Raw genomic sequence first — 115,343 nt, 5'->3', positions numbered from 1 at the left:
TTTTTTCATGGTTCTCATAGCCCTGTTCTTGCACTTTCTCTAAAGAATCCATTATATCCCCCCTTTTCAACTTTCGTTAGGCACTTTAGTGTCTACATTAATATTATGACAGTTTCTAAGAAAAAGACTACCCCATAAGAATTATTCTATCTTCAGTAAACTCATAGGAGTTACAATCCCTATTAATTTATCGCTGGATTTCCCATCTTCTGTAATAAGAAGTGCTTCTAAACGTCTGCCCTTCACTACAGATGACTTAAAAATCTCTACAGCCTCGAAAACGGATGCCTCTGCTTGTATAAAACGATGATTATCTCTAGTACTTTCATGTGCTAGTATTTCCGATAACATCGTTCTTTTTCTCGAAAAGGATTCTGAATCCACTTTTCTAGCCATCCACATAGTAATGCCTACCGGGGTAACAAGTCCTTTAAATGTTTTCCCACTGTATACAGGAAATTGATTGTACTTTTTATCTTTTATAACCTTTAGTGCGTAACTAAGGGAATCTGTCTCTTGAAAAATCGTCACATCTGTCTGGAACATTTGAGCAACTGTAATCGGTTTTGCTAATGCGCTTTCGATTTCTTCCATTTTTGTCACAACTTCATCATGAGGTTCAGCAATAGCAAATTCTAAAGATGTACGATGATGTATTATGGCGTTTCTTAAGTCCCCATACTCCCGTAAATCTGCTTCATATCTTCTAATAATGGCGTTTTTCTTTTTAGCAAAATCAATTAAACGAAAAAATGCCATATGCTCATTTGTACCAATCAGATCCTTCATCAATTGGTCAAGTCGGTTGTAGGATACAATAAATCGATCAGAATTACGAGCCACCATCTAAATCACTACCCATCATTATATTTTTGCTTTAGCTACATTTCTCTTAGCTATATATATGGCTCCTACTATTAACAATACAACCATCATTATTGTTACAGTTAAACTCCATAAATACGGTGTTTTGTCAAAACTTCCAGTTAAAATTTGTCCTGCATACATTGGTAACTTCCAAGGTGAAATGGTCCAGTAAGCACCAAGCAGACCATCCACTAATTGCAGGACTACCAACAAAAAAATTGATATAACAGAAGCAATTCCTGTAGGAAAAGCCGAACTGGCACAAATAACAACACTAATTGCAAATAATAACCAGATGCTATACGTTCCTAAGAATCCAATAAACGCAACTGCATCTACTGCTCCATACAAAATATACGTATAATAGACATTTGCTAAAAGACCAATACATGCGCTTCCAATAATTAAGATACACATAATGGCTAGCTTACTAAACACATAACTAGTATAAGCAATCGGTCTTACATATAACATAGTTGCTGTTCCATTTCTGCGTTCTCTAGCAATGATTCCTGCAAATCCAAACGCTACAATTAACATCCCTATAAATTGATACTGACCAATTGTTGACATAATTATTTGTTCAGGTGTGTAATCTGGCAATGGAAACACCATATCACTTGGCATATTTCCAACAGCATTTAAAATTTGCGGTAAATAATGATACATTAATGGTTCGGAAATACCGAATAAGATAAATACAAGTGGTATCCAAAGAATCTTAAAGTTTCGTACATTTTCACGCCACTCTTTTTGAAATAGTATAGAGAAATTATTCATGCTTATTCACCACCTGTAAAAATATTTCTTCTAAGCTGGCTGATGCTCGCTCTACCCTTGATAATCGTAAGTTACTATTAGCAAGTACTTGTAATACCTCATTCATCAGTGGTTTGTTTTCCAAAAGATGAATGTAAACAATCTCATTCTCCTGTCTAGCAGGCCATGGAGCGATTTCGATAAACTTTGCTGCTTCCTCCGAATCCGAAAAGAGAATTTTAAATAATGGATTTGCATACTTGTCTCTTACTTCCTTTAACGATCCTTGCTCCACTAGTTGCCCTTTTCTTAAAAATAACAACTGGTCGGTCATTTCCTCTGCATCATTTAAAATATGGGTAGAATATAAAATGGTTGTATGTTCTTGTAGTTCTTTTAATAAATTCAAAACTTCTCGTCTTCCCACTGGATCCAAGGCAGAAACAGGCTCATCAAGTAAAAGTAACCCTGGTTTATGCACAATTGCTTGGGCTAAACCTAGTCGTTGTTTCATCCCACCAGAGAATGTTCCTGTTTTTTTATTTTTAGCATCGCCTAAGCCAACAAAGTCTAATGTTCTTATTGCTTGTGATTTAGTGAATTTTCCATCTAGTCCACTCAACTTTGCTACCATTTCAATAAATTCAAGTGCTGTTAACCACGAAAAAAATTGAGGATATTGTGGTAAGAATCCTATCTCTTTTCGACTATCTCCTTTTAAGTCCCCATCAATCACTACTGTTCCACTTGTTTGTCTTAATAGTCCGGCTAGTATAGACAGAGTAGTTGTCTTTCCAGCACCGTTTGGTCCAATTAAAGCGGTTGCAGTGTTTTTATTTAGTGAAAAAGTAATTTGATCTACTGCTTTTTCATTCCCGTAATCCTTTGTTAGCCCCTGAACATGAAGTAATGTTTTCATTCATTTCGTCTCCCAACTATAAAATAAATAACAGGTCCAATGATACTGATTAAAATAATAATAATCGCCCACATCCACTTTGATCCATTGGTATTCTTTACGCGTAACAGATCAATCAGTGCTACCACGACTAATAATAATTGAATTATTAGTACAGGTAAGATGAGCAACCAAGGTACTGAATCCCATTCCACTGTTATTCCCCCTCTCTCTTCTATTCTACTACATATAGAACAGAGAAGTTTCAAATATTTTCAAATCTTTCTATTATTATTTACCCTCTACTGACTTTAAGTACTTTAAGAGTCGCTATGGTATAATGAAAAGTTGGAAGGTGAATATATAATGGAAGTATTGATTAGAAAAGCTTACAAAGAAGATGCAACCGAGGCTATCCCACTTATAATGGAGGCTATCGGAGACATCTCGAGGCAGATGACTGGAGAAACAGAAAAAACTGCCATATACAATGAATTTATACAACTATTTACACGTACGGATAATCGACACTCTTATTTAAATACGTATATTGCAGAAATGAATGGACATGTCGCAGGGGTATTGGTATTTTATACTGCCGAGCAGGCAATTATCCTAGATGCAAATTTAGAAGCATACCTTTCTAATAAAAAAGGTACTGCTGTCACAATAGACCCAGAAACTGCACCTGGAGAATGGTATATCGATACAGTTGTAGTTGACCCGACATATCGTGGACATGGTATAGGTACAAAATTATTAAGCTACGCAGAGCAATTAGTGAAAGATTCTGGGGGCGGGAAACTATCCTTGAATGTGGAGCTTGAAAAAGATGCTGCTATCCGCTTGTATAATCGTTTAGGATTTGTTACCCTATGTCCTTGGACAATTATTGGTGAGCCTTTTCATCATATGGTGAAAACCGTTTTCGCAGATTAAAGGAGAAATTTTTATGAAATTATGGATTTATCCCCTAATGGTTGTGTTTGCAGCAAGCAGTTATGGGACTTTATCAACTATGGTTAAACTAGCAATCGGAGATGGCTACACGGCTTCGGAAGCGATTTCTAGTCAATATATCGTTGGATTTCTTTTGGCATTAGTAATATATTTACTAACGCAACGAAAACTGCCTCGTTTATATGGAGGCTTTAAAATTATTTTATTGGCAGGTGTGTTTACTGCTACGACGGGAATCGTTTATGGTATGTCACTTATATACCTACCTGCTTCCCTTGCAGTTGTTATGCTATTCCAATTTACATGGATTGGAACGCTAATCGATTGTATTATTAGAAAAAGACTTCCATCTAGAGCAGAGACGATTTCTCTTATTATCTTATTTTTAGGTACTATCTTAGCTGCTGGAATACTGGATGTCGACTTAAGTGGAATTGACTGGAGAGGCTGGGTTTATGGTTTTGCTGCTGCTGTTTCATTCTCCTTGAATATGAATGTTAACACTAAGCAAGTCGAAGGCATGAATACAACAACTCGTTTATTATTTGTTTCCTTTATAGCAGCACTAATGATTTCCTTCTTCCAAAGTCCGGAAATTATGTGGAATGGAAAACTATTTACGGAGCCATTACTGTTTTATGGACTAGCCCTTGGATTACTAGGTATCATCATCCCAATTTACTTCTTTGTTATTGCAGTACCTAAAGTGGGAGGCGCGGTTTCTTCTATATTAAGTGCCATGGAGTTACCAGTGGCTGTAATCGTTTCAGTACTTGTGTTAAGCGAGGCATTATCATGGCTACAGATTTTAGGAATAGTCGTGATTTTAGTTGGTATGTGTATTCCAACATTAGCCACTATTTCGAAAAACAAAAAGCGACAAACCGCTTTATAAGCGTAAACAAAAAGAGTCTAAATTCATATGCGAATTTAGACTCTTTTTGTTTTTTAATTGTTTCTCATTTTATAATCAACTGTTACTTTATTTCACATGTGCTTGTAAGTAGCTAACTATACCATCTATTAAGCCCTCCGCTAACGGAAGATCCGGATTTGAATAGGCAGCGATATTTCCTTCTCTATCAGCAGGGGCTTCTTTCAACACATGGTTCATCTTATCAACAATGAGTAAATCTGAATCTTCTTTTGCTTGATGTAATAGCTCTGCATCTTTTATGGGGACTTGAATATCTAAATTTCCATTTACTATTAGTACTGACCTAGTAAACTTTTGCAGTTGTTCCGCTGGGTCATATTGAAGCCAGGAAATCATATATGGTTGAACCGATAGGCGGAATACACTTTGCAATTCCTGACTTACTGTCTTTACTTGCTCACCTTGTTTTAATTTTTCAAGAATATTAGTGGATTCTTCCAATAGGTTCTCTGGAAGTTGAGCTTGTAGTTGTTCAAGAAGTATCTGATCAATTGGTCTACCAGCTCCAGCAATGGAAATGAACGTATCTGCATCTGCTTTATGGCTAGCCACCATTCCAATTAAAGAGCCCTCGCTATGGCCAATTACTCCAACCTTTGAAAAGCGTTCATCACCTTTGGCAAACTGGACCCATGCAGTAGCATCATCAATATATTGGTCAAATCGTAAATCTTCTTCCCCGCCCGCTAAGCTCGTATTGATTCCAACTCCCCGCTTGTCATAGCGGATAGTTGCGATCCCATTACCTGCTAACTCCTCAGCAAGCATCTTCAAACTATTATTTTTTCCAGGCAATGCTATCGAGTTTCCGTTTCGATCAGTAGGACCAGAACCAGCAATAATAACCATAAGAGGGAAAGGTCCTTCTCCTTTAGGAATTTCCAATTGACCAGACATGGTTCCATCTTCTACCTTCACTTCTATCAACCTATCTTTTTCTACTTCTTCCTCTTTACTTCCCTTCACCAATTTAAAAGGAAATGCCTGCCCTTGCTGAGTAAATGTTCCCGTTATATTTTCTTGTTCCACTTTACCATTAAAGGTTAAATTCTGACCTTGAATATTCATGCTAAAAAAAACGTCCGATTCATCTAGTTTCACATTTGTTAGTGGGTAATTGCTTACTCCTTGTACTGGAATACTAATCTTCCCTTTATCTAATCCAAACTCAATGATAATTGGTAGGGGTTGATTGGGAGTATCAATGGTCCCTTCCCATACACCTTCTATGTTTTCTAATGAACCCATCTCTGACGCCTCCTCTTTTTCTTTAACACACGCAGTAAGCAATAAAAAGACAATTGCTAACGAACAAAAAACAATTGATAATCTCCTCATACTAATTCCTCCACTTCTGTTATACAACTAATATAACAGAAGTGGAGTGGATGGTAAAGATAGTAAGTTTAAATAAAATTGCAGAACTACAGATTAAATGGCGCTTCTACTTTTCTCTACTTTAAAAGTCACTAAAACAAATATAGCAAAACTAATCAACAATATCGTGCCGCCTACAATATACGTGATCAACGCAAAGGTCTCATCTATTTGGAAAGGGTGTATAAACTGTAAATACATACCCGATGTCAATCCAATTGCTCCTATAATAGCGGTCGTACCATGGATTGCTACTAGCTTAGGAGACTTAATCTTATACAGTTTATAAAATAGCCCATAAACAAACAATGATAACCATCCCACCAATAAAATATGGGCATGTATAGGACGGAGTGCATAAGATCCCGCCCCTGCCATATGAGAACCTAGATAGGCCCCCAGTAAACCAAATAATGCTCCTGCACGTATTAATCGTAAACTCCATTTTTCTTGCATAATCATTTCCCCCTATTTTTTAATCGTGATTGATAATAACGCTGGTAATAATAACGGTCGAACGATAAACGTATCCAACAGTACACCAACTGCGACGGCAAAACCAAATAGTTTAAGCTCCATGACTGGCTGTGATATTAAAACAGCAAATGTACCCGCAAGTATTAATCCTGCAGAAGAAATAACACCTCCTGTTTTTTCAACCGTTTTCGCAATCGCTTCCTGTTCCTCATACTGTTTGCGTTCTTCTTTCAATCTACTCATTAACATAATTGAATAATCTACCCCTAGCGCTACCAAAAATACAAATGTGTAAAGGGGAATTCGATAACTAAAAGACGTATACCCAAAGAAGAAGTCAAAAGTCCATGTGGAGAATCCTAACGCTGCTCCGAAGGACAGTAAAATGGATAACATCATCAACATCGATGCTCGAATCGATCTAGTTTGTAAAGCAAGCATTAATCCGATCAATACCGTCATTAACCCCATTACGAGTGCCGTATCTCTCTTGTTAATATTACGAATATCTACCTGTTTTACTGTCTCTCCACTTACTAAAACCTGTTGATCTTCTAATTTTTCTCTAATCGTTTCCACTTCATTTAGAGCTTCTTTGCTATAAGGATTTACTTTTAATATGATAGAAAACTGTGTGTACTTATTACTTTCTGAAGACGATGGCCTTACCTGACTAACAAGTGGTCTATCTTCTAATTTCTCTTGAACATCTGCAACCACTTTCTCGTCTTTTGATTTTATTAGAATTGTCGTTGGAGCTATTTCTCCTTCTGAAAATGCTTCTCCTAGCTTTGTAAAACCTTCTCTGGAAGATAACTCTTCAGGGAAAGATGCCAGCAAATCATATGAATAAATAATTGTAGTTGAATGCCAAGTGCCAATCCCTAGCAGTAACAGGATCGGTATCGCTACTGTCCATGGTTTTTTCGTACTAACATTACCGGCATTAGCCCAAATTTTAGTTTTAGCTTCTTTCTTTTTTGGTACTTTCACTACCGCAAACAACGCTGGTAATAATGTAAGTCCCGCGATTAACATGATAACTACTGCAATCACAAACACTGGAGCAAAATTACGATACGGTTCATAAACTGCAATAGCAAGTGTTGCAACACCCGCTAGAATAGTACCTCCACTAAACAATATTGTTTCTCTTGTTCGAGCAAGTGCCACTTTCATATCCTGTTCTTCTTTATAACGGGCATAAAGTAGTAGTGAATAATCAGTAACGACGGCAAACAATAAAATCATCATAATTGAGAGTGCCTGGTTTTCAATCGTAATGGATGTGAATTTCCCAGTAAGACCTATTACTCTATCCACTACTCCATACACAATTCCAGCTCCGATAAGTGGAATGATAGCAAGAATGAGTGAGCGATAAATTACGATTAATATGATAAAAATAATCACTACTGTAGCTAGAAGTAATACTACATCAGCCTGCGAAAAAAGCTCGATTGTATCGCTAGCTATGCCAGCGGGTCCCGTATAATAAGTATTAAAATCTGACGGGATTATATTAGATATGTTTTCTTTTATTTCACTTACTTTTTCATGAATCTCTTTGCTTTCTAGCTGTCCTTCTAAAATTAGTGGCACAAAGAAAGTCTTTTTATCTTCGGATACAAAAGAATCTCGTTGCTCCATAGGAATCTTAGAAAACTTCGGAATACTAGAGTAATTTTGTTCCATTAATTCTAATACTCTTTGAATTTCTTCATCATTGGTAGCTTTATTACTTTCAAAAACAATAATTAAAGGTATTCCTTCGTTACTAGAAAAGTTTTCTTTAATAACTTTATCTGCTTGAATGGATATAGCCGTGTCTGGAAGTCCTGCATTTTTTGATGTACTTGCAACTTCTTTACTGGAAGGAGCAAAGAGTGAAAGTAATCCTACTACCATTAGCCAACTAATGATAATAACTAACCAGTTCCGTTTATTTCTCATATCTGTACCTCCTATTGTATTTCCTTATAAGAGGCACTATACAAGTTGAAAGTGAACGGAAGATGAACAGATAATTACAGCTTTTTTAATCGGATGATTACTTTAGTGCCATGAGGTTCTATACTTTCAAAAGAAAGTTCTCCTTCATGTGATTGAATTACTTCCTGTACAATCGCTAAGCCTAGTCCACTTCCCTCAATTTGCGTTGAACGAGCTTCATCCTCCCTATAAAACCTTTCCGTCCATTGGTTGTATTTTGTCTGCTTATTCCCACTGCCAGTATCTTGAATTGTGGCGATTACACATTCTTCACTTTCTTCTAAAGTAATATGTATTTCCCCCGGAGAACGATTATACTTTATAGCATTAGAAAGAAGATTCTCCCAAACATATTCAAGCATTTCACTTTCACCGTATATATTTACCGGTTTTATCTTTATATTAATAGATATTTCTTTTTCATCGAGTAACCATCTAAACTTTTGAATGACTTCTTTTAACTGTATATCTAGTGAAAAGACTTCTTTTTTTGTACGGCTATTTACTTGATCAAACGAAGTAAGAACTAATAACTGCTTCATAACATTGGAGAGTCGTTTTGACTCTTGTTGAATAATCGTAACGTACTTTAAATGATCATTTCCACTTAGCTCTCCACTTTTCAGTAGATGAGCGTAACCTTGTATATTCAATAGCGGTGTTTGAAAATCATGGGATACCCTAGAGATAAATTCTTTTTTGTAACGATCGCTAGCATCCAGCTGCATTGCCATGTTTCGAACGCTATCTGCAAGTTGTCCTATTTCATCACGCTGATAGACTGGTAACTCTGCATGGAAATCCTCATTTGCAATTCTATTTGTCGCTATTGTCAATTTAGTTAACGGATCAATCATTATCTTCGCAACTATCAACATTGCTATCACACTTAAAATAATCATTATTACTACTAATCCGCCTAACAACAGATGAATCTCATTAAATAAGAATTTAATATTCGGTCGTTGGAACAGGGCATACTTTTTTCCTTCATAGGTAAATGGCACACCAACCGTATTCGTTAATTCATTAGAAAAATAACCGGTAATAAATGTTTCTTTAGGGAACTCTCTCATACCGTGGTACGTTTCCCCGTTTATAACATTTTCAACAATTGATGTATTAATCTCCTCAACGCGAAACTCGCCTCCGTAAGCTCTTTCTTCCCCATCCTCGTTTACGATGTATAACTGATATCCAGTATTGCCAATTGAATGGAGAAAGGGGTCCAGTTCATTTATATTAGCCATATTAATACTTTCAACGATTGATTTCGCGACTAATACATTTTTTTCATCATTCTTTTCCTTTAGATTTTGATGGTAGTATGTATTTACTATCATAAATCCTAATGTTCCACTCGATAACATTATGAGCAATGTTATCCAAACGAACTTACTATATAAAGTTCTCATCATATAGACTCTTCCAATTTATAACCAATTCCACGAACTGTAGTAATCTGAATTGCTGTCTCTAATTTAGTTAATCGCTCTCTTATCCTTTTAATATGAACGCTTAATGTTTGTTCGTCTCCTTCAAAATCAACTCCCCACACTGTTTCTATTAATTGATCTCGAGTAAAGACTTGGTTTGGCTTAGAAGCTAATTTGGACAGTAGTTCAAACTCCTTTAAAGGTAAAACTAGTACCTCTTCTCCAACCTGAACCTCGAAGCTTTTCCTATTAATTAACATATTGCCAATCCGAATATTAACATCACTCGTTTTATCATATCTTCTTAAAATAGCGCGGATACGAAATAATAATTCTTTTGGTTCAAACGGTTTTACTAAATAGTCATCCGATCCAGCAATATATCCTTTTTCTTTATCCTCAAGTTTCCCTTTTGCTGTTAAGAGTAATACTGGAATATTATATTGTTCGCGTATTATTTTAGTTAATTGAAAACCATCCATTATAGGCATCATGACATCTATAATTGCTAAATCAGGGAGTTCATGTTCCAATATGTCTAACCCTTCTTTTCCATTTTTAGCTTTAATAACGCGGTATCCAGATTGAGATAAATAAATAGAGATTAATTCAAGTGTATGTATGTCATCATCTACTGCTAATATTACTACCACTTTGTCCCTCCTATATAAATGTAGTTACTTCATATTCTGTCTGTTAAGTTGTAAAACAGCAAGTAATTAAAATGATTTAATAATCGAATAAAGGAGAGTAACAATAGAACAGTTGAAGGAAATTATAAACTTTAGTAATAGATAAAAAAGCCGCTACCTATAATTCGGTAACGACTTTCAGACTGTAGACAAACTCAATTTTTGGTGCATAGAGTTGTATACTAAAATCGGCAAGGACCACCACTTCGCTTTCCGTGGGCTTGGCTTCAGCCTCCTCGTCCCTGCGAAAACATATGCTCCTGCGGTTACTCGTCGCAAAGACATTGGTCAAACAAAGTTCGACCAATGTCTTTCCTGCGGGGTCTTCTACTCAAGCTGTTCCCACAGGAGTCTTCGTGGTGGTCCTTGCCTTATAAACAACTCCTTAAAGGTTTCCACTATATATACTTTTATTTAGATAAAGCAACCTCTTTAAAGATATTTATTATTACTCATAGCAGTTTTAAAAATATTTTTGTCGTCAAGCTGAAAGTCGTTACCAATTACTCGGTAACGACTTTTCTTTGGTGCCTAGCGACATTTTACTCTCACAGGGGGAGACCCCCAACTACCATCGGCGCAAGAGCTTTACTTCCGTCTCCGGGCTGCGACAGCAGATAGGCGGCAGATTTCCTTCGTCAGCCGCACTCGTTCAATTCTCGCGTATGTTATACGCTCCGAGTCTCTCTCGCTTGCTTCCTCGAACTCTTTGCCCCTCTACTTTCTCGCATACTTTCTTATAGATATAGACTGCCTACGGCTTATTTATTTATATAAAAAAGCCGCTACCGATAATTCGGTAACGACTTTTTCTTGGTGCCCAGCGACGTCCTACTCTCACAGGGGGAGACCCCCAACTACCATCGGCGCTGAAGAGCTTAACTTCCGTGTTCGGTATGGGAACGGGTGTGACCTCTTCGCCATCATCACTAGACTCATTCGGCTTTCAATATACGGCGAATTGCGTTGTCAACTTCATTCGATCTGTCAGTCACGTACGTTAGTACGTTCCTTCCTTCTCTCACTTGTTTCCTAGCACTGCTTGTATCTTGAAACCCTCATATATTGAGTGTTTGTTCACTCAAAACTGGATAAACGACATTGTTACGTTAAACAAATTTGGTTAAGTCCTCGATCGATTAGTATTCGTCAGCTGCACGTGTCGCCACGCTTCCACCCCGAACCTATCTACCTCATCGTCTTTGAGGGATCTTACTTACTTGCGTAATGGGAAATCTCATCTTGAGGGGGGCTTCGTGCTTAGATGCTTTCAGCACTTATCCCGTCCACACATAGCTACCCAGCGATGCTCTTGGCAGAACAACTGGTACACCAGCGGTGTGTCCATCCCGGTCCTCTCGTACTAAGGACAGCTCCTCTCAAATTTCCTACGCCCACGACGGATAGGGACCGAACTGTCTCACGACGTTCTGAACCCAGCTCGCGTACCGCTTTAATGGGCGAACAGCCCAACCCTTGGGACCGACTACAGCCCCAGGATGCGATGAGCCGACATCGAGGTGCCAAACCTCCCCGTCGATGTGGACTCTTGGGGGAGATAAGCCTGTTATCCCCGGGGTAGCTTTTATCCGTTGAGCGATGGCCCTTCCATGCGGAACCACCGGATCACTAAGCCCGTCTTTCGACCCTGCTCGACTTGTAGGTCTCGCAGTCAAGCTCCCTTCTGCCTTTACACTCTTCGAATGATTTCCAACCATTCTGAGGGAACCTTTGGGCGCCTCCGTTACACTTTAGGAGGCGACCGCCCCAGTCAAACTACCCGCCTGACACTGTCTCCTACCCGGGTTACGGGTATGGGTTAGAATTTCAATACAACCAGGGCAGTATCCCACCGACGCCTCCTCCGAAGCTGGCGCTCCGGGCTCTAAGGCTCCTGCCTATCCTGTACAAGTTGCACCAAAATTCAATATCAAGCTATAGTAAAGCTCCACGGGGTCTTTCCGTCCTGTCGCGGGTAACCTGCATCTTCACAGGTACTATAATTTCACCGAGTCTCTCGTTGAGACAGTGCCCAGATCGTTACGCCTTTCGTGCGGGTCGGAACTTACCCGACAAGGAATTTCGCTACCTTAGGACCGTTATAGTTACGGCCGCCGTTTACTGGGGCTTCAATTCGCACCTTCGCTTGCGCTAAGCACTCCTCTTAACCTTCCAGCACCGGGCAGGCGTCAGCCCCTATACTTCACCTTACGGTTTTGCAGAGACCTGTGTTTTTGCTAAACAGTCGCCTGGGCCTATTCACTGCGGCTCTTCTAGGCTATGCACCCAAAAGAGCACCCCTTCTCCCGAAGTTACGGGGTCATTTTGCCGAGTTCCTTAACGAGAGTTCTCTCGCTCACCTTAGGATTCTCTCCTCGACTACCTGTGTCGGTTTGCGGTACGGGCACCTATCACCTCGCTAGAGGCTTTTCTTGGCAGTGTGAAATCAGGAACTCCGGACATACGTCCTCGCCATCACAGCTCAATGTTATAGAATGCGGATTTGCCTACATTCACACCTTACTGCTTGGACATGCATAACCAACAGCATGCTTACCCTATCCTTCTGCGTCCCCCCATTACTCAAACGGTGGTTTGGTGGTACAGGAATATCAACCTGTTATCCATCGCCTACGCCTATCGGCCTCGGCTTAGGTCCCGACTAACCCTGAGCGGACGAGCCTTCCTCAGGAAACCTTAGTCATACGGTGGACGGGATTCTCACCCGTCTTTCGCTACTCATACCGGCATTCTCACTTCTAAGCGCTCCACCAGTCCTTCCGGTCTGACTTCAACGCCCTTAGAACGCTCTCCTACCACTGATACCAAAGGTATCAATCCACAGCTTCGGTGATTTGTTTAGCCCCGATACATTTTCGGCGCAGCGTCACTCGACCAGTGAGCTATTACGCACTCTTTAAATGATGGCTGCTTCTAAGCCAACATCCTGGTTGTCTAAGCAACGCCACATCCTTTTCCACTTAACAAATACTTTGGGACCTTAGCTGGTGGTCTGGGCTGTTTCCCTCTTGACTACGGATCTTATCACTCGCAGTCTGACTCCCAAACATAAATCATTGGCATTCGGAGTTTGTCTGAATTCGGTAACCCGGGATGGGCCCCTAGTCCAAACAGTGCTCTACCTCCAAGATTCTAACGTTTGAGGCTAGCCCTAAAGCTATTTCGGAGAGAACCAGCTATCTCCAGGTTCGATTGGAATTTCTCCGCTACCCACACCTCATCCCCGCACTTTTCAACGTGCGTGGGTTCGGACCTCCAGTAAGTGTTACCTTACCTTCATCCTGGACATGGGTAGATCACCTGGTTTCGGGTCTACGACCACATACTCATTCGCCCTATTCAGACTCGCTTTCGCTGCGGCTCCGTCTTCTCAACTTAACCTTGCATGTAATCGTAACTCGCCGGTTCATTCTACAAAAGGCACGCTATCACCCATTAACGGGCTCTAACTACTTGTAGGCACACGGTTTCAGGATCTATTTCACTCCCCTTCCGGGGTGCTTTTCACCTTTCCCTCACGGTACTGGTTCACTATCGGTCACTAGGTAGTATTTAGCCTTGGGAGATGGTCCTCCCGGATTCCGACGGAATTTCACGTGTTCCGCCGTACTCAGGATACACTCAAGAGAGAATGAATTTTGGACTACGGGGCTTTTACCCTATCCTGCGGACCTTTCCAGATCGCTTCGTCTAACTCATTCCTTTGTAACTCTATGTAGAGTGTCCTACAACCCCAAGAGGCAAGCCTCTTGGTTTGGGCTATTCCCGTTTCGCTCGCCGCTACTCAGGGAATCGATTTTTCTTTCTCTTCCTCCAGGTACTTAGATGTTTCAGTTCCCTGGGTGTGTCTCAGATGCGCTATGTATTCACGCAAATGTACTGCTCCATTACGAACAGTGGGTTTCCCCATTCGGAAATCTCCGGATCAAAGCTCACTTACAGCTCCCCGAAGCATATCGGTGTTAGTGCCGTCCTTCGTCGACTCCTAGTGCCAAGGCATTCACCGTGCGCCCTTATTAACTTAACCTAAAAGTTAAAAAGTCTTACACGTTGTAATTACGTAAATAATCACAACAGAATTTCTTGTTGTTTATTGTTTCAATGTCGTTTTATCCAGTTTTCAAAGAACAAAGATTTTGTTCCTTTGCGACGAGTAATCGCAGGAGCAAATAATATAATTTGGTGGAGCCTAGCGGGATCGAACCGCTGACCTCCTGCGTGCAAGGCAGGCGCTCTCCCAGCTGAGCTAAGGCCCCGAAACAAAAAAAGGGTATGGTGGGCCTAAATGGACTCGAACCATCGACCTCACGCTTATCAGGCGTGCGCTCTAACCAGCTGAGCTATAGGCCCTCTTTGAATTTCCATATATTAATATGAACATTCAAAACTGAACTGCAAAACGTTAAGATACGAATAAAGATTCGCATTCCGATATTATCCTTAGAAAGGAGGTGATCCAGCCGCACCTTCCGATACGGCTACCTTGTTACGACTTCACCCCAATCATCTGTCCCACCTTCGGCGGCTGGCTCCCGTAAGGGTTACCCCACCGACTTCGGGTGTTACAAACTCTCGTGGTGTGACGGGCGGTGTGTACAAGGCCCGGGAACGTATTCACCGTGGCATGCTGATCCACGATTACTAGCGATTCCGGCTTCATGTAGGCGAGTTGCAGCCTACAATCCGAACTGAGAACGGTTTTATGGGATTTGCTCACCCTCGCGGGGTTGCGACCCTCTGTACCGTCCATTGTAGCACGTGTGTAGCCCAGGTCATAAGGGGCATGATGATTTGACGTCATCCCCACCTTCCTCCGGTTTATCACCGGCAGTCACCTTAGAGTGCCCAACTGAATGCTGGCAACTAAGATCAAGGGTTGCGCTCGTTGCGGGACTTAACCCAACATCTCACGACACGAGCTGACGACAACCATGCACCACCTGTCACCGCTGTCCCCGAAGGGAAAAGCCTATCTCTAGGCCGGTCAGCGGGATGTCAAGACCTGGTAAGGTTCTTCGCGTTGCTTCGAATTAAACCACATGCTCCACCGCTTGTGCGGGCCCCCGTCAATTCCTTTGAGTTTCAGTCTTGCGACCGTACTCCCCAGGCGGAGTGCTTAATGCGTTAGCTGCAGCACTAAGGGGCGGAAACCCCCTAACACTTAGCACTCATCGTTTACGGCGTGGACTACCAGGGTATCTAATCCTGTTTGCTCCCCACGCTTTCGCGCCTCAGCGTCAGTTACAGACCAGAAAGCCGCCTTCGCCACTGGTGTTCCTCCAAATCTCTACGCATTTCACCGCTACACTTGGAATTCCGCTTTCCTCTTCTGTACTCAAGTCCCCCAGTTTCCAATGACCTTCCACGGTTGAGCCGTGGGATTTCACATCAGACTTAAAGGACCGCCTGCGCGCGCTTTACGCCCAATAATTCCGGACAACGCTTGCCACCTACGTATTACCGCGGCTGCTGGCACGTAGTTAGCCGTGGCTTTCTAATGAGGTACCGTCAAGGTACGAGCAGTTACTCTCGTACTTGTTCTTCCCTCACAACAGAGTTTTACGATCCGAAAACCTTCTTCACTCACGCGGCATTGCTCCATCAGACTTTCGTCCATTGTGGAAGATTCCCTACTGCTGCCTCCCGTAGGAGTCTGGGCCGTGTCTCAGTCCCAGTGTGGCCGATCACCCTCTCAGGTCGGCTACGCATCGTCGCCTTGGTGAGCCGTTACCTCACCAACTAGCTAATGCGCCGCGGGCCCATCCTGTAGTGACAGCGAGATGCCGTCTTTTAACATCTCCCCATGTGAGGAAATGGATTATTCGGTATTAGCCCCGGTTTCCCGGAGTTATCCCAATCTACAGGGCAGGTTGCCCACGTGTTACTCACCCGTCCGCCGCTAAATCAGAAGAAGCAAGCTTCTTCGTCATTCGCTCGACTTGCATGTATTAGGCATGCCGCCAGCGTTCGTCCTGAGCCAGGATCAAACTCTCCATAATAGAGAACTTAAAAAGCTCATTTTGTTTTGCTGGCATCATCATTAAATGATGTCAAAATTGTTTTGCTATCAGACTAACAAAGTTAGTTGATAGGCTGTATGTCTTAACGTTTTGCATGTTCAGTTTTCAATGTTCATGGTGGAGCCTAGCGGGATCGAACCGCTGACCTCCTGCGTGCAAGGCAGGCGCTCTCCCAGCTGAGCTAAGGCCCCAAAAAGTAATAACTGGTCGGGAAGACAGGATTCGAACCTGCGACCCCTTGGTCCCAAACCAAGTGCTCTACCAAGCTGAGCTACTTCCCGTTATATGGTGCGCTCGGCAGGACTCGAACCTGCAACCTCTTGATTCGTAGTCAAGTGCTCTATCCAATTGAGCTACGAGCGCAATATTTCATAAAAGTGGTGCCGAGGACCGGAATCGAACCGGTACGGTAGTCACCTACCGCAGGATTTTAAGTCCTGTGCGTCTGCCAGTTCCGCCACCCCGGCACTTTAATGAATCTTTGGAGCGGAAGACGAGGTTCGAACTCGCGACCCCCACCTTGGCAAGGTGGTGTTCTACCACTGAACTACTTCCGCTCGGTTATTAAATTAAATGGTGCGGGTGAAGGGAGTCGAACCCCCACGCCTTGCGGCGCTAGATCCTAAGTCTAGTGCGTCTGCCAGTTCCGCCACACCCGCATACATAATTCACTTAAAAAGTGATGAGCCATGTAGGATTCGAACCTACGACCCTCTGATTAAAAGTCAGATGCTCTACCAACTGAGCTAATGGCTCTAAAAATGGTGCCGGAGAAAGGACTTGAACCCTCAACCTACTGATTACAAGTCAGTTGCTCTACCAGTTGAGCTACTCCGGCAGGAGTAAATATATGGTGGAGGATGACGGGCTCGAACCGCCGACCCTCTGCTTGTAAGGCAGATGCTCTCCCAGCTGAGCTAATCCTCCATGGGAAATATAATTTTATTACAAGCCCAGCGACGTCCTACTCTCACAGGGGGAGACCCCCAACTACCATCGGCGCTGAAGAGCTTAACTTCCGTGTTCGGTATGGGAACGGGTGTGACCTCTTCGCCATCATCACTAGACTTGAATACTTTTGAAAGACATGCTTTATTATAACAACTCTGTAGAATTTTTCAAGGGTTATTTAATAAAAAATTTATTCTTTCAAAACTGGATAAACGACATTGTTACGTTAAACAAAATTTGGTTAAGTCCTCGATCGATTAGTATTCGTCAGCTGCACGTGTCGCCACGCTTCCACCCCGAACCTATCTACCTCATCGTCTTTGAGGGATCTTACTTACTTGCGTAATGGGAAATCTCATCTTGAGGGGGGCTTCGTGCTTAGATGCTTTCAGCACTTATCCCGTCCACACATAGCTACCCAGCGATGCTCTTGGCAGAACAACTGGTACACCAGCGGTGTGTCCATCCCGGTCCTCTCGTACTAAGGACAGCTCCTCTCAAATTTCCTACGCCCACGACGGATAGGGACCGAACTGTCTCACGACGTTCTGAACCCAGCTCGCGTACCGCTTTAATGGGCGAACAGCCCAACCCTTGGGACCGACTACAGCCCCAGGATGCGATGAGCCGACATCGAGGTGCCAAACCTCCCCGTCGATGTGGACTCTTGGGGGAGATAAGCCTGTTATCCCCGGGGTAGCTTTTATCCGTTGAGCGATGGCCCTTCCATGCGGAACCACCGGATCACTAAGCCCGTCTTTCGACCCTGCTCGACTTGTAGGTCTCGCAGTCAAGCTCCCTTCTGCCTTTACACTCTTCGAATGATTTCCAACCATTCTGAGGGAACCTTTGGGCGCCTCCGTTACACTTTAGGAGGCGACCGCCCCAGTCAAACTACCCGCCTGACACTGTCTCCTACCCGGGTTACGGGTATGGGTTAGAATTTCAATACAACCAGGGCAGTATCCCACCGACGCCTCCTCCGAAGCTGGCGCTCCGGGCTCTAAGGCTCCTGCCTATCCTGTACAAGTTGCACCAAAATTCAATATCAAGCTATAGTAAAGCTCCACGGGGTCTTTCCGTCCTGTCGCGGGTAACCTGCATCTTCACAGGTACTATAATTTCACCGAGTCTCTCGTTGAGACAGTGCCCAGATCGTTACGCCTTTCGTGCGGGTCGGAACTTACCCGACAAGGAATTTCGCTACCTTAGGACCGTTATAGTTACGGCCGCCGTTTACTGGGGCTTCAATTCGCACCTTCGCTTGCGCTAAGCACTCCTCTTAACCTTCCAGCACCGGGCAGGCGTCAGCCCCTATACTTCACCTTACGGTTTTGCAGAGACCTGTGTTTTTGCTAAACAGTCGCCTGGGCCTATTCACTGCGGCTCTTCTAGGCTATGCACCCAAAAGAGCACCCCTTCTCCCGAAGTTACGGGGTCATTTTGCCGAGTTCCTTAACGAGAGTTCTCTCGCTCACCTTAGGATTCTCTCCTCGACTACCTGTGTCGGTTTGCGGTACGGGCACCTATCACCTCGCTAGAGGCTTTTCTTGGCAGTGTGAAATCAGGAACTCCGGACATACGTCCTCGCCATCACAGCTCAATGTTACAGAATGCGGATTTGCCTACATTCACACCTTACTGCTTGGACATGCATAACCAACAGCATGCTTACCCTATCCTTCTGCGTCCCCCCATTACTCAAACGGTGGTTTGGTGGTACAGGAATATCAACCTGTTATCCATCGCCTACGCCTATCGGCCTCGGCTTAGGTCCCGACTAACCCTGAGCGGACGAGCCTTCCTCAGGAAACCTTAGTCATACGGTGGACGGGATTCTCACCCGTCTTTCGCTACTCATACCGGCATTCTCACTTCTAAGCGCTCCACCAGTCCTTCCGGTCTGACTTCAACGCCCTTAGAACGCTCTCCTACCACTGATACCAAAGGTATCAATCCACAGCTTCGGTGATTTGTTTAGCCCCGATACATTTTCGGCGCAGCGTCACTCGACCAGTGAGCTATTACGCACTCTTTAAATGATGGCTGCTTCTAAGCCAACATCCTGGTTGTCTAAGCAACGCCACATCCTTTTCCACTTAACAAATACTTTGGGACCTTAGCTGGTGGTCTGGGCTGTTTCCCTCTTGACTACGGATCTTATCACTCGCAGTCTGACTCCCAAACATAAATCATTGGCATTCGGAGTTTGTCTGAATTCGGTAACCCGGGATGGGCCCCTAGTCCAAACAGTGCTCTACCTCCAAGATTCTAACGTTTGAGGCTAGCCCTAAAGCTATTTCGGAGAGAACCAGCTATCTCCAGGTTCGATTGGAATTTCTCCGCTACCCACACCTCATCCCCGCACTTTTCAACGTGCGTGGGTTCGGACCTCCAGTAAGTGTTACCTTACCTTCATCCTGGACATGGGTAGATCACCTGGTTTCGGGTCTACGACCACATACTCATTCGCCCTATTCAGACTCGCTTTCGCTGCGGCTCCGTCTTCTCAACTTAACCTTGCATGTAATCGTAACTCGCCGGTTCATTCTACAAAAGGCACGCTATCACCCATTAACGGGCTCTAACTACTTGTAGGCACACGGTTTCAGGATCTATTTCACTCCCCTTCCGGGGTGCTTTTCACCTTTCCCTCACGGTACTGGTTCACTATCGGTCACTAGGTAGTATTTAGCCTTGGGAGATGGTCCTCCCGGATTCCGACGGAATTTCACGTGTTCCGCCGTACTCAGGATACACTCAAGAGAGAATGAATTTTGGACTACGGGGCTTTTACCCTATCCTGCGGACCTTTCCAGATCGCTTCGTCTAACTCATTCCTTTGTAACTCTATGTAGAGTGTCCTACAACCCCAAGAGGCAAGCCTCTTGGTTTGGGCTATTCCCGTTTCGCTCGCCGCTACTCAGGGAATCGATTTTTCTTTCTCTTCCTCCAGGTACTTAGATGTTTCAGTTCCCTGGGTGTGTCTCAGATGCGCTATGTATTCACGCAAATGTACTGCTCCATTACGAACAGTGGGTTTCCCCATTCGGAAATCTCCGGATCAAAGCTCACTTACAGCTCCCCGAAGCATATCGGTGTTAGTGCCGTCCTTCGTCGACTCCTAGTGCCAAGGCATTCACCGTGCGCCCTTATTAACTTAACCTAAAAGTTAAAAAGTCTTACACGTTGTGATTACGTAAATAATCACAACAGAATTTCTTGTTGTTTATTGTTTCAATGTCGTTTTATCCAGTTTTCAAAGAACAAAGGTTTGCTCACTTTGCGACGAGTAATCGCAGGAGCAAGAGTTGAATCTTCATATAAAAATGAACATTCAAAACTGAACTGCAAAACGTTAAGATACGAATAAAGATTCGTATTCCGATATTATCCTTAGAAAGGAGGTGATCCAGCCGCACCTTCCGATACGGCTACCTTGTTACGACTTCACCCCAATCATCTGTCCCACCTTCGGCGGCTGGCTCCCGTAAGGGTTACCCCACCGACTTCGGGTGTTACAAACTCTCGTGGTGTGACGGGCGGTGTGTACAAGGCCCGGGAACGTATTCACCGTGGCATGCTGATCCACGATTACTAGCGATTCCGGCTTCATGTAGGCGAGTTGCAGCCTACAATCCGAACTGAGAACGGTTTTATGGGATTTGCTCACCCTCGCGGGGTTGCGACCCTCTGTACCGTCCATTGTAGCACGTGTGTAGCCCAGGTCATAAGGGGCATGATGATTTGACGTCATCCCCACCTTCCTCCGGTTTATCACCGGCAGTCACCTTAGAGTGCCCAACTGAATGCTGGCAACTAAGATCAAGGGTTGCGCTCGTTGCGGGACTTAACCCAACATCTCACGACACGAGCTGACGACAACCATGCACCACCTGTCACCGCTGTCCCCGAAGGGAAAAGCCTATCTCTAGGCCGGTCAGCGGGATGTCAAGACCTGGTAAGGTTCTTCGCGTTGCTTCGAATTAAACCACATGCTCCACCGCTTGTGCGGGCCCCCGTCAATTCCTTTGAGTTTCAGTCTTGCGACCGTACTCCCCAGGCGGAGTGCTTAATGCGTTAGCTGCAGCACTAAGGGGCGGAAACCCCCTAACACTTAGCACTCATCGTTTACGGCGTGGACTACCAGGGTATCTAATCCTGTTTGCTCCCCACGCTTTCGCGCCTCAGCGTCAGTTACAGACCAGAAAGCCGCCTTCGCCACTGGTGTTCCTCCAAATCTCTACGCATTTCACCGCTACACTTGGAATTCCGCTTTCCTCTTCTGTACTCAAGTCCCCCAGTTTCCAATGACCTTCCACGGTTGAGCCGTGGGATTTCACATCAGACTTAAAGGACCGCCTGCGCGCGCTTTACGCCCAATAATTCCGGACAACGCTTGCCACCTACGTATTACCGCGGCTGCTGGCACGTAGTTAGCCGTGGCTTTCTAATGAGGTACCGTCAAGGTACGAGCAGTTACTCTCGTACTTGTTCTTCCCTCACAACAGAGTTTTACGATCCGAAAACCTTCTTCACTCACGCGGCATTGCTCCATCAGACTTTCGTCCATTGTGGAAGATTCCCTACTGCTGCCTCCCGTAGGAGTCTGGGCCGTGTCTCAGTCCCAGTGTGGCCGATCACCCTCTCAGGTCGGCTACGCATCGTCGCCTTGGTGAGCCGTTACCTCACCAACTAGCTAATGCGCCGCGGGCCCATCCTGTAGTGACAGCGAGATGCCGTCTTTTAACATCTCCCCATGTGAGGAAATGGATTATTCGGTATTAGCCCCGGTTTCCCGGAGTTATCCCAATCTACAGGGCAGGTTGCCCACGTGTTACTCACCCGTCCGCCGCTAAATCAGAAGAAGCAAGCTTCTTCGTCATTCGCTCGACTTGCATGTATTAGGCATGCCGCCAGCGTTCGTCCTGAGCCAGGATCAAACTCTCCATAATAGAGAACTTAAAAAGCTCATTTTGTTTTGCTGGCATCATCATTAAATGATGTCAAAATTGTTTTGCTATCAGACTAACAAAGTTAGTTGATAGGCTGTATGTCTTAACGTTTTGCATGTTCAGTTTTCAATGTTCAGTTCGTTATGTCGTTTTGGCGACTTTAATATCATATCAAATCTCGATATCGTTGTCAACAACTTTTTTTATTTGTTTTTCGTGTAAGTCACTAATGAAAATGACAACTTGATAACTATACCACCTGTAAATAGTTATGGCAAGTGGTTTTCTCAACTTTTTATAAAAAACTTTTAAAGCTCGTAATATACACAATATGTAGCGGAATTATAAAAAGAGAGCCACTACCAATAGTAGTAACTCCCAATTCACATTCTTCTATCTTAATCTTTATGACGCATTGTTGGGAATAACAGTACATCACGGATAGATGCTGAATTAGTTAACAACATCACTAATCGGTCTATTCCGATACCAAGACCACCTGTTGGCGGCATACCATATTCCAACGCTTCTAAGAAATCTTCATCCATTTCATGAGCTTCATCGTTACCAGCTTCTTTTTCTACCATTTGTGCTTCAAAACGCTGACGCTGATCAATAGGATCGTTTAACTCTGTAAAAGCATTTGCATGTTCACGACGTACGATAAATAATTCAAAGCGATCAGTAAATCGACCGTCTTCTGGATTTTTCTTCGCAAGTGGCGATACTTCTACTGGATGACCAAAGATAAATGTTGGTTGCACTAATGTTTCTTCTACTTTTTGTTCGAAGAATTCATTTAACACATGTCCTACTTCCATAGAAGGTTTCACTTCTACTCCATGTTCCTTAGCTAATGCGTGTGCCTCTTCCTTCGTTAGCTCTGCCCAGAAATCAACACCCGTAGTTTCTTTCACCGCATCAGCCATATGCCAACGTCTCCAACCTGGAGCAAGATTAATCTGATCTTCTCCGTAAGTTACTGTAGTCGTCCCTAAAACATCTTGGGCTACATGAGCAACTAGGTTCTCCGTTAAATTCATAATATCATTGTAGTCTGCATAAGCCTCATATAATTCAATCATTGTAAACTCTGGGTTATGACGCGTAGAGACCCCTTCATTACGGAATACTCGACCAATTTCATACACTTTCTCTAACCCACCAACAATAAGGCGTTTTAAGTGCAATTCAATTGCGATACGCATATATAGTTCCATATCTAGCGCATTATGATGAGTGATGAAAGGACGAGCTGCTGCTCCACCTGCTATTGTATGTAGCATTGGTGTCTCCACCTCTAAATAACCTTCGTTATCTAAGTAACGACGCATAGCACGAATTATACGACTTCTAGTAATAAACGTATTTTTACTTTCTTCACTTGTCATTAAATCTAAGTAGCGTTGACGGTAACGTTGCTCCACATCTTTTAAGCCATGGAATTTCTCTGGCATCGGGCGTAGAGATTTTGTTAGGAAAGTAAATTCAGTCGCTTTTACAGATAGCTCTCCAACTTGTGTACGGAATACATTTCCACGGACACCAACGATATCACCTAGGTCAGCAGTATTAAATAATTCGTATGCATCATCACCAATTGCATCTTTACGTACATAAATTTGAATTTGGCCACCAAGATCTTGAATATGAGCAAATCCGGCTTTCCCTTTTCCACGCTTAGTCATAATACGACCAGCAATGACTACTTCATGTAGATTTTCTTCTAGTTGTTCTTTTGTATATTGATCGAACTCAGTAACTACTTCATTACTTAAATGTGAACGCACGAATTTACTACCAAAAGCATCTAGCCCTTTTTCTTGTATTGCAGTCATCTTTTGTCTTCTCACCAAAAGTTGATCGTTTAATTCTTCCATATTAGACATATTCGTCACTCCTCCACTACCTATTATCCGCAATTACATTTCACGTTGCATTTATTGTACACAATTTCTGCATTCTAATCATCTTTTTCTAATAGAAGAAAACTTTTTCTATTATTCTGTTATTTAATCGCAACGAAAAAAGCTGCCACCTATAGTGACAGCCCTTTGTTTTACAATTAGATCACGATAGATTTTACATCTTCATATTCTTTAGAAGATTCTTCTGCAAAGAAACGCAAATAGTCTCTTAACTCTTGTGCAGATTCTGTTTGGTTAATCTTGTTTCTTGCTGTTCCATTTCCGCGAATACCTTTTAAGTACCAAGATGCATGTTTGCGCATTTCTCTAACTGCTATATTTTCACCTTTTAAAGCCACTAAGCGATCAAAGTGAAGTAAGCATATGTCCATCTTTTCTTGTACTGTAGGTTCTGGTTTTAGCAGACCAGATTCCAAGTACTCTACCGTACGATAAATCATCCATGGATCACCAAGTGCTGCGCGACCAATCATCACTGCATCTACGCCCGTTTCATCTAGCATACGTTTTGCATCTTGAGGTGTATTTACGTCACCATTTCCGATAACAGGAATATCCACCGCCTCTTTCACTTGACGTATTAAATCCCAATTTGCATGGCCTTCATACATTTGAACGCGTGTACGACCATGTACAGCTATCGCTGATCCACCAGCACGCTCGATTGCTTGGGCGTTTTCCACCATATAAAGATGTTCTTCATCCCAACCAGTACGCATTTTAACACTAACAGGCTTTTTAACGCTATCCACTACTGCCGCTACCATTTCATAAATCTTGTTAGGATCCAGAAGCATTCTAGCTCCCGCTTCACACTTAATGATTTTGTTGACGGGGCAGCCCATGTTGATATCAATGATATCCGCTGACGTATGTTGGTCAACATATTTAGCTGCCTCTACAAGTGTTTCTTTTTCTCCACCGAAAATTTGAAGTGACAGCGGATTTTCACGCTCGTCAATATAAAGCATGCTCAATGTTTTTTCGTTTTTTTGTACGATTCCTTTGTCAGAGATCATCTCCGCATATACTAAACCCGCTCCAAATTCTTTTACAGTCAATCGGAATGCAGAGTTACAAATTCCAGCCATTGGTGCTAACACTACTCGGTTATCCATTACGTGATTACCTATTTTAAATGGTTTTGTTGATGCATTTGTCATCATTATTCACCTACCTTTGTTTCTCCCTTTAATTCTCCTACTTGTATATGAAGTAACGAGGCAATTTTTTCTAATTGCTCTTCACTCGGAACTCGTTTACCTTGCTCTATTTGACCAAGTATAGACACAGACATATCCATTTCTTTTGCAAGTTCAACTTGCTTTACCATTTTTAACCTGCGAAATGCACGAATGCGCCGACCCCATCGAATGTTTTCCATAAATGGACGCCTTCTTTCTGAACATGCGCAACATCTGATATTAACCGCTTAGATTGTGGATCTACTAAATTAGCTTGTAATTCCACAAGAGGTATAAGCACGAAACCTCTTTCCATCATCCGAGGATGTGGGATAATAAGGTCCGCCGTTTTCATATTCTCTTCATTATACAACAAAATGTCAAGGTCTACGGTTCGAGGTCCCCAATGAATCTCTCTAGTCCGCCCTAGTCCAGCCTCTATTTCATTGCACTTTTTTAATATTTCATGCGGAGTCAATAAAGTTTCGATTTCCACTACCATATTCAAAAATGCCGCTTGCTCCTCATACCCAACCGGGTCTGTCTCATAAACTGAAGATACATTGACTACATTCACCTGTTCGACCTGTTGCAACAAACCTACCGCCTGCTGAAGATACCCAAAACGATTCCCTATATTTGACCCAAGCGATATAAAAACAGTGTTCATCATAATGTCCCTCTAGTAATATCGACAGCTACAGAAGCATAGTGTCCGACAATTGGGGGGTTCGGTTTTACCAATTGGATACGACAGCCACTAACCTTGGCTGCATATGTATGCAAGATAGACGAAGCAATTTTTTCCGCAACTGCTTCTATTAATAAATATGGTCTACCTTCTACTATTTCTTTGCATAATTCAAAAACCTCTGCGTAATTTACAGTTTCCTCTAAATTATCGGTTTCACCAGCTCTTTTTAAATCACACGCTAAGGTGATGGTCACCCGAAAAATTTGACCTAGCTTCGTTTCCTCTGGTAACGCTCCGTGAAATCCGTAAAATTCTAAATCATTCAAATGTATATAATCCATTTAGATTAAGCCTCACTTTCTGTATAGTGCACTTTCCCAGTCAACACATCCATCATTTTTGTCATACGAGACATTTCTTTTACATCATGTACTCGTACCATATGACATCCAACCTGAACACCATAACAAACTGTTGCTCCAGTTCCTTCCATCCGTTCATCGACAGGAAGATTCAATACATTTCCGATTAATCGTTTGCGCGATGTTGCCAATAGCACAGGGTAGCCCATATCTACTAATTCATTTAAATGCTGCATCATCAAAATATTTTGTGTTGTTGATTTGGCAAAGCCAATTCCTGGATCAAGCCATATATGCCCATCTGGAACTCCAGCAGCTTTCGTTATTTGAATACTCTCTACTAGATCTTGTTTCGCATTAGACCAGAAATCTGTATACTCTTCATTGTCCCTATTGTGCATCAATATTATCGGAACGCCATATTCTGCAGCAACTTTTGCTATTTTAGGTTCTCTCTTCGCTCCCCAAATATCATTTATCACATGTGCACCTGCGATTATCGCAGCTTTTGCAACTGCTGATTTATATGTATCAATGGAGATTACTGCATTTACCTCTGCCCTTATTGCTTTAATGACAGGTACAACACGGGCGATTTCCTCTTCATCTGTGATAAGTGTATAGCCAGGTCTAGTAGACTCGCCGCCGACATCTATAATTTTTGCACCATCCGCTACCATTTGCTTTGCTCTTGTAACAGCTGCTTCTATATCATTAAACTTACCACCGTCCGAAAAAGAATCTGGAGTAACATTCAGTATGCCCATTACAATTGTTTCCTTGTCGAAGTTTAATGTAACTCCACCTGCTTCAAATCTGCCACTATTATTATGTAAATTCATCATTCAATCCTTTCTAACTGTATGCATCTTGTATAGGCTTCGTGTAACGCCTTATAAACAGCTCCAGTGTTACCCAAAAACCGAATTCCCTCTATTTGCTTAATCGGAATGATTTCTTGTACTGCATTTGTAATGAAAACCTCATCTGCCTTTTCTAATACTTCTTTCGTGAAGAAACCTTCTTCTATTTCAAACAAAGAACAGTTCATCATCCACTCCCGAGTTGTACCCGCTAAAATACCTGTTTCCAAAGATGGAGTATATACCTTTCCATTACTTGACCAGAAGATATTCGAAGTTATCCCCTCTGCTACAAATCCTTCCGACGTTAGGAAGAAACCTTCACAAGAAGCTAGCGACTCTACTTCAAACCTAGCGTGGACGTTATTGGCATAGTGGTGCGATTTATGACGTATACCACTTTCTGGAGTATTTCTTATTGTATCTAGCCAGACCGCAGATTTTTCTGTGCCCCTAGGTGCGATATGTAATGCCTTCCGATATAAAATAACAGTTGGCTTCTTATAATGCGTCGGTTGAAGACCAATGTCATGGATGCCAGCAGAAATATTCAAGCGAAAATAACCATCCTCCATATCGTTCGCAGCTGTGAGTGCTTCTACAGCAGATAATATATCGCGTTCTTCATACGGCATTGCTACTCGAAAATCCTCAAGTGCCCGACTCAACCTATTCCAGTGAGCATCCCATAAAAAAACTTGCCCATTGTATGTCCGGAATGTCTCAAAAAAGCCAAGTCCATATAAAAAACCATGGTCATATGCAGAGACCACTAAATCCTCCGCCCCGTAAAGCCTTCCATCTTTCCAAGCATCCATTTATCTGCTCTCCTTTGCAGTTAAACTATAAGTTTCAACAAAGTTACGGATAATCTTTTTCCCTTCCTCCGTCATAATTGACTCTGGGTGGTATTGAACGCCCTCTACTGCATATTTTTTATGGCGAAGTCCCATAATTTCTCCTTCTTCTGTCCAAGCTGTTATCTCCAAACATCCGGGTAACGATTCTCTCTCCACCAGTAAGGAATGATATCTTGTTGCCCTAAAAGGATTTGGCATATCGGCATTTACACCTTCGCTATTATGAAAAACTGGGGACACTTTCCCATGCATTAATCTATCAGCACGGATAACCTTTCCACCAAATGCTTGTCCAATAGCCTGATGACCTAAACAAACACCCAAAATGGGAATTTTTCCTGCAAAATGGCTGATTACCTCCAAACTAATACCTGCTTCATTTGGTGTACACGGACCAGGTGATACAACGATGACTTGAGGATTTATCGCTTGAATAACGTCTATGGTTAGCTCGTCATTACGGGCCACCTTCACTTCAATTCCTAACTCTCCAATATATTGAACGAGATTGTACGTAAACGAATCGTAGTTATCAATCATTAAAATCATTTGTGCACTCCTTCTGCCATCGCCTTCGCCTGCCATAATGCTTTTGCTTTATTTAAAGATTCCATGTATTCCGCACCCGGTAGAGAGTCAATAACAATACCCGCCCCCGCTTGAATATGTGCTATCCCATCTTGAATAAACGCGGTGCGGATCACAATATTAAATTCTAAGTCTCCTGAAAATCCTAACCAACCAATTGATCCCGTATATAATCCTCTACGAACCGGCTCTAGCTCTTCAATTATCTCCATTGTTCTAATTTTAGGTGCTCCTGTGATTGTGCCTCCTGGGAACATCGCCCGAATGATCTCTGCGTTAGATGTGTTCGAACGAAGTGTCCCTTTTACATTAGAGACAATATGCATTACATGGGAGTATCTTTCAATAACCATGAACTCATCCACTTCCACTGTTCCATAAGAGGAAACACGACCGAGGTCGTTTCGCTCCAGGTCGACAAGCATAACATGCTCTGCCCGTTCTTTTTCGTTTTCTATCAGTTCATTTGCTAAAGAAATATCTTCCTCATTACTTTTACCACGTGGTCTTGTCCCAGCTATTGGTCTCGTAGATAACTCGGTTCCTTTTTTCTTCACTAATAATTCGGGTGACCCAGAGACAACCGAAAATTCCGGCGCTTGTATATAGACCATGTATGGTGAAGGATTGAATGCACGTAGCGCCTCATACATCGTTATAGGACTTACTTTCAATTGCTTTGATTGTCTTACAGATAAGTTGACTTGAAAAATGTCACCTTGCGCTATATATTGTTGGATTCTCAGTACGGCAGACTCAAACTCACTTGAGCTTACCGATACACTTAATTCAGAATTATCTTCCGCTATTTCCATTGCAGCCCCAGGATAGAATAACCTTAAATCTATTCCTTTTTTAGCAGCTTCCATATATTCTTTCTCTAGTTCCACTAAATCCACATCACATGTAGATAACTTCATTAAAGTGACTATCTCTGTTTCAACATCTAACACTGCCCAGCAATCATATACATGGAAATAGATATCCGGTATATGCAAATCATCTTTAGCTAGATTCGGCAAAACTTCTATTTTTCTTGCATAATCATAGCTAACAAAACCTATTGCTCCACCTTGAAAGTCTGGTAAGTCCTGCTGAAACGGCAATTTATAATTAGATACAAGCTTTTCTAGATTCTCTAGCGCTTCTCCTCCACGAACTTCTTGCTCTCCACCTCTCCAGAGAATATGCAGATCACTATCTACCGATTTAGCAACAGCTATTGGATTCCAAGCTGCAACAGATAAGCGACCACCCCTGCCACTTTCTAAAAATACATTATACGACTCATCTTTTGTTAGTGTTTTATATGCATAGAAAAAAGCATCTTTCGACATATGAAAAGTATGTGTTTCCAGTTTGATATCCAATTCCTCAAATCCCCCTAAAAACGATTTGACTTCATCTTAACTTGAAACTACTACTTTTCGCCACTAGAAAAAAGGAATTTACTAAAGCTCCACATGACTGTTATACAAAAAAAGAGAGGAAGCATTATCTGCTCCCTCTCTTTACATTTTCTATTCGTTTGCTATTAATCTTCGAATTGGTATAGAGGTGTGCTTAAGTAACGCTCTCCATTATCTGGAATAATCGCTAATACTTTCTTACCTTTTCCGAGCTTTTTAGCTAGCTGAAGAGCCGCGTAGATTGCTGCACCTGCAGAAACTCCTCCTAGTACCCCTTCTGACTTCGCTACCTCACGAGAAGTTGCATATGCATCATCATTGGTTACTTCAATAATGGAGTCATAAAGCTTTGTATCAAGAACTTCTGGTACAAATCCCGCACCAATACCTTGAATTTTATGAGGACCTGGTTTACCACCAGATAAAATATTAGAATCTGTAGGTTCTACAGCCGCAATATGGATGTCCGGGAATTTCTCTTTTAACACAGCTCCAGCTCCAGTAATTGTTCCACCAGTACCGATACCCGAAACAAAGCCATCTAACTGGTCAAATGCTTCCACGATTTCAGGTCCTGTTGTTAAACGATGTATTTCTGGATTCGCTTCGTTATTGAATTGCTGTGGCATAAACCAGCCATTTTCGTTTGCAAGTTCCTCTGCTTTTGCAATAGCACCTTTCATACCATCGGCTCCAGGAGTCAGTATAAGATCAGCTCCGTATGCTCGAAGTAAGTTTCTACGCTCTAAGCTCATCGTGTCAGGCATAACTAAAACAGCGTTATACCCTTTCGCTGCCGCAATCATCGCAAGACCAATACCAGTATTACCACTTGTAGGTTCAATAATTGTACCAGTTTCTTTTAATTTCCCATCTTTTTCAGCAGCTTGGATCATGGCAAATGCAATACGATCTTTCACGCTACTACCTGGGTTAAAGTATTCTAATTTTACGTATACTTCTGCATCCTCAGGGTTTACTACACGGTTTAATTTTACGATTGGTGTCTTTCCGATTAAATCCAATACAGATTGCGCTAACTTCGTCATTTTCCCACTCCCAATCCCTACTTGTCTAATAGGTTTTATTTTTTATCATACCAATGAAATAGAAGAATTGTCAATAAAGTCACATAATAATATTTTAAATATTTAGCCAAATACATCCACTAACCGCTTGTTGAGTGATTTATATATAACCAGCATCAAGGATAATCCGACCAATAGTTTTTTGAATCAGAGGATTTATATATAATTTCAAAGCATTGCATAGTGATTTCACGTGCCTATGATCTCCTTAAATAAATCGAATGTCATTTTCATCATCGATGTTTTTTTAAAGGTGTAATGCACAGTTATTGTTCATATAAATAAAAGTTTAGACGATATCAACCCCTATGCTAACAAAAGCATAGAAAGTACTTTATACTTCACAACTAGAGACCATCTATATTACAAAGATGGTCTCTAGAAGTGTTTTTAATATAATTTACCTTGTCTATACAGCACCTCTGAAAGTCTGGAGACCGCGTGTATAAAGGCATTTTGACGTAAAGCAAACGGATCTGAAAAGTATTGAGGGAGTATCGTTTCCATCGTTTCGCTCATTTTTTCAAATAGCTTTTGAAAAACATCCTCTTCAGTCATGAACTGTGTTTCTCTGCCTTGTAACCATTCCAAATAGGAGACAATTACACCACCTGCATTCGCAAGAATATCAGGAATAATGACAACCCCTTTTTTCGCAAGTTCCTTGTCCGCTTCCTGGGTGATTGGTGCATTAGCCCCTTCTACTATGATTGGTGCCTTAATGTCTTTCCAGTTATCTTGATGAATTTGATCCTCTAAGGCCGCTAAGAAGAGCACATCTATATCCATTGTCAGAATTGACTCACGCGTTTCTACATTTGCTTTAACACCGATAGATTCTAGTTGTTCCTTTGATACAGGAAGATCTCCTTTATTGTTAGCTGTAAACTCTACTAAAGTTGGAATATCCAGACCGTCCTCATTAATAAGTGTCACATTGCGATCACTAACTGCTATAACTTTATTTTGTAATTTTTCACAACGATACGCCTCTAGTGCAGTAACTGAACCTACATTACCAAAGCCCTGTATAGCCATTGTTAAAGGTTTACCAGCATATTCAAGTGCTGTTTTAGCAAATATATTATCTCCACTGTTCATACTTGCTTTATTTTTATTCACAAAGTCATGTATTAGATATCGGAATGTAAAGTAGACACCTTTGCCTGTTGCTTCTCTTCGACCAAGTGAACCTCCGTTGGCAACACTCTTGCCCGTGAAACTCCCAAGATAAGGTTGACCATGATTTATTTTTTTATATTCAGCCATCATCCAATCCATTTCACGTTCGCCCGAGCCTACATCAGGTGCAGGTATGTCTTTATCAGGTCCTAATACATCATTGAAATTACGGACAAATTTAACGGAAAGTATGTGCAATTCTTTTTCAGTTAATGCCTTTGGATTGATGACAATGCCACCCTTTCCTCCACCATAAGGAACATTATGAAGAGCGTTCTTTAATGTCATTAGAAAAGAAAGATTAACAACCTCGTGTTCATTAACCGATTCATGAAACCGAATTCCACCTTTATATGGACCTAGCGCATTATTGTGCTGAACCCGAAATGCTGGTATTCGGACAATTTCACCCTTTTCCATTGGCATTCGAATATACGCTTTGTGAATCTGATTTGGTGTAGATAAAATCGCTTCCATCGACTTAAATGCTTGTTCTCTATATTCACCTTTACAGGTTGGAAGAAAATCTTCCTTCTTTAATAATACTCCAAGTGCTTCCTTGACAATTGGATGGGACACTTGACTCATCCTTTCCACCTCCATGAATTATTTATTCACACAAAAGTTATACCCTTCCATTGTTGAATTAAACGGAAGGGTATGGATAAGTCAGCTATTCTTTTAGAAAGATACTATAGTTCTATTAATCATTTACTATAAACCCAGTCTGCATCGAATTCCTTCCAAAAAGCCTCTTGGGTAACCGATTGTGGCAACTGGTCAAGTGCAAGTTCTCTTCGAATATGGTCTTTTACATCGGCATATGAAAAGGATTGACCTTTAAATACACTTTTCACCATTGATACGGCAAATCTACCGTCACTTAAAGCGATTGGTTTACTCCATTTATCTTTATCTAGATTCTGAATTGCACTAACTAAAGCTTCATCCACCGATTCATTTCCTTCTGACACGTAACCGATGTCCCCACCGAGACTTGCCGAACTTGCATCAGCAGATCGTTCTCTGGCTAGTCCCTCAAATGATGAACCATTTTCTAGCTCATCCACAACTTCGTTTGCTTCAGCTTCTGTATTGACATAAATGATACTTGTTCGATATGAGGTCGAAGTATTGTAAAGATTTTTGTTATTTTCATAGAACTCTTTGATTGTCTCATCTTCAATAACAATATCCTTGGCTAATACTTTTTCTAAAATTAAGCGAGAGCGAATATCCTTGCGCACAACCTTCTCATCATAGGATTGTAAGGAAGTACCTTCTTGTGTAGAACGGATTAAAGCGAGTTCTAAGTCTACTTCCGAATCCGTTACTTTAATCTTATATTTTTTAGCTGCAGCTTCCATAACCTCTGCATTCACCATATCTAGCAATACTTCTTTCCCATAAATGGACTCCATAGAAGCCATCCATTGTTCCTTCGTAATAACTTTACCTTCTACGGATGCCACTTCCTCTGAATCATCGGTCTTATTCGTATTATTTGGTATTAACCATGCGATAAACCACAACAGATTACCTATTAAAAGGATACTCATCACAACTAGTACCGGCTTAGTTTTTAGACGTTTTTTAGTTGGGGCATTATCATAATTACGCGTTGATTTCATCGATAAATGACTCCAATTCATCTACTGAGTAATTGTATTTCTCCATACAGAAATGACAGTGTGCTTCTGCTCCTCCATCTTCTTCAATCATATCGCGAATTTCCTTTTCACCAAGCGTGATAATGGCATTCCCAAATCTTTCTTTGGAACAATTACATTCAAATGATACAGGAGCAGAGTCTAATATTTGCACATTATCTTTACCTAAAATTTCAAATAGTATTTCTTCCGGAGTTAAGCCTCTTTCGATTAGTTTTGAAACGGGTTCCATATTAGACAAATGTTCCTCAATCACTGTAATTGTTTCATCATCTATTCCAGGCATTAGTTGAATTATAAACCCTCCAGCAGCCAAAATAGAGTTGTCCGGATTTACAAGCACTCCAAGTCCAACGGATGAAGGAACCTGTTCCGAAACAGCAAAATAATAGGTGAAGTCTTCGCCAATTTCACCCGAAACAATCGGCACTTGTCCAGTAAAAAAGTCTCTCATGCCCAAATCTTTTACAATTGTAAGGGTACCTTCTGTTCCTACAGCACGTCGAACATCTAATTTTCCATGCTCATTTAAATCGAAGTGGGTTTGAGGATTAGTCACATAGCCACGTACTTCTCCTTTTGCATTACTATCTATAATCATTGGACCAATCGGACCATTACCTTCTACTTTCACCGTTATCTTATCTTCACCTTTTAGCATAGCGCCCATCATTAGCGCAGCTGTCATCGACCTTCCAAGTGCAGCAGATGCAGTCGGCCAAGTGCCGTGACGTCTTTGTCCTTCTCCTACTGTATCAGTTGTACGAGCCGCAAATGCACGTACACTTCCTTCAAAAGCTAAAGCTCTTACTAAATAATCACTCATCTATTATTACCTCTTTCATCATTATTTCTTTGATATATCAAATATAAACCCTTCAATGTTAAGAATGGATCAATAACATCCATTATAGTAGTTTCGCCCCCAATTAAGGAAGCCATACCACCTGTAGCTATAACTTTAGGATTTTTCTTAGATACTTTTTTCATGCGATTCACTATACCCTCAACTTGCCCTACATAACCGTACACTATTCCCGCTTGCATTGCAGCAACCGTGTTTTTCCCAATAACACTCTCAGGTGTTGTCAACTCTATACGTGGAAGCTTACTAGCTCTATTAAAAAGGGCTTCTGTTGAGATACCGATACCTGGAGCAATTGCTCCGCCCATGTACTCTCCGTGTTCATTGATAAAACAATAGGTTGTAGCAGTTCCGAAATCTACAATGATTAATGGACTTCCATATTCATGAATTGCAGCTACTGCATTTACTATACGATCCGCTCCAACCTCGCGTGGATTCTCATACTTAATATTTAGTCCAGTTTTTACTCCTGGACCTACTACAAGTGGTTTTATACCAAAATATTTTTTGCACATCGCTTCTAAGGAAAACATAATAGGTGGAACTACAGAAGAAATAATAATGCCCTCTATTTGATCGAAAGAGATAGCAGCATGAGAAAACAACGCTTTAACCTGCATCCCATATTCGTCTTCTGTTTTCAAACGATCTGTCTCCATTCGCCAGTGATGGATTAGCTTATCACTTTCGTAAACCCCTAAAACAATATTAGTATTTCCCGTATCTAAGACAAGTATCATCTAGCTTTTCCTCACTTTTTTGTTGAGTTTCCCACACATCATACCATATAAAGAGACCAAGAAAAAAGCTGATTGCCTCGAGTATAAAGGAGACAATCAGCTTTTATTCTTATCTATTAATCTCTACGTTCTTCTTGAACTGGGCTTTCTACTTCTTTCAGTGAACCTTCTTCTTTTGGCAAATCACTAATAGATGGATCAGCAGGAGCACCTACTGCATCCGATACTTCTTCTTCTTTTTTAAGCTCAATAGCTGCTTTTTGATCTAACTCATCATATGAGCGTTCAGGAAGTGTACCATGCTCTTCTAGATGTTTAATCTGAGCAGCATCTAGTGTCTCTACCTCTAATAACGTTTTAGCGATTAATGTTAATAATTCACGTTTTTCCGTTAATATTTGTTTCGTACGAGCATATTGATCTTTAATCATTGTTTGCATTTCTTGATCAATTTCATAAGCAATTGCATCTGAATAGTTTTGTTCTGAGTTGAAGTCACGACCTAAGAAGACATTGCCCCCTTGTGCTTGACCGAATTGCATTGGTCCAAGCTTGTCACTCATTCCATATTCTGTAACCATTTTTCTAGCAATGCCCGTTGCGCGTTGGAAATCATTATGAGCTCCGGTAGAAACTTCACCGAAAATAATATCCTCAGCTACACGACCACCAAGTAATCCAGAAATTTTATCTAGTAACTCTGGTTTTGTCATGAAATAGCGATCTTCTTTAGGAAGCATTACTGCGTAGCCACCTGCTTGACCACGAGGAACAATCGTCACTTTATGTACGATTTCAGCATCGTCTAAAGTTAAACCAACAACCACATGTCCTGCTTCATGGTATGCAACAATATTTCGTTCTTTTTCAGAGATGACTTTTCCTGATTTAGCCGGACCTGCAATAACTCTGTCCGTAGCTTCATCAATATCTCGCATATCAACTTTTTTCTTATCTCTTCTAGCCGCTACTAGAGCTGCTTCGTTTAATAAGTTCTCTAAGTCTGCTCCAGAAAATCCTGGTGTGCGTTGTGCAATCGCTTTTAAGTCCACTGACTCGTCAAGTGGCTTATTACGAGCATGTACTCGAAGTACCGCTTCACGACCTTTAACGTCTGGGCGACCTACAGTAATTTGACGGTCAAAACGGCCTGGACGAAGAAGTGCCGGGTCTAAAACGTCTGGTCTATTTGTTGCAGCAACGATAATAATACCTTCATTTGCACCGAAACCATCCATTTCAACAAGTAATTGGTTTAGTGTTTGCTCACGTTCATCGTGACCTCCACCAAGACCTGCACCACGTTGACGACCAACTGCATCAATTTCATCAATAAAGATAATACAAGGTGCATTTTTCTTCGCATTTTCAAATAAATCACGAACACGAGAAGCTCCTACTCCGACAAACATTTCAACGAAGTCCGATCCACTTATAGAGAAGAACGGCACACCTGATTCACCCGCAACTGCACGAGCAAGTAATGTTTTACCAGTACCCGGAGGACCTACTAAAAGAATCCCTTTAGGTATACGAGCTCCAATTTCCACGAATTTACGTGGATCTTTTAAGAAATCTACTACTTCCACTAGTTCAGCTTTTTCTTCATCTGCACCAGCAACATCATTAAATCTAACTTTTTTCTTATCATTATCGTACAACTTCGCTTTACTCTTACCGAAGTTCATCACGCGGTTACCACCGCCTTGTGATTGGCTTAATAAGAAGAAGAATAAAATAATAATAATTAAGAACGGCAATAATCCTGTGAAGAATTGAACCCAACCACTTGTTTTAGGCGTTTCTTTGTATTCCACGTCTACAGAATTGGATGTTGCCAACGTATAAATTTTCGTTTGTAGTTCTTCGCTATTATAAGGGAGAATCGCTAAATATTTCTCTCCTTCTTTATAGCCTTTCATTTCACCTTCAGCGTAATACACACCCGCATCAGGTTGTAAATCAACAGTTGTTATTTCTCCTTTTTCTAAAGAAGTCATAAATTCGTTAAAACTAATATTTTTGGTTGTTGTATTACTCGTATTAAACGTAGCAAAAATCCCAACGATCACAAAAAATATTAATAAGTATAATATGGCGTAGCGCAATGCTCGATTCATTCCCAGCCTCCTCACAAGGTAAACAAAAAACTAATGATAATCTTATCACACGAATTTTTGGACGTACAATGAAAAGCCTTCCAAACTAGGGTAAAAACTAAAAACTATAAACTTCTTTCTTCAATACGCCTACATATGGTAAGTTACGATACTTTTCTGCATAATCTAAACCGTATCCAACTACAAATGCATCTGGTACTTCAAAGCCAACGAAATCAGCTTTTAAGTCTACTTTTCTACCAGTTGGTTTGTCTAATAATGTAACGATCTTAATCGATTTTGCTTTACGATATTTGAAAAGATCAACTAAGTAACTTAATGTCATCCCACTATCGATGATGTCTTCGATTATTAGAATGTCTCGACCTTCAACACTTGTGTTTAAATCTTTTACAATTTTAACTTCTCCAGAAGAAACAGTTGCATTTCCATAACTAGATACATCCATATAATCCATTTCAATATATGTATCTACACGTTTCATCAAATCGGACATGAAAGGCATTGCACCTTTTAAAATCCCAATTGCAAGTGGGTACTGATCTTTGTACTCCTCCGTTAACAAGGCTCCTAATTCACGTGTTTTTTGATTGATTTGATCCTCAGATAACAAGACTTCTAAAATATCCTTTTCTAACATGGTTAATCCTCCTATGGGTTAATAACTCTTTACGTGTAATACAAAGTTTTGCGTATTTCTATTCTTTTCAAATTGAGACCCGTAACGAAGACCTATTACAGCCATTATATCATTTTTAGCAGATACAAGTATTGGCCAAACCACTCGTTCTTCGGTCGAAACTTTTTCATCAATAAACAATCGTGAAACTTTTTTTTGAGTAGACATCCCTTTTAAATGTATTCGATCTCCTTCCATTTTCGGTCGTACAGAAAGAGGTAAAGAATCATTTTCCAGTTGGATAAACCATTTTTCATCGGAAGGAACCTGCTCGTTTAAGTTTCTAGTCAGGTATATAGAATAACCAGCACCAACTGCTCTCCAACAATCTTCATCAATTATTTGACTTTGAAATGGTAGAGATTGTAGCGGTTTTGAGGAAAACTGAACTTGACTGTAATGACGTATGAGGAAAAAATCTTTGGGCAAATGAATCACTGCATTACCATCCTGCTCATTACAAACAGTTAAAATGGATTCAATTAGGCGATTATTTAATAGCGTATTGGAGCTATCATACAGATACTTTAATAGTATTAGAATCACTCTTCTTTGTAAAGCAACTGGGACTTCGCTAAACTGTTTTGTATCCATAAAAAAGCTCGATTTGCTTTTAATTGTCACAAGCTGATCAAATTTTTCTTTAGCAAGTGTCTGTAAAAAAGTATCATCTTGTTGTTGTTTTTCTACGAACGTTCGGATACTATCTGCCACATGCAAATTTTCTTGACGTAGAAGAGGTAACACGGTATGACGTAAACGATTTCTTGTATATGTATGTTTATCGTTACTAGGATCATGTCTGAAGGATTGCTCCTTAAACTGAACAAAATCCAAAATCTCTTCTTTCGTCACACATAGGAACGGGCGAATGATACTTCCATTAGAAAAGGGTCTTGTTATCGGGATTCCTGTAAGAGAAGACGCCAAAGAACCTCTTACTAATGACATAATTATTGTTTCAATTTGATCATCTGCATGATGCCCAAGGACCAACTTATCAAAATGCTCTTGCTTCATAACAGTGTCAAAGTAAGCGTACCGTTCCTCACGACATATTACCTGAACATTTCCACCCTCTACCTCCATTCTAGAAGGCACTTCAAGTGTAGTTCCATAGAAAGGTACGTCCAACCTTGTAGCTACTTGTTCTACGAATTGCATATCTTCGGCAGACTCTTCTCCGCGAAGCTGGTGGTCCGTGTGAACAATCCCTAGCTGTACGTTATATATTTCTTTAAGTTCATGAAATATAAGGACCACAGCAATGGAATCTGCTCCACCAGAACAAGCTAAAAGAAGACGCTCCCCACTTTGAATCAACCGATACTTATCTATATACTTTTTCACTTTTTTAATAAAAGGATGCATCTTTTCACCTCAATTATTGATCATTCTTCTGGTAAATAGTCCGTCAGTACGTGGACTAGGCGGACATTTACTCATCACTCGCTTTTACTTCTCAAGAGCTTAAGAAGAGGCGCACAGGATGGGGGTCATGCAGTCGTTGCGACATGATGTCTCGTTCTTAGACTGTATTCCCCAAATAGGCGCTTCCGCTTTTCTTTTCTGGCCAGCTGCAGGTGCCAGCCTTTCGAGTCGCTTCAGACAGACGGTTAAGGCAAAGAACGCCTTTACCGTTTGTCTTCCAGCGCTTGTCAAGGCTAACGGGCACCTTTCGCTTTTCTTTTCTGGCCAGCTGCAGCGCCTTGCCCCTCGGGTCGCTTCAGAATTTCGAGAAAGGCAAAGGACGCCTTTCCAGGAAATTCTTCCAGCGCCTGTGGGCCCGCACGATGCGGGTCATGCAGTCGTCGCGACACGATGTCGCGAACTTAGACTGCCTTCCCCTAGTAGGCGCTTCCGCTTTTCTTTTAGTGTACCATTTTTTCTTGGTATTTGGCTGTTTGACGTGGTGTGAAGAGGGACCATTCTGGTACTACATGCTCTACTTGCATGAAAATTACAGTTCGATCATCCCCTGGTAGTGAGTATGTCTCTTCTAACATTTTCACAAAACGCTCTGCATTCATGGATGGGTCCTGTAATATTTTTTGGTAATATTGCTCCTGTTTTTCGACAGTCGTATTCCCTGAGAATACACCATCTGATAGCATAACCAATACATCTCCGTCTTTCAGGTCCATTTTTCTAGCTTCAATCGAGAAGGTCGGCAGGAAACCGAATGGGACGTGTTTGCTTTCTATTTTTCTCATTTCATTTCCACGTATGAGGTATGTCGACATACTTCCGGCCTTCCAAGACCATAACTCCCCTTTTTGCAAATCTATCAACGCTAGGTCTACTGTCGCATAACTATCATTGTCGTTTTGTAAACTCATCATGTAATGGAGGGTATGCATTGTTGTTTCTGGATCCATTTTTTTATTTAAACATTCCCTCATAAACTGCATGACACGTCTACTTTCCCGGTGTGCTTCCACATCATTCCCCATTCCATCCGATAAGATAACAGCCATCAATCCTGGGTGTAACGGGAACACCGCGTGGGCATCACCCGAATAGATTGTATTTTTACTAGAGGATGTATACACATCATGCGTAATTTGAAAACGAACGGACGATTTACAGGTCAATTGAATATGTTCATATGGGTGGTGGATTTCTTTCATAGCCGTAATTTCAAACGGTTCATTCCACAGTTCATATAATAGAGGCACTATTAAACGCTCTCCTACCATTTTTGCTCGTGCTTCAATAGGTAAACAACAAACAATCTCCATTTGTCCAATTTCTATGTTTAATACGTCTATTTGAAAGAAAGGTATATTTGCTTGTTGGAGTTTTTGTTTAATCACTTCCTCATGAGACGAGTACATTGTTATATTATTTTCCAAATTGTTCATTAGTTCACTCATGTGATTGCCCATATCTTTCAGTTTGAGTGCAAACATCTTTTTTCCGTGCTGTAATTCATATGTTAGCTGTTGTTTGGCTTCTTTTTCCTTCAACTCATGCATCACTTGAATTGGTTTTACACATTTATACTGAATTCTAGTCTCTGTTTGCATTCTAGATTTTTTAGGCTGTTCCTCCCACTCCTTTATCAATGCAGGCATACCGTTAGATTTCTCTCCCCAACACTTTTCGTATTGAAAACACGATTGACAAATAGGTAGTGGCTCTGTTTTTTCATCTTTTCTCAAAGCTTTTGAGTCAAATCTTTCCGATATAAATCTGGTAATGAAGTCGACAAAATGCTGGAATTCTTGGAGCTGATGATTTACTTTTTCCGTCATCCACTTTTGTCTTCTTAACAAAACACTTGTTGTATCCGGATATAACTGATTCCTTAATTGCTTAATCCATGCAGAAGGAACAATAAAAAATAATAGTGAGGCGATAACAAGCGATCCTATATAAACAGAGTCTAGAGGTAGTGTACGGTCATATAAAATAAAGAAAAACGTTGCGCCTAGCATACTAAATGCTTGCCACAGTCTCCCAAAAGGCTTATGCAGTCCTGCTAGGAAGCCTGTAACCGCGTAGACTGCAATCATTCCGCTAAAGCTAAGTTTAGAAATACTCAATATCGTACCTGAAAGTACCGCAACTACAGTGGCAAGTTGTACACCACCAATAGCTGCTGACACTGCAATTACTAGATGGGCTGCCATCAGTGGAATCGAAACATATCCAAATATATACGAAGACATTCCAGTTAAAACAAGTGCTCCTATAAGCAATGCTGCCCCCATTCTTTCTACCGTCCACCTTTTATGCAATAAATCTGGAAACGGAAGGAATAATTGAAACAAAAATATTGTCATGAATAAACTTAATATGCCTTCGTATGCAATGGCTAACCAAATAGAAACTGGAATCTCTCCACCATACGAAACAAACTGCCATACAATCTGTATACATACAACATCTAACAGTACAAATATAGGTAAAGGAATTTTATTAATAAATCGATTTTGATAAAACGGAAATAATAATGCCTGAATTGCATGGATAATTACTTGTCCAAACCCTAGAGTAAAACTACCTAGTATAGCACCTACAACTGTCCAAGGTACAAAGCGTTGAAACCTTAGATTAACTAACGCCCAAAGGGGGAGAAAAAACGGAACTGAGGCCTCGAACAATACAACCTGTGCTAGAAAAAATGAGAGTAGTAGGAAAACTATAGAAAAGAAAAGAGTAATTCTTTTAGCTTTAAAACCCTCCGTGATTCTTCTCAACGATATACTGCGTTTTTGTTCCTGTTCATAAATCGTCTTCAAAGCGAATACCTCCTATTCAACTATTGATGGAAGTATACCTATTATCTTCTCAAAAAGTATGTCTGTTTCTGACATGTATCTCAAATAACTTTTCGACGTCATCAGCTAATAAACTAAAAAGTTTAATTATTTAGAACAAACTTTCTTTTGATGTTTATAAAATTCCTTTAAAGAAGCATTGACACTTCGACAAAACGATTGTAATATATAATTTGTTCGGTAAAACGGCGGCCTAGCTCAGCTGGCTAGAGCGTACGGTTCATACCCGTGAGGTCGGGGGTTCGATCCCCTCGGCCGCCATAATTCCGGCCCCTTGGTCAAGCGGTTAAGACACCGCCCTTTCACGGCGGTAACACGGGTTCGAATCCCGTAGGGGTCATCTAATAAAAAGCAGTTCCTAAACCTATGTTTAGGAACTGCTTTTTTATTTTTGGATATATACAATTTGTCGAAGTCCTAAATAAAACCTCACAATCGGAAATCGAGGTTGAATCGCTACTTATACGGAGGAGATTTGTTCTCTGTGATGGTCGTCATGCTCTAAAAACCCTGTGAAATAACTACGAATAGAGGATTTACTTTCTCCAATGTAAAAAGCTTTGTCCCATTCTATTTCATCCGTTTGCTGAAGCTTTTCGATAATACGTTCACGTTGTTTTTTTGCAAAAGAAAGGGTTTCTTTAAATGCTTGTTCATGAGTAAGGGCTGCGGCTTTTGCGTTAAATGTTTCAAAATCTGGAAACCTTTCAAGCTTTTCACCTTCTTTCATATTAGGCAAACGTTGTTCGAGAGTAAATCGATCCCATTCTGCAAGATGCATTATTATCTCATTTGGCGACCATTTCCCTTTGGCATATGGAGCATTTGCTGTCGTTTCGTCTAAAGTAGTCAAAGTGTCTAGCCACTGGATATACTCACTATGCGCTCTAAGTAGTTCTTCTTTTTTCACAGGATAACCCCCATTTATTTATATACCTTGGCCAAAAGTACATTCATATAGTGAAATCTTACAACGCTCATTTTCGCTTCAGGTAATTCTTATTTTTCAAAGTAATTATGGAAGCAACTAAGCCTACCTAAAAATATTATGTCTAAACAAATAGTCGTACGATATATCAATAAACAAGTACTCACTATTATTAAGAGGGATTGAGAAAGTACGCATCATTTCGCCCGTAACAATGTCACTGTACATGTCCGAAAACTCACCACTTTGGTCATTACGCATTTTTATAATAGTTTTTAAAAAATATGGACGCCAACTCCAGTTTTTATTGACCGCATCTTCTTGCACACCCCATTTTTTGTCGACACGCATAATATTAGGAGAAAGTTGGAATCCGTCTTCATCACAAATATATATTCGGAATGAACAATCATTTAGTTCTTCTGCAAGTAATAATAATTGCGCTACATTTTCGCTATTCGGATTTATAAGCTCAACTGCTTTTTCTAACATATTTTGCAGGTTTTTCAATTCATTGTATTTTTCTTCAAGTAATCGCTTTTCTGTCGTAATAAATTGTTGACACTTCTCTTTGAAATGATCTTTTAGCGAATCTTTTAAAATTATGTTTCTCTGAGCATCCGCTAGGTACTTCCCTTGATAATATCGCCCTCCATTTTTCCAAGCAAATTGAAGTTGATGCACACTATCAATTCCTTCAAACAACATATTTGCTCCCATTTTACGAGCCAGCGATCCTAAGGAAGCAAATAAGTCATTTTGCGCACTCCACGATTCATAGCTCAGTTTTTCTATATTTACTTTTAATATATTTGGTGACAACATCTTTATATAATCTATATGACTTTCAGAACCTACTTGATTTATAGCTATTTTCATACCGTATGTACGGTAATATCTGAGTATATTACTAAGTTGGCTAAAATCACCTTTATAATCATGTTCTGAAAGTACAAGTACAATTCGTGAAAGTGAATCCTCTGAGACATACTCATTTAAAATATTGAAATAACTCTCTCCATAATCTAGTATGAGTAAATTTGCGTTGCATGGTAAATATATATCGTAGTCTTTTGTCTTTTCCATTAACTCTGAAAGGGCTAAACGAAGTATTTTATGTTCAATTTCAACACGATATTCTACTGGAATATCCTCATCATATGCTAAAGCGTTTAAATTAATAAGCTTTTCTTTATTAATAAGCTTTCCTAAAACTTCATAAGCAACAACAATATGTTCGTCCGCACTAAAAATCGGTTGATAATATGCTTTTATATGTTCTATATTCGTTAGTACATCAATTGCATCCAACTAATAAACCTCCTTGAAAGATCAAAGAATACCTATGTGAGTTAATCTCATAATAAAGTAGTTATGAAATTAATTCATGTTTATTTGAAATACTAGAGTACACCTTACTTTAAGGATATGCTGAATCTCATATTTTGTGTACAAAAAAAAGGTGTTAGCAAAGCCAAACACCTTTTCATCTATATGACATTTTTTCTACCTATAAAACAGACAGCATATTATCCTCTTTTAGCGCCTCTGCCACCGCGCTTAGATTCTGTCGCGCGCTTTAACGTAGACAAACGATCTTCACTATCTTTCAAGAATCTAGCCATTTTTTGCTCAAAATTCTCTTTGCTAGGACGATCGCGATCATTTGGGCGATTGTTGTTTCTAGGACGCTGAGGACGTTCGGGTCTCTCTGGTCTTTCCGCTTGAGGCTTTGCTTTTCGAATAGATAATCCGATTTTGCCATCCGCTTCAACATTCATCACCTTAACTTCAACAACATCTCCAACCTTCAGATGCTCATTAATATCTTTTACATAATTGTCCGCCACTTCACTAATGTGAACTAGACCTGTTGAGCCTCCTGGTAGTTCGACGAATGCTCCGAAATTTGTGATTCCTGTTACTTTACCTTCTACCTTGCTGCCTACTTCAATTGACATAAAAAAAATGCTCCTCCTTAAAATTTAAGCGACTCTTTTTCGAACTTATATGCTTTTTACATACAAATCCCTACCCTTATTATAGCTAACAAAAAAAGAGTGTCAATAAGACTACTCTTTTGCTTTTGGTTTTTTAAAATTATTTTTCCTCTTTACCAGGTAAAGTGAATATAATTTCACCCTCCTCTGAAAGGAAATACTGCTTTCTTAATAGTTTGCCAATGTACTCATCGTCGTTCAACTTTGAAATTTGCACTTTAAGCATTTCTTGCTCTTCTTTCACTTTCTCCAACTCTTGAGCCACTTGCTCTTTTTGCAATTGTTTTTCTTCATATGCACTTTTACTGTTCAATAAGGTAGATATTAACAATCCAACTAAGGCAACAGATAAAATTGTAAACATGAATAATCTTCTCGCTAAACGAACCTTTTTTGCTTTATTTCGATTTTCTTGGCGTTCGATAGAGCGAACATAATCAGTATTAATCGATGCAATTTGTTTCTTTACAGGTACGTTTCTTTGCTTCTCACTCATTTTGCTCTCTCCTATCAAACTATTTCATTTTTTTAGTGTACTTTCTATTATAACGGATGTTTGGCTTTTTCTGAAGGGCCAAATGCCACGTTTTTTGAAATAAAAAATGAAATGGTTTAAAAATAAATGAGATAAGCGTCCATATAAGTAAAAAAGTTTTATTAACTACTAACCAGATGAAACAAATTATCCACCAAATTGGTTGGATGATTAGGCGTAAAAAGATTCTACCAATTAGACGAAACACTGGCTGAAATAATTGATCGTATAAGAGAATACCTACAATTTGCGCAAGCGGATCATAAATTCTCCATACGCCATCTCGTACTTCAAAAAGTACAAAAAAAGAACATAGTCCAAGTGCAATCCAAACAAATATTTCAAGAACAATACGATATTTATAAACGTAGGAACGCCTAGGGAAACTTCCCGTTACAAAGCGCGTCCCTTCGATTATTGCCCCTACCAATATCCCACTAAAGACCATTAGTAACAGACTAAAGAATTGTAATGAGAGTGTCATCCGAATAATTTATGAAGTAATCCTCTAGCGCCGTCTAAACTTTGCTCTTCATCATATTGCATCGCCCGAACGATTCCTTCCAGTGTTAGTAATCCTTTATCAACATCCAGATGGACAATTTTTAAGTCTTCTCCCTTGATGTGAAGTATACCTTGAGAAGTTCTCACATAAAATTCTTGTTGATCGAATCTTTCAATAGATTTTACAGATGTCAGGTCCATACGTTTACGATTTCTAAGAGAAATCAAGTGGTCCCCCGATGGAATTGTGATAGTTTGGTTTTCTGCTTGATATTGCATATATACTCTCTCCTCTCCTTGTCCTACTTTATTGTATGCGCATAAAAAAAAAGCATGACAACTACCATGATTTTTTTCTAATTTTATAAGAAACTATTTAATTTCTATTTGGTATTACTAAGGATTCCATTGCACTTGGAAATAAAGGGATCAAATCTACCGAATATAAACTTCTGATTTTCCATTTCAGGTGGAGCTTTCCGCGGGGTGAGATGAGCTATCACCGTCGCTAACACGTCGCTGTTTCACTTATCCTGACGGAGTCGCCACCTTTCACTACAACGCTTAACACTTAGATAATAAGATTAGTCCAGTTAATGTAGGGAAAAACTATTTGCAATCATTGTTGACTTAGAAATGCGATTATTTCATGATGAATGAAGGAATCAGACTTTCTTTTTACTAGTGGAAATAAAGAGAAGTAGTAAGTATTTGCTTCGTAAAGAAGCGAAGTAGGTCACGAAATTACTTCTTCGTGAGCTTCCTCTATGAATAGGCAAGTGTGTTATCCCTAGTTATCCAAACATGCACTAACCTGTTTTTTTAGCTTTGTAGGATGACGACGGACAGACAAACGCCATAAGATTACCAAAAAAAAGTGATATTGGATGTGACGGAAGTCACAACCAATATCACTAAAAATGCACTAGGTAATCATATAGCAAAACGTTTGTCCAAAGCACTTTGAAAACGTTAGAAACAGGTTTTGATCTTAAAGGAGCTAGAGTGTTTTTGTCCAGTTTTTCTTATTAATCTTCATCATCAATAAATTCTGGATCTACTTTTTCTAATCTCTCTTCTTTTATAATCGTAAACATCAATGAAGCTTCTTCTTTTTTTGCAGAGTCTCTAACCGCATCAACCGTTGCAGTTACCACTTTTTGTCCGAACCTAATTGACAATTCATCTCCAGCTTTCACATCTGAGCTCGCTTTTGCTACTTTTCCATTAATTGTTATTCTACCTTGGTCCGCCACTTCTTTTGCTAATGTTCTACGCTTTATAAGTCTGGAAACCTTTAAATATTTGTCTAATCTCATTTTTGGTCACTACCCCTCTAATTTTTTTGCATCTTTCCAATATTGGTCTAGCTCTTCTAAGGTATAATAGGAAAAGTCACCTTTTCCGTTCTTTACACTCTGTTCTATAAATTGGAATCTGCTTTTAAACTTCTTATTAGCCTGAATCATAGCTTGCTCTGGAGATAAACTATAAAAACGAGCTAAATTTACAATTGTGAATAACACATCACCTAATTCATCTACTTGAGTGTCCTTCGTACCCTCTGCTAATTCTATCTTCCATTCGTCCAATTCTTCCTCGAACTTTTCCCAAGCACCAGAAACATCGGGCCAATCAAAACCTATCTTCGCAACTTTTTTTTGATAATTAAAAGAAGTAAGTAGGGATGAATCAGTTCGCATTTCCCCTTCTAACAATGAATCCGCAGAATTTCTATTTTCTTCGGATTTTATTTGTTGCCAATTACGCAGAACATCCTCTGTGTTATCTGCTTTTACATTACCAAATACATGAGGGTGCCTACGAATCATCTTGTCTGCAATAGAGTTCAATACATCCTCCATACTAAAGTATCCGTTATCTTCCCCTATTTGGGCATGTAAAAATACTTGTAACAGGACGTCGCCTAACTCTTCTACGATATGATCATCATCTTCCTCGTCAATCGCTTGCAGAAGCTCATACACCTCTTCTATGGCATACTTCTTTAAAGTTGTATGTGTTTGTTCCTTATCCCAAGGACACCCGTTAGGACCACGCAGTTCTGCTACAATTTGACGAAGAGTTTGCCACTCTTTTAAGCGATTTTCTTTTTCATGAATTGGAGGAACATATAAGGTAGTTAAATTATCTAACTTCATCACTCGGTCCAATTCAAATAATGGAACTTTCGTTAAACTTTCGGCAGTAGATCCTGCAGCAGTGACAATCGTTACTTCATAATCATCAGGATATTTTTCCATTAGTGTCAGCTTTACTTCAGACGCACTAAATGCGTCATATACCTGTCCAATAAGCACATGTGCATTCATTTGAACTTCATCTCGCTTGAAGCTAGTACCGTCAAGTAATTGAAAACCTTCAATTGGATCAATTCGCAAAGCACCAAAAATGGGGTCTAGAAAACTTTGGCCACCTTCTATACGGATTTTAACCTTCTCTTGTTTTTCTGCTTCTATTAAAAGCTGTACTGTTTGTTCGGCAACTAACGGATGACCAGGTACAGCGTATATAATTGAATGCTCCTTTGCTAACTCTAGAAGTTGGCGTACAATCTCTTGATAGACATCTTCGAACTGGTCATTTTTTTCATATATAGCATCGAAACTTGTAAAGGATAGGCCTTCTGATCTTAATTCCTCCAAAACTGGGTGTTGCTCCGTTCGAACATATAAATATTGGGCGGACTTTAACTTTTTATATATACCTAATGGCAACTGTTCTAAATCACTTGCTCCAAGGCCAATTATCGTAATTTCATTCATTTTACTCACAACCTTACTTTTCTTTATTTAACCAAAGCTGAAAAGTAGCCATCCTTCTGCCAAATGGCAATAAAAACCACTCTTTTTCTGCTATCACACGTTTTTTTGCTATGTTTACTAAAAAAACTGTGGCACCGAGCATAACTGCAGTTAGCGAAATTACAATCGATTGAATTCTACTAGAGAGATTATCAAATAATACAGCATCTCCTAATATTATATAAGCTACCACACACACTATCATCAAAATAGATGCTTTTAAAATTCCTTTATAGAAAACTGCTGGAGCAAATTGGATATTCCAAGTCTTTTTAAAATAATAACACATTAACACATAGATAATCGCTAAACTAATATTCCCTGAGATAGCTGCTCCTAATACTCCATATGTAGGAACTAGTATGCTATTTAATAGCCACTTACTCAAGACCCCGAGCAACAAGAAAAGTGTAGGAATCTTTACCATTCCACTTCCCTGTAGCATAGCCATTAAAGTAAGAATTAAAGACATCCATACAATTTGAAAAGAAAAAACCATTAAAGTCGTAGATTCCTCTTTTGTTTGAAATAGCATCTCATTGACGTATGGGAGTACAACAATTAACCCCATCGCTGCAGCAACTCCAAACGTAAAAGCTACGCGATACGTTAGTTGCATGAATGGGACGGCTGTTCTACCTGAACCTTTTCCCATCCGATGTGCTACTAATGGAACGATAGCTAAGGAAAGTGTAGAGGCTATGACAATCCCTAATTGGACAAGCGGTTGCCCTCTATCATAGACTCCTTTTTTCTCCATTGCCAGATGTTTATCCATTCCACTTTCTACAAGAGACTGAAAAACCGTAAACGAATCGACCAGCTGAAACAGTAAGAATAGTAATGCACTGATACTAGCACTTATACTAATAAGTGTTAAATTTTTTACAATTGTCCAAATTGGAACATCATCTCGTTTAACCGTTTCCTTCTTTGGTCGTTTCATTGATTTCCAATAAATAGAGGAAAGTAGTATGACACCCGCAAGTTCTCCTGCTACTGCACCGTACATAGCCATACTTCCAGCTTTATATAAATCAAAACTATTGGAAATGATAAGCCACGTACCAAATAAAATGACAAAAACACGAACCGCCTGCTCCACCACTTGCGCATAAGCGACCGGCTGCATTCGACCATCTGATTGAAAGTCTCCCTTTAGTACAGCAAGCATTGGCATCAGTAAAATTACGTAGGATCCAGCTTTCAATAACTGGGCAAGATTTGCATCACCCATAGCTTTCGCAAGGAACCCAGCTCCCATAAACAATAAAATAAAAAATATAATAGAAATAAATCCAATATAATAAAAAGCAATCCTCTTTACCCTTGGAATAGCATAGTCTTTCCCAAGTACTTTATAGTCCGACAAAATTTTAGACAAAGCTACTGCGAAACCAAATGAAGTCCAAGTAGTGATAATGCCGATGAACGGATACACTTGTTGATAAATATAAAATCCTTCATCCCCCACTAAATTTTGAAAAGGCACCCGGTAAACGGCACTAAGCAATTTGACGATAATAGCCGCAATCGTCAGCATAGCTGCACCCTTCATATAAGTTTTCATATTCCAGTCATTACCCATAACCAATCCTACTCCCATAATACGATAGGAATATTATACTCTAGAAAAGCGCAAGCGCCTATGTTTGCACCGAAAAGCGTTGGAAGAATGGCTAGGCGTACTTTGCCTTTATCCGACATTCTGAAACGTCTCGAGGTGCAAGGCGCTGGAGACTAGACACTATAAGAAATGCGAAAGGCGCCCGTTTAGTTGTGAAAAGCGCTGGAAGGATTTCAGGGAAAGGCGTACTTTGCTTTTATCAAAATAGATAAACCATGTAAAGAAACCCAGTCTTTTAGGTCAAAATGAATCAGTTTCTTGCGTTTTCGAAGTGCTATTGGACAGACCTTCGCTATACTATAACCGATTATTTTAGAGAAATATTGGTCATGACTGACGTCATGACCAATATTACTTTTCGCGGTAATTTTATGGCGATTGTCTATGCGTCGCCCTTCTACAACTACAGGAACTGCTTTAGTATATTTTTGTATAATGAAAGAAAAGATACATTCTAATTCATTGAGTAAACTCTCGAAGATGCAATTTCGTTCGCTATTTCGATACTTTATTAGATAGACACTAACTATTTCTCTTCCTCCTCCATTACAGAATAGTATCTATAATTCAATAGTCAAATACCTATTTTTAAGCGATAGGCTTTGCTAAATCTAATTGTTGCGTTCTACTCATCCATTGATTGTAGTGAAAGGTGGCGACTCCGGCGGGAACAGCACGAGCTGAAAGCCCCGCAGAAACGTAGTGACGAGGAGATTGAAGCCGTGCCCGCGGAAAGCGTCCAACTGAAACGGAAATCAGTAGTATTTACCAACGGTCTAACTTGCCGTCATGCCCTAGGTCTTTATTTAATTACTTTTCACTATTATTTCTCAATTAACTTAATCTCATTGAACCTAAAACAAAAAAAGTCTTCCTCTTTTGTAGAAGAGGAAGACTTTTTTAACTTTCCATTTGTTTTGCCAAAAAGTTTGCAGCTGTCTCAATTGACTTTAGCTCAGATTCTCCAATAAAGTGTACTTTTGAAATAATAAATACAGCGCCTATTGGATCTCCCGAAGCAATAATGGGTGCAATACAATAAGATTTAACTGTTTCTACTACTCCAGGAACCCATTCAACCGAGTTTTCATGTTTCTCCATTACAATAGAGCGCTTACTAATAATGTCTTCTACATCTGGACTTAGTCTGCGATTCAAGTAATCCTTCTTTGATAACCCAGCTGCTGCAATCATTTCATCACGATCACTTATTAATACAGGGGTTCCTAAAGTTTCATATAAAGTATCCGCATATTCCTTCGCAAAATCTCCGAGCTCACTAATAGGTGAATATTTTTTTAAAATTACTTCTCCTTCTCGATCCGTAAAAATTTCCAATGGATCTCCTTCTCGGATACGAAGGGTTCGACGTATTTCTTTCGGAATTACCACTCTACCTAAATCATCAATACGACGTACGATGCCTGTTGCTTTCATGTAATATGCCTCACTTTCGACAGATTGGAAATTAAAGTTCATTTCTGCCATAGTATGCATCATATTACCAAAAAATATGCAAAGAGCTATTTGACGTCTGCTATTTCTTTTTTTGCTTCCGGTAATAATCTAACCATATCTTCTAATACATCGAATGAATTGAATTTACCTGTTTTACGTTCATCAATAGTCAGTACAAGACTGCCATTATCCATATTAAAGCCAACCGCACGTCCGTATTTCATAGATTCTTCTACCAGTTTTGCTCCATCTATAGCTTTAGTTCCCTCTGCATTTAAAGAAATCGAAATAATTTTATTTATTTCTTTAATAGACTCTACACCTACTGCTATACCCCAAATTTTCATACGTGCAATACGTAGTAACGTTTCTGCCTCGAGAGGTATATCTCCAAACCGGTCTTGTAATTCATCTATGAGGTCGAAGTACTCTTCTTCTTTTTCCATTGCTTTTACCCGTTTGTACATTTGAATCTTTTGATAACCATCCGGGATGTATTCATCAGAAATATAAGCATCAGTAGAGAGTGCTATTTCTATGTCTGGTAAATCCTCTTTTTTAATACCAGTACGTTTTTCCGCAATTGCATCCTCCAACATTTGTGTATAAAGATCAAACCCTACTGAGTCTATAAATCCATGTTGTTGAGAACCCAGTAAGTTTCCAGCACCTCGAATAGACAAGTCTCGCATAGCAATCTTAAACCCAGAACCAAGCTCTGTAAATTCTTTAACAGCCTGCAATCTTTTTTCTGCCACATCTGTCAATACCTTATCTCGTTGATGCATTAAATAAGCATAAGCAACACGATTGGAGCGACCTACACGACCTCTTAATTGATACAATTGTGATAGCCCCATTTTATCTGCATCTTGAATAATAAGTGTATTTACATTTGGAATATCAATGCCTGTTTCAATAATGGTCGTAGTAACTAAGACATCGTATTCTCCCTCTATAAAGCTGATAATAATGGACTCTAGCTCCGTTTCACTCATTTGACCATGTGCAAACCCTACTCTAGCAGTCGGTACTAACATTTGTATTTCGTCCACTTTTCTCGTAATATCTTCTACCCGATTATACAGATAAAATGCCTGTCCCCCACGTGCAAGTTCCCTTTCAATCGCTTCTCGAACTAGAGCACCATTTTGTTCCATCACGTACGTTTGAACTGGAAAACGATTTTTGGGGGGAGTTTCAATGACAGATAGGTCACGTACACCAATCATCGACATATGTAATGTACGAGGTATAGGTGTAGCAGTTAAAGTCATGACATCTACATTTGTTTTCAGTTGCTTAATCCGTTCTTTATGTTTTACACCAAATCGTTGTTCCTCATCTACAACAAGAAGACCTAAATCGTGATACTCCACATCTTTAGAGAGAATTCGATGTGTACCTACTACAACATCTACTAATCCTTTTTTCAATCCACTAATCGTTTCACTTTGTTGTTTTTTGTTTCGGAAACGGCTTAGTAAACCTATTTCAATCGGAAAATCTTGAAAGCGCTCTATCATTGTTTCATAATGTTGTTGTGCCAATATAGTTGTAGGACATAGAAAAGCCACCTGTTTTCCTTCCATGACAGCTTTAAATGCCGCTCGTATTGCTACCTCCGTTTTACCGTAACCTACATCACCGCAGACAAGGCGATCCATCGGTCGAGCTTCTTCCATATCTTTTTTCACTTCTTGAATAGTACGAAGTTGGTCATCCGTTTCCTCGTATGGAAATGCCGCTTCAAAGGACTGCTGCATTTCACTATCTGGTTCAAATGCATATCCAACTTCTGCTTCTCGTTTGGCATATAGCTTTATTAGCTCATCAGCAATGTCTTGGACTGCTGCTGAAACCTTTGTTTTGGTCTTCTTCCAATCTGCACCACCCAGCTTATGAAGCTTTGGATCCTTTTCGCCAGATGCAACATATTTTTGAATAAGATCTATTTGATCTACTGGAACAAATAGTTTATCCTCCCCACGATAACGGATATGAAGATAGTCTTTATGAATACCATTAACAAGCAATGTTTCAATTCCAATATATTTCCCAATACCATGGTGTATATGTACAACATTATCTCCAGGTTTTATCTCGGAGTAACTTTTGATACGCTCAGCATTCGTTACCTTTTGAGCTCTCGCTTTTTTCTTATGCTTTTGTTTAAAAAGTTCGGAATCGGTAATAACTGCAATTCGTTGTAATGGAAGTTCAAAACCAGCTTCTAGATCACCCTCCACGATAAAAATACCAGGTGATTTCATATCACCCTCAGTAGCACCAATTTGAGAAGTAATCTCGTAATCTTCTAACACTGCGTGTATTTTTTGGATACGTTCTTTGCCATCTGCAAGTATAAATAAGCGGAACTTTCCTTGGGTAAATCGCTCCATTTCATTTTTTAATAAATGCATTTGACCATGGAAATTTTGCATTGGTTTACATGAAAAACTAATATTCTTTTTAATCGTAATTCCCGAAAAAGTACGAGAAAACAAAGAAAAGTACAACTTTTCGTTAGAAAACATCTGAATAATTTCTTTAAGACGGAAAGAAGGTTTTACCCGATGTACAGTTTTTCCTTCTTCTAATAAAGAAAGAATCCAATCATTTTCTTCTCTTTCTAGTGTCTCTGTCACTTCTTGAACTCTGCCAAGCTCGTCAAATAAAACCATTCCATTTTCGTTAAAATAGTTTCCTAAAAAACTATTACTCTCTTCCAGTAAAGACACATACTTCATATATTCTTTTGGTTGCTCACCTTGCTTTAACAACTCAATATCTTGTTGAATATTTTGATAGAAAAGATCTTTCACTTCAGGAATTTTAACTTTCTCCAAACTCTCCGCTAGTGCCTCTTCTAACTTGTGGGCTAGAAGAATTTTCTTTTCATCGGTTAGTACGTATTCGGTGGCTGGTAAGATTCGTATATCTTTCCTCTTTTCTAACGAGCGCTGATCTTCAGCAGAAAATGTACGAATGGAGTCAACCTCTGTATCAAACAATTCAATACGAATAGGATTTTCTAGGTATAATGGATAGATATCAATAATTCCGCCTCGTAAAGCGAATTCTCCAGGAGCAGTAACCATTGGCTGTCGTACATATCCCATATTCACCAGTCTTTGTAAAAAGGAATCTAAACTAATTTCTTCACCTTCCGTAATAGACATGCTACTAGCTTGCCAGTCTTTCTTAGTTGGCATATGCTTTTTAAGACCAGCGATAGGAACAACATAAACACCCTTATCGTGTGTTAACATGTGGTCTAATGCTTCTAGTCTTTGTGCACGAAGTTCAGGACTAGTAATAGATATATCAGCTGCAATTAGCTCATCCGCCGGATATAATCGCACAAGGTCCTCACCAATTAGTTTTACTAAATCCTCAGTTAGTTTTTGAGCATGAAGGAGGTTAGGCGTTACAATCAGTATAGCTTTCTCCCGTGTTCTATATAACATGTTAGTAAAAACTGCTCTAGCACTAGAAGTAAGACCTGTTATTAGCTGTTGGTCTCTACCACTCTCTAACTCTTTTACTAGCTTTTGTATTTGTGTATCTTCAATCAATAAATTACTTAAAGGTTCCATCTGTGTACCCCCAATCTAAATAGAAAAAGGCTTTGTGCACGAAATCGTGCCAAAGCATTACTACTGTATCCATTTTTTTAAAGCATAGTAATTTGGGAACTTTTGAAGGGAATCCTGACACTCTTCACAAATACATTGCACAGTGAAATCTCCCTCTGCTCCATTTTTAATATATATATGTTGTTCTTCTTGAGTAATCTCATGTTTTTTTAAAAACTGGTCATCTATGCTATCAAATGGCAACTGCCCGATTTCTGTTTCACAATGGCGACATTTATAACGTATTGGCATGGCCATAAAAACCTCCTTTTTAGGAAGTATAGACCTGTTCTTCACTTTTTATGCACCATTGTATGTATTCATTACATCTAAAAATTTTTTTCCAAACCAATCTTCGCAAGCATCTGCACTATTCTTCACGGCCTGTATAATTTCTATTTTTTCATTTTCATTAAATTTAGATAGTACATAGTCGGGAACCTTCATCCCGTTATTAGGACGGTCCACTCCAATGCGGATTCGATTAAATTCTTGGGAACCTAAGTGTTGGATGATCGATTTAATACCATTATGTCCACCTGCACTACCTTTTTGTCTTAGACGTAGCTTTCCAACCTGTAAGTCTAAATCATCATAAATAACGACTATTTCATCATCATTCACTTCGTAGTAATCCATCATAGGTACAATACATTCACCCGACAGGTTCATATACGTTAATGGTTTTAAAAGCATAACCTTTTCCGTACCGATATGACCGATTCCAAACATCCCATTAAACTTAGACTGTGTAAGTGGTATATTTAATCGATTAGAAAGTTCATCAATTACATGAAACCCAATATTATGGCGAGTACCTTCATATTGTTTTCCAGGGTTTCCAAGACCAATGATAATTTTCATTTTCGTTCCATTCCTTTATTACAAGTTTTTATTAATCTTACCATATTCAAAACAAAAGAGGTTGCCTTAGGACAACCTCTTTTGTTTAATTATTCTTCTGTTGTTTCTTCTGTCTCTGACTCAGTCTCAGTTTCCTCTGTTTCTGCTTCCACTCGAGGTGCTGAAACTGTAACTAATGTAAAATCGTCATCGTTCGATATTGGATATCCAACTTTATCTCTAACATCTGCAACCGTTAATGTATCTCCAATAGCCATGCTAGACACGTCAATATCAATACTATCCGGAATATCTGAAGGTTTCACTGTAATGGTAATTTCACGATTTGGCTGTTGAAGCATACCACCCTCTGAAACACCAACTGAATCTCCCGTCACATTAACCGCAACATTTACTTCTAACTCTTCTTTCATATTGATCGCCAAAAAGTCTGCATGAATCATTTGTCCTTTTAGAATATTCATCTGATAATCACTCAACACTACGTTTACTGATTTACCATCAACATCAAGTTTTATAACACCATTACGACCAACCTCACGAAGTGTTTTTACGAAGTCTTTTTCATTAACTGCAATGGACTGGGATTCTAGTTCAAAGCCGTATACAATCGCTGGGATAAATCCACTGTTTCGAAGCTTTGCATTCTCTTTTTTATCACGCTTTTGTGTTTTTACAACTGTACTCATAATATTCTCAATCCTCCCGAAGTGTGTTCTATAAATATAAATACCCATCTTCGGCAAAATTCAAACATTTCTGAGATCAATCAAATAACGTGCTAACTGATTTCTCTTCGAAAACTCTTACAATTGCATCGCCCAATAACTTAGCAACAGACAATTCTTTAATCTTTGGTGACATTTTATCTTCCGCTAATTGAATAGAGTTTGTAATTACTAGCTCTTTAATAACTGAGTTATCGATACGTTCAATAGCCGGTCCAGATAAAACCGGGTGTGTACAGCAAGCATAAACTTCTTTTGCTCCGCTTTCCATCAATGCAGCAGCTGCGATAGAGATTGTTCCAGCTGTGTCAATAATATCATCGATTAAAATAGCCGTTTTTCCTTCTACATTACCTACAATATTCATAACCTCTGCCACGTTTGGTCGTGGACGACGTTTATCAATAATCGCGATCGGTGCCTTTAAACGATCTGCCATTTTACGGGCACGCGTTACTCCACCATGATCAGGAGAAACAATTACTAACTCCGCTGGATCAAAGTTCTTACCTAAGAAGTAATCGGATAATATTGGAGCAGCAACTAAATGATCTATCGGAATATTAAAGAATCCTTGAATTTGAGGAGCATGTAAATCAAGAACGATCGCACGAGTTGCACCTGCAGTTGTTAGTAGATCCGCTACAAGTTTAGCTGTAATTGGTTCACGAGCACGTGCCTTTCTGTCTTGGCGTGCATATCCATAGTAAGGGATTACCACACTAATTGTGCGAGCTGAAGCTCGTTTTAGTGCATCAAGCATAATTAATAATTCCATTAAATGCTCATTAACAGGACCTGAAGTTGATTGAACAATGAATACATCACATCCGCGGATACTTTCTTCGATATTAATCTGTACTTCACCATCACTAAATCTAGTTACTGTACTTTTACCTAGAGGTACTCCTACTTCTTTTGCGATTTCTTCTGCTAATTCCTTATTGGAATTTAGTGTAAAAATTTTCAACTTCGAATTTGCATATTGTTCTGGCATGATAATCCTCCTGGATAATGGGTTATTTTAGATTTAGTTTGTTAACGTAACCATCTTTGTTTTCCTGTCGTGCTCTACCAATTGCAAGTGCTTCACCAGGTACATCCTTTGTAATAGTTGAGCCTGCAGCTATATATGCTTTTTTACCAATCGTTACTGGTGCTACTAAGTTAGAATTACAACCAATAAAGGCATCGTCTTCAATCTTTGTGATAAATTTATTTTTTCCATCATAATTCACTGTAATAGTTCCACAACCAACATTGACGTTTGCTCCAATCGAAGCATCTCCCATGTAGCTTAAATGAGAAATTTTACTTCCATTGCCTACTGTGGACTTTTTCACTTCTACAAAGTTACCAATCTTCACATCATCTCCAACATCGGATTGAGGACGAATATGGGCAAACGGACCAATAGAGGCATGGTCTCCAACTTCACTAGATAATACAACTGATGAGTGTATCGTTGTTTCATCACCAATTACACTTGATACGATATGGCTATTCGGACCAATCGTACAGTTCATGCCAATTGTTGTTTTTCCTTCAATGATAACTCCAGGTTGAATAACTGTATCTGCTCCAATAACAGCTTCACTACTGATGTATGTATTTCTCGGGTCGATGATTGTGACGCCTTCACGCATATGATGCCTTGCAATACGTAAACGCATAGTCTCTTCTGCTTGAGATAAAGCAATGCGATCATTTACGCCTAGAATTTCCTCGAAGTCCCTTGCAGCATATGCTGAAATAATTTCATTTTCTTTTTGTAAGATTTCAATTACATCTGGTAAGTAATATTCACCTTGTGCATTATTATTATTAACTAACTTTAATGATTTAAATAGTGCTTCATTGTCAAAACAATACGTCCCTGAATTAATCTCACGTACAAGCTGTTCCTCTGTAGTAGCATCTTTTTGTTCAACAATACTTTGAACACTTCCATCCACAGAACGAATAACTCTACCGTAACCATTTGGGTTTTCTGCAATTGCTGTTAAAATAGTTGCTTTTGCTCCAGTTGCGTTATGATGTTCTAACAAATCATTCATTGTTTTTGCCGTGATAAGTGGCGTATCTCCACAGATAACAATAGTTGTTCCTGTTAGATTTTTTAGCACTTCTTCAGCCTGTAAAACAGCATGTGCTGTTCCTAGCTGTTCTTCTTGAAGAGCATATTCACTTCTCGTCCCTAGTCCACGTTGCACTTCTTCCGCTCCGTGTCCTACGATTGTTACGATTTTTTCCACACCAAGCTGTTCCATATTTGCTACAACATGTTCTACCATTGGCTTCCCACATACAGGATGTAATACTTTATACAAACTAGACTTCATACGTGTACCTTTACCGGCAGCTAATACAACCGCATAAGTATTTGTCATTTTTCAAGTTCCCTCCCGTGGGCTAATTTACTCTTTTGACTATAGCCGAAATGAGGAAAGATTTCAAGGAAATATCTCTTGACAAATACATGACAAAACAAGTACTATAGTTGAATTTCTTGAAGAATCGTCTAAATTATACTTGTTTTTTTAAAGTTCTAGAAAAAGGTAGCTTTTTTGGTGTTATAATTTTTATTTTTATTAAATAATTTGACAACAAAAAAAACCATCCCTTTTAAAGAAATGGTTTTTACTTTTCCTTTTCCTTTATACAGTAGGTTCTCCGACTTTTTCTTCAACCTCACTACTTAAATGATAGGCATATAGAATAGCTTCTTGAATTTTCGTGCGTGTTCCAACATTAATCGGGTGAGCGATATCTCTAAATTCACCTTCTGTCGTTCTTTTACTCGGCATCGCTACAAACAAACCATTATTTCCATCTATTACTCGAATATCATGCACAACAAATTCGTTGTCCAACGTAATGGAAGCGATAGCCCTCATACGGCCATCAGTCACTACTTTACGTAATCTTACGTCCGTTACTTCCATTCTCTCACCACCCTTTTTCAAAGTTACAAATATCTCTATCTATTTGTTATTCCACAAAAACTTCTTAATTCCTTCTTTCAAATAAGAATATTTTTAATATTTTAAATAATTTATTCTTGCTTGTACAAACCTTGCGCTATAAGTAGACAAATAAAAAAGGCGTTCTCCGAGGAAAACACCTTTAAGCTAATCTTTACACTTCTGCGATTACTTCGATTTCTACCTTAACATCTTTCGGTAGTCTTGCAACTTCTACCGCAGAGCGTGCGGGTTTGTGACCTGCAAAATGTTTTTCATAAGCTTCGTTAAATTCAGCGAAATCATTCATATCTTTTAAAAACACCAAAGTTTTTACTACTTGATTTAAAGACGAGCCAGCTTCTGTCAGTACTGCCTCTAAATTAGCAAAAACCTGCGCAGTCTGTTCTGTAATAGAGCCTTCCACTACTTCTCCTGCTGGAGTTAATGGGATCTGACCTGAACTGTAGAATATTCCATTCACAATCATTCCTTGTACGTACGGACCAATTGCTGCAGGTGCATTAGTTGTTGATACTGCTTTCATCTAAGTTACCACCTTTCTCAAAATAATTCCCTTGTGTTAAAGCAATTGTACCATCTTTTTCATTGACCTCGTGAAGCTTAACTAGAGATAAATGATCATTTACCAATTGTTCCCCTTGATGCTCTGCTTCTACCAGCACAGCAATTCCAGCTAACTCACAATTAAATTCCTCTAATAAACTTTTCATCCCATTAATCGTTCCTCCAACTTTCATGAAGTCGTCAGTGATTAAAACACGTTGTCCCTTCTCCATACTTCTTTTAGATAGAACCATCGTTTGGATGCGGCGTGCCGAGCCTGATACGTAATTTATACTAACTGTCGGTCCCTCTGTTACTTTACTATCTCTTCGCACAATGACTACAGGAACATTTAAATGTCTCGCTATTGCATGTGCTATTGGTATACCTTTAGTAGCTACCGTCATAATCGCATCAATTTTTGCATTAGCAAATGCAGATGCGAATACTTTACCGATTTTATTCATCAGCGATGGATTTCCTAACAGGTCCGTCATATATAAATACCCACCAGGTAATAAGCGATCCACTTTTGAAAGCTGTTCCATCAATTCTTGCGCTATTTCTACGATATCTTCTTCTGTCATTGTTGGTATAAACTTGACTCCACCTGCGGCTCCGGGAACAGTAACAAGTAAACCTCTGCCTCTCTCTTCAAAAGTTTCCTTTACAATAGTTAAATCCTCACTTATCGAAGATTTAGCAGATTGATATAAAGAAGCAAAGAATGTCAAAGGGATTAATTTATGCGGATGCTCCATAAGATATTGAGTCATATCTACAAGCCGTTCACTTCTTTTCCATTTCATAGTTTCACCTCCAAATACGAATGTTTTATAGAAAACTTACCACAAACATCCGGATTTAAGCAAGTGGTTCTCTATCACCCATTAAGCGAACTGCATATACCTCGTCGCAAAATCCACGAAGACCATTATATATTCTTTGGACTCTTGTCTCATGATCGACTATCCCAAACACAGTTGGACCGCTTCCACTCATCAATACAGCGTCCGCACCAAATTTTTTCATTTGGTCTTTTAAACCTGCCACCTCTGGATATAGTTTTAGAGTTACATCTTCCAATACGTTTCCGACAGAAGAACACATTAGATCAAAGTCTTTCTGTTGAATAGATTCAATCATTAGAGCAGTGTTTGGATGTTTTATTTCATTTATTTTTAGATTTCCATAGATGTCTGCAGTTGATACCCCAAGTGTCGGCTTCGCAAGGACTATCCAACAATTAGCTGGAGAAGGGAGTTCTTGTATCTTCTCTCCTCTTCCTGTTGCTAAAGCAGTTCCTCCGTACACACAAAACGGTACGTCCGAACCTATTTTAGAACCTATTTCAGCAAGTTCATCTAAAGAAAGCCCTAACTCCCAAATTACATTTAATCCTTTTAACGTGGCTGCTGCGTCACTGCTACCTCCAGCTAGCCCAGCTGCTACGGGAATGTTCTTTTCGATTGTAATAGAAACTCCTTGTTTCACTCGATAGATGTCTTTTAGAATCTTAGCGGCCTGATACGCTAGATTCCGATGATCATTTGGAACAAAGCGATCCACAGATAAAATATGTATAGCTCCATCTTCTCTTACCTCTAATCCTATACGGTCTGCTAAATCCACAGTAGTCATAATCATTTCTACTTCATGGTAACCGTCCGGACGTTTATGTAGTACATCTAGTGTTAGATTTATTTTAGCAGGTGCTTTTACGTAATACATTCCATCTGCTCCTTTTCCCAAATATGTTGTCCCCTATTTTAACACAGTGCATCAGGTATGCGGAAGTGAGATTCAGCTTCCCTAACTGGTAAAATAATTGAACAATTACAGAGATAAAGCATAGCTTATTAATAATCTATAATAGTAGTCTATATTATTAATCTATAAGATTACCTCTCCATAGCCTTCTACAACTTTCAGAAACTGGTCAGGACCTTAAAAAAGTAAGTAGAGAAGAGATAATCTTGAAAACAGAAGTAAAAATTTGTTCCGCCTTAAAATAATTAATTATGGCGATAAGCTATGCTAGATTTTATTAAGTTACCACACATTATATGGATCCAAATTCCACGCACAAATATTTAAAAAAGAGAAGACGGATTGCTCCGTCTTTTCTTTGTGCTAGTTGTTCTTTAGTTTTGTCTCTCGTGTGCATTAGTACTTCAATGAATAATTATGGTATATGCTTCTTTACTTTGGTGATTTCATTTGCTGTTCAGCCATTTCAATTGCTCGTTTTACCATATTACCTGCATCACGTGATTTAATTCCTCCCCAGCCCTCGGTTTTGACTACCTCATAAAATCCAAGATCTTTGGCTATCTCTTCTTTTAATTCTTTAGACATTATCCCTTTTCTAGACATAGGTGAATCCTCCTTTGGAACAACTAGCTTTTTTAGTATGTCCGCAATCCAAAAGAAAACCCCTATTCTAATAAAAAATTAGAAAAGAGGTTTTTAAAATTATAAAAATAAGAAATAAAAGTTCTAAAAAATCATTTTACAACTATCAAATTATTTGCTTCATCAAAAATAGTGATTTCTACTGCTTCGGTCAAAACATCTGCATAACTATAAGATACACGTTCAAAAGAGTTTTCATCTTGATCCAAATCGATAACAAATACTGCATGATATGTCTCTCTAAGTACACCTGCACGCTCTATTGTTTTCTTCCGTCCTCCGTTTGCTTTTAATTGCAAACGTTTGCCTAAATGATGATCTAATGACTTCTTAATATCAGCTAAAGTTTTTGGCATTTCGCATACACCTCACTGATTACTATCTTACCACCGTTTTTAAATTTTGTCAAACAAAATATTTTATCAATCATTCTATACAGTTGTCAACGTTTTTATTTAATAGCTATGCTCACTTTTTTATAAATATTACTTATTTTGTAACAAGTAAAATTAATGAAATTCTTCATATAGTTCATTAGATAATTTTCCGAACTCTTCTATACTTAATGTTTCTCCACGTCTTGTTGGATCAACGCCTGCTTTTCCTAAAGCTTGTATGATAATATCTTTTTTCGCTTTCCCGTTAGGTAGTGATGATTGTAGATTATTAATAATTGTTTTTCTTCTTTGAACAAAAGAACCACGAGAAACTTTAAATAGGAATTCTTCATCGATTACTTGAATTGGCGGTACTTCACGGCGAGTAAGTTTAATAACAGCTGAATCTACGTTTGGTTGTGGCATAAACACTGCTTTAGGAACAATCATTGCTATTTCTGCCTCCATATAGTACTGAATAGCAATAGACAAAGAACCATATGCTTTAGTTCCGGGGGATGCAGTGATTCGGTCTGCCACCTCTTTTTGCATCATAACAACCATACCACGTATAGGTAGACGATCCATCAACAGTTTCAACAATATCGGTGTCGTTACGTAGTATGGTAAATTTGCAACTACCATAACATCCTTATAGTTTTGAAGCTGACTTTCAAACATTTGTTGAACATCCACTTCTAAAATATCCGCATGAATAATTTCTACGTTGTCGTAAGGTGATAAAGTATCTGCTAAAACAGGTAACAGTCTTTGATCAATTTCAAAGGCTACTACTTTTCCTGCGGTTCTCGCTAAATGCTCCGTTAATGCTCCAATACCAGGTCCAATTTCAATTGCAGCAGATTCTACCGTAAGTTCAGCATGGCTTACAATATTACGTAAGATATTCGGGTCAATTAAGAAGTTTTGCCCTAAGCTTTTTTTGAATGAGAACCCGTATTTCTTTAGTATCTCTTGTGTACGTATTGGTGTTGCTATATCTTTTTGCATATATTATTTTCCTCCAAATTGAGTTGTGCAATTGCTTCTTCCACTTGTTGTTGACTAATTTGAAAAATAGATAGTCTTTTCTGTAGCTGTTTTCCATTGGTATATCCAATTTTCAATAATTCTCCCAATCTTGTTCGTCTTTCCTTCGAATGGGGATGGCCAATTAATTGCCCATCAACTAATATCGAAAGAGGTATTTCGATAAACGTTTCTTTGTCTGATTTTGGGGTATAAACATTAGAAAGAGCGGCGCGAATATCTTCGTCCTTTGCGTGTTCGATTCCTAATCCTTTTCCATTTTTTGCTATTGTTTTTTCTTTGGACAAAAATGCGTGTTTCACACCCGGAACCTGCTCTTCAATAATAGCGCGAATTCGTCTTCCTGGGTAATCTGGATCAGTAAATACAATGACACCACGTTTATCTTGAGCATGTTGGATTTTTATAAGTGTTTCTTTAGATATAGCTGAACCATTCGTTTCAATAGTATCTGCTTCTACAGAACGTTTTATAGCTGTTGTATCATCTTTTCCTTCAACAACTATTATTTCTTTTATTTGCAACTGGTTTTCCTCTTTTCCGTTTTTCCACCACTATATCTATCATAACGCAAAAAAGCTTTCCCAATCAACGAAAGGGAAAGCTATTAAAGTTAGTTTAAAACTTTCACGCGTACTTTTTGACGACCAAAGTCATATGCCTTCGATTTAGAGGGCATAAATACGTCAATCTTATTTCCTTTGATAGCTCCACCAGTATCTCCAGCTACCGCATAACCATAGCCTTCTACCCATACTTTTGAGCCCAGTGGAATAACACCAGGATCTACTGCAATAATCTTCAAATTTGGATTAGATTTCAAGTTAACCCCTGTTGCAGTTACGCCAGAACAACCGTTACAACTAGCAGTATAAGCAGTTGCTGTGACATAAAATTCTTTCCCTGTGGATGGAGTTGCTGACGAATTTGCTCCACGTGAAACACTAGCAGTCACGACTTTCGTTCCGACTGCCACCACTTTTTTGGTTGGCTCTTTAATAATCTTCTCGTTCACCATATTACGAGAGACCTCTTTACCGTTTTCTTTCACTACTTCATAAGTCCGTGAAACAGTTCCATTTACACCATCTTGTACTACTTTTTCTTTCCCTTTTAGTAGCGAGTCTTCTTTTTTCGTTTCTACCGCAAAGTTTGTTTCTTCCTCAACTACATCGGTGACCTTTTCTACTCGCACTACTTGTATTTCAGAATTCGGGACTACTAATTCATCCATTTTCTGTTTTACTCGGTCGAATTCACTCAATTGAATGTTATATAGTTTTAAAAAGTCAGCGACCGTAGTCGAAGTGGACCATACCTTCTTCTCTTCATTACCATCTAAAAGCGTTACTTCAAATGCTTTTTCAATAGCAATTTTGTTTTTAGGTCCAACCTCTGCATCTGCAGCAGGTGTTATCGCATCATGTTCAGTAACTGAAACATTTGCCTTTGCGAGTATTTCTGAAACTAAGTCATCAGTAGTTGTAAGTGTTTGAATTTCACCATCTACTGTGATTTCTATTTGTCTTGCCTGCTCCCACTCAATCGACAAATTATTTTCGATTGATGTGTTCACTGAGGGATGTAAAAAGTCTTCCTTGGCTACTACTATTTGATGACTATCTAATAATTCACCAACTGTATTTGCATGCGTTAATATATCTTGTTGTTCACCATTAACTGTTAAAGCAACAGTTTTCTTTGTTCCTTCGAATAAAACGAAAGAAACTACTGCAAGAAACAATAGTAAAGATACTACAGTTACTAAGGTTTGCTTGCTCCTCAATGAATGAAAGAACAGGTTTTTCATGGAATTATTTGACATGAAAAACGCCTCCTTGTTCACTGAAGTGATTATATAGAGTCCCAAAGAGGTTGTCAACAGTTAAGGTTTTTTTTGAAATTTAGGACATATAAAATATCTTCTTAATATTAGTACTTTTTTATTCCGTTATACCAAAGAATAATTCCGCATTTTTAGTAGTTACTTCTGCCACCTCTTCTATTGAAATTCCTTTTAGACGTGCTATTTCTTCCGCAACTAGTGTCACAAGAGCTGGTTCATTTCTTTTTCCTCGATAAGGGTGCGGAGTTAAATAAGGTGCATCTGTTTCAATTAGTAAATTTTCTAATGGAATTTTTGTTGCTACCTCTTTTGGTTTCTTTGCATTTTTAAAAGTTACCGGTCCACCAAGGGATATCATAAAATTCATCTCTATACATTGCTTTGCCGTTTCAACACTCCCTCCATAACAATGCATGATACCTCCTGTAATATGTGCTTCTTCTTCTTGTAGAATACGAATCACATCTTCAGTTGCATCACGATTATGGATAATAATCGGTAATTTTACTTTTTGGGCTAACCGTATTTGTTTTCGAAACAATATCTGTTGAACATTTTTAGGAGATTTGTCCCAATGATAATCTAGGCCCATTTCCCCTATACCAACAACCTTTTCGTGTGCTGCAAGTTCTTCAATCCATTTTAAGTCCTCTTCTGTACAATCAATTGCATCCACAGGATGCCATCCCACTACAGCATAGATAAAAGAATACTGCTCTACTAACTCCATAGCTCTTTCAATCGTGATACGATCAAAACCAATAACGACCATTTTTTTTACATTAGCTTCTAGTGCACGATTAATCACTTCTTGTAAATCTTCCTCGTACTGATCTGCATTTAAATGTACATGTGTATCAATAAACATTTTATCTTCCCCTTACCTATTAGTGGTTATTTTCTATTCTTTGCAATACTATTAAAAGAATACCTATTTTGAATTTATTCAACTTTGATAAGGTTTAGTTTTATAAATGACCTCTAAAATAGTATTTGAAAATATTATTTTAAATCAAAAGACCTGTCTGTAATACGACAGGTCTATTTTAACGATTATTTCACTTGAGCACCATTTTCAAGTTTTTCATCCACTGTAGCAAGTGTCAAATATCCATCTTTTTCACCTGCAAGAATCATTCCTTGAGATAACTCTCCTCTTAACTTCACAGGTTTTAAATTTGCTACTACAATTACTTTTTTACCAATAACGTCTTCAGGCTTGTAATGTTGGGCAATCCCAGAAATTACTTGACGCTTTTCATATCCCATATCTAGTTGCAGCTTTAGTAATTTATCTGCTTTAGGTACGGCCTCACACGATAAAACAGTTGCAACGCGTAAGTCCACCTTGAAAAAGTCATCGATTGAAATTTCTTCTGTTTGAGATTCTTCCTCTTCCTGAGGTGTTTGAACAGAGCCCCTCATTTGTTCACGAATATAAGCAACTTCTACATCTACATCTAACCGTGGGAAAATAGGAATTCCTGTTTTTATTACTGAAGTACCATCTTTAATAACATTAAATGAACCTAAATAGTCCCATTGCAAATAATCTACTGTAAAACCAACTTGTTCTGCAATTTGTTTCGGACTATTCGTCATAAATGGTTGGGCAAGTGTTGCAATTTGTCGAAGACTTTCTGCTAAATGTGTCATAACTGAAGCCAGTTGCCCTTTAGTTGCTTCGTCTTTTGCAAGTACCCATGGTTGAGTTTCATCAATATATTTATTTGTACGTGATACTAAAGCCCATAAATCCCCAAGCACTAAACTAAACTGCATTTTTTCCATATTTGCTTCATATTTATCAATTGTTTCCTTTGTAAATCCCTGTAACGTTTCATCAAACTCTGTCGGTTCACTTTGACTTACTGGAATTTTACCATCGAAATATTTATTAATCATTGAAACAGTTCTATTCAACAAATTCCCTAAATCATTTGCAAGGTCAAAGTTTGTTCTCTCTACGAACGATTCAGGGGAAAATACTCCATCTTGACCAAAAGGAAGTTCACGCAGTAGGAAATAACGTGTTGCATCTAATCCATAACGTTCTACTAACATTTCTGGGTATACAACGTTTCCTTTCGATTTAGACATTTTACCGTCTTTCATCATGATAAATCCATGAGCAAAAACCTTCTTAGGCAATGGTAAATCTAATGCCATTAGGAATATAGGCCAATAAATTGTATGGAAACGGACGATGTCTTTCCCTACTACATGGACATCTGCAGGCCAAAACTTTTGGAAAAGAGAATCATCATCTGATAAATAACCAAGTGAGGTAATATAATTAGTCAAGGCATCCACCCATACATAGATTACATGCTTAGGATCTCCTGGAACTTTAATACCCCAATCAAAGGACGTTCTTGATACTGACAAATCTTCTAAGCCCGGTTTAATGAAGTTATTGACCATTTCATTTTTTCTAGATTCTGGCTCTATAAATTCCACGTTTTGCTCATAATATGCCAATAAACGGTCCGCATATTTTTTCATATTAAAGAAGTATGATTCTTCCTTCACTTTTTGAACAGGACGACCACAGTCTGGACAGTTTCCTTCTATTAACTGCGTTTCAGTAAAGAAAGACTCACAAGGTGTACAATACCACCCTTCATATTCTCCCTTATAAATGTCCCCATTATCCAAGAATTTCTGGAATATTTTCTCTACTATTTTTGTATGACGTTCTTCTGTAGTTTGGATAAAATCATCATAAGAAATATCCATTAAAGCCCATACCTTTTTGGCCGCTTCTGCAATTTCATTTACATAAATTTGAGGCTCTTTTCCTGCCTCCTGTGCTTTTTCTTGAATTTTTTGACCGTGCTCGTCCATTCCTGTTAGGAAACGAACTTCATATCCCCTAAGTCTTTTATATCTGGCCATTGCATCGGAAGCAACGGTTGTATACGCGGTTCCAATGTGAAATTTTCCACTCGGATAATAAATAGGCGTTGTTAAATAGAATGTTTTCTGTTGATCTTTCAATGTAAAGATGCCTCCAATGTTGATTCTCTTTATTCTTTATTCTATCTAAATGAAGAGTTTGTTTCAATCAATTCATTTATTCATGTTTGTCGAATGAAAATTACCAAACAGCAAACTTCAAAAAACTAGATAATATATCAAAATAATTCCTATTTTCCTTTAAAAGAATGGATTTTTTATTAAAAACTAATTTAAATATCAAAATAATATTATATTACTCTCTTTCGCTAAAGCATTAATTATTGACGAAAATGGCAGTACTTGGTATGATATATTACATAAAAGAGGTTTATGTCGAATCTTGGCGAAAAATATGCACTCTTGAGGGGAGAATAATTTTTTATGAAATCTACAGGTATTGTACGTAAAGTTGATGAATTAGGTCGTGTAGTTATTCCAATTGAATTACGTCGCACGCTGGGTATTGCTGAAAAAGATGCATTAGAAATTTATGTAGATGATGATAAAATCATCCTAAAAAAATATATGCCAAATATGACTTGTGCTGTAACTGGTGAGGTATCAGATGACAACCTACGTCTAGTTGGCGGAAAACTGATTCTAAGTGCAGAAGGTGCAGAATTACTAATTAAAGAGATTCAAAGTAACTTAAAATAATTAGAAAAAAAACCGTAAACTTTATAAGTTTACGGTTTTTTTACTCTACATGATAATTTTGATAAACTTCTCTTTTAGATAAACCTCTTTGGATGGCTACTTCTTTAATAGCTTCCTTTGACGTACACTGTTTTTCTTCTATTAAATGGTCCACATGTTCTTCTAGTGTTAGTTCTGACCACCATGGTGTTTCTTCATTCGATTCTACCGCATCTTCGTTTCCTTCTAATACTATACAGAATTCTCCCCGAATCTCAGCCTGCTCCACCCACTCTACAGCTTCGTCAATCGTACCTCTTAAAAACTCTTCAAATCTCTTTGTTATCTCACGTGCTAGTACAATTTTACGTGTCCCTTCAATAATAGATTGTAAATCACGTAATGATTCCTTTAAGCGATGTGGTGACTCATATAAAATAATGGACTCCTGTCTATTTTGAAGTTTTTCAATTTCCAGTTTTCTTTCTTTTTTATTGCGACTTAAAAAGCCGTAAAAGAAAAATGGCTGTGTTGAAAGTCCAGATGCAATTAGAGCACTTAGTGCAGCGTTTGCTCCAGGGATCGGTACAATCGCAAATCCTTCTTTTACTGCTTTAGCAGCAATATCTGCACCAGGATCAGATATACAAGGGAGACCCGCATCACTTACTAATGCTATTTGTTTACCCTCTCTTAACAATTCCATCAGCTTTTCTCCGCCTGACTGCAGGTTATGATCATGATAACTAATAAGAGGGGTAGAAATCTCGAAGTAGTTACACAATTTTTTTGTATTTCTTGTATCTTCTGCTGCAATAATATCAACTTCTTTTAGTATTCGAATAGCCCTCATCGTCATATCTTCTAGATTCCCAATGGGCGTTGCAACTAAATACAAGCAGCTGCTTTGTTCATGCTCAATTGATTTCTGAGATTTCATCATTTACTTGTCCCCATATAATTTATTTTTTGTTTTCTTGTTAGCTGTTTAAAAGCGTACTCTGCTTGCATTGCCTCTTGCTTTGTTTCGTACAGTTCACTATATATACAACTAACTGGTCGCTTGGCACGTGTATACTTTGCTCCCTTTCCTGCATTATGTACATTTATTCTTTTAACTAAATCATTCGTATAACCCGCGTAATAGGACCCATCCTTACATTCTAACACGTAAAAAGTATGCTGTTTTTCATTCTTTTCCATACAACATCTCTTTTACTTCTTGTGTATATTTACCATCATCTCCGTACACATATAAAGGAGGTAATATCTTCAAGTCTGGCTTTCCATCTTTTATACCTTCAATCAGCAATGTATTTGCTTCCTTTCCTTCTTTTGGATAGACAAAACGAATTCTTTTAGGCTCTAAACGATTAGCCCTCATCGAAGTTACAATATCAAGAAGTCTACCAGGACGATGAACAAAGGAAGCCTTTCCACCTTGTTTTAATAATTCGCTAGCAGATTGAACTGCCTCCTCCAAGGTAAGATGAATTTCATGTCGAGCAATTGCCAAATGCTCTTTTAAATTTTTCTCACTTGCCTCATGAGCTGGAAAATAGGGCGGGTTACAAGTAACAACATCAAATTTTTCAGAACCAAGCTTTTTAGCAATACCCTTTACATCCGCTGTCATCATTGTAATTTGTTCTACAAGGTTATTGAACTGAACACTTCTTGTAGCCATATCTGCTAGCCTTTCTTGTAATTCAACACCTATGATTTCGGCTTTTGTCCGAGCACTTAGAAATAATGGAATTGCTCCATTTCCTGAGCACATATCTATAATTTTCCCTTTTTTAATCGGGACATATGTAAATCTTGATAGCAATACTGCATCCAAAGAAAAAGAGAAGACAGAAGGACTTTGTATGATACGTAAATCTTCTGCCAATAAATAATCAAGTCGTTCGTCATCCTTTAACCATAGTTCCATAATTGTTACCCCCAAGGAAAACAAAAGACTGACCCCACTTATGGAGTGGCATCAGTCAATTGTTTATGTGTTTTGTTTGTTTAAAAACGATAGACAAAATAGACAATCTTCTTCTTTACGAGAACTTCCAAAGTGAACATGACACACATGGTAGCCTTCTTGATAGAGACGAGCGAGATTATCATGGCCCTCTCCTACATCCAACTTGTTCAATTTCTCATCTCGCAATTTTTCAATAATTAATTCTTTTTCATGCATTTCATCGAGTCGTTGTCTTAAATGATTATTCTCTTGTTGTAGCGCTTCACGTTCTTCAACCATTATCGCCACAAATTCTTTTAAAGCGCGAAATTGCAGCTGCGTGGACTCTAATTGTTTTTCAAAATCTATAATTGTATCAAAAAAATTGCGGTCCATCACACATTCACCTCATTGCCCCGACCATTGCACCTGATTTGTTGCATGGTTTGTAATTTCTTCTAAAGTATAATCTAGAACACGTTGTGGATCAGGTAATTCTATACGTAAAATTCGCTCCAAAATATTCATACTTACTACTCTACCTAGCCCATCAGGTGTTTCAACTTTATCACCAATATCCGGCATTTGTTCTCTAGCAGTTTCATATTCATCGTTCTCATACTTTAAGCAGCACATAAGTCGGCCACAAAGTCCAGAAATTTTAGATGGATTCAACGATAAATTTTGATCTTTTGCCATTTTTATAGAAACTGGCTCAAAATCACCTAGAAATGTAGAACAACAAAGCATACGACCACAAGGACCTATACCACCTAACATTTTAGCTTCATCACGAACTCCAATTTGTCTAAGTTCAATTCGAGTTCTAAATACTGACGCTAAATCTTTCACCAAATCTCGAAAGTCTACACGACCTTCTGCAGTAAAATAAAAAATAATTTTGTTTCGGTCGAATGTATATTCAACGTCAACTAACTTCATTTCAAGATTTCTTTCGATAATCTTGTCAGTCCCAAGTGCAAGAGCTTGAGCTGATTCTAATCTATTTTCCTCTACTTGAATACGATCTTTATCCGTAGAAGGTCTTACTACTTGTTTTAAAGGAAGTACAACGTCATGTTCCTCAACTTGCTTGATCGGAACTACTACTTTACCGTACTCCACTCCTCTTGCTGTTTCGACGATTACATAATCATCTTTCTCTAAAGCAAAATCCACTGGATCAAAATAATATATTTTACCCGCTTTTTTAAAGCGGACTCCTACCACATTATACAAAAGTAAATCCCTCCTGCAGGTTAAGCATTAACTGCTCCATCATCAGTGTTCGATTCATATTTTTATGCAAGTTTTGTTTTGCATGTAAAATCATTTCTAATTGCTTCGATAATTGCTCATACGTTGTTTGTAGGGCAACCTGTTTCCAATAAGAATTCATATCTGGAAAAGTACAATCTGCGATGGGACTTGCTTTTATAGCTACTATATCACGATATGCGAATAGTAGTAAATCTAACGCTTGTTCTGCCTGCTCTTTCTCTTTGAGCAAAGTTCCAAAATCTTCATGTATACACATCAATGCATCTTGAACACTTCTTCCATTTGCTTCAACCAATTTTAACACTGATTTCCTTACAAGTCCAAACTGCTCATCTTTCGCTAAATTAATTGCTTCTTCTACTTGATTCGTCATTTTACAAACAGTAGAAGCCATAGATTCAGTGATTCCCTCTTCTATTAACTTCTGCTTTAAAATAGCAGTTGGCATTGGAGATAAAGTTAAGTGCTGACATCTGGATCGAATGGTTGGAAGTAAAGCATGCATTCTATCGGTTAATAGTATGGCCGTAATCTCACTTTGAGGTTCTTCTAAAAACTTCAATAACGTATTTGCAGCACTGGCATTTAATTGGTCTGCATGATGTATTACATATATTTTTCGTTGTTTTTCAATAGTAGTTTTACTTAACGTATGAACCAATTCATCTACTTGTCCCTTTTTTATAAACTGACCATCAGGTTCCAGTTGCATAAAGTTAAGGTGATTGAAGGACTTTAATCTTTTACATGATCGACATGTTTCACATGGAACATTATTTACTGGATTTTCACAATATATGAGCTGAACAAAAAATTGCATAACTTTCTTTTTTCCAGTTCCTTTAGCTCCTTCTAGAATATAGGCATGTCCGATTCGATTTTTAGATACAATTGTTTGAATTTGTTTAAATACGTTCGGTTGTAATTTTTCTACGCCTTCAATCGACCAGTTTTCCATCTCCTTCACCTCTTTCTAAGAAAAGTACAAGCATTTAGTCAGTGCAAAAATGATACTGAGTTATAATATATGCTTTTTTTGAAAAATCCCGCGTTTCGCATTATGCGAAAACACGGGAAACTTACGTGTATAAGTTAATAAGTAAGCCTTTTATCTCTCCAATTTTATCTAACAAGTCTATAGAACTTTTTTCTTGATTTAAAATTTCTTCTGCTAATTCAACTAATTTTTCATCAATTGTTTCTACTAGTTTCAACTTTCTTCCTTCACCAAAACGGTTCCATGTATGAGATTGTTTTAATCCCATTCCAAAATCGACAGCTTCGTGTAAGAACTTTCGAATTAGCATTTTAAACTTTGCCATGTCACGTAAGTTTCGTGATCGCGCCAGACGATCCCCTGCTGTAGAAATATCTCCGAGAAGTCGTGTCATCACATCTGTCTGCATGCGCTGTTCCTGTTTTGTAATCATCTGACCAAATTTAACAGACTGATTTCCATTCTGCATAGAGTCTTTTCGAATATTATCTATACCAACACGCATATCTTGATTTATCTTCAATAGTTACTACTCCTTCCTTCATTTTTAAAAATGATGGAATTGTTCAATTGGAAGTACAAATACAGTAGCTCCTCCTACCTCAACCTCCACTGGATAAGGAATATAAGAATCTGCATTTCCACCCATTGGAGATACTGGTGCTACCATTTGCTCTCTTGCTCTACAATTATCTCTTATTAATTCCAAAGCAGAAGCTACTAGAGCATCATCAGTACCGATTAGAAATGTAGTATTTCCGGAACGTAAAAAACCACCTGTACTTGCCAGTTTTGTTGCTCTAAACTTTGCCTTTGTTAATGCATTAGACAACCGATTACTATCCTGATCCTGCACTACCGCTACTATCAATTTCATCGATACTCACCCCTATTAGTATTTTTTCTTTTATTATACCATGAATTATCTAATAATTTCTAATTCCCGTTTGATGACTCTGTATGTTTCTTCTAATACCTTTTCTAATGGCTGAGAGGCATCTATTACTTGTATACGTTCTGGGTATTTTTCAACTAACGATAAATAACCAGCTCGTACTTTTTGATGAAACGCTAAATTTTCCACATCTAATCGATTTTTTTCTCTATCCTTATGTGCATTAATTCTTGATAGACCTACTTCAGGATCAACATCAAATAGGACTGTTTTTTCCGGCATCGTTTCACCAATCGCAAACTTGTTAATAGCCCATATTTCCTCTACACCAATACCACGAGCAAAACCTTGGTATGCCAATGAGCTATCAATAAATCTATCGCAAATCACAATTTTCCCAGCTTCTAACGCAGGTAGAATCTTCTCTACTAAATGTTGTCTTCTAGCAGCTGCATATAATAACGCTTCAGTACGGCTTTCCATCATTGTATGCTCGTTATTTAAAATTATGTTACGAATCTTTTCGGAAATCATAATACCTCCGGGTTCTCTTGTCATAACGACATCGTAGCCCTCTTCGATTAGTTGTTCTCCTAATAAATTCATAACAGTTGTTTTCCCAGCACCTTCTGGACCCTCGCTTGTTATAAAGTACCCTCTTTTTTGCACAGTTACTCCTCCACCACATATATTAACTTTTCTTCTAGTCGATGTTCTCCTTGAAACAATGCACCTTTTTCAATCCACTCTTCTAATTCCGTAAGAATGGGAACCGTAATTTTCTCCCCTGGTAAGATTAGCGGAATACCAGGAGGGTAAGGAATAATCATCCCTTTAGCTATCCTTCCAATTGTCCGTACATAAGGAATCCATTCCCCTTGTTTGTCACTCAGTTGCTCCATGCTCATCTGTAAGGTAGAAATAGATCTTTGTTCCATATGAAATACATTATTCTTTAAATCTGGGCTTTCTTTTTTTAATTTATCTACGGCATGTTTTATTCGCTTTCTAATCTCTGCAAATGCATATTCATGCTCCACTTTTAGCAATGGGAGAATTAGTAAGACTTGGTGTGGATCCGCTAGCTCCACATATATATTTTGTTTCTCAAAAGCTTGCTGAACCTGAAACCCAGAATACTTACCAACTCGTATTAATAGTTTTAAATGATCGTCTACTTGAACTACTTTAATTAATGGAATAGTTTCTAAAGCTTGTATAAACACTTCTCTTCTATCCATCAACTGTTTAAAATCCATTGGACTATATCTTTCCACATAACTTCTTGCATCATCAAGAGAAGCTAAAATTAAATAAGAAGGACTACTCGATTGCAACATTCTTAAGTATTTATTTACCTTTTTGCTATCAATAAATTGAGAACGAATATGTAAAAATGAACCCATTGTTAACGCTGGTAACGTTTTATGTGCTGATTGTACGACGATATCAGCCCCATACAATAACGCTGACTTTGGAAATCCTTTATGCGTTTGAAAATGTGCACCATGTGCTTCATCTACTAACACAGGCATTTGTAGTTGATGACATAGTCTAATGATATTCTCTAAATCCGGAGAAGAAACTCCATAATAGTTTGGATAGGTTAAGACAACCGCTTTGACAAAAGGAAATTGTTGAATTGCTTCTTCAATTACCTCTAATGATACATAGGACGCCGTTTTGGATTGTTCATCCCATTTAGGGGATACAAAAATAGGCTCTGCCCCAACCAATTCAATAGCGTGAAAAATAGATTTATGAGCATTCCGTTGTACTATAATTTGCTCTCCATACTGGCAGGTTGCATAAATCATAGCAAGGTTTCCAATAGTCGTGCCATTCACTAAAAAGAAACTTTCGTCAGTGTTATATAGTTTGGTCAGTAATTGCTCTGCTTCCTTTATCGCTTCCTCTGGATGATGGTAATCATCCAGCCCATTTAATTCTGTCAAATCGTATTGCATTGAATCTCTTATTAGTTCTGGTAAATTCGATAAAAGTCCATTTTTATGTCCAGGTACATGAAAAGAAATAGGGCTATTTTTATGAAATTTTTCTAATGCCTCAACCAACGGTCTTTTCTCTTGCATTATATTACCTCACTATACGTTCTAATATCTTTCTTCTATTATACATGAATAGTATCAAGTACAGGGAGATAGGCAACTTATTTCTGTCTGGTTTTCCTATTAAATAGAAGTATCTTTTGGTAAAAGTCCATCTATAATTGAACAAAATTATTTTACTGAAATCTAAATTTAAGTAACAATAATCAAAAAACTATATTAAGAAAACCTCAAAAAAATGCCCAGTCCTTTAAGTTCTAAACCTACTCTTACGATAGAGGCCAGCTATTTTTATATCGTATCCTTTTCTACTAGTTGAAGAAATACTTAAGGAATGCCCTTTTAAGATGCTGATAACAAATCCAGAGTCTCTACTTTGCATGCAATATCATAAAGTACCAGAAACACTGACTTTGTGTAATCAAGAAACATATACATTCCTATCTATTATGAATGATTCACCCCTATTTTATCTTTACTTGCTCTCAACTATTGATTACTTGCTTCCATCTTTGGCTTACTTGCGGTCATGAATGATTTACTTGCTCTAAGTCTATATTTACTTGCGGTCTTTTGCCTTTTACTTGCGGAAAGGATAATTTTCCCAAAGTTCTTTATTCATTCAAAACCTTATTGTGTAGAATTGAATTACTACTAGTTGTTTTCTACTCCTGGGTCGACTGCAATGTATAGTGTCTTTAGAAGGTCCTGCATATTCATCTTTCAAAAAAGCCGCTACCGATTAAACTTGGTAACGACTTTTTCTTTGGTGCCCAGCGACGTCCTACTCTCACAGGGGGAGACCCCCAACTACCATCGGCGCAAGAGCTTTACTTCCGTGTCCGGGGCTGCGAAAGCAGATGGTCAGCAGATTTCTTCGTCAGCCGCTCTCGTTCAATTCTCGCGTATGTTATACGCTCCGAGTCTCTCTCGTTTGCTTCCTTGAACTCTTTGCCCCTCTACTTTCTCGCATGCTTCTTTATAGAGAAAGACTGCCTACGGCTTATTTATTTATACAAAAAAAGCCGCTACCAATTTCTCGGTAACGACTTTTTCTTTGGTGCCCAGCGACGTCCTACTCTCACAGGGGGAGACCCCCAACTACCATCGGCGCTGAAGAGCTTAACTTCCGTGTTCGGTATGGGAACGGGTGTGACCTCTTCGCCATCATCACTAGACTGATTCGGCTTTCAATACACATCGTACTTCTTCGTCAACTTCATTTGTTCGGTCAGTCACATACGTTAGTATGTTCCTTTCCTCTCTCAATTGTTTCCTCGAATTACTCGTGTCTTGAAACCCTCATATATAGAGTGTTTGTTCACTCAAAACTGGATAAACGACATTGTTACGTTAAACAAATTTGGTTAAGTCCTCGATCGATTAGTATTCGTCAGCTGCACGTGTCGCCACGCTTCCACCCCGAACCTATCTACCTCATCGTCTTTGAGGGATCTTACTTACTTGCGTAATGGGAAATCTCATCTTGAGGGGGGCTTCGTGCTTAGATGCTTTCAGCACTTATCCCGTCCACACATAGCTACCCAGCGATGCTCTTGGCAGAACAACTGGTACACCAGCGGTGTGTCCATCCCGGTCCTCTCGTACTAAGGACAGCTCCTCTCAAATTTCCTACGCCCACGACGGATAGGGACCGAACTGTCTCACGACGTTCTGAACCCAGCTCGCGTACCGCTTTAATGGGCGAACAGCCCAACCCTTGGGACCGACTACAGCCCCAGGATGCGATGAGCCGACATCGAGGTGCCAAACCTCCCCGTCGATGTGGACTCTTGGGGGAGATAAGCCTGTTATCCCCGGGGTAGCTTTTATCCGTTGAGCGATGGCCCTTCCATGCGGAACCACCGGATCACTAAGCCCGTCTTTCGACCCTGCTCGACTTGTAGGTCTCGCAGTCAAGCTCCCTTCTGCCTTTACACTCTTCGAATGATTTCCAACCATTCTGAGGGAACCTTTGGGCGCCTCCGTTACACTTTAGGAGGCGACCGCCCCAGTCAAACTACCCGCCTGACACTGTCTCCTACCCGGGTTACGGGTATGGGTTAGAATTTCAATACAACCAGGGCAGTATCCCACCGACGCCTCCTCCGAAGCTGGCGCTCCGGGCTCTAAGGCTCCTGCCTATCCTGTACAAGTTGCACCAAAATTCAATATCAAGCTATAGTAAAGCTCCACGGGGTCTTTCCGTCCTGTCGCGGGTAACCTGCATCTTCACAGGTACTATAATTTCACCGAGTCTCTCGTTGAGACAGTGCCCAGATCGTTACGCCTTTCGTGCGGGTCGGAACTTACCCGACAAGGAATTTCGCTACCTTAGGACCGTTATAGTTACGGCCGCCGTTTACTGGGGCTTCAATTCGCACCTTCGCTTGCGCTAAGCACTCCTCTTAACCTTCCAGCACCGGGCAGGCGTCAGCCCCTATACTTCACCTTACGGTTTTGCAGAGACCTGTGTTTTTGCTAAACAGTCGCCTGGGCCTATTCACTGCGGCTCTTCTAGGCTATGCACCCAAAAGAGCACCCCTTCTCCCGAAGTTACGGGGTCATTTTGCCGAGTTCCTTAACGAGAGTTCTCTCGCTCACCTTAGGATTCTCTCCTCGACTACCTGTGTCGGTTTGCGGTACGGGCACCTATCACCTCGCTAGAGGCTTTTCTTGGCAGTGTGAAATCAGGAACTCCGGACATACGTCCTCGCCATCACAGCTCAATGTTACAGAATGCGGATTTGCCTACATTCACACCTTACTGCTTGGACATGCATAACCAACAGCATGCTTACCCTATCCTTCTGCGTCCCCCCATTACTCAAACGGTGGTTTGGTGGTACAGGAATATCAACCTGTTATCCATCGCCTACGCCTATCGGCCTCGGCTTAGGTCCCGACTAACCCTGAGCGGACGAGCCTTCCTCAGGAAACCTTAGTCATACGGTGGACGGGATTCTCACCCGTCTTTCGCTACTCATACCGGCATTCTCACTTCTAAGCGCTCCACCAGTCCTTCCGGTCTGACTTCAACGCCCTTAGAACGCTCTCCTACCACTGATACCAAAGGTATCAATCCACAGCTTCGGTGATTTGTTTAGCCCCGATACATTTTCGGCGCAGCGTCACTCGACCAGTGAGCTATTACGCACTCTTTAAATGATGGCTGCTTCTAAGCCAACATCCTGGTTGTCTAAGCAACGCCACATCCTTTTCCACTTAACAAATACTTTGGGACCTTAGCTGGTGGTCTGGGCTGTTTCCCTCTTGACTACGGATCTTATCACTCGCAGTCTGACTCCCAAACATAAATCATTGGCATTCGGAGTTTGTCTGAATTCGGTAACCCGGGATGGGCCCCTAGTCCAAACAGTGCTCTACCTCCAAGATTCTAACGTTTGAGGCTAGCCCTAAAGCTATTTCGGAGAGAACCAGCTATCTCCAGGTTCGATTGGAATTTCTCCGCTACCCACACCTCATCCCCGCACTTTTCAACGTGCGTGGGTTCGGACCTCCAGTAAGTGTTACCTTACCTTCATCCTGGACATGGGTAGATCACCTGGTTTCGGGTCTACGACCACATACTCATTCGCCCTATTCAGACTCGCTTTCGCTGCGGCTCCGTCTTCTCAACTTAACCTTGCATGTAATCGTAACTCGCCGGTTCATTCTACAAAAGGCACGCTATCACCCATTAACGGGCTCTAACTACTTGTAGGCACACGGTTTCAGGATCTATTTCACTCCCCTTCCGGGGTGCTTTTCACCTTTCCCTCACGGTACTGGTTCACTATCGGTCACTAGGTAGTATTTAGCCTTGGGAGATGGTCCTCCCGGATTCCGACGGAATTTCACGTGTTCCGCCGTACTCAGGATACACTCAAGAGAGAATGAATTTTGGACTACGGGGCTTTTACCCTATCCTGCGGACCTTTCCAGATCGCTTCGTCTAACTCATTCCTTTGTAACTCTATGTAGAGTGTCCTACAACCCCAAGAGGCAAGCCTCTTGGTTTGGGCTATTCCCGTTTCGCTCGCCGCTACTCAGGGAATCGATTTTTCTTTCTCTTCCTCCAGGTACTTAGATGTTTCAGTTCCCTGGGTGTGTCTCAGATGCGCTATGTATTCACGCAAATGTACTGCTCCATTACGAACAGTGGGTTTCCCCATTCGGAAATCTCCGGATCAAAGCTCACTTACAGCTCCCCGAAGCATATCGGTGTTAGTGCCGTCCTTCGTCGACTCCTAGTGCCAAGGCATTCACCGTGCGCCCTTATTAACTTAACCTAAAAGTTAAAAAGTCTTACACGTTGTGATTACGTAAATAATCACAACTTGAATTTCTTGTTGTTTATTGTTTCAATGTCGTTTTATCCAGTTTTCAAAGAACAAAGGTTTGCTCACTTTGCGACGATTAATCGCAGGAGCAAGAGATGAATCTTCATATAAAAATGAACATTCAAAACTGAACTGCAAAACGTTAAGATACGAATAAAGATTCGTATTCCGATATTATCCTTAGAAAGGAGGTGATCCAGCCGCACCTTCCGATACGGCTACCTTGTTACGACTTCACCCCAATCATCTGTCCCACCTTCGGCGGCTGGCTCCCGTAAGGGTTACCCCACCGACTTCGGGTGTTACAAACTCTCGTGGTGTGACGGGCGGTGTGTACAAGGCCCGGGAACGTATTCACCGTGGCATGCTGATCCACGATTACTAGCGATTCCGGCTTCATGTAGGCGAGTTGCAGCCTACAATCCGAACTGAGAACGGTTTTATGGGATTTGCTCACCCTCGCGGGGTTGCGACCCTCTGTACCGTCCATTGTAGCACGTGTGTAGCCCAGGTCATAAGGGGCATGATGATTTGACGTCATCCCCACCTTCCTCCGGTTTATCACCGGCAGTCACCTTAGAGTGCCCAACTGAATGCTGGCAACTAAGATCAAGGGTTGCGCTCGTTGCGGGACTTAACCCAACATCTCACGACACGAGCTGACGACAACCATGCACCACCTGTCACCGCTGTCCCCGAAGGGAAAAGCCTATCTCTAGGCCGGTCAGCGGGATGTCAAGACCTGGTAAGGTTCTTCGCGTTGCTTCGAATTAAACCACATGCTCCACCGCTTGTGCGGGCCCCCGTCAATTCCTTTGAGTTTCAGTCTTGCGACCGTACTCCCCAGGCGGAGTGCTTAATGCGTTAGCTGCAGCACTAAGGGGCGGAAACCCCCTAACACTTAGCACTCATCGTTTACGGCGTGGACTACCAGGGTATCTAATCCTGTTTGCTCCCCACGCTTTCGCGCCTCAGCGTCAGTTACAGACCAGAAAGCCGCCTTCGCCACTGGTGTTCCTCCAAATCTCTACGCATTTCACCGCTACACTTGGAATTCCGCTTTCCTCTTCTGTACTCAAGTCCCCCAGTTTCCAATGACCTTCCACGGTTGAGCCGTGGGATTTCACATCAGACTTAAAGGACCGCCTGCGCGCGCTTTACGCCCAATAATTCCGGACAACGCTTGCCACCTACGTATTACCGCGGCTGCTGGCACGTAGTTAGCCGTGGCTTTCTAATGAGGTACCGTCAAGGTACGAGCAGTTACTCTCGTACTTGTTCTTCCCTCACAACAGAGTTTTACGATCCGAAAACCTTCTTCACTCACGCGGCATTGCTCCATCAGACTTTCGTCCATTGTGGAAGATTCCCTACTGCTGCCTCCCGTAGGAGTCTGGGCCGTGTCTCAGTCCCAGTGTGGCCGATCACCCTCTCAGGTCGGCTACGCATCGTCGCCTTGGTGAGCCGTTACCTCACCAACTAGCTAATGCGCCGCGGGCCCATCCTGTAGTGACAGCGAGATGCCGTCTTTTAACATCTCCCCATGTGAGGAAATGGATTATTCGGTATTAGCCCCGGTTTCCCGGAGTTATCCCAATCTACAGGGCAGGTTGCCCACGTGTTACTCACCCGTCCGCCGCTAAATCAGAAGAAGCAAGCTTCTTCGTCATTCGCTCGACTTGCATGTATTAGGCATGCCGCCAGCGTTCGTCCTGAGCCAGGATCAAACTCTCCATAATAGTTGGCTTCCGATATGCGGCGCATTTCTTCGTCAACTTCGTTCGTTCAGTCGATCACGTACGTAAGTACGCTCCCTCTTTCACTCACTTGTTTCCTTGAACTACTTGCATCTCGAAACCCAACAAATAGAACTAGTTTAAAAGCTCATTTTGTTTTGCTGGCATCATCATTAAATGATGTCAAAATTGTTTTGCTATCATACTAACAAAGTTAGCTGATAAGCTGTATGTCTTAACGTTTTGCATGTTCAGTTTTCAATGTTCATGTTGTCTACCAGAATGCTTTACCTCTTGGCGACTTCTACAATATTACTCTCTTTATATTATAAAGTCAACACATTTTAAAAACTTTTTTATACTAATATAGAAATTGCCACAATGGAGATTACTCCAGGTATGCCTAATGCTGCTGCGACGGCACCTGTGAACAGATTTACAGGGATCGCATAACCCATTGAACCAAGTAATAAATGCACTCCGTATAATAAAAGTACAGAAAAACCTAAACGAAATAACAAAATAGATACACCCTCAAAAAACTTAGGAAATGAATTTCGAAATAATAAAAAAGATAAAAGCACTAGCGAACATATAATGATAATAAACTTCATGAGTTATTCCCTCCGTAAAATCATATCTATCATTATATGTGGCTAGGACATCTATTATGCTATTTTAGAACGACATTTCGAATCCTTGCTTCTTTATATAAATAGAAGTGGATACTTTCTGCTATTTTCCTTTTAGCAACTGCTTCTAAATCATAGTCGTTTAAATAATCTTCTATTAATTGAGCTTGTTGCCAATTTTCTTTTGTTTCTATCATGAGTTTTACAAATTGATCATCGAATTCTTTTTTTAATTTCCCTTTTTTAGAAAACATCACACTAACCTATCCCCCTATAACTCTCGGCGACCTTCTAGCGCTTTAGACAGTGTTACTTCATCTGCATACTCTAGGTCTCCGCCTACAGGTAATCCATGAGCAATTCTAGTTGTTTTAATACCAGACGGTTTTACAAGGCGTGAAATATACATCGCCGTTGCTTCTCCTTCTATTGTAGGATTAGTAGCTAGTATTAGTTCTTCTATTTCTGTATCTTGTAATCTTTTTAAAAGCGAAGGTACATTAATATCTTCCGGACCAATTCCATCCATTGGGGAAATTGCACCGTGAAGTACGTGGTACCGTCCATTGTAATCTCTCATCTTTTCCAAGGCAATTACATCTTTTGTGTCTTGAACCACGCAGATTAAAGAGGCATCTCTTTGTTGATCCTGACATATATGGCAAGGATCAATATCTGTTATATGCCCGCACACAGAACAAAAACTTAAATTACGTTTGGCGTCTACTAAAGCCTTCGCAAAGTCTAAAACAGTATCTTCTTTCATGGTTAAGACAAAAAAAGCCAGACGGGCCGCTGTTTTCGGCCCTATTCCCGGCAATTTCATAAAACTATCTATTAGTTTTGATATCGGTTCAGGATAATGCATCTAATATTCCCCCTAGAACATGCCAGGAAGGTTCAATCCCTTCGTGAATTGACCCATTGTGGAGTTCGCTGTATCTTCTGCTTTTTTTATAGCTTCGTTTGTAGCAATAACGATTAAATCTTGAAGCATTTCAATATCATCTGGATCTATAACAGCTGGATCTAGTTCCACTTCAAGCACTTCTTTTTGGCCAGAAACTACAACTTTCACCATGCCACCGCCAGCTACTGCTTCAAATCGTTGAGTAGCTAACTCTTCTTGAGCCTCAGCCATCTTCTTTTGCATTTTTTGCATTTGTTTCATCATACCTTGCATATTTCCCATTCCACGCATAATTATTTTCCTCCTCAGTCATCTTGTACTTCTACAAATTCTTTTCCAAACAATTTCTCAGCTTCCACTACCAACGGATCCTCTGATACCTTTTCAATCGTTTGTAATAGTTCCATCGATTCTGTTGGTTCTGACGGATTTTCTTCCTCAGTATCCGTATTACCTTGTTTCAAACCATTTTGCCGAATGAACTCTTCTCGGATCTTCAACCAATTTTCCTCTGGTACGTATAAAACTTCATACATCGTCCCTGTTAGGTTAGCAATTAACTGGGGAAATGAAGTGGAAAATGTTTTATTCTCCATAGCCATTTGGCAATGTATATCATACTTGAATTTTAACACAAATGCATTAGAAGATGCTGCTACTGGCTCAGCATCATTTAATAATGCCGCATGTGATTTCTGTAATTGTTGTAAAATATTTGCCCACTGAGATTTAATCGTTAGGATATCAGTTTTCGTGGCTGTTTTTAGGATTTCTTGTATTCGACCACTTGACACTTTAACGCCACCAGATGATTTTTGTCGTTGACGTTTCGGTTGATCTTGTGTTCCAGTGTTTGCCTGCGGTATCATTCCTTGATTTAATTGTTGTTGCAACTGTTGTAGTTGAGATTCTAGTACTCTTACCTTTGTTTCTAACTCCGAGTTACTCTCATTTGATAATGTTCCTTCTATTGGCACATGTGCCAATCGGATTATCGCCGTTTCTAGATACACTTTTGCATGATTAGAAAAACGCATTTCTTGTTGTGTATTCGTCAAGATGGAGATCCCTCTATATAAGGTATCTACTTGAAACTTAGAAGCAAGTTCTAAAAACGTAGAATCCCCCGTCGCTATTTCCAACAAATCAGTTTGTTCTGGAGCAACAAGTAAAACTAGTAAGTCCCTATAGAATGTAATAAAGTCCTCCGTTAACCGAACTGGATCCTTGCCATCTTCTATTAACTTTTCTATGCACGCTAGCGCTCTTGCTATATCTTTCTCTATCAAAGCATCTGCTAATTGAAAAAAGACATCCTGTCCAATCGAACCAGTTACAAGTAATGCATCTTCAATCGTCATTTTATCTTCACTAAACGACACAACTTGATCTAGCATACTAAGTGCATCACGCATACCACCCGCAGCAGCTTGTGCAATAATTTTTAGTACGTTTTCATCGTATTCAATTTTAGCATCTGTTAAAACTTCTTCCATACGAGAAACGATATCAGAAGATGTTATTCGTTTAAAATCAAAACGCTGGCACCTAGAGATAATAGTAAGTGGAATTTTATGTGGCTCCGTTGTTGCCAATATGAACACTGCATGTGCAGGCGGTTCTTCTAATGTTTTCAATAACGCGTTGAATGCACTCGTTGATAGCATATGCACTTCATCAATAATATACACTTTATATTTAGCATTAGAAGGTGCAAATCGGACTTTTTCAATAATATCACGCATTTCTTCTACACGAGAGTTAGAAGCTGCATCAAATTCAATCACATCAGTATTTGAGCCTTCAGTTACACTTTTACAAGTTTCACATGTATTGCAAGGTTCTTTTGCTGGTCCATTTTCACAGTTCAAAGCCTTCGCAAAGATTTTTGCTGCACTTGTTTTACCTGTTCCACGTGGCCCTGAAAATAAATACGCGTGTGTTGTTTTGTTATAAAGGAGGGCATTTTGAAGGGTTTGCTTGATATGAGTTTGCCCGGACATTTCCGCAAACGATTGTGGACGATAAGCACGGTAAAAAGCTTGATACGACACAAATTTCCCTCCTTCTGATTTCTGTCTGTTATGATTCCTATTATATCATAAAGCAAAATAGACTTCGCTTATTTATGTATAGTAAATATTTTTTCCAAATAAAAAACTCACCTGTCTATTAGACAAATGAGTTGAAATTAAAAATTAATACCGTGCACCCTCCTTCGATTGAAACACATAAGCGGCACCTTTGTCGTTAACTCGGTTTAGGCGACCCCGCGGCACATGAGTAAACACCACTTAATGCTGCTTCCTTCCGGACCTGACATGGTTCATGGGTACCCATTGCGCAGGACCCAAACGTCAACATCACGTGCAAATACCAGACCCTACATGTATTCAACCTCAGAGAAGGAGTTCAGTCTCGCTAGAGCGGATTGCGAGTTACAAGACACCGCTACCTTCCCACCTAGCACGGCATTTATAAGTATACTTTTTTTATAGACAAAAATCAATGATAACGCGCATTTAAATTTTATCTGAGTTACTAAATTATAGAAACTTGCAAGGTAAAGTTTTAAGTTTTCGCTCTCTTTATCAAGAGAGTTTGTAATACCATCACATAAAAAGTTATATAATTGAAAATTATTATAAATATGTTGACTTTCATTTTTATCCGTGATAAATTAGTTCTTGTACTTCGGAGGAATACCCAAGTCTGGCTGAAGGGATCGGTCTTGAAAACCGACAGGCGGGTCATACCGCGCGGGGGTTCGAATCCCTCTTCCTCCTCCATTTTATATACACACACGCATAAATTTGAGATTGAATTCGTTGCATTGGTAACGAATTTTTCTTACACTATCGTGTTCAGAATATTAAGAAGGTAACGAATTCCGCTACCTTCTTTTTTTATTTTCACGGAATACTCCTTACATAAAAATCCTCCTGAATAACATACAGGAGGATTTTACTTATTTACGAATAATAGCTGTTTGTTCCATGAAATGTCCAATACGTTCTAAAATCGCTTCGACATCATCTGGGTTTGCTATAATATCATAATCATTAATATTTAAACGAAGGACTGGGCAACCATTAAATGCATCAATCCATTTTTCATAACGTCCATGCATTTCTTCCCAATAAGATATAGGTGTTTGTTGCTCCATTGGGCGACCTCTATCATGAATTCGATCAATAATGTCATCCATTGATCCCTCTAAATAAATAAGTAAGTTTGGATGTGGGAAATATGGTGTCATTACCATTGCTTCAAACAAACTCGTATACGTCTCATGATCTACGGGATCCATCGTGCCTTTCTCTTTATGCATTTGTGCAAAAATTCCAGTATCCTCGTAGATAGAACGGTCTTGTATAAATCCTCCACCATACTCAAACATTCTTTTTTGTTCTTTAAAGCGCTCCGCTAGGAAGTAAATTTGTAAGTGGAAGCTCCATTTAGAAAAATCCTCGTAGAAACGATCTAAATAAGGGTTTGTATCTACTTTTTCAAAAGACGTTTTAAAATTTAAAGCTTCTGCTAATGCTTTAGTCATAGTTGATTTCCCTACGCCTACAGTTCCTGCAATCGTAATAACTGCACTAGCAGGAATGCCATACTTCTCTCTTAAACTCATTATTTAATAACTCCCTTTATGTAATGTTACATCTACTTTTTCTAAGATTATTTGTAAGTCCTGTCCATTTTGAACAAAATCTATTTCATCACCATTAAATCGAAGAATGGGTACTTCTGGATGCTTTTTCTCGAAGTTATCGATAAACATACGATAATCGACTGAGAGCTGCTCCAAATATTCAGAGCTGATTTTTTTTTCGAAATCTCTTCCCCGCTTATCAATTCGAGCGAGAAGTACATCTATACTTGCATCTAAATATATGACCATATTAGGAACGGGCATATCTTTTGTCAAAATTTGATAGATCGATTCATATTTTTCATATTCTATTTCACTCAATGTACGTTTCGCGAAAATTAGATTTTTGAAAATATGATAATCTGCAACAACTGGATTTTCTTTCGATATATATTTTTTCTCTATATCACTTAATTGTTTATAACGATTACAAAGAAAAAACATCTCTGTTTGGAAGCTCCATTCTGCTATATCCTCGTAAAACTTATTTAAAAAAGGATTTTCATCCACAATTTCTTTTAATAATTCAAATTGATATTTAGTCGCAATAGCTTTGGCCAAGGAAGTCTTTCCAACCCCGATTGGACCTTCTACAGTTATAAATGGAATGGACATAAGTTTAACCTCACTCTAAGATTTCAAGTCGTACCTTCTATTTTAGCACACGCTGAAAATGAAAAATAGAGCAAATCCACCTTTCCAAGGAAAGGCTAATTTGCTCTATATTTTCTTCACCTGGAACATTTCGTGAAGTAAGTACCAATTTTGAGGAAAATCAAAACCACTGTGCCAATATGCAATTCCTAGTAACTGCAATTCCTTCAAAAGCTTGAACTTAGCCTGAATAGATCGTGCATCTTCAAACCAAACCTCATGTTCAATACCATCCTGCCAATAGTGAAAAAAAGGAGCCTGTGCATTTTGATCATACTCAATTGCTGCATTTCTATCTTTTGCTAGTTGAATAGCCTGTTGTGGACTTAATGCTTTAGCAATCGGGTTTCCTACTTTATATGGTAAAGTCCAATCATATCCATACAAATTCTGCCCCATCAAAATTTTACTTGGCGGTATCTCTGTTTTTGCATATTCTAATACTCTGCGGACAGGTCCGATAGGAGAAACTGCCATCGGAGGACCCCCACTATATCCCCATTCATAAGTCATAATGACAACAAAATCTGCCACTTCTCCTATCGCCTTATAATCAAAAGCTTCATACCATCTTCCTGGTTGATCAGCACTTGTTTTAGGAGGAAGTGTTACGGATATAATATACCCTTTTGCAAATTCTTTAAATTCCCTTATAAAGTTCACATAGTTTTCTCTGTCACTAGCATCCATATACTCAAAATCAATATGAATATGATTCGTTCCTCTTTTTTCTGCCTCTGCCACCGCTTGTTCAAACAAATTCCTCTTAACTACTTCATCCGTTAAAATGGTATGAGCTAGTGAGCTATTAAACGCATAATCCTCAATATTTGCTATCACAATAACTGCTTCTACTTGTTGCTCTTTAGCTATTTCACTTAACGTTCCCCAATTCATCTCCGTTAATGATCCATCTCGCAATACTTCATACGAAAAAGGCATCATATACGTTAAATTTGAAGCCACCTTCTCTACTTGCTCCAACACTCGTTCGGAAGGTACTTCTGTATACCATTCAACATATAAATTCGTTTCAATAGTAGGTCTATTTGGACTTGGGGTAGATGGTAGAACTATGGCCTGCCCTACTACTAATACATCCGGATCAGGAATTTCATTTATAGAAACTATACTTTCTACTGTTGTTCCGAACCTTTTGGCGATTGCATATAAACTATCTCCCTGTTTAACTATATGGATCAATGCATCACTCCTTCATCATAGAATATGCAAGTTGATAAAAAAACATGCTACACTATGCAAAAAGGAGTTGATTTAGATGGATGAACATTATATGAATTTAGCCATAGAAGAAGCTAAGAAAGCTGCCGCCATTGGTGAAGTTCCAATAGGGGCTGTTATAGTACATAATGATAAAGTTATCGCAACCGGTTACAACTTAAGAGAAACAACCTTAAATGCTACTACACATGCGGAACTACTTGCTATTCAAGAGGCATGTAAAACTTTAAATAATTGGAGATTAGAAGAAACTACTCTATATGTTACTTTAGAACCTTGCCCTATGTGTGCAGGAGCTATTTTACAATCCCGTATCCCCCGAGTCGTCTACGGGGCAAGAGATGGCAAAGCAGGCTGTGTAGATTCCCTTTACCGACTATTAAATGATGAACGTTTTAATCACTGCTGTGAAGTGACAGAAGGTGTTTTAGCAGAAGAATGTGGCAATATACTCACTCAGTTTTTTCGTAATCTTCGCGAAAAAAAGAAGAACCAGAAACGCGGTTTATAGCGAATCTGGTTCTTCTTTTTAATTATTTTATAACTGTTTTTCCACCCATATAAGGAACCAGAACCTCTGGAACTAATACTGTTCCATCTGCTTGTTGGTAATTTTCTAATATAGCTGCCACTGTGCGTCCTAGTGCTAATCCACTACCATTTAATGTATGCACGTACTCTGGTTTTCCTCCAGCTTCACGGCGGAAACGAATCCCTGAACGTCTAGCCTGGAAGTCTTCAAAGTTACTGCAAGAAGAAATTTCTTTATATTCACCATAGCTTGGTAACCATACCTCTAAATCATACTTTTTAGCAGCTGTAAATCCTAAATCTGCTGTACACATATGAAGTTTACGATATGGAAGACCTAACAGTTGTAATACTTTCTCTGCATGACCAGTTAAAAGTTCTAACTGCTCATAAGAATCTTCTGGCTTCACAAAGCGAACTAACTCTACTTTGTTAAATTGATGCTGACGTATTAAACCACGTGTATCGCGACCTGCAGATCCTGCTTCTGAACGGAAGCAAGCGCTATAAGCAGTGAATGCCTGCGGAAGTTCTGCCCCATCTAATATTTCATCTCTATAAAAATTCGTTACAGGTACTTCCGCTGTTGGTATTAAGAAGTAATCCTCTTCTCCAATTAAAAATGCATCCTCTTCAAACTTCGGAAGTTGCCCCGTACCTGTTAAACTTGTACGGTTTGCTAAATATGGTGGAAGCATTTCTTCATAACCATGCTCTTCTGCATGCAAATCCATCATAAAATTTAACAATCCACGTTCTAATCTAGCCCCTAATCCACGGTAAAATGCAAAACGACTTCCTGTCACTTTTGCAGCACGTTCAAAATCTACTAATTTTAATTCTGTCGCAATGTCCCAATGTGCTTTCGTTTCAAAATCAAATGAAGGAACTTCTCCCCATTTAAGTATTTCTACATTATCATCCTCAGAGTCACCTATTGGTACACTGTCGTGTGGAACATTAGGGATACGCATCATCATATATTCAAACTTTTCTTCAACATCTCGTAACTCATCATCTAATGCTTTTATTTCATCGCCTACTTCACGCATACGTGCAATAAGATCATCCGCATTTTCTTTATTTCGTTTCATCAAAGAGATTTTTTGAGAAAACTCATTTCTTTCAGCCTTTAATACTTCCGTTTTCGCTATCAACTCACGACGCTTTTGGTCTAAAGGTTGGAATTGGTCAAACTCTGAAATATCTTCTCCTCGCTTAGCAAGTTTTGCTTTTACTGTTTCATAATTATCTCGTACAAATTTTACATCTAACATATATAATTCCTCCTTTAAATTTTCTAAAAACGACAAAAAAGCCCCCATCCCATGAAAAAGGGACGAGAGCATACCCGCGTTGCCACCCTGATTGATCCAGTCATAAACAGAATCCACTTACTTGTACTGTAACGGCTTTTCAACCGGCACGACTTACTAATCATTCAGCCGCACAACTCAAAGGACGGATTCACAAGTGTTTATATCAGCTTGCACCACCCGCTGACTCTCTATAAAAAACGTGCTTGTTACTGCTTCCTATCATCGTTTTTGATTCATGAAATTACTCATACTTTACTATACGTGCAACTCATTTGCAAGACTTTCCTTCACCATCTCTATAAAATATGCCGTTATTCGTTGATCAGTAGTTAACTCGGGATGAAAAGAGCATCCTAACAAATAACCTTGTCTTACCATTACGATTCTATCTCTATACGTTGCAAGTATTTCAACATTCTCCCCGACATTTACGATATGAGGTGCTCGTATAAATACCGCTGGAAAATCCGCTGCAACACCTTTAATATATAAACTTACTTCAAAGCTATCGACCTGTCGACCGTAAAAATTGCGTTCAATAGTAGCTTCAAGAGCACCTATATGTGAATAATCGTATCCAACTAATTCTTTTGCAAGTAGGATTAAGCCTGCACAAGTTCCAAACATTGGTTTACCATTCAATGCAAATTGTCTTAGTGGTTCTAACATTTCAAATCGATCAATTAGCTTTCGCATAGTTGTACTTTCTCCTCCAGGGAGTATTAAACCATCCACTAAAGCTAAATCATTTATATTTTTTACCATTATTGCATCTGCTCCACTATTTTCAATGGAACGAATATGCTCGCTAACTGCTCCCTGGAGTGCTAAAACACCTATTTTAACCATATTACCAACCTCTATCTTGCATACGTTCAACTGCAGATAAACGAGAAATTTCAATTCCTTTCATAGGAATTCCTAATTCCTTTGAAATCTCTACCAGTAATTTATAATCCCGGAAATGTGTTGTAGCTTCCACAATAGCTTTTGCAAATCTCTCAGGATTTTCTGATTTGAAAATACCAGATCCTACAAACACACCATCTGCTCCAAGCTCCATCATTAGAGCTGCATCTGCTGGTGTTGCTACCCCGCCTGCTGCAAAGTTCACAACTGGTAATTTGCCGGCATGCTTAATTTGCAATAAAACATCATAAGGTGCACCTAAAACTTTTGCTTCTGTCATTAATTCATCTTCACTCATATGTACTATTTTGCGAACCTGTCCATTTACTTTACGTAAATGACGTACTGCTTCTACTATGTTCCCTGTTCCTGGCTCGCCTTTTGTACGAAGCATCGAAGCTCCTTCTCCAATTCTTCGTGCTGCTTCTCCAAGATCTTTACAACCACATACAAAAGGTACTATAAATTCATTTTTACGTAAGTGATACTCTTCATCTGCGGGAGTTAGCACTTCTGATTCATCAATATAATCTACACCCATTGCCTCTAAAATGCGTGCTTCAGTAATATGACCGATACGCGCTTTCGCCATCACTGGAATTGTTACCGCTCCCATTACCTCTTCCATAATATGTGGGTCCGCCATACGAGCTACTCCCCCAGCTGCCCGGATATCGGAGGGTACTCGTTCTAATGCCATCACCGCAACTGCACCTGCTGCTTCTGCAATTTTTGCTTGCTCTGCATTAATAACATCCATGATAACTCCGCCCTTTTGCATTTCAGCCATTCCTCTTTTTACTCGATCTGTCCCGATTAAACTTGTAGGTATCATTATTTTCCCTCCATTATCTTTATTAAGTTTAGTATAATAAAATATGACCTTATGAAAAGTATCAGAAACAAATTAAATAAAGTGGTCAGATTGGAGAGACTATGGATTTTTTAATGTTTCAGCTTGTACAAGAATCGAAAACTCCACTATATGAACAACTATATCGTGCTATAAAAGAAGCAATTATAAACGGTACAATTGAAGAGGGTATTAAGCTTCCTTCTAAAAGAAAATTGGCTGATTATTTAGCTGTCAGTCAAACGACTATTGAATTTGCTTATAGCCAATTAGTTGCTGAAGGGTTCATCTCCTCTGAACCCAGACGTGGATATTTCGTTCAAAACTTAGAGGAACTAGCTATTATCGAACAGGACACTTCCTTCATAACACAGGAAGCAAACAACACACCTAACTTTTCTGTGGATTTTTCACCCGGGAAAATTGATACAGATTCTTTTCCTTTTGCAATCTGGAGAAAGTATGCAAAGGACATTGTACACGATGATAATAAAGACTTACTTCAGTTAGGACATCCTCAAGGAGATTATGAGTTGAGACAGCAAATCTCTTCTTACTTGTTCCAATCAAGAGGAGTGAAAAGTACTCCTGAACAAATTATTTTAGGCTCAGGTACTGAGCAAATTATGCCACTTATTATTCAGTTACTTGGAGATAAAACTGTGTATGGATTTGAAAATCCCGGGTATCCTCTTACGCATCATTTATTTTTTAAAGATAGTAGGATGTCAGTACCTATACCAGTAGATAACGACGGGGTCATAGTTGCTAAATTAGAACAGACCTTTGCAAATGTCATGTACGTAACTCCCTCCCACCAATTCCCAACAGGGGCGGTACTATCCGCAACCCGGCGAAGCCAGCTACTCGCATGGGCATATCACCAAGATAACCGATATATTATTGAGGATGATTACGATAGTGAGTTTAGGTATACAGGTAAGCCTATTCCTTCCTTACAAGGTATAGATCAAAATGAACGTGTCATCTATTTGAGCACATTTTCTAAATCATTAATGCCTTCTTTGCGCATAGCCTATGCAGTATTACCAAAGTCACTAATCCTGCAGTATAAAAAGAGGTTTTCCTATTACTCTGCTACAGTTCCTAGAATGGATCAGCATATTCTAGCAAACTTTATGGAAGAAGGATACTTCGCTAAACATTTAAATAGAATGAGAAAGATTTATAAGCGAAAACTAGAAATTATTACGAAAACTATTATGGAATACGAACCAACTGTTACTATATCTGGGGAACAAGCAGGTATGCATATACTATTGACAATTCGTACAACTAAAACAGAGACTGAACTAGTAAAACTTGCAGAGCAATCAAATATTCGAATATACGGTCTTCTGGAATATACCTCAGCAGAACTAGATGATAAAATGAATCCAAGGTTAGTATTAGGATTTGGAGGTTTAAAAACAGAGCAGGTTGTTTCCTCCATTCATCAATTAATGCATGCATTAGAAATAACAAAAGCACCGTAACTCAAAAGAGTTCGGTGCTTTTGCCTATTTTAAAATAATCCACCTATAAAGTCTGTTGTGCTATTCCATAAGTTTCCGAAAAACTTTCCAATACCTTGGAACATTAAACTAAACCAGCTAGCACGTTCTACAGCCTCGGTAGTCACTACTTCCGTTTCTGCTGCTTTATCAATTATATAGCCATAATCAGTTCCTTCGGATTTTTCTAAATGAACTTTACCAACAACTGTATCTTTTTTAATATCTGCTTCAAGCTTCTCTTTGTTTTCTGTAAATACAGGCTTGTACAATTCTTTTTCATTTGTCTTAATGACCATAGAAATAGGGTCCTTCACAGCTATTGCTACTGTGTCCTCTTTCCCTTTTTCAACTTCTAATGTCTCATGTTTTGGAATTTTATATCCTGCTGGTACAATTTCTTCTTTAGAAAATTGGGAGAACCCATAATCTAATAATGCTCTTGTTGCATCAAAACGTGCTTTGTACGAACCATTTCCATCTGCATCAACTGCTTTCATTACGACAGAAATAACACGCATTCCGTTCTTTTGAGCAGTTGCAGTAAATGAATGACCTGCAAATTCTGTTGTTCCAGTTTTTAACCCATCTACGCCTTCGTATTCATATATTAATCCTGGTAACATCCAGTTCCAGTTACTCATCTCTATTGCATCAGAGGTTCCTTTGCGGAATGTTTTTTTAGCAATCTTCGTTGTTTCTAAAACCTCTGGAAAATCTTTCATTAAATAATATGCAAGAATTGCTACCGATTTTGCGGGCATTACGTTTTCATCAGAAGCATTAGTACTTGCTGGATGCATTCCTTGTAAGTCTCCATTGTTTAGTCCAGAAGAATTGACAAATTTATATCCCTCTAATCCCATTTCAGCTGCTTTTTCATTCATCAGCTTAATAAAATTATCTTCGGTTCCTGCAATTGTTTCAGCAATAGCAATAGTTGCTGCATTTGCTGAGTATATAGCCATTGCTTCATAAAGCTCTTGAATAGAATAGCTACCATCTTCACGTAGTGGTACATTACTTAAACGACGATCTTGAGAAATTTTGTATGTATATTCAGTTACATTGTATTGTTGATCCCATTTTACTTTGCCTTCTTCTATTGCTTCAAATAACAAATACTCCGTCATCATTTTTGTCATACTTGCTATACCCAGTGCTGTTTCAGAATTCTCTTCATATAGAATTTTCCCTGTCTCTGCATCAATTAAAATTGCTGCATCTACATTTAAATTCAAACTTTCCTCTGCTTTTGTTGCAGCAGGCATACCACATACTACTGACACAAGAAACATCGGAAGTACTAGCCACTTTATCATTGATGTCATCCAAACCTTCTTCACTATCGTACCTCCACCTTTTGTTATTATCATTGCTCATTTTATCACACTTTAGCATGCTAGGACACTTGTAGACAAAAAAGCACCCATTCGACCTAGTTTAAGACGTCGAATGAGTGCAAAAGTTTCTAAATAACGCAGTTACTTATGATAGAGAATAGTTAGGAGCTTCTTTCGTGATTTGAACATCATGAGGATGACTTTCACGTAATCCTGCACCCGTCATACGGATAAACTGTGCATTTTCTCGTAGATCTTCAAGTGTTCCAGTTCCACAATACCCCATGCCTGCACGAACACCACCTAGTAATTGGTGAACAGTATCAGAAAGTGGTCCCTTATATGGAAGACGACCTTCAATGCCCTCTGGTACTAATTTTTTTGCATCCTCTTGGAAGTAACGATCTTTTGAACCTTTTTCCATAGCTGCAATAGATCCCATTCCACGGTAAGTTTTAAAACGTCTACCTTGGAAAATTTCCGTTTCTCCGGGACTTTCTGTTGTACCAGCTAGTAAGCTACCTAACATAACTACATGTCCGCCGGCAGCTAATGCTTTTACGATATCACCAGAATACTTAATACCACCATCTGCAATGATTGTTTTACCAGCTTTGCGAGCCTCTGTTGCACAATCGTAAATAGCTGTAATTTGAGGAACCCCAACACCTGCCACCACACGAGTTGTACAAATAGAACCTGGTCCAATACCAACTTTAACTACATCTGCACCAGCTTCAAATAAAGCTTTTGTTGCTTCACCAGTTGCAACATTACCTGCGACAATATCTAATTCTGGATAAGCATTACGAATATCTTTTACCGTATCCATAACACCTTGAGAATGTCCATGTGCAGTATCAATAACAATCACATCTACTTGTGCTTCTACAAGTTTCTGTACTCTTAGCATCGTATCTTTTGTAACTCCTACTGCAGCACCTACTAACAATCTTCCAAGATGATCTTTGGCAGCATTCGGGAATTCAATCACTTTTTCAATATCTTTAATAGTGATTAAACCTTTTAGCATTCCATTTTCATCAACAATCGGTAACTTTTCAATTTTATATTGTTGAAGGATTTTCTCAGCATCCTCAAGAGTTGTTCCAACTGCAGCAGTAACTAACTGTTCCTTGGTCATAACATCATCAATTTTTAAAGAGTAATCTTGAATAAAGCGTAGATCACGGTTAGTGATAATGCCAACTAATTGTAAATCTTCTTCGTTATTTACAATAGGGACACCGGAAATTCTATATTTTCCCATCAAGTGCTCAGCATCATATACTTGATGTTCTGGAGTTAAAAAGAATGGATCCGTTATAACACCATTTTCAGAACGTTTAACTGTTTGAACCTGCTCAGATTGTTCCTCAATACTCATATTTTTATGAATAATACCAAGTCCACCCTGACGTGCCATCGCAATAGCCATTTTTGCTTCCGTTACTGTATCCATACCAGCACTAATCATTGGGATATTTAATTTTACTTTAGACGTCAATTGCACCGATAAATTGATATCCTTTGGTAATACTTCTGATTGAGCTGGAACTAATAAAACATCATCAAATGTTAAGCCTTCTTTTTTAAATTTAGATTCCCACATTTCGCTGAATTCCTCCTCGTTAAATAAATATTATTACAAGGTTATCAGCGCTTCTTGTAAGTGTCAAGATTCCTTAAATAGTATGTTTATTCCGACTTTTCTAAAGCGATAAGATCTAACGAATCCTGTATTCAATTTTACTTGTTTAATATTAGTATAAATTAATAAGTTAATAGGATATGAGACCATCCTAATTCATTTATAAACAGGTAAACAATAAAAGTTGATCTCTATTATAAGAATTAGATTGAAGCACTCTTAATTAGTATTTGAATCTTTAGAGACGCAGATTAATAGATGATACTTTAATATTTAAAACCATACAAAAAAGCCGCTACCGATTAAACTTGGTAACGACTTTTTCTTTGGTGCCCAGCGACGTCCTACTCTCACAGGGGGAGACCCCCAACTACCATCGGCGCAAGAGCTTTACTTCCGTGTCCGGGGCTGCGAAAGCAGATGGTCAGCAGATTTCTTCGTCAGCCGCTCTCGTTCAATTCTCGCGTATGTTATACGCTCCGAGTCTCTCTCGTTTGCTTCCTTGAACTCTTTGCCCCTCTACTTTCTCGCATGCTTCTTTATAGAGAAAGACTGCCTACGGCTTATTTATTTATACAAAAAAAGCCGCTACCAATTTCTCGGTAACGACTTTTTCTTTGGTGCCCAGCGACGTCCTACTCTCACAGGGGGAGACCCCCAACTACCATCGGCGCTGAAGAGCTTAACTTCCGTGTTCGGTATGGGAACGGGTGTGACCTCTTCGCCATCATCACTAGACTCATTCGGCTTTCAATATACGGCGCATTGCGTTGTCAACTTCATTCGATCTGTCAGTCACGTACGTTAGTACGTTCCTTCTTTCTCTCACTTGTTTCCTAGCACTGCTTGTATCTTGAAACCCTCATATAAATAGAGTGTTTGTTCACTCAAAACTGGATAAACGACATTGTTACGTTAAACAAATTTGGTTAAGTCCTCGATCGATTAGTATTCGTCAGCTGCACGTGTCGCCACGCTTCCACCCCGAACCTATCTACCTCATCGTCTTTGAGGGATCTTACTTACTTGCGTAATGGGAAATCTCATCTTGAGGGGGGCTTCGTGCTTAGATGCTTTCAGCACTTATCCCGTCCACACATAGCTACCCAGCGATGCTCTTGGCAGAACAACTGGTACACCAGCGGTGTGTCCATCCCGGTCCTCTCGTACTAAGGACAGCTCCTCTCAAATTTCCTACGCCCACGACGGATAGGGACCGAACTGTCTCACGACGTTCTGAACCCAGCTCGCGTACCGCTTTAATGGGCGAACAGCCCAACCCTTGGGACCGACTACAGCCCCAGGATGCGATGAGCCGACATCGAGGTGCCAAACCTCCCCGTCGATGTGGACTCTTGGGGGAGATAAGCCTGTTATCCCCGGGGTAGCTTTTATCCGTTGAGCGATGGCCCTTCCATGCGGAACCACCGGATCACTAAGCCCGTCTTTCGACCCTGCTCGACTTGTAGGTCTCGCAGTCAAGCTCCCTTCTGCCTTTACACTCTTCGAATGATTTCCAACCATTCTGAGGGAACCTTTGGGCGCCTCCGTTACACTTTAGGAGGCGACCGCCCCAGTCAAACTACCCGCCTGACACTGTCTCCTACCCGGGTTACGGGTATGGGTTAGAATTTCAATACAACCAGGGCAGTATCCCACCGACGCCTCCTCCGAAGCTGGCGCTCCGGGCTCTAAGGCTCCTGCCTATCCTGTACAAGTTGCACCAAAATTCAATATCAAGCTATAGTAAAGCTCCACGGGGTCTTTCCGTCCTGTCGCGGGTAACCTGCATCTTCACAGGTACTATAATTTCACCGAGTCTCTCGTTGAGACAGTGCCCAGATCGTTACGCCTTTCGTGCGGGTCGGAACTTACCCGACAAGGAATTTCGCTACCTTAGGACCGTTATAGTTACGGCCGCCGTTTACTGGGGCTTCAATTCGCACCTTCGCTTGCGCTAAGCACTCCTCTTAACCTTCCAGCACCGGGCAGGCGTCAGCCCCTATACTTCACCTTACGGTTTTGCAGAGACCTGTGTTTTTGCTAAACAGTCGCCTGGGCCTATTCACTGCGGCTCTTCTAGGCTATGCACCCAAAAGAGCACCCCTTCTCCCGAAGTTACGGGGTCATTTTGCCGAGTTCCTTAACGAGAGTTCTCTCGCTCACCTTAGGATTCTCTCCTCGACTACCTGTGTCGGTTTGCGGTACGGGCACCTATCACCTCGCTAGAGGCTTTTCTTGGCAGTGTGAAATCAGGAACTCCGGACATACGTCCTCGCCATCACAGCTCAATGTTACAGAATGCGGATTTGCCTACATTCACACCTTACTGCTTGGACATGCATAACCAACAGCATGCTTACCCTATCCTTCTGCGTCCCCCCATTACTCAAACGGTGGTTTGGTGGTACAGGAATATCAACCTGTTATCCATCGCCTACGCCTATCGGCCTCGGCTTAGGTCCCGACTAACCCTGAGCGGACGAGCCTTCCTCAGGAAACCTTAGTCATACGGTGGACGGGATTCTCACCCGTCTTTCGCTACTCATACCGGCATTCTCACTTCTAAGCGCTCCACCAGTCCTTCCGGTCTGACTTCAACGCCCTTAGAACGCTCTCCTACCACTGATACCAAAGGTATCAATCCACAGCTTCGGTGATTTGTTTAGCCCCGATACATTTTCGGCGCAGCGTCACTCGACCAGTGAGCTATTACGCACTCTTTAAATGATGGCTGCTTCTAAGCCAACATCCTGGTTGTCTAAGCAACGCCACATCCTTTTCCACTTAACAAATACTTTGGGACCTTAGCTGGTGGTCTGGGCTGTTTCCCTCTTGACTACGGATCTTATCACTCGCAGTCTGACTCCCAAACATAAATCATTGGCATTCGGAGTTTGTCTGAATTCGGTAACCCGGGATGGGCCCCTAGTCCAAACAGTGCTCTACCTCCAAGATTCTAACGTTTGAGGCTAGCCCTAAAGCTATTTCGGAGAGAACCAGCTATCTCCAGGTTCGATTGGAATTTCTCCGCTACCCACACCTCATCCCCGCACTTTTCAACGTGCGTGGGTTCGGACCTCCAGTAAGTGTTACCTTACCTTCATCCTGGACATGGGTAGATCACCTGGTTTCGGGTCTACGACCACATACTCATTCGCCCTATTCAGACTCGCTTTCGCTGCGGCTCCGTCTTCTCAACTTAACCTTGCATGTAATCGTAACTCGCCGGTTCATTCTACAAAAGGCACGCTATCACCCATTAACGGGCTCTAACTACTTGTAGGCACACGGTTTCAGGATCTATTTCACTCCCCTTCCGGGGTGCTTTTCACCTTTCCCTCACGGTACTGGTTCACTATCGGTCACTAGGTAGTATTTAGCCTTGGGAGATGGTCCTCCCGGATTCCGACGGAATTTCACGTGTTCCGCCGTACTCAGGATACACTCAAGAGAGAATGAATTTTGGACTACGGGGCTTTTACCCTATCCTGCGGACCTTTCCAGATCGCTTCGTCTAACTCATTCCTTTGTAACTCTATGTAGAGTGTCCTACAACCCCAAGAGGCAAGCCTCTTGGTTTGGGCTATTCCCGTTTCGCTCGCCGCTACTCAGGGAATCGATTTTTCTTTCTCTTCCTCCAGGTACTTAGATGTTTCAGTTCCCTGGGTGTGTCTCAGATGCGCTATGTATTCACGCAAATGTACTGCTCCATTACGAACAGTGGGTTTCCCCATTCGGAAATCTCCGGATCAAAGCTCACTTACAGCTCCCCGAAGCATATCGGTGTTAGTGCCGTCCTTCGTCGACTCCTAGTGCCAAGGCATTCACCGTGCGCCCTTATTAACTTAACCTAAAAGTTAAAAAGTCTTACACGTTGTGATTACGTAAATAATCACAACAGAATTTCTTGTTGTTTATTGTTTCAATGTCGTTTTATCCAGTTTTCAAAGAACAAAGTTTTGCTCACTTTGCGACGAGTAATCGCAGGAGCAAGAGTTGAATCTCCATATAAAAATGAACATTCAAAACTGAACTGCAAAACGTTAAGATACGAATAAAGATTCGTATTCCGATATTATCCTTAGAAAGGAGGTGATCCAGCCGCACCTTCCGATACGGCTACCTTGTTACGACTTCACCCCAATCATCTGTCCCACCTTCGGCGGCTGGCTCCCGTAAGGGTTACCCCACCGACTTCGGGTGTTACAAACTCTCGTGGTGTGACGGGCGGTGTGTACAAGGCCCGGGAACGTATTCACCGTGGCATGCTGATCCACGATTACTAGCGATTCCGGCTTCATGTAGGCGAGTTGCAGCCTACAATCCGAACTGAGAACGGTTTTATGGGATTTGCTCACCCTCGCGGGGTTGCGACCCTCTGTACCGTCCATTGTAGCACGTGTGTAGCCCAGGTCATAAGGGGCATGATGATTTGACGTCATCCCCACCTTCCTCCGGTTTATCACCGGCAGTCACCTTAGAGTGCCCAACTGAATGCTGGCAACTAAGATCAAGGGTTGCGCTCGTTGCGGGACTTAACCCAACATCTCACGACACGAGCTGACGACAACCATGCACCACCTGTCACCGCTGTCCCCGAAGGGAAAAGCCTATCTCTAGGCCGGTCAGCGGGATGTCAAGACCTGGTAAGGTTCTTCGCGTTGCTTCGAATTAAACCACATGCTCCACCGCTTGTGCGGGCCCCCGTCAATTCCTTTGAGTTTCAGTCTTGCGACCGTACTCCCCAGGCGGAGTGCTTAATGCGTTAGCTGCAGCACTAAGGGGCGGAAACCCCCTAACACTTAGCACTCATCGTTTACGGCGTGGACTACCAGGGTATCTAATCCTGTTTGCTCCCCACGCTTTCGCGCCTCAGCGTCAGTTACAGACCAGAAAGCCGCCTTCGCCACTGGTGTTCCTCCAAATCTCTACGCATTTCACCGCTACACTTGGAATTCCGCTTTCCTCTTCTGTACTCAAGTCCCCCAGTTTCCAATGACCTTCCACGGTTGAGCCGTGGGATTTCACATCAGACTTAAAGGACCGCCTGCGCGCGCTTTACGCCCAATAATTCCGGACAACGCTTGCCACCTACGTATTACCGCGGCTGCTGGCACGTAGTTAGCCGTGGCTTTCTAATGAGGTACCGTCAAGGTACGAGCAGTTACTCTCGTACTTGTTCTTCCCTCACAACAGAGTTTTACGATCCGAAAACCTTCTTCACTCACGCGGCATTGCTCCATCAGACTTTCGTCCATTGTGGAAGATTCCCTACTGCTGCCTCCCGTAGGAGTCTGGGCCGTGTCTCAGTCCCAGTGTGGCCGATCACCCTCTCAGGTCGGCTACGCATCGTCGCCTTGGTGAGCCGTTACCTCACCAACTAGCTAATGCGCCGCGGGCCCATCCTGTAGTGACAGCGAGATGCCGTCTTTTAACATCTCCCCATGTGAGGAAATGGATTATTCGGTATTAGCCCCGGTTTCCCGGAGTTATCCCAATCTACAGGGCAGGTTGCCCACGTGTTACTCACCCGTCCGCCGCTAAATCAGAAGAAGCAAGCTTCTTCGTCATTCGCTCGACTTGCATGTATTAGGCATGCCGCCAGCGTTCGTCCTGAGCCAGGATCAAACTCTCCATAATAGAGAACTTAAAAAGCTCATTTGTTTTGCTGGCATCATCATTAAATGATGTCAAAATTCTTTTGCTATCATACTAACAAATTTAGTTGATAAGCTGTATGTCTTAACGTTTTGCATGTTCAGTTTTCAATGTTCATGGTGTTGTAATGTCGTTTTGACGACTTCTATATAATATCAAGTTCTTAGGAATATGTCAACACTTTATCGCAAAATAATATTAAACTCTTTCCCCTACTAATAAAAGACGAAAGAGTTTTGATTAATTTAGCTGATAACACTTTCTATATAAACAGATCTTTTCGCAGCTAAATCTATTATTTGTCCACTTTCAGTTAACCGAATCATTGGACGCATTGGAGTATCCCTGTGTAAGAAAACTACTTCTCCTTTTTCTCCAGTTGATAGAAGAACACGAGTTGAAATAGGTAAAGACCCTACTAACTCTATTAATTTATTTACTACTTCTATATTATACTTTCCAAACTCTTCTTCTCTAATCATTTCTAAGACTCTAAAAGAAGAACTTTTCGCACGGTAAATACGTTCTGATGTCATCGCGTGGTATACATCTGCTACTGCTATTATTTGAGAGTAAACAGAAACATCATTCAATTTATCACTTTTTGGATAACCACTTCCATCTAAACGTTCATGATGCTGAAATATCGCTAATTTCATTTCAGGTTTTAGTAAAGGACTATCTTTAATCATTTGAAAACTATAAATAGTATGTTTTTTTATCTCTGAAAAGTCTGTTTCCGTCAAAGTAGACTTTTTGTCCCGTATTTTTGGATCCACCTTTGCCATACCTATATCAGCCATTAAACCAGCTGTAGCCATTTGCGTTATTTGACCAGAAGGATAATTTAACTTCTTAGCTATTGCCCCAGAAATAATTCCAACAGCTATAGAATGATGAGCAATATATTTATCCATCTTTGAATACATATTCAACAGAGAAAATACTTGTTTTTCTTCCATTGCTTTTTCTACTAAAGGCATAATAATATTCCGTAGTTTTGCCACATCTACTTTCATGCCCGCTTCCCAGCTAATAAATTCTTTATAGAAGCTATCTACAGCATCTTTATATAGTTGATCAAAACTCGTCGTCACTAGTGATTTTTCTTCTGTTTGAAGAGATTCTGTTTTATTTTCATTTAACTTTTTTATCTCTTCTTCTGATCTATTAAAAACATTTTCTAATATAATAGGTACTTTAGTTATATTAAAAGCACGAAGTACTTGAATAAGTTCCCTCGTTACTTTTGACTCTTTATGAATAATAGGTGAATTAGTATTAACTAATATATCTTCTGCTATTATTGCACCTAATTTCAATTCTTCTAAATTAATGAGAGTTTGGTTCACTTAATATTCCCCATTTCCAAACATTTCTTTAATTATACTAAATTCTCATATTGAAAGTATATGGAAAATATCTATTTAAGTACGTATAAAACACCCTTAAACAGAATAAATCGTTTAAGGGTGTTTGCTTTTTTTATTCGTTTGGATCTTCAGTTAGCGATGAATCTGTTTCGATTGCAGAATCTTCATCTAGATTAGCTACAATTTCTACATTTTCCTCATCGTCGTCTTCTTCTTTTTCAACTTTAGCTACAGTAGAAATTAGTTCATCTTCTGCTAGCCTCATTAAACGGACGCCTTGTGTACTACGACCAGTTCTAGAAATATCTTTTACATCCATACGGATAAGCATTCCATTAATCGTTATAAGCATCAAGTCTTCTGTACCATTAACTGCCTTAACAGCTGATAGAGGACCGTTTTTGTCTGTAATTTGACAAGTTTTTACGCCCATACCGCCACGACTTTGTAAACGATATTCTGATTCAGGTGTTCGTTTACCGTATCCGTTTTCTGTAACAACTAGAATTTCTTGTTCAGGTTCAATAATTTCCATGCCAACTACATAGTCATCATCTTTTAAACGAATACCTCTTACTCCTCCAGCCGTTCTACCCATGGAACGTATGTCGATTTCTTCGAATCGAACCAATTTACCTTGACGCGTGCCAATGATAATTTGTTTGTTACCGTCAGTTAAACGAACCGCAATAAGTTCATCTTCTTCGCGCAATGAAATAGCAATTAATCCGTTTGCACGAATATGTGCAAATCCAGTTACAGGAGAACGTTTAGTTACCCCGTGCTTCGTTGTAAAGATAAAATAATTTTCTTCTTCAAACGATGCCATTGGAATCATTGCAGTGATATGCTCATCTTTTTCTATACCCAATAGATTTATAATTGGTAAGCCTTTTGCTGTACGACCGTATTCAGGGATTTCGAATCCTCGTGCTCGATAAACTTTCCCCTTGTTTGTAAAGAAGAGAATTGTATCATGTGTTGATGTGTACAATAGATGTTCGACAAAATCATCTTCATTTGTACCCATCCCTTGAACTCCACGACCACCTCTTTTTTGACTCTTATACGTATTAGCAGGTAAGCGTTTAATATAGCCTTTGTTTGTTAAAGTAAGTACAGAGTTTTCTACTGGAATCAAATCTTCATCCTCTAAAACTTCTGCTCCTCCAGCAACAATTTCAGTTCGACGTTGATCCGCATAACGGTCTTTAATCTCAGAAATTTCTTCTTTAATTATTTCAATTACACGATACTCATTTGCCAAAATGAATTTTAATTCTTCAATTAGTTTTAGTAAGTTATTGTACTCTTCTTCGATTTTATCGCGCTCTAAACCAGTTAATCGTTGTAAACGCATATCTAAGATAGCCTGTGCTTGTCTTTCAGATAAATTGAATGTTTCCATCAAACCATTTTTTGCTTCTTCACCTGTTTGGGAGGCACGGATTAATTTGATGATTTCATCGATATGATCTAAAGCAATACGTAGTCCTTCTAGAATATGTGCGCGATCTTCAGCTTTGTTTAGTTCAAACTGTGTACGACGACGTATTACCACTTTTTGATGTTCTAAGTAATAATAGATCATTTCTTTGATGTTCAAAACCTTTGGTTGGTTGTCTACTAATGCAAGCATATTAACCCCAAAGCTTGATTGTAATGCCGTTTGTTTATATAAATTATTTAATAATACGTGAGAATTTGCATCTTTCCGTACTTCAATAACAATTCGCATTCCATTACGATCAGATTCATCCGCTAAATGGGTAATTCCATCAATTTTTTTATCGCGTACTAATTCAGCAATCTTTTCTATTAATCGAGCTTTATTTACTTGATATGGTAATTCTTTAACAAGAATAACTTCTTTACCACTTGATTTTACTTCAATCTCTACTTTTGCACGAATTAGTATTGAGCCCCTACCTGTTTCATAGGCACGACGAATACCACTGCGTCCTAAAATAATACCACCCGTTGGAAAATCAGGTCCCGGTATAATAGCCATCAATTCTTCAATCGTAATTGCAGGGTTCTCAGCTAATGCTAATACTCCGTCAATTACTTCTCCTAGATTATGTGATGGAATATTCGTAGCCATACCAACAGCAATTCCAGAAGCACCGTTGACAAGTAAATTAGGATATCTACTAGGTAATACAACTGGTTCTTTTTCTTGGCCATCATAGTTGTCTTTGTAGTCGATCGTATTTTTATTTATATCTCGCAATAATTCTAAAGCAATTTTAGACATACGTGATTCCGTATAACGCATAGCAGCTGCTCCGTCACCATCGATAGAACCAAAGTTTCCATGTCCGTCTACTAGCATATAACGATAACTAAAGTCTTGAGCCATACGCACCATTGCTTCATAAATAGAGGAGTCACCATGTGGATGATATTTCCCCATTACGTCTCCTACAATACGAGCTGATTTTTTATGAGGTTTGTCTGGCGTATTCCCCAACTCCTGCATACCATATAAAATCCGACGATGCACAGGCTTTAACCCATCACGAACGTCTGGTAAGGCACGGGATACAATAACACTCATCGCATAGTCTAGAAATGAAGTTTTCATCTCTGTACTAATATTTATACCCTTTACGCCTTTATTCGGTATTTCTGACATCCTAAAAGACCTCCAGTCACACACTTTCTTATATATCTAAATTTTTCACGTATACAGCATTTTCTTCGATAAATAGGCGTCTTGGTTCTACTTCCTCACCCATTAATTGTTCAAAGATTTTATCTGCTTCCATCGCATTATCTAAGTTAACTTGTAGTAATGTACGTACTTCTGGATCCATTGTCGTATCCCAAAGTTGATCCGCATCCATTTCTCCTAAACCTTTATAACGTTGAATATTAGGTTTTGAAGTTTTAGGTAATCGATCTAAAATTTCTTTTAACTGTTCATCATTATAACAATACTCGATATGCTTCCCTTGTTTTACTTGATACAAAGGTGGCTGAGCAGCATATACATAACCTGCTTCAATTAAAGGTCTCATAAAGCGGAAGAAAAATGTAAGTAGCAATGTTCGGATATGAGCTCCATCAACATCAGCATCTGTCATAATAATAATTTTATGATAACGCGCTTTTTCTAAAGTAAACTCTTCACCAATACCTGTTCCAAGTGCTGTAATCATAGCACGAATCTCTGCATTTCCTAAAATTCGATCCAAACGGGCTTTTTCTACGTTCAAAATTTTACCACGTAAAGGAAGGATTGCTTGAAAATGACGATCACGACCTGATTTAGCAGAACCTCCTGCAGAATCACCCTCTACGATATAAAGTTCACTTTCTGCTGGAACACGAGAAGAGCAATCTGCTAATTTACCAGGTAGACTAGAAACCTCTAATGCTGATTTACGACGTGTAAATTCTCGTGCTTTTTTAGCAGCTACGCGAGCTCTCGCAGCCATCAAGCCTTTCTCCACTATCTTTCTAGAAACTTGAGGATTTTCTAATAAAAATCGATCAAACCCTTCAGCAAACAGACTATTAGTAATAGGACTAACTTCGGAGTTACCTAATTTTGTTTTTGTTTGTCCTTCAAATTGAGGATCTGGATGTTTTATGGAAACAATTGCAGTTAAACCTTCCCGTACATCATCACCGGATAAATTAGTATCTGCCTCTTTTAACAAACCATTTTTTCTTGCATAGTCGTTGATGATACGCGTTAATGCTGTTTTAAAACCAGATTCATGAGTTCCACCTTCGTACGTACTAATATTATTAGCAAAAGATAAAATATTTGAAGAGTAACCAGAATTATATTGCATGGCAATTTCTATTGAAATTCCATCCTTTTCACCTTCGACAAATATTGCTTCTTCTGTTATAGGCTCTTTGGATTCGTTTAAATCTTCTACGTATGACTTAATACCACCCTCGTAGTAATATTTAACCGTTTTTTCTTTTCCTTCTCTTTCATCTGCAATCGTTATAGATAATCCACGGTTTAAATAAGCGAGTTCACGTACACGATGTTCAAGAATCTCGTACTCGTAGACAGTAGTTTCCGTAAATATCTCAGCATCTGCTTTAAATCTAGTAGTTGTTCCAGTAACATCCGTTTCTCCAATAACTTCTAAAGGAGAAGATACTGCCCCGCGCTCAAATTTAATTTGATGAATTTTTTCATCACGTTTAACATATACTTCTGTATATTCGGATAGGGCGTTTACTACTGAAGCACCTACACCATGTAGTCCTCCGGATACTTTATATCCTCCGCCTCCGAATTTACCACCTGCATGTAGAACAGTCATGATTACCTCTACTGCTGGCTTACCCATTTTTTCTTGTGTATCAACTGGTATACCACGACCGTTGTCTTCTACTCGGATCCAATTATCTTTTTCAATTGTAACAATAATATGATCACAGTGTCCTGCTAGTGCTTCATCAATACTGTTATCAACGATTTCCCAAACAAGATGGTGAAGCCCTTTTGAACTTGTCGTACCAATATACATTCCTGGACGCTTTCGGACAGCTTCTAACCCTTCTAATACTTGTATCTGATCAGCATCATAAGATTGATTTATGTCTTTTTCTTCCATTGCCAACTTGCTCACCCACTCTTTCATTCCTTCAATTATGGTGGTTCAATTAAAAACTTAATTTGTTTGAACATTTGCGTTCGTTACATACTTTTATTGATCTACTATTGCCCCTTGTTCCACATGAAACAATTCTGCCTGTTGGATAGTTTCATGTGCAATTCCTTCAACACTTGTAGTCGTTACAAATGTTTGGACATCTCCTTGAATGGTGTTCAACAAGTGAGATTGTCTATAGTCATCTAGTTCGGATAAAACGTCATCCAGTAATAAAACAGGAGATTCACCAACCTCCTGTTTTATTAATTCAATTTCTGCGAGTTTCAAAGACAATGCTGTTGTACGTTGCTGTCCTTGAGATCCATAAGTTTGTACATCGTAATCATTTACAAAAAATTGTAAATCATCACGATGAGGACCGATTAAGGATACTCCACGATAGAGTTCCCTACTCTGACTATCTGTTATTTTTTTTTCTAGGTGATTTTTCATTTCATTTGCTGTCCACTCTGGTTGAATTCCAGTTGAAGAATTATAAGAAATTCTCAATTTCTCTAAGCCTCTAGAAATCCCATAGTGAATTGGTTCCGCCCATTGTTGTAACAATTGCATAAAATGAAATCTCTTTTGAATTACTTTTACGGCTGCATCTATATATTGTTCTGTATAAACATCGAACATCACATCATTTAACATAGGCTTACCTTGATGTTGTTTTAAAATATGATTCCGCTGCTTCATTATTTTTTGGAAATGAAGTAAATCATGTAAATAGATAGGGGAAATTTGACCGATTTCCATATCGAGAAATCGTCTTCTCACTTGTGGACTTCCTTTTACTAAATATAAATCTTCAGGTGCAAACATCACTACATTAAGCTGACCGATATAATCACTTAATCGCGTTTGTTCCAGATGGTTTACCTTGGCTTTTTTTCCTTTTTTTGAAAGAATTAATTCCAATGGTAAATGCCCGTACTTTTTTTGAATATCCCCTTTTATTTTACCATAGTCTGCTTCCCAACGTATCAATTCTTTATCGTTAGAAGTTCTATGAGACTTTGCCATGGATAATACATAGAGAGATTCCATTAAATTTGTTTTACCTTGTGCATTTTCACCTATCAACACATTAATCTTAGAGGAAAAGTTCATTTCAATTGAATCGTAATTACGGAAATCTTTTAACTCTAATCGTTCAATATACATATTAATCCCCGTTCTCAGGTCCAACCAATTGAAATCTTCCTACTCCTGGTATGTTCACTATATCGCCGTGACGTAATTTACGACCTCGTCTTTGATCCACTTCTCCGTTAACATATACCTCATGCTCACTTAAAAACCATTTGGCCATTCCACCGGAGCTAATCGCATCTGTCATTTTTAACAATTGCCCAAGTGTGATAAATTCTGAGTCAAATCGAATTTCTTCCAACAATAACTCAACCTCTTCTCCTAATCATTATCCCTTTATTTTACCTTAAATTACGAAATAAGCAAAGAAAAGTAGAAGTGGCTAGTTATGCCTAGAAAAGCTTCCTGTGGCTTTATACTACAATTTTTGGCTGATTCGGGTGAATAGAACAAAAAATTGACATATACGAAGTAAATATTAGTTGTTTTTATTCCTAATAAAAACAGGATTGCTTTGACAAATAACCTAGTTAACGAGGATACCACACGATAAGGTGACAGTTTTAGTCCTTGTTCTTTGTAATCGCACGCAAAGGAAATTAACAACAACAAAAAAAAGATAGCCACAACGTGACTATCTTTTGAAATATTAATAAGTTCTTACTGGCAAAATCAGCTGTAGTATTGAATCGTCATGCACAGATTTTAATATAAAAGGTCTCATAGCCCCTGTGAATAAAATCTTTACGTCTTGCCCATCAATAGCTTTTAAAGCGTCCATCATATATTTTGCACTAAATGAAATTTTTAACTCTTCACCATCTATTTCTTCTGCCTGAATCTGTTCTTCTACATTACCTATTTCGGGAGAGTTAGAAGATACTTCTATAAGTCCATTTCCTAAAGTGGAAAAGCGAACTACATTATTACGTTCTTCACGTGCAAGTAAAGAAGCTCTATCAATTGCTTGCAATAAAGATTTACTGTTTACCAATATAGTTGTTTTACTCTCACTTGGGATTAATCTGGAAGTATCGGGATAATTCCCCTCTAGTAATCGAGAATAAAATAGGACATCACCGGTTTTAAATAGAATTTGTTGTTGAGTCATCACAATTGCTACTTCCGATGATGTTTCCTCTAAAATTTTATTTAATTCATTTAAACTTTTCCCAGGAATTACTATACTGTATTCCTCATTTGGCAAATCTTTAATACCTGTCTTTCTTTTAGCTAATCGATGACTATCAGTAGCTACACAGTGAAGTTCCCCTTCCTTGACCTGCCAATTGACACCTGTTAAAACAGGACGGCTTTCAGAAGTAGATACCGCAAATACAGTTTCTTTAATAATAGATTTAAGCAAATCAGATGGTATAAAGAATTGTCTTTCTTCTTCAATTTCAGGTAATAATGGATATTCAGAGGCATCCAATCCGATTAGATTAAATTCAGATTTCCCTGATCTAATATGAGTTTGAAATTGGTTTGTTACTTCTATTTCTACATCATTTGTTGGTAACTTACGTACAATTTCATTGAATACTCTTGCTTGTAAAACGATAGAGCCTGGTTCTGTGATACTGATAACTTGTTCTCCATTTTTTTCAACAGGTATAAAAGTTTGAATTGTAATATCTGAATCACTACCAGTAATATAAAGTCCTTTATTAGTTACTTCTAGTTTCAATCCAGTGAGGATTGGAACTGTTGTTTTGGAACTTACCGCTTTTATAACATCACTTAATCCCTCTAATAAACTATCTCTCATTACTTCGAATTTCATTCTTATACCTCACTTATATAATTATTATTTATTTAAAAGAATAATAGATATAGTACTAGGGCTTGTGGATATGTTGATAAGCCTTGTTTTACTTACTCCGCGTTACTTGTCCACATGTGCATAAGTTGTGTTTAAGTAATCTAGTAAACTATGCGTTTATCCACAAACTCTTTTTTATCTTCCAAGAATAGATTTAATTTGTTTTAAATCATCTTGAAGATTTGTATCATCTTTTAACATTTTGGAGATTTTTTCGTGAGCATGAATAACTGTTGTATGATCACGTCCCCCAAATTCTTCCCCTATTTTAGGCAATGAAAAATCAGTTAACTCCCTTGAAAGATACATTGCAACTTGTCTTGGAAATGCAATTGACTTTGTGCGCTTTTTAGCAATAAAGTCTTCCAATCTAATGCGAAAATGCTCTCCGACAACTTTTTGGATATCTAAAATAGTAATAATTCTTGGACGAGCATTTGGCAGGATATCTTTAAGCGCTTCCGCTGCTAAATCGATATTAATATCCTTATTTATAAGAGAAGAATAGGCTACTACTCGGATGAGAGCACCTTCTAGTTCACGTATATTGGAATCTATTTGATTTGCTATATATGCCATTACATCATCTGATATATCTAATCCATCAGCACGAGCTTTTTTGCGTAAAATAGCAATACGAGTTTCTAAATCTGGTGGTGCAATATCTGTTATTAATCCCCATTCAAAGCGAGAGCGTAAACGATCTTCTAAAGTAGGAATTTCCTTTGGTGGACGATCACTTGAAATGACAATTTGCTTGGATTCTTCATGCAAGGCATTAAAAGTATGGAAAAATTCTTCTTGAGTTGATTCTTTTCCTGCAAGGAACTGAATATCATCTATTAGTAGAACATCTACATTTCTATATTTATTACGGAAATTGACCGCTTTATTATCTCGAATGGAGTTTATAAATTCATTTGTAAACTTTTCAGAAGATAAATAAACCACTTTAGCATTTGGATTGTGTTCTTGAACATAATGACCAATCGCATGCATTAAGTGGGTTTTTCCTAGTCCAACTCCTCCATATATGAAAAGTGGATTGTACGCTTTGGCAGGGGCTTCGGCTACAGCTAAAGATGCTGCATGCGCGAAACGGTTACCAGATCCAATGACAAATGTATCGAATGTATTTTTAGAATTTAGCATTCCTGGTGAAAAATCTGGTTGATCTCCGTTATTTGGAGGGATTTTTGGTTTAGGAATGTCGAAATCATCCATATCCTGATTTTTTGGTACGACAAATGATATAAGTAATTCATTACCAGTTAACTCAGTTAATATACCAGCTATTAAATGGACATAATGATTTTCTAACCAATCCCTAGCAAAGGAATTGGGTGCAGCTATCGTTACAGTTTCTCCTTGATATGAAAGTAGTTTGGTCGACTTCAGCCAAGTTTCAAAACTCGGTTTAGATGTTTTCTTTTCTACTTCAGAGAGAACTTTAGCCCAAAGTTCTTCTAAATGTTCCAA

Annotated in this window: 90 protein-coding genes, 14 tRNA genes, 12 rRNA genes, 1 other RNA gene and 1 other annotated feature (1 of these 118 running past the window's edge); of the genes, 8 read left to right on the top strand and 109 right to left on the bottom strand. The window is 39.4% G+C overall.

The genetic code is table 11. The features are described from left to right. From MKY29_RS00585 to MKY29_RS00565, 5 genes are all read right to left on the bottom strand, one after another. Window positions 1-52, bottom strand: partial view of a hypothetical protein gene (locus tag MKY29_RS00585; protein ID WP_241600360.1) — the 5' end (the start) only. It extends 221 nt beyond the left edge of the window; 52 of the gene's 273 nt are visible here — the first part of the coding sequence; the start codon lies at window positions 50-52; its stop codon lies beyond the left edge, outside the window. An 89-nt stretch (window positions 53-141) separates the two neighbouring features. Beyond that, window positions 142-846, bottom strand: a complete 705-nt coding sequence (locus tag MKY29_RS00580) for a CBS domain-containing protein (protein WP_241600358.1) — start codon at window positions 844-846, stop codon at window positions 142-144. Between the two features lie 18 nt (window positions 847-864). Further along, a complete protein-coding gene (locus MKY29_RS00575; RefSeq protein WP_093495413.1) occupies window positions 865-1,647 on the bottom strand; it encodes an ABC transporter permease in 783 nt (260 codons plus the stop codon). Further along, a complete protein-coding gene (locus tag MKY29_RS00570) occupies window positions 1,640-2,545 on the bottom strand; it encodes an ABC transporter ATP-binding protein (protein ID WP_340878696.1) in 906 nt (301 codons plus the stop codon). Before MKY29_RS00570 ends, MKY29_RS00575 begins: the two co-directional genes overlap by 8 nt. Further along, the gene (locus MKY29_RS00565) at window positions 2,542-2,739 is read right to left on the bottom strand and encodes a PLDc N-terminal domain-containing protein (protein ID WP_093495415.1); all 198 of its coding nucleotides are present in this window, start codon (window positions 2,737-2,739) and stop codon (window positions 2,542-2,544) included. Before MKY29_RS00565 ends, MKY29_RS00570 begins: the two co-directional genes overlap by 4 nt. Before the next feature lie 151 nt (window positions 2,740-2,890). On the opposite strand from MKY29_RS00565, the gene MKY29_RS00560 reads away from it, so the two are divergent. Together MKY29_RS00560 and MKY29_RS00555 are read left to right on the top strand one after the other, a co-directional pair. Further along, a complete protein-coding gene (locus tag MKY29_RS00560) occupies window positions 2,891-3,463 on the top strand; it encodes a GNAT family N-acetyltransferase (RefSeq protein ID WP_340878695.1) in 573 nt (190 codons plus the stop codon). A gap of 13 nt (window positions 3,464-3,476) precedes the next feature. Continuing rightward, complete coding sequence (locus MKY29_RS00555; RefSeq protein ID WP_090570546.1) at window positions 3,477-4,379, top strand: EamA family transporter; 903 nt, start codon at window positions 3,477-3,479, stop codon at window positions 4,377-4,379. An 87-nt stretch (window positions 4,380-4,466) separates the two neighbouring features. On the opposite strand, the gene MKY29_RS00550 is transcribed toward MKY29_RS00555, so the two are convergent. From MKY29_RS00550 to MKY29_RS00355, 40 genes are all read right to left on the bottom strand, one after another. Next, window positions 4,467-5,759, bottom strand: coding sequence for an alpha/beta hydrolase family protein (locus MKY29_RS00550; protein ID WP_340878694.1), 1,293 nt, complete (start codon window positions 5,757-5,759; stop codon window positions 4,467-4,469). Between the two features lie 93 nt (window positions 5,760-5,852). Further along, entirely contained in the window at window positions 5,853-6,254 is a 402-nt protein-coding gene (locus MKY29_RS00545) for a hypothetical protein (protein ID WP_093495418.1), read from the bottom strand. A 12-nt stretch (window positions 6,255-6,266) separates the two neighbouring features. Beyond that, on the bottom strand, window positions 6,267-8,228 hold the full coding sequence (locus tag MKY29_RS00540) for an MMPL family transporter (RefSeq protein ID WP_340878693.1): 1,962 nt from the start codon (window positions 8,226-8,228) through the stop codon (window positions 6,267-6,269). A gap of 74 nt (window positions 8,229-8,302) precedes the next feature. Then, window positions 8,303-9,682 carry a sensor histidine kinase gene (locus MKY29_RS00535; RefSeq protein WP_093495430.1) on the bottom strand — a complete coding sequence of 460 codons (1,380 nt, stop codon included), beginning with the start codon at window positions 9,680-9,682 and terminating at the stop codon, window positions 8,303-8,305. Further along, window positions 9,682-10,356, bottom strand: a complete 675-nt coding sequence (locus MKY29_RS00530; protein ID WP_340878692.1) for a response regulator transcription factor — start codon at window positions 10,354-10,356, stop codon at window positions 9,682-9,684. Before MKY29_RS00530 ends, MKY29_RS00535 begins: the two co-directional genes overlap by 1 nt. Window positions 10,357-11,213: 857 nt before the next feature. Next, window positions 11,214-11,329 (bottom strand): 5S ribosomal RNA (rrf, locus tag MKY29_RS00525). A 185-nt stretch (window positions 11,330-11,514) separates the two neighbouring features. Beyond that, window positions 11,515-14,443 (bottom strand): 23S ribosomal RNA (locus MKY29_RS00520). Window positions 14,444-14,596: 153 nt separating this feature from the next. Then, a tRNA-Ala gene (locus MKY29_RS00515) sits at window positions 14,597-14,672 on the bottom strand. Window positions 14,673-14,689: 17 nt separating this feature from the next. Then, window positions 14,690-14,766: transfer RNA gene (locus MKY29_RS00510), tRNA-Ile, on the bottom strand. Window positions 14,767-14,860: 94 nt separating this feature from the next. Beyond that, window positions 14,861-16,415: ribosomal RNA gene (locus MKY29_RS00505) — 16S ribosomal RNA — on the bottom strand. A 136-nt stretch (window positions 16,416-16,551) separates the two neighbouring features. After that, window positions 16,552-16,627, bottom strand: a tRNA-Ala gene (locus tag MKY29_RS00500). 13 nt (window positions 16,628-16,640) lie between these two features. Next, window positions 16,641-16,717, bottom strand: a tRNA-Pro gene (locus tag MKY29_RS00495). A 5-nt stretch (window positions 16,718-16,722) separates the two neighbouring features. Continuing rightward, a tRNA-Arg gene (locus MKY29_RS00490) sits at window positions 16,723-16,799 on the bottom strand. A 15-nt stretch (window positions 16,800-16,814) separates the two neighbouring features. Next, a tRNA-Leu gene (locus tag MKY29_RS00485) sits at window positions 16,815-16,903 on the bottom strand. A 15-nt stretch (window positions 16,904-16,918) separates the two neighbouring features. Then, window positions 16,919-16,993 (bottom strand) — tRNA-Gly (locus MKY29_RS00480). 17 nt (window positions 16,994-17,010) lie between these two features. Further along, window positions 17,011-17,095, bottom strand: a tRNA-Leu gene (locus tag MKY29_RS00475). 24 nt (window positions 17,096-17,119) lie between these two features. Then, window positions 17,120-17,192: transfer RNA gene (locus MKY29_RS00470), tRNA-Lys, on the bottom strand. Window positions 17,193-17,198: 6 nt separating this feature from the next. Beyond that, a tRNA-Thr gene (locus MKY29_RS00465) sits at window positions 17,199-17,274 on the bottom strand. Between the two features lie 13 nt (window positions 17,275-17,287). Next, window positions 17,288-17,363 (bottom strand) — tRNA-Val (locus MKY29_RS00460). A gap of 24 nt (window positions 17,364-17,387) precedes the next feature. After that, window positions 17,388-17,503: ribosomal RNA gene (gene rrf, locus MKY29_RS00455) — 5S ribosomal RNA — on the bottom strand. Window positions 17,504-17,624: 121 nt separating this feature from the next. Beyond that, window positions 17,625-20,553: ribosomal RNA gene (locus tag MKY29_RS00450) — 23S ribosomal RNA — on the bottom strand. A 234-nt stretch (window positions 20,554-20,787) separates the two neighbouring features. Beyond that, window positions 20,788-22,342 (bottom strand): 16S ribosomal RNA (locus MKY29_RS00445). Together the 16S, 23S and 5S rRNA genes with 11 tRNA genes alongside form the textbook arrangement of a ribosomal RNA operon. A gap of 398 nt (window positions 22,343-22,740) precedes the next feature. After that, window positions 22,741-24,231 (bottom strand): lysine--tRNA ligase, encoded by a 1,491-nt coding sequence (gene lysS, locus MKY29_RS00440; RefSeq protein WP_340878691.1) that lies wholly within the window; start codon window positions 24,229-24,231, stop codon window positions 22,741-22,743. A 176-nt stretch (window positions 24,232-24,407) separates the two neighbouring features. Then, window positions 24,408-25,433, bottom strand: coding sequence for a tRNA dihydrouridine synthase DusB (gene dusB / locus MKY29_RS00435; protein WP_340878690.1), 1,026 nt, complete (start codon window positions 25,431-25,433; stop codon window positions 24,408-24,410). Window positions 25,434-25,435: 2 nt separating this feature from the next. Further along, on the bottom strand, window positions 25,436-25,603 hold the full coding sequence (locus tag MKY29_RS00430) for a helix-turn-helix domain-containing protein (protein WP_336286020.1): 168 nt from the start codon (window positions 25,601-25,603) through the stop codon (window positions 25,436-25,438). A 2-nt stretch (window positions 25,604-25,605) separates the two neighbouring features. After that, the gene (gene folK, locus MKY29_RS00425; RefSeq protein WP_090570872.1) at window positions 25,606-26,127 is read right to left on the bottom strand and encodes a 2-amino-4-hydroxy-6-hydroxymethyldihydropteridine diphosphokinase; all 522 of its coding nucleotides are present in this window, start codon (window positions 26,125-26,127) and stop codon (window positions 25,606-25,608) included. Beyond that, a complete protein-coding gene (folB, locus tag MKY29_RS00420; protein ID WP_090570869.1) occupies window positions 26,124-26,489 on the bottom strand; it encodes a dihydroneopterin aldolase in 366 nt (121 codons plus the stop codon). The genes folK and folB overlap by 4 nt, the downstream gene beginning before the upstream one ends. Window positions 26,490-26,494: 5 nt before the next feature. Continuing rightward, window positions 26,495-27,352, bottom strand: coding sequence for a dihydropteroate synthase (folP, locus tag MKY29_RS00415; protein ID WP_340880776.1), 858 nt, complete (start codon window positions 27,350-27,352; stop codon window positions 26,495-26,497). Next, entirely contained in the window at window positions 27,352-28,191 is an 840-nt protein-coding gene (gene pabC / locus MKY29_RS00410; RefSeq protein WP_340878689.1) for an aminodeoxychorismate lyase, read from the bottom strand. The genes folP and pabC overlap by 1 nt, the downstream gene beginning before the upstream one ends. After that, the gene (pabA, locus tag MKY29_RS00405) at window positions 28,192-28,782 is read right to left on the bottom strand and encodes an aminodeoxychorismate/anthranilate synthase component II (protein ID WP_090570863.1); all 591 of its coding nucleotides are present in this window, start codon (window positions 28,780-28,782) and stop codon (window positions 28,192-28,194) included. Beyond that, on the bottom strand, window positions 28,779-30,158 hold the full coding sequence (locus tag MKY29_RS00400; RefSeq protein WP_090570899.1) for a chorismate-binding protein: 1,380 nt from the start codon (window positions 30,156-30,158) through the stop codon (window positions 28,779-28,781). Before MKY29_RS00400 ends, pabA begins: the two co-directional genes overlap by 4 nt. A gap of 197 nt (window positions 30,159-30,355) precedes the next feature. Next, window positions 30,356-31,279, bottom strand: a complete 924-nt coding sequence (gene cysK, locus MKY29_RS00395; protein WP_340878688.1) for a cysteine synthase A — start codon at window positions 31,277-31,279, stop codon at window positions 30,356-30,358. Window positions 31,280-31,708: 429 nt separating this feature from the next. Then, complete coding sequence (locus tag MKY29_RS00390; RefSeq protein WP_090570857.1) at window positions 31,709-33,088, bottom strand: Glu/Leu/Phe/Val family dehydrogenase; 1,380 nt, start codon at window positions 33,086-33,088, stop codon at window positions 31,709-31,711. 119 nt (window positions 33,089-33,207) lie between these two features. After that, window positions 33,208-34,131 (bottom strand): peptidyl-prolyl cis-trans isomerase, encoded by a 924-nt coding sequence (locus MKY29_RS00385; RefSeq protein WP_340878686.1) that lies wholly within the window; start codon window positions 34,129-34,131, stop codon window positions 33,208-33,210. Beyond that, window positions 34,115-34,996 carry an Hsp33 family molecular chaperone HslO gene (hslO, locus tag MKY29_RS00380; protein WP_090570851.1) on the bottom strand — a complete coding sequence of 294 codons (882 nt, stop codon included), beginning with the start codon at window positions 34,994-34,996 and terminating at the stop codon, window positions 34,115-34,117. The genes MKY29_RS00385 and hslO overlap by 17 nt, the downstream gene beginning before the upstream one ends. Further along, window positions 34,993-35,778: a type III pantothenate kinase gene (locus tag MKY29_RS00375; protein ID WP_090570848.1), complete on the bottom strand. Its 786-nt coding sequence runs from the start codon at window positions 35,776-35,778 to the stop codon at window positions 34,993-34,995. The genes hslO and MKY29_RS00375 overlap by 4 nt, the downstream gene beginning before the upstream one ends. A gap of 116 nt (window positions 35,779-35,894) precedes the next feature. Beyond that, window positions 35,895-37,898 carry an ATP-dependent zinc metalloprotease FtsH gene (gene ftsH, locus MKY29_RS00370; RefSeq protein WP_090570845.1) on the bottom strand — a complete coding sequence of 668 codons (2,004 nt, stop codon included), beginning with the start codon at window positions 37,896-37,898 and terminating at the stop codon, window positions 35,895-35,897. 97 nt (window positions 37,899-37,995) lie between these two features. Continuing rightward, window positions 37,996-38,538, bottom strand: coding sequence for a hypoxanthine phosphoribosyltransferase (hpt, locus tag MKY29_RS00365; protein ID WP_090570842.1), 543 nt, complete (start codon window positions 38,536-38,538; stop codon window positions 37,996-37,998). Between the two features lie 18 nt (window positions 38,539-38,556). Continuing rightward, window positions 38,557-39,948: a tRNA lysidine(34) synthetase TilS gene (gene tilS / locus MKY29_RS00360; RefSeq protein WP_340878684.1), complete on the bottom strand. Its 1,392-nt coding sequence runs from the start codon at window positions 39,946-39,948 to the stop codon at window positions 38,557-38,559. A 500-nt stretch (window positions 39,949-40,448) separates the two neighbouring features. After that, entirely contained in the window at window positions 40,449-42,824 is a 2,376-nt protein-coding gene (locus tag MKY29_RS00355) for a SpoIIE family protein phosphatase (protein ID WP_340878683.1), read from the bottom strand. A 226-nt stretch (window positions 42,825-43,050) separates the two neighbouring features. Here MKY29_RS00355 and MKY29_RS00350 point away from each other — a divergent pair. Beyond that, window positions 43,051-43,124: transfer RNA gene (locus MKY29_RS00350), tRNA-Met, on the top strand. A 7-nt stretch (window positions 43,125-43,131) separates the two neighbouring features. Further along, a tRNA-Glu gene (locus tag MKY29_RS00345) sits at window positions 43,132-43,203 on the top strand. 120 nt (window positions 43,204-43,323) lie between these two features. Here MKY29_RS00345 and MKY29_RS00340 read toward each other — a convergent pair. The 27 genes from MKY29_RS00340 to metG form a co-directional block, all read right to left on the bottom strand. Then, entirely contained in the window at window positions 43,324-43,773 is a 450-nt protein-coding gene (locus MKY29_RS00340; protein WP_090570836.1) for a DinB family protein, read from the bottom strand. Between the two features lie 123 nt (window positions 43,774-43,896). Further along, window positions 43,897-45,102 (bottom strand): EAL domain-containing protein, encoded by a 1,206-nt coding sequence (locus MKY29_RS00335; RefSeq protein WP_090570833.1) that lies wholly within the window; start codon window positions 45,100-45,102, stop codon window positions 43,897-43,899. A gap of 218 nt (window positions 45,103-45,320) precedes the next feature. Continuing rightward, window positions 45,321-45,752 carry a S1 domain-containing RNA-binding protein gene (locus tag MKY29_RS00330; protein ID WP_090570830.1) on the bottom strand — a complete coding sequence of 144 codons (432 nt, stop codon included), beginning with the start codon at window positions 45,750-45,752 and terminating at the stop codon, window positions 45,321-45,323. Between the two features lie 139 nt (window positions 45,753-45,891). Continuing rightward, window positions 45,892-46,287, bottom strand: coding sequence for an FtsB family cell division protein (locus MKY29_RS00325; RefSeq protein ID WP_340878682.1), 396 nt, complete (start codon window positions 46,285-46,287; stop codon window positions 45,892-45,894). Between the two features lie 19 nt (window positions 46,288-46,306). Beyond that, window positions 46,307-46,810, bottom strand: a complete 504-nt coding sequence (gene yabQ, locus MKY29_RS00320; protein WP_090570823.1) for a spore cortex biosynthesis protein YabQ — start codon at window positions 46,808-46,810, stop codon at window positions 46,307-46,309. Further along, complete coding sequence (gene yabP / locus MKY29_RS00315) at window positions 46,807-47,109, bottom strand: sporulation protein YabP (RefSeq protein ID WP_090570820.1); 303 nt, start codon at window positions 47,107-47,109, stop codon at window positions 46,807-46,809. The genes yabQ and yabP overlap by 4 nt, the downstream gene beginning before the upstream one ends. Window positions 47,110-47,858: 749 nt before the next feature. Continuing rightward, on the bottom strand, window positions 47,859-48,149 hold the full coding sequence (locus tag MKY29_RS00310) for an RNA-binding S4 domain-containing protein (protein ID WP_090570816.1): 291 nt from the start codon (window positions 48,147-48,149) through the stop codon (window positions 47,859-47,861). A gap of 9 nt (window positions 48,150-48,158) precedes the next feature. Further along, on the bottom strand, window positions 48,159-49,616 hold the full coding sequence (gene mazG, locus MKY29_RS00305; RefSeq protein WP_340880773.1) for a nucleoside triphosphate pyrophosphohydrolase: 1,458 nt from the start codon (window positions 49,614-49,616) through the stop codon (window positions 48,159-48,161). Window positions 49,617-49,629: 13 nt separating this feature from the next. Then, on the bottom strand, window positions 49,630-51,243 hold the full coding sequence (locus tag MKY29_RS00300; RefSeq protein WP_340878681.1) for a putative polysaccharide biosynthesis protein: 1,614 nt from the start codon (window positions 51,241-51,243) through the stop codon (window positions 49,630-49,632). 939 nt (window positions 51,244-52,182) lie between these two features. Next, entirely contained in the window at window positions 52,183-52,719 is a 537-nt protein-coding gene (gene spoVT, locus MKY29_RS00295; protein WP_090570896.1) for a stage V sporulation protein T, read from the bottom strand. A gap of 86 nt (window positions 52,720-52,805) precedes the next feature. Beyond that, window positions 52,806-56,339 (bottom strand): transcription-repair coupling factor, encoded by a 3,534-nt coding sequence (gene mfd / locus MKY29_RS00290; RefSeq protein ID WP_340878680.1) that lies wholly within the window; start codon window positions 56,337-56,339, stop codon window positions 52,806-52,808. Window positions 56,340-56,399: 60 nt separating this feature from the next. Next, window positions 56,400-56,636 carry an anti-sigma-F factor Fin gene (locus tag MKY29_RS00285; RefSeq protein ID WP_241600580.1) on the bottom strand — a complete coding sequence of 79 codons (237 nt, stop codon included), beginning with the start codon at window positions 56,634-56,636 and terminating at the stop codon, window positions 56,400-56,402. A gap of 42 nt (window positions 56,637-56,678) precedes the next feature. Next, window positions 56,679-57,242, bottom strand: a complete 564-nt coding sequence (gene pth, locus MKY29_RS00280; protein WP_090570798.1) for an aminoacyl-tRNA hydrolase — start codon at window positions 57,240-57,242, stop codon at window positions 56,679-56,681. 89 nt (window positions 57,243-57,331) lie between these two features. Next, a complete protein-coding gene (locus MKY29_RS00275) occupies window positions 57,332-57,931 on the bottom strand; it encodes a 50S ribosomal protein L25/general stress protein Ctc (RefSeq protein ID WP_090570796.1) in 600 nt (199 codons plus the stop codon). Between the two features lie 76 nt (window positions 57,932-58,007). After that, window positions 58,008-58,967: a ribose-phosphate diphosphokinase gene (locus tag MKY29_RS00270; RefSeq protein ID WP_090570794.1), complete on the bottom strand. Its 960-nt coding sequence runs from the start codon at window positions 58,965-58,967 to the stop codon at window positions 58,008-58,010. 22 nt (window positions 58,968-58,989) lie between these two features. Further along, entirely contained in the window at window positions 58,990-60,360 is a 1,371-nt protein-coding gene (gene glmU, locus MKY29_RS00265; protein ID WP_340878679.1) for a bifunctional UDP-N-acetylglucosamine diphosphorylase/glucosamine-1-phosphate N-acetyltransferase GlmU, read from the bottom strand. 267 nt (window positions 60,361-60,627) lie between these two features. After that, window positions 60,628-60,915, bottom strand: a complete 288-nt coding sequence (gene spoVG / locus MKY29_RS00260; protein ID WP_090570788.1) for a septation regulator SpoVG — start codon at window positions 60,913-60,915, stop codon at window positions 60,628-60,630. 193 nt (window positions 60,916-61,108) lie between these two features. Next, entirely contained in the window at window positions 61,109-61,480 is a 372-nt protein-coding gene (locus MKY29_RS00255; RefSeq protein WP_340878678.1) for a RidA family protein, read from the bottom strand. Further along, on the bottom strand, window positions 61,458-62,309 hold the full coding sequence (purR, locus tag MKY29_RS00250) for a pur operon repressor (RefSeq protein WP_090570782.1): 852 nt from the start codon (window positions 62,307-62,309) through the stop codon (window positions 61,458-61,460). The genes MKY29_RS00255 and purR overlap by 23 nt, the downstream gene beginning before the upstream one ends. A 55-nt stretch (window positions 62,310-62,364) precedes the next feature. Further along, window positions 62,365-63,231, bottom strand: coding sequence for a 4-(cytidine 5'-diphospho)-2-C-methyl-D-erythritol kinase (gene ispE, locus MKY29_RS00245; RefSeq protein ID WP_090570889.1), 867 nt, complete (start codon window positions 63,229-63,231; stop codon window positions 62,365-62,367). Window positions 63,232-63,702: 471 nt separating this feature from the next. Next, entirely contained in the window at window positions 63,703-63,876 is a 174-nt protein-coding gene (locus MKY29_RS00240) for a small, acid-soluble spore protein, alpha/beta type (protein WP_090570780.1), read from the bottom strand. Between the two features lie 131 nt (window positions 63,877-64,007). Next, window positions 64,008-64,271, bottom strand: coding sequence for a biofilm formation stimulator Veg (veg, locus tag MKY29_RS00235; RefSeq protein WP_090570777.1), 264 nt, complete (start codon window positions 64,269-64,271; stop codon window positions 64,008-64,010). Between the two features lie 153 nt (window positions 64,272-64,424). Continuing rightward, a complete protein-coding gene (gene rsmA / locus MKY29_RS00230; protein WP_340878677.1) occupies window positions 64,425-65,303 on the bottom strand; it encodes a 16S rRNA (adenine(1518)-N(6)/adenine(1519)-N(6))-dimethyltransferase RsmA in 879 nt (292 codons plus the stop codon). After that, on the bottom strand, window positions 65,288-65,866 hold the full coding sequence (gene rnmV, locus MKY29_RS00225) for a ribonuclease M5 (RefSeq protein ID WP_090570771.1): 579 nt from the start codon (window positions 65,864-65,866) through the stop codon (window positions 65,288-65,290). Before rnmV ends, rsmA begins: the two co-directional genes overlap by 16 nt. An 89-nt stretch (window positions 65,867-65,955) precedes the next feature. Then, a complete protein-coding gene (locus tag MKY29_RS00220; RefSeq protein ID WP_090570768.1) occupies window positions 65,956-67,167 on the bottom strand; it encodes a G5 and 3D domain-containing protein in 1,212 nt (403 codons plus the stop codon). 118 nt (window positions 67,168-67,285) lie between these two features. Continuing rightward, a complete protein-coding gene (locus MKY29_RS00215) occupies window positions 67,286-68,056 on the bottom strand; it encodes a TatD family hydrolase (RefSeq protein ID WP_090570765.1) in 771 nt (256 codons plus the stop codon). A gap of 185 nt (window positions 68,057-68,241) precedes the next feature. Continuing rightward, entirely contained in the window at window positions 68,242-70,188 is a 1,947-nt protein-coding gene (gene metG, locus MKY29_RS00210; protein ID WP_090570762.1) for a methionine--tRNA ligase, read from the bottom strand. 342 nt (window positions 70,189-70,530) lie between these two features. Here metG and MKY29_RS00205 point away from each other — a divergent pair, with 342 nt between their 5' ends. Beyond that, on the top strand, window positions 70,531-70,806 hold the full coding sequence (locus MKY29_RS00205) for an AbrB/MazE/SpoVT family DNA-binding domain-containing protein (RefSeq protein ID WP_090570759.1): 276 nt from the start codon (window positions 70,531-70,533) through the stop codon (window positions 70,804-70,806). A 40-nt stretch (window positions 70,807-70,846) separates the two neighbouring features. Here MKY29_RS00205 and rsmI read toward each other — a convergent pair whose 3' ends face one another. The 19 genes from rsmI to ffs form a co-directional block, all read right to left on the bottom strand. Beyond that, window positions 70,847-71,725 (bottom strand): 16S rRNA (cytidine(1402)-2'-O)-methyltransferase, encoded by an 879-nt coding sequence (gene rsmI / locus MKY29_RS00200; protein ID WP_090570886.1) that lies wholly within the window; start codon window positions 71,723-71,725, stop codon window positions 70,847-70,849. Beyond that, complete coding sequence (locus MKY29_RS00195; RefSeq protein ID WP_090570757.1) at window positions 71,725-71,988, bottom strand: GIY-YIG nuclease family protein; 264 nt, start codon at window positions 71,986-71,988, stop codon at window positions 71,725-71,727. The genes rsmI and MKY29_RS00195 overlap by 1 nt, the downstream gene beginning before the upstream one ends. Next, complete coding sequence (locus MKY29_RS00190; RefSeq protein WP_090570754.1) at window positions 71,975-72,721, bottom strand: tRNA1(Val) (adenine(37)-N6)-methyltransferase; 747 nt, start codon at window positions 72,719-72,721, stop codon at window positions 71,975-71,977. Before MKY29_RS00190 ends, MKY29_RS00195 begins: the two co-directional genes overlap by 14 nt. A 63-nt stretch (window positions 72,722-72,784) precedes the next feature. Continuing rightward, entirely contained in the window at window positions 72,785-73,138 is a 354-nt protein-coding gene (yabA, locus tag MKY29_RS00185) for a DNA replication initiation control protein YabA (protein ID WP_340878676.1), read from the bottom strand. Between the two features lie 12 nt (window positions 73,139-73,150). Beyond that, window positions 73,151-73,981: a PSP1 domain-containing protein gene (locus MKY29_RS00180; RefSeq protein ID WP_090570747.1), complete on the bottom strand. Its 831-nt coding sequence runs from the start codon at window positions 73,979-73,981 to the stop codon at window positions 73,151-73,153. Further along, window positions 73,974-74,981: a DNA polymerase III subunit delta' gene (gene holB / locus MKY29_RS00175; protein ID WP_093496465.1), complete on the bottom strand. Its 1,008-nt coding sequence runs from the start codon at window positions 74,979-74,981 to the stop codon at window positions 73,974-73,976. Before holB ends, MKY29_RS00180 begins: the two co-directional genes overlap by 8 nt. 121 nt (window positions 74,982-75,102) lie before the next feature. After that, entirely contained in the window at window positions 75,103-75,543 is a 441-nt protein-coding gene (locus tag MKY29_RS00170) for a YaaR family protein (RefSeq protein ID WP_090570741.1), read from the bottom strand. 24 nt (window positions 75,544-75,567) lie between these two features. Beyond that, the gene (locus MKY29_RS00165) at window positions 75,568-75,897 is read right to left on the bottom strand and encodes a cyclic-di-AMP receptor (RefSeq protein ID WP_090570738.1); all 330 of its coding nucleotides are present in this window, start codon (window positions 75,895-75,897) and stop codon (window positions 75,568-75,570) included. 45 nt (window positions 75,898-75,942) lie between these two features. Beyond that, the gene (gene tmk, locus MKY29_RS00160) at window positions 75,943-76,584 is read right to left on the bottom strand and encodes a dTMP kinase (RefSeq protein ID WP_090570736.1); all 642 of its coding nucleotides are present in this window, start codon (window positions 76,582-76,584) and stop codon (window positions 75,943-75,945) included. Between the two features lie 2 nt (window positions 76,585-76,586). Next, window positions 76,587-78,008: an aminotransferase class I/II-fold pyridoxal phosphate-dependent enzyme gene (locus MKY29_RS00155; protein WP_340878675.1), complete on the bottom strand. Its 1,422-nt coding sequence runs from the start codon at window positions 78,006-78,008 to the stop codon at window positions 76,587-76,589. A 1,038-nt stretch (window positions 78,009-79,046) separates the two neighbouring features. Next, window positions 79,047-79,162 (bottom strand): 5S ribosomal RNA (gene rrf / locus MKY29_RS00150). Between the two features lie 185 nt (window positions 79,163-79,347). Beyond that, a 23S ribosomal RNA gene (locus MKY29_RS00145) occupies window positions 79,348-82,276 on the bottom strand. Window positions 82,277-82,511: 235 nt separating this feature from the next. Next, a 16S ribosomal RNA gene (locus MKY29_RS00140) occupies window positions 82,512-84,066 on the bottom strand. Between the two features lie 353 nt (window positions 84,067-84,419). Next, a complete protein-coding gene (locus tag MKY29_RS00135; RefSeq protein WP_090571073.1) occupies window positions 84,420-84,677 on the bottom strand; it encodes a pro-sigmaK processing inhibitor BofA family protein in 258 nt (85 codons plus the stop codon). Between the two features lie 59 nt (window positions 84,678-84,736). Continuing rightward, entirely contained in the window at window positions 84,737-84,952 is a 216-nt protein-coding gene (locus tag MKY29_RS00130) for a YaaL family protein (RefSeq protein WP_090571071.1), read from the bottom strand. A 14-nt stretch (window positions 84,953-84,966) separates the two neighbouring features. After that, on the bottom strand, window positions 84,967-85,563 hold the full coding sequence (gene recR, locus MKY29_RS00125) for a recombination mediator RecR (protein ID WP_090571068.1): 597 nt from the start codon (window positions 85,561-85,563) through the stop codon (window positions 84,967-84,969). Window positions 85,564-85,575: 12 nt separating this feature from the next. Next, the gene (locus MKY29_RS00120; protein ID WP_093496787.1) at window positions 85,576-85,896 is read right to left on the bottom strand and encodes a YbaB/EbfC family nucleoid-associated protein; all 321 of its coding nucleotides are present in this window, start codon (window positions 85,894-85,896) and stop codon (window positions 85,576-85,578) included. A 14-nt stretch (window positions 85,897-85,910) separates the two neighbouring features. Next, window positions 85,911-87,659, bottom strand: a complete 1,749-nt coding sequence (gene dnaX / locus MKY29_RS00115; RefSeq protein ID WP_340878674.1) for a DNA polymerase III subunit gamma/tau — start codon at window positions 87,657-87,659, stop codon at window positions 85,911-85,913. A gap of 150 nt (window positions 87,660-87,809) precedes the next feature. Continuing rightward, window positions 87,810-88,077: signal recognition particle sRNA large type (gene ffs, locus MKY29_RS00110), an RNA gene on the bottom strand. A 224-nt stretch (window positions 88,078-88,301) separates the two neighbouring features. Here ffs and MKY29_RS00105 point away from each other — a divergent pair. Beyond that, window positions 88,302-88,394: transfer RNA gene (locus MKY29_RS00105), tRNA-Ser, on the top strand. Window positions 88,395-88,573: 179 nt separating this feature from the next. Here the strand turns inward: MKY29_RS00105 and MKY29_RS00100 are convergent. The 3 genes from MKY29_RS00100 to MKY29_RS00090 form a co-directional block, all read right to left on the bottom strand. Continuing rightward, window positions 88,574-89,242 carry a deoxynucleoside kinase gene (locus MKY29_RS00100; RefSeq protein WP_093496789.1) on the bottom strand — a complete coding sequence of 223 codons (669 nt, stop codon included), beginning with the start codon at window positions 89,240-89,242 and terminating at the stop codon, window positions 88,574-88,576. A gap of 3 nt (window positions 89,243-89,245) precedes the next feature. Continuing rightward, window positions 89,246-89,878: a deoxynucleoside kinase gene (locus MKY29_RS00095; RefSeq protein ID WP_093496790.1), complete on the bottom strand. Its 633-nt coding sequence runs from the start codon at window positions 89,876-89,878 to the stop codon at window positions 89,246-89,248. A gap of 105 nt (window positions 89,879-89,983) precedes the next feature. After that, window positions 89,984-91,120 (bottom strand): glycosyl hydrolase family 18 protein, encoded by a 1,137-nt coding sequence (locus tag MKY29_RS00090; protein ID WP_093496791.1) that lies wholly within the window; start codon window positions 91,118-91,120, stop codon window positions 89,984-89,986. A 76-nt stretch (window positions 91,121-91,196) separates the two neighbouring features. On the opposite strand from MKY29_RS00090, the gene tadA reads away from it, so the two are divergent. Further along, window positions 91,197-91,670 carry a tRNA adenosine(34) deaminase TadA gene (tadA, locus tag MKY29_RS00085; protein ID WP_241600632.1) on the top strand — a complete coding sequence of 158 codons (474 nt, stop codon included), beginning with the start codon at window positions 91,197-91,199 and terminating at the stop codon, window positions 91,668-91,670. 22 nt (window positions 91,671-91,692) lie between these two features. On the opposite strand, the gene serS is transcribed toward tadA, so the two are convergent. The 3 genes from serS to pdxS all read right to left on the bottom strand — a co-directional run bounded on the left by serS (window position 91,693) and on the right by pdxS (window position 94,753). Then, complete coding sequence (gene serS, locus MKY29_RS00080) at window positions 91,693-92,967, bottom strand: serine--tRNA ligase (protein ID WP_093496792.1); 1,275 nt, start codon at window positions 92,965-92,967, stop codon at window positions 91,693-91,695. A 55-nt stretch (window positions 92,968-93,022) separates the two neighbouring features. Next, window positions 93,023-93,241, bottom strand: a binding site (T-box leader). Between the two features lie 23 nt (window positions 93,242-93,264). Further along, on the bottom strand, window positions 93,265-93,858 hold the full coding sequence (gene pdxT / locus MKY29_RS00075) for a pyridoxal 5'-phosphate synthase glutaminase subunit PdxT (protein ID WP_340878670.1): 594 nt from the start codon (window positions 93,856-93,858) through the stop codon (window positions 93,265-93,267). Between the two features lies 1 nt (window position 93,859). Then, entirely contained in the window at window positions 93,860-94,753 is an 894-nt protein-coding gene (gene pdxS, locus MKY29_RS00070; protein WP_093496794.1) for a pyridoxal 5'-phosphate synthase lyase subunit PdxS, read from the bottom strand. 101 nt (window positions 94,754-94,854) lie between these two features. Between pdxS and pdxR the strand changes: the two genes are divergently transcribed. Continuing rightward, complete coding sequence (gene pdxR / locus MKY29_RS00065; protein WP_340878669.1) at window positions 94,855-96,267, top strand: MocR-like pyridoxine biosynthesis transcription factor PdxR; 1,413 nt, start codon at window positions 94,855-94,857, stop codon at window positions 96,265-96,267. 29 nt (window positions 96,268-96,296) lie between these two features. On the opposite strand, the gene MKY29_RS00060 is transcribed toward pdxR, so the two are convergent. The 12 genes from MKY29_RS00060 to dnaA all read right to left on the bottom strand — a co-directional run bounded on the left by MKY29_RS00060 (window position 96,297) and on the right by dnaA (window position 115,343). After that, the gene (locus MKY29_RS00060) at window positions 96,297-97,631 is read right to left on the bottom strand and encodes a serine hydrolase (protein WP_093496796.1); all 1,335 of its coding nucleotides are present in this window, start codon (window positions 97,629-97,631) and stop codon (window positions 96,297-96,299) included. A gap of 142 nt (window positions 97,632-97,773) precedes the next feature. After that, entirely contained in the window at window positions 97,774-99,240 is a 1,467-nt protein-coding gene (gene guaB / locus MKY29_RS00055; RefSeq protein ID WP_090571033.1) for an IMP dehydrogenase, read from the bottom strand. A gap of 661 nt (window positions 99,241-99,901) precedes the next feature. Further along, a 5S ribosomal RNA gene (rrf, locus tag MKY29_RS00050) occupies window positions 99,902-100,017 on the bottom strand. A 187-nt stretch (window positions 100,018-100,204) separates the two neighbouring features. Further along, window positions 100,205-103,133: ribosomal RNA gene (locus tag MKY29_RS00045) — 23S ribosomal RNA — on the bottom strand. Window positions 103,134-103,367: 234 nt separating this feature from the next. Next, window positions 103,368-104,922 (bottom strand): 16S ribosomal RNA (locus tag MKY29_RS00040). A 263-nt stretch (window positions 104,923-105,185) separates the two neighbouring features. After that, window positions 105,186-106,292 carry an HD-GYP domain-containing protein gene (locus MKY29_RS00035; protein WP_340878668.1) on the bottom strand — a complete coding sequence of 369 codons (1,107 nt, stop codon included), beginning with the start codon at window positions 106,290-106,292 and terminating at the stop codon, window positions 105,186-105,188. Window positions 106,293-106,425: 133 nt separating this feature from the next. Continuing rightward, entirely contained in the window at window positions 106,426-108,951 is a 2,526-nt protein-coding gene (gene gyrA / locus MKY29_RS00030) for a DNA gyrase subunit A (RefSeq protein ID WP_340878667.1), read from the bottom strand. 28 nt (window positions 108,952-108,979) lie between these two features. Then, complete coding sequence (gyrB, locus tag MKY29_RS00025) at window positions 108,980-110,902, bottom strand: DNA topoisomerase (ATP-hydrolyzing) subunit B (protein ID WP_241598651.1); 1,923 nt, start codon at window positions 110,900-110,902, stop codon at window positions 108,980-108,982. A gap of 93 nt (window positions 110,903-110,995) precedes the next feature. Beyond that, complete coding sequence (recF, locus tag MKY29_RS00020; protein ID WP_093495576.1) at window positions 110,996-112,111, bottom strand: DNA replication/repair protein RecF; 1,116 nt, start codon at window positions 112,109-112,111, stop codon at window positions 110,996-110,998. Window position 112,112: 1 nt separating this feature from the next. Then, on the bottom strand, window positions 112,113-112,340 hold the full coding sequence (gene yaaA / locus MKY29_RS00015) for a S4 domain-containing protein YaaA (protein WP_090567932.1): 228 nt from the start codon (window positions 112,338-112,340) through the stop codon (window positions 112,113-112,115). A gap of 348 nt (window positions 112,341-112,688) precedes the next feature. Beyond that, window positions 112,689-113,825, bottom strand: a complete 1,137-nt coding sequence (gene dnaN, locus MKY29_RS00010) for a DNA polymerase III subunit beta (RefSeq protein ID WP_090567291.1) — start codon at window positions 113,823-113,825, stop codon at window positions 112,689-112,691. A gap of 174 nt (window positions 113,826-113,999) precedes the next feature. Further along, complete coding sequence (dnaA, locus tag MKY29_RS00005; protein ID WP_090567294.1) at window positions 114,000-115,343, bottom strand: chromosomal replication initiator protein DnaA; 1,344 nt, start codon at window positions 115,341-115,343, stop codon at window positions 114,000-114,002.

Source organism: Psychrobacillus sp. FSL K6-2365 (genome assembly GCF_038003165.1).
GTDB lineage: Bacteria > Bacillota > Bacilli > Bacillales_A > Planococcaceae > Psychrobacillus > Psychrobacillus psychrodurans.
This window is presented reverse-complemented; position numbering and strand designations above follow the sequence as displayed.

Excerpts from the sequence above, each read along its gene's own strand:
- MKY29_RS00580 (WP_241600358.1), bottom strand. The coding sequence starts at position 846 with ATGGTGGCTCGTAATTCTGATCGATTTATTGTATCCTACAACCGACTT.
- MKY29_RS00575 (WP_093495413.1), bottom strand. The coding sequence starts at position 1,647 with ATGAATAATTTCTCTATACTATTTCAAAAAGAGTGGCGTGAAAATGTA.
- MKY29_RS00570 (WP_340878696.1), bottom strand. The coding sequence starts at position 2,545 with ATGAAAACATTACTTCATGTTCAGGGGCTAACAAAGGATTACGGGAAT.
- MKY29_RS00560 (WP_340878695.1), top strand. The coding sequence starts at position 2,891 with ATGGAAGTATTGATTAGAAAAGCTTACAAAGAAGATGCAACCGAGGCT.
- MKY29_RS00555 (WP_090570546.1), top strand. The coding sequence starts at position 3,477 with ATGAAATTATGGATTTATCCCCTAATGGTTGTGTTTGCAGCAAGCAGT.
- MKY29_RS00550 (WP_340878694.1), bottom strand. The coding sequence starts at position 5,759 with ATGAGGAGATTATCAATTGTTTTTTGTTCGTTAGCAATTGTCTTTTTA.
- MKY29_RS00545 (WP_093495418.1), bottom strand. The coding sequence starts at position 6,254 with ATGCAAGAAAAATGGAGTTTACGATTAATACGTGCAGGAGCATTATTT.
- MKY29_RS00540 (WP_340878693.1), bottom strand. The coding sequence starts at position 8,228 with ATGAGAAATAAACGGAACTGGTTAGTTATTATCATTAGTTGGCTAATG.
- MKY29_RS00535 (WP_093495430.1), bottom strand. The coding sequence starts at position 9,682 with ATGAGAACTTTATATAGTAAGTTCGTTTGGATAACATTGCTCATAATG.
- lysS (WP_340878691.1), bottom strand. The coding sequence starts at position 24,231 with ATGTCTAATATGGAAGAATTAAACGATCAACTTTTGGTGAGAAGACAA.
- dusB (WP_340878690.1), bottom strand. The coding sequence starts at position 25,433 with ATGACAAATGCATCAACAAAACCATTTAAAATAGGTAATCACGTAATG.
- MKY29_RS00430 (WP_336286020.1), bottom strand. The coding sequence starts at position 25,603 with ATGGTAAAGCAAGTTGAACTTGCAAAAGAAATGGATATGTCTGTGTCT.
- folK (WP_090570872.1), bottom strand. The coding sequence starts at position 26,127 with ATGATGAACACTGTTTTTATATCGCTTGGGTCAAATATAGGGAATCGT.
- folB (WP_090570869.1), bottom strand. The coding sequence starts at position 26,489 with ATGGATTATATACATTTGAATGATTTAGAATTTTACGGATTTCACGGA.
- folP (WP_340880776.1), bottom strand. The coding sequence starts at position 27,352 with ATGAATTTACATAATAATAGTGGCAGATTTGAAGCAGGTGGAGTTACA.
- pabC (WP_340878689.1), bottom strand. The coding sequence starts at position 28,191 with ATGGATGCTTGGAAAGATGGAAGGCTTTACGGGGCGGAGGATTTAGTG.
- pabA (WP_090570863.1), bottom strand. The coding sequence starts at position 28,782 with ATGATTTTAATGATTGATAACTACGATTCGTTTACGTACAATCTCGTT.
- MKY29_RS00400 (WP_090570899.1), bottom strand. The coding sequence starts at position 30,158 with ATGTCGAAAGATGCTTTTTTCTATGCATATAAAACACTAACAAAAGAT.
- cysK (WP_340878688.1), bottom strand. The coding sequence starts at position 31,279 with ATGACGAAGTTAGCGCAATCTGTATTGGATTTAATCGGAAAGACACCA.
- MKY29_RS00390 (WP_090570857.1), bottom strand. The coding sequence starts at position 33,088 with ATGAGTCAAGTGTCCCATCCAATTGTCAAGGAAGCACTTGGAGTATTA.
- MKY29_RS00385 (WP_340878686.1), bottom strand. The coding sequence starts at position 34,131 with ATGAAATCAACGCGTAATTATGATAATGCCCCAACTAAAAAACGTCTA.
- hslO (WP_090570851.1), bottom strand. The coding sequence starts at position 34,996 with ATGAGTGATTATTTAGTAAGAGCTTTAGCTTTTGAAGGAAGTGTACGT.
- MKY29_RS00375 (WP_090570848.1), bottom strand. The coding sequence starts at position 35,778 with ATGATACTTGTCTTAGATACGGGAAATACTAATATTGTTTTAGGGGTT.
- ftsH (WP_090570845.1), bottom strand. The coding sequence starts at position 37,898 with ATGAATCGAGCATTGCGCTACGCCATATTATACTTATTAATATTTTTT.
- hpt (WP_090570842.1), bottom strand. The coding sequence starts at position 38,538 with ATGTTAGAAAAGGATATTTTAGAAGTCTTGTTATCTGAGGATCAAATC.
- tilS (WP_340878684.1), bottom strand. The coding sequence starts at position 39,948 with ATGCATCCTTTTATTAAAAAAGTGAAAAAGTATATAGATAAGTATCGG.
- MKY29_RS00330 (WP_090570830.1), bottom strand. The coding sequence starts at position 45,752 with ATGTCAATTGAAGTAGGCAGCAAGGTAGAAGGTAAAGTAACAGGAATC.
- MKY29_RS00325 (WP_340878682.1), bottom strand. The coding sequence starts at position 46,287 with ATGAGTGAGAAGCAAAGAAACGTACCTGTAAAGAAACAAATTGCATCG.
- yabQ (WP_090570823.1), bottom strand. The coding sequence starts at position 46,810 with ATGACACTCTCATTACAATTCTTTAGTCTGTTACTAATGGTCTTTAGT.
- yabP (WP_090570820.1), bottom strand. The coding sequence starts at position 47,109 with ATGCAATATCAAGCAGAAAACCAAACTATCACAATTCCATCGGGGGAC.
- MKY29_RS00310 (WP_090570816.1), bottom strand. The coding sequence starts at position 48,149 with ATGAGATTAGACAAATATTTAAAGGTTTCCAGACTTATAAAGCGTAGA.
- mazG (WP_340880773.1), bottom strand. The coding sequence starts at position 49,616 with ATGAATGAAATTACGATAATTGGCCTTGGAGCAAGTGATTTAGAACAG.
- MKY29_RS00300 (WP_340878681.1), bottom strand. The coding sequence starts at position 51,243 with ATGGGTAATGACTGGAATATGAAAACTTATATGAAGGGTGCAGCTATG.
- spoVT (WP_090570896.1), bottom strand. The coding sequence starts at position 52,719 with ATGAAAGCAACAGGCATCGTACGTCGTATTGATGATTTAGGTAGAGTG.
- mfd (WP_340878680.1), bottom strand. The coding sequence starts at position 56,339 with ATGGAACCTTTAAGTAATTTATTGATTGAAGATACACAAATACAAAAG.
- MKY29_RS00285 (WP_241600580.1), bottom strand. The coding sequence starts at position 56,636 with ATGGCCATGCCAATACGTTATAAATGTCGCCATTGTGAAACAGAAATC.
- pth (WP_090570798.1), bottom strand. The coding sequence starts at position 57,242 with ATGAAAATTATCATTGGTCTTGGAAACCCTGGAAAACAATATGAAGGT.
- MKY29_RS00275 (WP_090570796.1), bottom strand. The coding sequence starts at position 57,931 with ATGAGTACAGTTGTAAAAACACAAAAGCGTGATAAAAAAGAGAATGCA.
- MKY29_RS00270 (WP_090570794.1), bottom strand. The coding sequence starts at position 58,967 with ATGCCAGAACAATATGCAAATTCGAAGTTGAAAATTTTTACACTAAAT.
- glmU (WP_340878679.1), bottom strand. The coding sequence starts at position 60,360 with ATGACAAATACTTATGCGGTTGTATTAGCTGCCGGTAAAGGTACACGT.
- spoVG (WP_090570788.1), bottom strand. The coding sequence starts at position 60,915 with ATGGAAGTAACGGACGTAAGATTACGTAAAGTAGTGACTGATGGCCGT.
- MKY29_RS00255 (WP_340878678.1), bottom strand. The coding sequence starts at position 61,480 with ATGAAAGCAGTATCAACAACTAATGCACCTGCAGCAATTGGTCCGTAC.
- purR (WP_090570782.1), bottom strand. The coding sequence starts at position 62,309 with ATGAAATGGAAAAGAAGTGAACGGCTTGTAGATATGACTCAATATCTT.
- ispE (WP_090570889.1), bottom strand. The coding sequence starts at position 63,231 with ATGTATTACGTAAAAGCACCTGCTAAAATAAATCTAACACTAGATGTA.
- MKY29_RS00240 (WP_090570780.1), bottom strand. The coding sequence starts at position 63,876 with ATGTCTAGAAAAGGGATAATGTCTAAAGAATTAAAAGAAGAGATAGCC.
- veg (WP_090570777.1), bottom strand. The coding sequence starts at position 64,271 with ATGCCAAAAACTTTAGCTGATATTAAGAAGTCATTAGATCATCATTTA.
- rsmA (WP_340878677.1), bottom strand. The coding sequence starts at position 65,303 with ATGCAAAAAGATATAGCAACACCAATACGTACACAAGAGATACTAAAG.
- MKY29_RS00220 (WP_090570768.1), bottom strand. The coding sequence starts at position 67,167 with ATGTCAAATAATTCCATGAAAAACCTGTTCTTTCATTCATTGAGGAGC.
- MKY29_RS00215 (WP_090570765.1), bottom strand. The coding sequence starts at position 68,056 with ATGTTTATTGATACACATGTACATTTAAATGCAGATCAGTACGAGGAA.
- MKY29_RS00205 (WP_090570759.1), top strand. The coding sequence starts at position 70,531 with ATGAAATCTACAGGTATTGTACGTAAAGTTGATGAATTAGGTCGTGTA.
- rsmI (WP_090570886.1), bottom strand. The coding sequence starts at position 71,725 with ATGAAATCTCAGAAATCAATTGAGCATGAACAAAGCAGCTGCTTGTAT.
- MKY29_RS00195 (WP_090570757.1), bottom strand. The coding sequence starts at position 71,988 with ATGGAAAAGAATGAAAAACAGCATACTTTTTACGTGTTAGAATGTAAG.
- MKY29_RS00190 (WP_090570754.1), bottom strand. The coding sequence starts at position 72,721 with ATGGAACTATGGTTAAAGGATGACGAACGACTTGATTATTTATTGGCA.
- yabA (WP_340878676.1), bottom strand. The coding sequence starts at position 73,138 with ATGGACCGCAATTTTTTTGATACAATTATAGATTTTGAAAAACAATTA.
- holB (WP_093496465.1), bottom strand. The coding sequence starts at position 74,981 with ATGGAAAACTGGTCGATTGAAGGCGTAGAAAAATTACAACCGAACGTA.
- MKY29_RS00165 (WP_090570738.1), bottom strand. The coding sequence starts at position 75,897 with ATGAAATTGATAGTAGCGGTAGTGCAGGATCAGGATAGTAATCGGTTG.
- MKY29_RS00155 (WP_340878675.1), bottom strand. The coding sequence starts at position 78,008 with ATGCAAGAGAAAAGACCGTTGGTTGAGGCATTAGAAAAATTTCATAAA.
- MKY29_RS00135 (WP_090571073.1), bottom strand. The coding sequence starts at position 84,677 with ATGAAGTTTATTATCATTATATGTTCGCTAGTGCTTTTATCTTTTTTA.
- recR (WP_090571068.1), bottom strand. The coding sequence starts at position 85,563 with ATGCATTATCCTGAACCGATATCAAAACTAATAGATAGTTTTATGAAA.
- MKY29_RS00120 (WP_093496787.1), bottom strand. The coding sequence starts at position 85,896 with ATGCGTGGAATGGGAAATATGCAAGGTATGATGAAACAAATGCAAAAA.
- MKY29_RS00100 (WP_093496789.1), bottom strand. The coding sequence starts at position 89,242 with ATGAGTTTAAGAGAGAAGTATGGCATTCCTGCTAGTGCAGTTATTACG.
- MKY29_RS00095 (WP_093496790.1), bottom strand. The coding sequence starts at position 89,878 with ATGTCCATTCCATTTATAACTGTAGAAGGTCCAATCGGGGTTGGAAAG.
- tadA (WP_241600632.1), top strand. The coding sequence starts at position 91,197 with ATGGATGAACATTATATGAATTTAGCCATAGAAGAAGCTAAGAAAGCT.
- serS (WP_093496792.1), bottom strand. The coding sequence starts at position 92,967 with ATGTTAGATGTAAAATTTGTACGAGATAATTATGAAACAGTAAAAGCA.
- pdxT (WP_340878670.1), bottom strand. The coding sequence starts at position 93,858 with ATGGTTAAAATAGGTGTTTTAGCACTCCAGGGAGCAGTTAGCGAGCAT.
- pdxS (WP_093496794.1), bottom strand. The coding sequence starts at position 94,753 with ATGATACCTACAAGTTTAATCGGGACAGATCGAGTAAAAAGAGGAATG.
- pdxR (WP_340878669.1), top strand. The coding sequence starts at position 94,855 with ATGGATTTTTTAATGTTTCAGCTTGTACAAGAATCGAAAACTCCACTA.
- guaB (WP_090571033.1), bottom strand. The coding sequence starts at position 99,240 with ATGTGGGAATCTAAATTTAAAAAAGAAGGCTTAACATTTGATGATGTT.
- gyrA (WP_340878667.1), bottom strand. The coding sequence starts at position 108,951 with ATGTCAGAAATACCGAATAAAGGCGTAAAGGGTATAAATATTAGTACA.
- gyrB (WP_241598651.1), bottom strand. The coding sequence starts at position 110,902 with ATGGAAGAAAAAGACATAAATCAATCTTATGATGCTGATCAGATACAA.
- recF (WP_093495576.1), bottom strand. The coding sequence starts at position 112,111 with ATGTATATTGAACGATTAGAGTTAAAAGATTTCCGTAATTACGATTCA.
- dnaN (WP_090567291.1), bottom strand. The coding sequence starts at position 113,825 with ATGAAATTCGAAGTAATGAGAGATAGTTTATTAGAGGGATTAAGTGAT.